Origin of the sequence: Escherichia sp. E4742 (assembly GCF_005843885.1) — a bacterium.
Taxonomy (GTDB): domain Bacteria; phylum Pseudomonadota; class Gammaproteobacteria; order Enterobacterales; family Enterobacteriaceae; genus Escherichia.
In genome coordinates, this window is record NZ_CP040443.1 from 1,440,326 (window position 1) to 1,555,668 (window position 115,343).

The 115,343-nt window shown below is 50.7% G+C and carries 110 protein-coding genes, 3 tRNA genes, 4 rRNA genes and 1 pseudogene (2 of these 118 running past the window's edge); 52 read left to right on the top strand and 66 right to left on the bottom strand.

Translation table 11 applies throughout. From position 1 onward, the window contains the following. On the top strand, positions 1-1,052 hold the 3' portion of the coding sequence (dacB, locus tag FEM44_RS06935) for a serine-type D-Ala-D-Ala carboxypeptidase (RefSeq protein WP_130204590.1). 382 nt of this gene lie to the left of the window's left edge; 1,052 of the gene's 1,434 nt are visible here — the last part of the coding sequence; its start codon lies beyond the left edge, outside the window; the stop codon is at positions 1,050-1,052. A gap of 185 nt (positions 1,053-1,237) precedes the next feature. On the opposite strand, the gene cgtA is transcribed toward dacB, so the two are convergent. The 4 genes from cgtA to rplU all read right to left on the bottom strand — a co-directional run bounded on the left by cgtA (position 1,238) and on the right by rplU (position 4,106). Continuing rightward, positions 1,238-2,410, bottom strand: coding sequence for an Obg family GTPase CgtA (gene cgtA / locus FEM44_RS06940; RefSeq protein ID WP_000673561.1), 1,173 nt, complete (start codon positions 2,408-2,410; stop codon positions 1,238-1,240). Positions 2,411-2,425: 15 nt separating this feature from the next. Next, the gene (locus tag FEM44_RS06945) at positions 2,426-3,391 is read right to left on the bottom strand and encodes a DMT family transporter (RefSeq protein WP_135523927.1); all 966 of its coding nucleotides are present in this window, start codon (positions 3,389-3,391) and stop codon (positions 2,426-2,428) included. Between the two features lie 125 nt (positions 3,392-3,516). Continuing rightward, positions 3,517-3,774, bottom strand: a complete 258-nt coding sequence (rpmA, locus tag FEM44_RS06950) for a 50S ribosomal protein L27 (protein ID WP_000940595.1) — start codon at positions 3,772-3,774, stop codon at positions 3,517-3,519. A gap of 20 nt (positions 3,775-3,794) precedes the next feature. Then, a complete protein-coding gene (gene rplU, locus FEM44_RS06955) occupies positions 3,795-4,106 on the bottom strand; it encodes a 50S ribosomal protein L21 (RefSeq protein WP_000271401.1) in 312 nt (103 codons plus the stop codon). Positions 4,107-4,363: 257 nt separating this feature from the next. On the opposite strand from rplU, the gene ispB reads away from it, so the two are divergent. Together ispB and sfsB are read left to right on the top strand one after the other, a co-directional pair. Next, a complete protein-coding gene (gene ispB, locus FEM44_RS06960; protein ID WP_001047336.1) occupies positions 4,364-5,335 on the top strand; it encodes an octaprenyl diphosphate synthase in 972 nt (323 codons plus the stop codon). Between the two features lie 226 nt (positions 5,336-5,561). Continuing rightward, positions 5,562-5,840 carry a DNA-binding transcriptional regulator SfsB gene (sfsB, locus tag FEM44_RS06965; protein WP_064529526.1) on the top strand — a complete coding sequence of 93 codons (279 nt, stop codon included), beginning with the start codon at positions 5,562-5,564 and terminating at the stop codon, positions 5,838-5,840. A 47-nt stretch (positions 5,841-5,887) separates the two neighbouring features. Here sfsB and murA read toward each other — a convergent pair whose 3' ends face one another. From murA to mlaF, 7 genes are all read right to left on the bottom strand, one after another. Then, positions 5,888-7,147: a UDP-N-acetylglucosamine 1-carboxyvinyltransferase gene (murA, locus tag FEM44_RS06970; RefSeq protein ID WP_135489482.1), complete on the bottom strand. Its 1,260-nt coding sequence runs from the start codon at positions 7,145-7,147 to the stop codon at positions 5,888-5,890. A gap of 54 nt (positions 7,148-7,201) precedes the next feature. Then, the gene (gene ibaG / locus FEM44_RS06975; protein WP_010379217.1) at positions 7,202-7,456 is read right to left on the bottom strand and encodes a BolA family iron metabolism protein IbaG; all 255 of its coding nucleotides are present in this window, start codon (positions 7,454-7,456) and stop codon (positions 7,202-7,204) included. A gap of 159 nt (positions 7,457-7,615) precedes the next feature. After that, the gene (gene mlaB, locus FEM44_RS06980; protein ID WP_135523926.1) at positions 7,616-7,909 is read right to left on the bottom strand and encodes a lipid asymmetry maintenance protein MlaB; all 294 of its coding nucleotides are present in this window, start codon (positions 7,907-7,909) and stop codon (positions 7,616-7,618) included. Then, complete coding sequence (gene mlaC, locus FEM44_RS06985; RefSeq protein WP_130204580.1) at positions 7,909-8,544, bottom strand: phospholipid-binding protein MlaC; 636 nt, start codon at positions 8,542-8,544, stop codon at positions 7,909-7,911. The genes mlaB and mlaC overlap by 1 nt, the downstream gene beginning before the upstream one ends. An 18-nt stretch (positions 8,545-8,562) precedes the next feature. After that, positions 8,563-9,114, bottom strand: a complete 552-nt coding sequence (gene mlaD / locus FEM44_RS06990; RefSeq protein WP_032185236.1) for an outer membrane lipid asymmetry maintenance protein MlaD — start codon at positions 9,112-9,114, stop codon at positions 8,563-8,565. A gap of 4 nt (positions 9,115-9,118) precedes the next feature. Then, positions 9,119-9,901 (bottom strand): lipid asymmetry maintenance ABC transporter permease subunit MlaE, encoded by a 783-nt coding sequence (gene mlaE / locus FEM44_RS06995; RefSeq protein WP_000925792.1) that lies wholly within the window; start codon positions 9,899-9,901, stop codon positions 9,119-9,121. 7 nt (positions 9,902-9,908) lie between these two features. After that, positions 9,909-10,718 carry a phospholipid ABC transporter ATP-binding protein MlaF gene (gene mlaF / locus FEM44_RS07000; RefSeq protein ID WP_135523924.1) on the bottom strand — a complete coding sequence of 270 codons (810 nt, stop codon included), beginning with the start codon at positions 10,716-10,718 and terminating at the stop codon, positions 9,909-9,911. Between the two features lie 209 nt (positions 10,719-10,927). On the opposite strand from mlaF, the gene FEM44_RS07005 reads away from it, so the two are divergent. The 12 genes from FEM44_RS07005 to yrbL all read left to right on the top strand — a co-directional run bounded on the left by FEM44_RS07005 (position 10,928) and on the right by yrbL (position 19,746). Further along, the gene (locus FEM44_RS07005) at positions 10,928-11,905 is read left to right on the top strand and encodes a calcium/sodium antiporter (protein WP_130219199.1); all 978 of its coding nucleotides are present in this window, start codon (positions 10,928-10,930) and stop codon (positions 11,903-11,905) included. Between the two features lie 13 nt (positions 11,906-11,918). Further along, on the top strand, positions 11,919-12,905 hold the full coding sequence (gene kdsD / locus FEM44_RS07010) for an arabinose-5-phosphate isomerase KdsD (RefSeq protein ID WP_130204572.1): 987 nt from the start codon (positions 11,919-11,921) through the stop codon (positions 12,903-12,905). Positions 12,906-12,925: 20 nt separating this feature from the next. Continuing rightward, the gene (gene kdsC / locus FEM44_RS07015) at positions 12,926-13,492 is read left to right on the top strand and encodes a 3-deoxy-manno-octulosonate-8-phosphatase KdsC (RefSeq protein ID WP_064529519.1); all 567 of its coding nucleotides are present in this window, start codon (positions 12,926-12,928) and stop codon (positions 13,490-13,492) included. Beyond that, positions 13,489-14,064: an LPS export ABC transporter periplasmic protein LptC gene (gene lptC / locus FEM44_RS07020; RefSeq protein ID WP_064529518.1), complete on the top strand. Its 576-nt coding sequence runs from the start codon at positions 13,489-13,491 to the stop codon at positions 14,062-14,064. The genes kdsC and lptC overlap by 4 nt, the downstream gene beginning before the upstream one ends. Beyond that, entirely contained in the window at positions 14,033-14,590 is a 558-nt protein-coding gene (lptA, locus tag FEM44_RS07025) for a lipopolysaccharide ABC transporter substrate-binding protein LptA (RefSeq protein WP_105281057.1), read from the top strand. The genes lptC and lptA overlap by 32 nt, the downstream gene beginning before the upstream one ends. Before the next feature lie 6 nt (positions 14,591-14,596). Next, positions 14,597-15,322 (top strand): LPS export ABC transporter ATP-binding protein, encoded by a 726-nt coding sequence (gene lptB / locus FEM44_RS07030; RefSeq protein ID WP_000224099.1) that lies wholly within the window; start codon positions 14,597-14,599, stop codon positions 15,320-15,322. Between the two features lie 47 nt (positions 15,323-15,369). Beyond that, complete coding sequence (gene rpoN / locus FEM44_RS07035) at positions 15,370-16,803, top strand: RNA polymerase factor sigma-54 (RefSeq protein ID WP_105281056.1); 1,434 nt, start codon at positions 15,370-15,372, stop codon at positions 16,801-16,803. 22 nt (positions 16,804-16,825) lie between these two features. Further along, positions 16,826-17,113 carry a ribosome hibernation promoting factor gene (gene hpf / locus FEM44_RS07040; RefSeq protein ID WP_001176602.1) on the top strand — a complete coding sequence of 96 codons (288 nt, stop codon included), beginning with the start codon at positions 16,826-16,828 and terminating at the stop codon, positions 17,111-17,113. A gap of 117 nt (positions 17,114-17,230) precedes the next feature. After that, complete coding sequence (ptsN, locus tag FEM44_RS07045) at positions 17,231-17,722, top strand: PTS IIA-like nitrogen regulatory protein PtsN (RefSeq protein WP_000183677.1); 492 nt, start codon at positions 17,231-17,233, stop codon at positions 17,720-17,722. Positions 17,723-17,767: 45 nt separating this feature from the next. Next, positions 17,768-18,622 carry an RNase adapter RapZ gene (gene rapZ / locus FEM44_RS07050; protein WP_000243741.1) on the top strand — a complete coding sequence of 285 codons (855 nt, stop codon included), beginning with the start codon at positions 17,768-17,770 and terminating at the stop codon, positions 18,620-18,622. Next, on the top strand, positions 18,619-18,891 hold the full coding sequence (npr, locus tag FEM44_RS07055; protein WP_000216792.1) for a PTS phosphocarrier protein NPr: 273 nt from the start codon (positions 18,619-18,621) through the stop codon (positions 18,889-18,891). The genes rapZ and npr overlap by 4 nt, the downstream gene beginning before the upstream one ends. A 222-nt stretch (positions 18,892-19,113) precedes the next feature. Continuing rightward, the gene (gene yrbL / locus FEM44_RS07060; protein WP_135523923.1) at positions 19,114-19,746 is read left to right on the top strand and encodes a PhoP regulatory network protein YrbL; all 633 of its coding nucleotides are present in this window, start codon (positions 19,114-19,116) and stop codon (positions 19,744-19,746) included. On the opposite strand, the gene mtgA is transcribed toward yrbL, so the two are convergent. The 4 genes from mtgA to FEM44_RS07080 form a co-directional block, all read right to left on the bottom strand. Then, a complete protein-coding gene (gene mtgA / locus FEM44_RS07065) occupies positions 19,743-20,471 on the bottom strand; it encodes a monofunctional biosynthetic peptidoglycan transglycosylase (protein WP_135523922.1) in 729 nt (242 codons plus the stop codon). The two genes, yrbL and mtgA, sit on opposite strands and share 4 nt — an antisense overlap. Then, complete coding sequence (elbB, locus tag FEM44_RS07070) at positions 20,468-21,121, bottom strand: isoprenoid biosynthesis glyoxalase ElbB (protein WP_130259108.1); 654 nt, start codon at positions 21,119-21,121, stop codon at positions 20,468-20,470. Before elbB ends, mtgA begins: the two co-directional genes overlap by 4 nt. A gap of 229 nt (positions 21,122-21,350) precedes the next feature. Further along, positions 21,351-23,687 carry an aerobic respiration two-component sensor histidine kinase ArcB gene (arcB, locus tag FEM44_RS07075; protein WP_130219189.1) on the bottom strand — a complete coding sequence of 779 codons (2,337 nt, stop codon included), beginning with the start codon at positions 23,685-23,687 and terminating at the stop codon, positions 21,351-21,353. 95 nt (positions 23,688-23,782) lie between these two features. Next, the gene (locus tag FEM44_RS07080) at positions 23,783-24,712 is read right to left on the bottom strand and encodes a TIGR01212 family radical SAM protein (RefSeq protein ID WP_064529852.1); all 930 of its coding nucleotides are present in this window, start codon (positions 24,710-24,712) and stop codon (positions 23,783-23,785) included. A 675-nt stretch (positions 24,713-25,387) separates the two neighbouring features. Between FEM44_RS07080 and gltB the strand changes: the two genes are divergently transcribed. The 3 genes and pseudogenes from gltB to FEM44_RS07095 all read left to right on the top strand — a co-directional run bounded on the left by gltB (position 25,388) and on the right by FEM44_RS07095 (position 32,576). Then, positions 25,388-29,848, top strand: a complete 4,461-nt coding sequence (gene gltB, locus FEM44_RS07085; protein WP_135523921.1) for a glutamate synthase large subunit — start codon at positions 25,388-25,390, stop codon at positions 29,846-29,848. 12 nt (positions 29,849-29,860) lie between these two features. Next, a complete protein-coding gene (gltD, locus tag FEM44_RS07090) occupies positions 29,861-31,279 on the top strand; it encodes a glutamate synthase subunit GltD (protein ID WP_135523920.1) in 1,419 nt (472 codons plus the stop codon). A 183-nt stretch (positions 31,280-31,462) separates the two neighbouring features. Next, positions 31,463-32,576: pseudogene (locus FEM44_RS07095) on the top strand (PDDEXK nuclease domain-containing protein). Positions 32,577-32,635: 59 nt separating this feature from the next. Here FEM44_RS07095 and nanQ read toward each other — a convergent pair. The 6 genes from nanQ to nanR form a co-directional block, all read right to left on the bottom strand. After that, positions 32,636-33,100, bottom strand: a complete 465-nt coding sequence (gene nanQ, locus FEM44_RS07100) for an N-acetylneuraminate anomerase (protein WP_135523919.1) — start codon at positions 33,098-33,100, stop codon at positions 32,636-32,638. Further along, positions 33,097-33,972 carry an N-acetylmannosamine kinase gene (gene nanK, locus FEM44_RS07105; protein WP_135523918.1) on the bottom strand — a complete coding sequence of 292 codons (876 nt, stop codon included), beginning with the start codon at positions 33,970-33,972 and terminating at the stop codon, positions 33,097-33,099. The genes nanQ and nanK overlap by 4 nt, the downstream gene beginning before the upstream one ends. Continuing rightward, on the bottom strand, positions 33,969-34,658 hold the full coding sequence (locus FEM44_RS07110; RefSeq protein WP_135523917.1) for an N-acetylmannosamine-6-phosphate 2-epimerase: 690 nt from the start codon (positions 34,656-34,658) through the stop codon (positions 33,969-33,971). The genes nanK and FEM44_RS07110 overlap by 4 nt, the downstream gene beginning before the upstream one ends. 46 nt (positions 34,659-34,704) lie before the next feature. Further along, positions 34,705-36,195 carry a sialic acid transporter NanT gene (gene nanT, locus FEM44_RS07115; RefSeq protein WP_135523916.1) on the bottom strand — a complete coding sequence of 497 codons (1,491 nt, stop codon included), beginning with the start codon at positions 36,193-36,195 and terminating at the stop codon, positions 34,705-34,707. Between the two features lie 108 nt (positions 36,196-36,303). Next, positions 36,304-37,197, bottom strand: coding sequence for an N-acetylneuraminate lyase (gene nanA / locus FEM44_RS07120; RefSeq protein ID WP_135523915.1), 894 nt, complete (start codon positions 37,195-37,197; stop codon positions 36,304-36,306). Between the two features lie 122 nt (positions 37,198-37,319). Next, positions 37,320-38,111, bottom strand: coding sequence for a transcriptional regulator NanR (gene nanR, locus FEM44_RS07125; protein WP_135523914.1), 792 nt, complete (start codon positions 38,109-38,111; stop codon positions 37,320-37,322). Between the two features lie 380 nt (positions 38,112-38,491). On the opposite strand from nanR, the gene dcuC reads away from it, so the two are divergent. Then, positions 38,492-39,859, top strand: a complete 1,368-nt coding sequence (gene dcuC, locus FEM44_RS07130; RefSeq protein WP_135523913.1) for an anaerobic C4-dicarboxylate transporter DcuC — start codon at positions 38,492-38,494, stop codon at positions 39,857-39,859. Positions 39,860-39,902: 43 nt separating this feature from the next. On the opposite strand, the gene sspB is transcribed toward dcuC, so the two are convergent. The 6 genes from sspB to zapE form a co-directional block, all read right to left on the bottom strand. Continuing rightward, entirely contained in the window at positions 39,903-40,400 is a 498-nt protein-coding gene (gene sspB, locus FEM44_RS07135; RefSeq protein WP_064529500.1) for a ClpXP protease specificity-enhancing factor, read from the bottom strand. A gap of 5 nt (positions 40,401-40,405) precedes the next feature. Next, the gene (gene sspA, locus FEM44_RS07140) at positions 40,406-41,044 is read right to left on the bottom strand and encodes a stringent starvation protein SspA (protein WP_000257293.1); all 639 of its coding nucleotides are present in this window, start codon (positions 41,042-41,044) and stop codon (positions 40,406-40,408) included. A 268-nt stretch (positions 41,045-41,312) separates the two neighbouring features. Continuing rightward, positions 41,313-42,107 carry a DUF695 domain-containing protein gene (locus FEM44_RS07145; RefSeq protein WP_135523912.1) on the bottom strand — a complete coding sequence of 265 codons (795 nt, stop codon included), beginning with the start codon at positions 42,105-42,107 and terminating at the stop codon, positions 41,313-41,315. A gap of 156 nt (positions 42,108-42,263) precedes the next feature. Further along, the gene (gene rpsI / locus FEM44_RS07150; protein ID WP_000829818.1) at positions 42,264-42,656 is read right to left on the bottom strand and encodes a 30S ribosomal protein S9; all 393 of its coding nucleotides are present in this window, start codon (positions 42,654-42,656) and stop codon (positions 42,264-42,266) included. A gap of 15 nt (positions 42,657-42,671) precedes the next feature. Further along, complete coding sequence (gene rplM / locus FEM44_RS07155; protein ID WP_001517180.1) at positions 42,672-43,100, bottom strand: 50S ribosomal protein L13; 429 nt, start codon at positions 43,098-43,100, stop codon at positions 42,672-42,674. A gap of 219 nt (positions 43,101-43,319) precedes the next feature. Beyond that, positions 43,320-44,447 (bottom strand): cell division protein ZapE, encoded by a 1,128-nt coding sequence (gene zapE, locus FEM44_RS07160; protein WP_135407988.1) that lies wholly within the window; start codon positions 44,445-44,447, stop codon positions 43,320-43,322. A 193-nt stretch (positions 44,448-44,640) separates the two neighbouring features. On the opposite strand from zapE, the gene zapG reads away from it, so the two are divergent. The 3 genes from zapG (at position 44,641) to degS (ending at position 47,718) form a co-directional block, all read left to right on the top strand. Beyond that, positions 44,641-45,039 (top strand): Z-ring associated protein ZapG, encoded by a 399-nt coding sequence (gene zapG / locus FEM44_RS07165; RefSeq protein ID WP_010345273.1) that lies wholly within the window; start codon positions 44,641-44,643, stop codon positions 45,037-45,039. A 154-nt stretch (positions 45,040-45,193) separates the two neighbouring features. Continuing rightward, positions 45,194-46,561: a serine endoprotease DegQ gene (degQ, locus tag FEM44_RS07170; RefSeq protein ID WP_135487176.1), complete on the top strand. Its 1,368-nt coding sequence runs from the start codon at positions 45,194-45,196 to the stop codon at positions 46,559-46,561. 89 nt (positions 46,562-46,650) lie between these two features. Continuing rightward, positions 46,651-47,718: an outer membrane-stress sensor serine endopeptidase DegS gene (gene degS / locus FEM44_RS07175; RefSeq protein WP_064529496.1), complete on the top strand. Its 1,068-nt coding sequence runs from the start codon at positions 46,651-46,653 to the stop codon at positions 47,716-47,718. A gap of 62 nt (positions 47,719-47,780) precedes the next feature. Here degS and mdh read toward each other — a convergent pair whose 3' ends face one another. Continuing rightward, positions 47,781-48,719, bottom strand: a complete 939-nt coding sequence (gene mdh, locus FEM44_RS07180) for a malate dehydrogenase (RefSeq protein WP_064529495.1) — start codon at positions 48,717-48,719, stop codon at positions 47,781-47,783. A gap of 434 nt (positions 48,720-49,153) precedes the next feature. Here mdh and argR point away from each other — a divergent pair, with 434 nt between their 5' ends. Both argR and yhcN read left to right on the top strand, forming a co-directional pair. Continuing rightward, positions 49,154-49,624: a transcriptional regulator ArgR gene (argR, locus tag FEM44_RS07185; RefSeq protein ID WP_064529494.1), complete on the top strand. Its 471-nt coding sequence runs from the start codon at positions 49,154-49,156 to the stop codon at positions 49,622-49,624. A 364-nt stretch (positions 49,625-49,988) separates the two neighbouring features. Further along, on the top strand, positions 49,989-50,252 hold the full coding sequence (gene yhcN, locus FEM44_RS07190) for a peroxide/acid stress response protein YhcN (RefSeq protein WP_000695690.1): 264 nt from the start codon (positions 49,989-49,991) through the stop codon (positions 50,250-50,252). Between the two features lie 54 nt (positions 50,253-50,306). Here yhcN and FEM44_RS07195 read toward each other — a convergent pair whose 3' ends face one another. From FEM44_RS07195 to aaeX, 4 genes are all read right to left on the bottom strand, one after another. Then, complete coding sequence (locus FEM44_RS07195) at positions 50,307-50,579, bottom strand: barstar family protein (RefSeq protein ID WP_001028998.1); 273 nt, start codon at positions 50,577-50,579, stop codon at positions 50,307-50,309. A 92-nt stretch (positions 50,580-50,671) separates the two neighbouring features. After that, positions 50,672-52,639 carry a p-hydroxybenzoic acid efflux pump subunit AaeB gene (aaeB, locus tag FEM44_RS07200; RefSeq protein WP_135523911.1) on the bottom strand — a complete coding sequence of 656 codons (1,968 nt, stop codon included), beginning with the start codon at positions 52,637-52,639 and terminating at the stop codon, positions 50,672-50,674. 5 nt (positions 52,640-52,644) lie between these two features. Next, on the bottom strand, positions 52,645-53,577 hold the full coding sequence (aaeA, locus tag FEM44_RS07205) for a p-hydroxybenzoic acid efflux pump subunit AaeA (RefSeq protein ID WP_130223742.1): 933 nt from the start codon (positions 53,575-53,577) through the stop codon (positions 52,645-52,647). 7 nt (positions 53,578-53,584) lie between these two features. Further along, positions 53,585-53,788, bottom strand: a complete 204-nt coding sequence (gene aaeX, locus FEM44_RS07210) for a p-hydroxybenzoic acid efflux pump operon protein AaeX (RefSeq protein ID WP_000051841.1) — start codon at positions 53,786-53,788, stop codon at positions 53,585-53,587. 182 nt (positions 53,789-53,970) lie between these two features. Between aaeX and aaeR the strand changes: the two genes are divergently transcribed. Further along, positions 53,971-54,900: an HTH-type transcriptional activator AaeR gene (aaeR, locus tag FEM44_RS07215; RefSeq protein ID WP_135523910.1), complete on the top strand. Its 930-nt coding sequence runs from the start codon at positions 53,971-53,973 to the stop codon at positions 54,898-54,900. Positions 54,901-54,973: 73 nt separating this feature from the next. Here aaeR and tldD read toward each other — a convergent pair whose 3' ends face one another. From tldD to csrD, 8 genes are all read right to left on the bottom strand, one after another. Further along, positions 54,974-56,419 (bottom strand): metalloprotease TldD, encoded by a 1,446-nt coding sequence (tldD, locus tag FEM44_RS07220; RefSeq protein WP_135523909.1) that lies wholly within the window; start codon positions 56,417-56,419, stop codon positions 54,974-54,976. 614 nt (positions 56,420-57,033) lie between these two features. Beyond that, positions 57,034-60,834, bottom strand: a complete 3,801-nt coding sequence (gene yhdP, locus FEM44_RS07225) for an AsmA2 domain-containing protein YhdP (RefSeq protein WP_135523908.1) — start codon at positions 60,832-60,834, stop codon at positions 57,034-57,036. A gap of 66 nt (positions 60,835-60,900) precedes the next feature. Next, positions 60,901-62,370 (bottom strand): ribonuclease G, encoded by a 1,470-nt coding sequence (gene rng / locus FEM44_RS07230; protein WP_064529486.1) that lies wholly within the window; start codon positions 62,368-62,370, stop codon positions 60,901-60,903. Continuing rightward, positions 62,360-62,953, bottom strand: a complete 594-nt coding sequence (gene yhdE, locus FEM44_RS07235; RefSeq protein WP_130260185.1) for a nucleoside triphosphate pyrophosphatase YhdE — start codon at positions 62,951-62,953, stop codon at positions 62,360-62,362. The genes rng and yhdE overlap by 11 nt, the downstream gene beginning before the upstream one ends. Before the next feature lie 8 nt (positions 62,954-62,961). Next, entirely contained in the window at positions 62,962-63,450 is a 489-nt protein-coding gene (mreD, locus tag FEM44_RS07240; protein WP_130204518.1) for a rod shape-determining protein MreD, read from the bottom strand. Next, positions 63,450-64,520 carry a rod shape-determining protein MreC gene (gene mreC, locus FEM44_RS07245; RefSeq protein WP_130204516.1) on the bottom strand — a complete coding sequence of 357 codons (1,071 nt, stop codon included), beginning with the start codon at positions 64,518-64,520 and terminating at the stop codon, positions 63,450-63,452. Before mreC ends, mreD begins: the two co-directional genes overlap by 1 nt. Before the next feature lie 65 nt (positions 64,521-64,585). Beyond that, the gene (gene mreB, locus FEM44_RS07250; RefSeq protein ID WP_000913396.1) at positions 64,586-65,629 is read right to left on the bottom strand and encodes a rod shape-determining protein MreB; all 1,044 of its coding nucleotides are present in this window, start codon (positions 65,627-65,629) and stop codon (positions 64,586-64,588) included. 305 nt (positions 65,630-65,934) lie between these two features. Continuing rightward, on the bottom strand, positions 65,935-67,875 hold the full coding sequence (gene csrD / locus FEM44_RS07255) for an RNase E specificity factor CsrD (RefSeq protein WP_130223738.1): 1,941 nt from the start codon (positions 67,873-67,875) through the stop codon (positions 65,935-65,937). 151 nt (positions 67,876-68,026) lie between these two features. Here csrD and acuI point away from each other — a divergent pair, with 151 nt between their 5' ends. The 5 genes from acuI (at position 68,027) to accC (ending at position 72,929) form a co-directional block, all read left to right on the top strand. Beyond that, positions 68,027-69,001, top strand: a complete 975-nt coding sequence (acuI, locus tag FEM44_RS07260) for an acrylyl-CoA reductase (NADPH) (RefSeq protein ID WP_135523907.1) — start codon at positions 68,027-68,029, stop codon at positions 68,999-69,001. 97 nt (positions 69,002-69,098) lie between these two features. Further along, positions 69,099-70,103 carry a protein-methionine-sulfoxide reductase catalytic subunit MsrP gene (msrP, locus tag FEM44_RS07265; protein WP_135523906.1) on the top strand — a complete coding sequence of 335 codons (1,005 nt, stop codon included), beginning with the start codon at positions 69,099-69,101 and terminating at the stop codon, positions 70,101-70,103. Further along, complete coding sequence (msrQ, locus tag FEM44_RS07270) at positions 70,104-70,703, top strand: protein-methionine-sulfoxide reductase heme-binding subunit MsrQ (RefSeq protein ID WP_135523905.1); 600 nt, start codon at positions 70,104-70,106, stop codon at positions 70,701-70,703. Positions 70,704-71,098: 395 nt separating this feature from the next. Beyond that, entirely contained in the window at positions 71,099-71,569 is a 471-nt protein-coding gene (accB, locus tag FEM44_RS07275; protein WP_000354618.1) for an acetyl-CoA carboxylase biotin carboxyl carrier protein, read from the top strand. Between the two features lie 10 nt (positions 71,570-71,579). Next, positions 71,580-72,929: an acetyl-CoA carboxylase biotin carboxylase subunit gene (gene accC / locus FEM44_RS07280; protein ID WP_000884639.1), complete on the top strand. Its 1,350-nt coding sequence runs from the start codon at positions 71,580-71,582 to the stop codon at positions 72,927-72,929. An 83-nt stretch (positions 72,930-73,012) separates the two neighbouring features. On the opposite strand, the gene FEM44_RS07285 is transcribed toward accC, so the two are convergent. From FEM44_RS07285 to FEM44_RS07310, 6 genes are read right to left on the bottom strand one after another with little or no spacing between them, the layout of a single operon-like run. After that, positions 73,013-74,059 (bottom strand): aldose 1-epimerase family protein, encoded by a 1,047-nt coding sequence (locus tag FEM44_RS07285; RefSeq protein ID WP_135523904.1) that lies wholly within the window; start codon positions 74,057-74,059, stop codon positions 73,013-73,015. Beyond that, entirely contained in the window at positions 74,056-75,018 is a 963-nt protein-coding gene (locus FEM44_RS07290; RefSeq protein ID WP_135523903.1) for a sugar kinase, read from the bottom strand. The genes FEM44_RS07285 and FEM44_RS07290 overlap by 4 nt, the downstream gene beginning before the upstream one ends. Positions 75,019-75,039: 21 nt before the next feature. Next, positions 75,040-76,029 carry an ABC transporter permease gene (locus FEM44_RS07295; RefSeq protein WP_135523902.1) on the bottom strand — a complete coding sequence of 330 codons (990 nt, stop codon included), beginning with the start codon at positions 76,027-76,029 and terminating at the stop codon, positions 75,040-75,042. Continuing rightward, positions 76,030-77,529 carry a sugar ABC transporter ATP-binding protein gene (locus FEM44_RS07300; protein WP_135523901.1) on the bottom strand — a complete coding sequence of 500 codons (1,500 nt, stop codon included), beginning with the start codon at positions 77,527-77,529 and terminating at the stop codon, positions 76,030-76,032. A gap of 60 nt (positions 77,530-77,589) precedes the next feature. Then, a complete protein-coding gene (locus tag FEM44_RS07305) occupies positions 77,590-78,480 on the bottom strand; it encodes a substrate-binding domain-containing protein (protein ID WP_135523900.1) in 891 nt (296 codons plus the stop codon). A 35-nt stretch (positions 78,481-78,515) separates the two neighbouring features. Continuing rightward, a complete protein-coding gene (locus tag FEM44_RS07310; protein ID WP_135523899.1) occupies positions 78,516-79,370 on the bottom strand; it encodes a tagatose bisphosphate family class II aldolase in 855 nt (284 codons plus the stop codon). Between the two features lie 339 nt (positions 79,371-79,709). Between FEM44_RS07310 and FEM44_RS07315 the strand changes: the two genes are divergently transcribed. The 9 genes from FEM44_RS07315 (at position 79,710) to FEM44_RS07355 (ending at position 87,024) form a co-directional block, all read left to right on the top strand. Further along, on the top strand, positions 79,710-80,540 hold the full coding sequence (locus FEM44_RS07315; RefSeq protein WP_135523898.1) for a DeoR/GlpR family DNA-binding transcription regulator: 831 nt from the start codon (positions 79,710-79,712) through the stop codon (positions 80,538-80,540). A gap of 31 nt (positions 80,541-80,571) precedes the next feature. Beyond that, a complete protein-coding gene (locus FEM44_RS07320; RefSeq protein WP_135523954.1) occupies positions 80,572-81,507 on the top strand; it encodes a sugar kinase in 936 nt (311 codons plus the stop codon). 92 nt (positions 81,508-81,599) lie between these two features. Next, on the top strand, positions 81,600-81,842 hold the full coding sequence (locus FEM44_RS07325; RefSeq protein ID WP_000381170.1) for a YhdT family protein: 243 nt from the start codon (positions 81,600-81,602) through the stop codon (positions 81,840-81,842). Continuing rightward, a complete protein-coding gene (gene panF / locus FEM44_RS07330) occupies positions 81,832-83,283 on the top strand; it encodes a sodium/pantothenate symporter (RefSeq protein WP_135523897.1) in 1,452 nt (483 codons plus the stop codon). Before FEM44_RS07325 ends, panF begins: the two co-directional genes overlap by 11 nt. An 11-nt stretch (positions 83,284-83,294) precedes the next feature. Then, positions 83,295-84,176: a 50S ribosomal protein L11 methyltransferase gene (gene prmA, locus FEM44_RS07335; RefSeq protein ID WP_135487169.1), complete on the top strand. Its 882-nt coding sequence runs from the start codon at positions 83,295-83,297 to the stop codon at positions 84,174-84,176. A gap of 328 nt (positions 84,177-84,504) precedes the next feature. Next, complete coding sequence (gene dusB, locus FEM44_RS07340; protein WP_001219652.1) at positions 84,505-85,470, top strand: tRNA dihydrouridine synthase DusB; 966 nt, start codon at positions 84,505-84,507, stop codon at positions 85,468-85,470. A 25-nt stretch (positions 85,471-85,495) separates the two neighbouring features. After that, the gene (fis, locus tag FEM44_RS07345) at positions 85,496-85,792 is read left to right on the top strand and encodes a DNA-binding transcriptional regulator Fis (protein ID WP_000462905.1); all 297 of its coding nucleotides are present in this window, start codon (positions 85,496-85,498) and stop codon (positions 85,790-85,792) included. A gap of 84 nt (positions 85,793-85,876) precedes the next feature. Next, positions 85,877-86,761 (top strand): adenine-specific DNA-methyltransferase, encoded by an 885-nt coding sequence (yhdJ, locus tag FEM44_RS07350; RefSeq protein ID WP_135523896.1) that lies wholly within the window; start codon positions 85,877-85,879, stop codon positions 86,759-86,761. 83 nt (positions 86,762-86,844) lie between these two features. Further along, the gene (locus FEM44_RS07355; protein ID WP_105274657.1) at positions 86,845-87,024 is read left to right on the top strand and encodes a DUF2556 family protein; all 180 of its coding nucleotides are present in this window, start codon (positions 86,845-86,847) and stop codon (positions 87,022-87,024) included. 2 nt (positions 87,025-87,026) lie between these two features. Here the strand turns inward: FEM44_RS07355 and envR are convergent, their stop codons facing one another. Continuing rightward, positions 87,027-87,689: an acrEF/envCD operon transcriptional regulator gene (gene envR / locus FEM44_RS07360; protein WP_135523895.1), complete on the bottom strand. Its 663-nt coding sequence runs from the start codon at positions 87,687-87,689 to the stop codon at positions 87,027-87,029. Between the two features lie 395 nt (positions 87,690-88,084). Here envR and acrE point away from each other — a divergent pair, with 395 nt between their 5' ends. From acrE to FEM44_RS07395, 7 genes are all read left to right on the top strand, one after another. After that, complete coding sequence (gene acrE, locus FEM44_RS07365) at positions 88,085-89,242, top strand: multidrug efflux RND transporter periplasmic adaptor subunit AcrE (protein WP_135523894.1); 1,158 nt, start codon at positions 88,085-88,087, stop codon at positions 89,240-89,242. 11 nt (positions 89,243-89,253) lie between these two features. After that, the gene (acrF, locus tag FEM44_RS07370; RefSeq protein ID WP_135523893.1) at positions 89,254-92,358 is read left to right on the top strand and encodes a multidrug efflux RND transporter permease subunit AcrF; all 3,105 of its coding nucleotides are present in this window, start codon (positions 89,254-89,256) and stop codon (positions 92,356-92,358) included. 251 nt (positions 92,359-92,609) lie between these two features. Further along, entirely contained in the window at positions 92,610-92,831 is a 222-nt protein-coding gene (locus FEM44_RS07375) for a membrane protein (protein ID WP_000825639.1), read from the top strand. 417 nt (positions 92,832-93,248) lie between these two features. Next, complete coding sequence (locus FEM44_RS07380; protein ID WP_130236995.1) at positions 93,249-94,274, top strand: amino acid ABC transporter substrate-binding protein; 1,026 nt, start codon at positions 93,249-93,251, stop codon at positions 94,272-94,274. A gap of 67 nt (positions 94,275-94,341) precedes the next feature. Next, entirely contained in the window at positions 94,342-95,523 is a 1,182-nt protein-coding gene (locus FEM44_RS07385) for an amino acid ABC transporter permease (RefSeq protein WP_135523892.1), read from the top strand. 9 nt (positions 95,524-95,532) lie between these two features. Beyond that, positions 95,533-96,636: an amino acid ABC transporter permease gene (locus FEM44_RS07390; RefSeq protein WP_135523953.1), complete on the top strand. Its 1,104-nt coding sequence runs from the start codon at positions 95,533-95,535 to the stop codon at positions 96,634-96,636. 7 nt (positions 96,637-96,643) lie between these two features. Further along, the gene (locus FEM44_RS07395; RefSeq protein ID WP_130219134.1) at positions 96,644-97,402 is read left to right on the top strand and encodes an amino acid ABC transporter ATP-binding protein; all 759 of its coding nucleotides are present in this window, start codon (positions 96,644-96,646) and stop codon (positions 97,400-97,402) included. A 64-nt stretch (positions 97,403-97,466) separates the two neighbouring features. On the opposite strand, the gene rrf (FEM44_RS07400) is transcribed toward FEM44_RS07395, so the two are convergent. The 7 genes from rrf (FEM44_RS07400) to FEM44_RS07430 all read right to left on the bottom strand — a co-directional run bounded on the left by rrf (FEM44_RS07400) (position 97,467) and on the right by FEM44_RS07430 (position 102,818). After that, positions 97,467-97,582 (bottom strand): 5S ribosomal RNA (gene rrf / locus FEM44_RS07400). 39 nt (positions 97,583-97,621) lie between these two features. Next, a tRNA-Thr gene (locus FEM44_RS07405) sits at positions 97,622-97,697 on the bottom strand. 14 nt (positions 97,698-97,711) lie between these two features. Further along, positions 97,712-97,827, bottom strand: a 5S ribosomal RNA gene (gene rrf / locus FEM44_RS07410). A gap of 101 nt (positions 97,828-97,928) precedes the next feature. Continuing rightward, a 23S ribosomal RNA gene (locus tag FEM44_RS07415) occupies positions 97,929-100,830 on the bottom strand. Between the two features lie 183 nt (positions 100,831-101,013). Beyond that, positions 101,014-101,089 (bottom strand) — tRNA-Ala (locus FEM44_RS07420). 42 nt (positions 101,090-101,131) lie between these two features. Next, positions 101,132-101,208: transfer RNA gene (locus FEM44_RS07425), tRNA-Ile, on the bottom strand. A gap of 68 nt (positions 101,209-101,276) precedes the next feature. Next, positions 101,277-102,818: ribosomal RNA gene (locus FEM44_RS07430) — 16S ribosomal RNA — on the bottom strand. The 16S, 23S and 5S rRNA genes sit together here with 3 tRNA genes alongside, the layout of an rRNA operon. Before the next feature lie 471 nt (positions 102,819-103,289). On the opposite strand from FEM44_RS07430, the gene FEM44_RS07435 reads away from it, so the two are divergent. Continuing rightward, positions 103,290-103,844 (top strand): gamma carbonic anhydrase family protein, encoded by a 555-nt coding sequence (locus tag FEM44_RS07435; protein WP_135522535.1) that lies wholly within the window; start codon positions 103,290-103,292, stop codon positions 103,842-103,844. On the opposite strand, the gene FEM44_RS07440 is transcribed toward FEM44_RS07435, so the two are convergent. From FEM44_RS07440 to dprA, 6 genes are read right to left on the bottom strand one after another with little or no spacing between them, the layout of a single operon-like run. Next, complete coding sequence (locus FEM44_RS07440; protein ID WP_135522534.1) at positions 103,820-104,077, bottom strand: DUF1488 domain-containing protein; 258 nt, start codon at positions 104,075-104,077, stop codon at positions 103,820-103,822. The two genes, FEM44_RS07435 and FEM44_RS07440, sit on opposite strands and share 25 nt — an antisense overlap. Beyond that, entirely contained in the window at positions 104,074-104,892 is an 819-nt protein-coding gene (gene aroE, locus FEM44_RS07445) for a shikimate dehydrogenase (protein ID WP_135522533.1), read from the bottom strand. The genes FEM44_RS07440 and aroE overlap by 4 nt, the downstream gene beginning before the upstream one ends. A 4-nt stretch (positions 104,893-104,896) precedes the next feature. Further along, the gene (gene tsaC / locus FEM44_RS07450; RefSeq protein WP_135488566.1) at positions 104,897-105,469 is read right to left on the bottom strand and encodes an L-threonylcarbamoyladenylate synthase type 1 TsaC; all 573 of its coding nucleotides are present in this window, start codon (positions 105,467-105,469) and stop codon (positions 104,897-104,899) included. 4 nt (positions 105,470-105,473) lie between these two features. Beyond that, positions 105,474-106,016, bottom strand: a complete 543-nt coding sequence (locus FEM44_RS07455; protein ID WP_001129723.1) for a DNA topoisomerase family protein — start codon at positions 106,014-106,016, stop codon at positions 105,474-105,476. A gap of 28 nt (positions 106,017-106,044) precedes the next feature. After that, positions 106,045-106,518 carry a DUF494 family protein Smg gene (gene smg / locus FEM44_RS07460; protein ID WP_000460680.1) on the bottom strand — a complete coding sequence of 158 codons (474 nt, stop codon included), beginning with the start codon at positions 106,516-106,518 and terminating at the stop codon, positions 106,045-106,047. Then, positions 106,490-107,614 carry a DNA-protecting protein DprA gene (dprA, locus tag FEM44_RS07465; protein WP_135522532.1) on the bottom strand — a complete coding sequence of 375 codons (1,125 nt, stop codon included), beginning with the start codon at positions 107,612-107,614 and terminating at the stop codon, positions 106,490-106,492. Before dprA ends, smg begins: the two co-directional genes overlap by 29 nt. Before the next feature lie 129 nt (positions 107,615-107,743). Between dprA and def the strand changes: the two genes are divergently transcribed. The 5 genes from def (at position 107,744) to mscL (ending at position 112,488) form a co-directional block, all read left to right on the top strand. Then, on the top strand, positions 107,744-108,253 hold the full coding sequence (gene def / locus FEM44_RS07470; RefSeq protein WP_000114984.1) for a peptide deformylase: 510 nt from the start codon (positions 107,744-107,746) through the stop codon (positions 108,251-108,253). A gap of 14 nt (positions 108,254-108,267) precedes the next feature. Continuing rightward, positions 108,268-109,215: a methionyl-tRNA formyltransferase gene (gene fmt, locus FEM44_RS07475; protein WP_135522531.1), complete on the top strand. Its 948-nt coding sequence runs from the start codon at positions 108,268-108,270 to the stop codon at positions 109,213-109,215. A 45-nt stretch (positions 109,216-109,260) separates the two neighbouring features. Continuing rightward, complete coding sequence (rsmB, locus tag FEM44_RS07480; protein WP_135522530.1) at positions 109,261-110,550, top strand: 16S rRNA (cytosine(967)-C(5))-methyltransferase RsmB; 1,290 nt, start codon at positions 109,261-109,263, stop codon at positions 110,548-110,550. A gap of 21 nt (positions 110,551-110,571) precedes the next feature. After that, on the top strand, positions 110,572-111,948 hold the full coding sequence (trkA, locus tag FEM44_RS07485) for a Trk system potassium transporter TrkA (protein ID WP_000691382.1): 1,377 nt from the start codon (positions 110,572-110,574) through the stop codon (positions 111,946-111,948). A gap of 129 nt (positions 111,949-112,077) precedes the next feature. After that, on the top strand, positions 112,078-112,488 hold the full coding sequence (mscL, locus tag FEM44_RS07490) for a large-conductance mechanosensitive channel protein MscL (RefSeq protein ID WP_000022442.1): 411 nt from the start codon (positions 112,078-112,080) through the stop codon (positions 112,486-112,488). Here mscL and arfA read toward each other — a convergent pair. From arfA to rpsD, 6 genes are all read right to left on the bottom strand, one after another. Further along, complete coding sequence (arfA, locus tag FEM44_RS07495) at positions 112,485-112,703, bottom strand: alternative ribosome-rescue factor ArfA (RefSeq protein ID WP_000092696.1); 219 nt, start codon at positions 112,701-112,703, stop codon at positions 112,485-112,487. The genes mscL and arfA overlap by 4 nt on opposite strands. Positions 112,704-112,758: 55 nt before the next feature. Further along, positions 112,759-113,184, bottom strand: coding sequence for a Zn(2+)-responsive transcriptional regulator (zntR, locus tag FEM44_RS07500; RefSeq protein WP_135522612.1), 426 nt, complete (start codon positions 113,182-113,184; stop codon positions 112,759-112,761). A gap of 10 nt (positions 113,185-113,194) precedes the next feature. Next, complete coding sequence (locus FEM44_RS07505; RefSeq protein WP_135522529.1) at positions 113,195-113,563, bottom strand: DUF1992 domain-containing protein; 369 nt, start codon at positions 113,561-113,563, stop codon at positions 113,195-113,197. Between the two features lie 106 nt (positions 113,564-113,669). Further along, positions 113,670-114,053: a 50S ribosomal protein L17 gene (gene rplQ, locus FEM44_RS07510; protein WP_001216368.1), complete on the bottom strand. Its 384-nt coding sequence runs from the start codon at positions 114,051-114,053 to the stop codon at positions 113,670-113,672. Positions 114,054-114,093: 40 nt separating this feature from the next. Further along, the gene (locus FEM44_RS07515; protein WP_001162094.1) at positions 114,094-115,083 is read right to left on the bottom strand and encodes a DNA-directed RNA polymerase subunit alpha; all 990 of its coding nucleotides are present in this window, start codon (positions 115,081-115,083) and stop codon (positions 114,094-114,096) included. A 25-nt stretch (positions 115,084-115,108) separates the two neighbouring features. Then, on the bottom strand, positions 115,109-115,343 hold the 3' portion of the coding sequence (gene rpsD / locus FEM44_RS07520; RefSeq protein ID WP_000135224.1) for a 30S ribosomal protein S4. It continues 386 nt past the right edge of the window; 235 of the gene's 621 nt are visible here — the last part of the coding sequence; its start codon lies beyond the right edge, outside the window; its stop codon occupies positions 115,109-115,111.

A 115,343-nucleotide genomic window follows, 5' to 3' on the forward strand; every position in this document is an offset into this window, starting at 1 on the left:
TCTCCCAAATCGATGGCAATGTGTTCATAGACACGTCCATTTTTGCCAGTCACGATAAAGCCCCCGGCTGGCCCTGGAACGATATGACACAATGCTTTAGCGCCCCGCCTGCCGCCGCCATTGTTGACCGCAATTGCTTTTCCGTCTCGCTCTACAGTGCCCAAAAACCCGGTGATATGGCCTTTGTTCGCGTGGCCTCTTATTACCCTGTAACTATGTTCAGCCAGGTACGCACTCTCCCCCGTGGTTCAGCCGAAGCGCAATATTGCGAGCTGGATGTGGTGCCAGGCGACCTTAACCGCTTTACGTTAACCGGATGCCTGCCACAACGTTCTGAGCCGCTCCCGTTGGCTTTTGCCGTACAGGATGGCGCCAGCTACGCCGGAGCGATTCTGAAAGATGAGTTAAAACAGGCAGGCATTACCTATTCCGGCACGCTACTGCGACAAACGCAGGTTAACGACCCAGGAACGGTGGTTGCCAGTAAACAGTCGGCCCCTTTGCACGATCTGCTTAAGATTATGCTGAAAAAGTCCGACAACATGATCGCCGATACCGTCTTTCGCATGATTGGTCATGCGCGCTTTAATGTCCCTGGGACATGGCGGGCCGGGTCGGACGCCGTGCGTCAGATCCTGCGTAAGCAGGCGGGTGTGGATATTGGCAACACGATTATTGCAGATGGTTCAGGGCTTTCACGGCATAACCTGATTGCACCAGCCACCATGATGCAGGTGCTGCAATACATTGCCCAACACGACAATGAGCTTAACTTTATCTCAATGCTACCTTTGGCAGGCTACGATGGTTCGTTGCAGTACCGTGCAGGTCTGCATCAAGCGGGAGTAGATGGTAAAGTTTCAGCGAAAACAGGTTCGTTGCAGGGCGTGTATAACCTGGCAGGATTCATCACCACAGCAAGTGGGCAACGAATGGCGTTCGTACAATATCTTTCTGGTTACGCAGTTGAACCCGCGGATCAGCGTAATCGCCGTATTCCGTTGGTACGTTTTGAAAGCCGTTTGTATAAAGATATTTACCAGAACAATTAGTCAAAAAGAAACCCCGGCACATGGCCGGGGTTTCAGATTATTGACAAAGCGCGCTTTGCTTATGTCGGATGCGCCGTGAACGCCTTACCTACCCTACAAAATCGTGCAAATTCAATATATTGCAATCATCTTGTAGGCCTGATAATTGTAGCGCATCAGGCTTATTTGGCATTGGTCATCAGTGATTAACGCTTGTAAATGAACTCAACGCCTTCTTCGTCGTCTTCGTCCCAGTCGTCATCCCAGTCTTCATCATCCTCTTCAGCAATCTCTTCAAGCTGCTGACGGTGATAATCATCCCACATGAATTCGACTTTCTCAGGCTGTTTCGCTTCTTCTGCCTGCACGACCGGGTTTTCAATGATAAAGGTCATCACATCCCAGCAGAGATCTTTCACACCCAGTCCGCTCGCCGCAGAGATCAGATAATATTTATCTTCCCAGCCCAGCGCCTCAGCGATCGCTTTCGCTTTCTCTTCAGCTTCTGCTTTATCCAGCAGGTCGATCTTGTTGAAGACTAACCAGCGTGGTTTCGCCGCCAGATCCTGGCTGTATTTTTCCAGCTCGCTGATAATAATACGCGCATTTTCAACCGGATCGGTGCCGTCAATCGGATCGATATCGATAAGGTGCAACAGGACGCGGCAACGTTCCAGGTGCTTCAGGAAGCGAATGCCCAGACCTGCGCCTTCCGCAGCGCCTTCAATCAGTCCTGGAATATCAGCAACAACGAAACTCTTCTCGTTGTCCATACGTACCACGCCCAGGCTTGGTACGAGCGTAGTAAACGGATAGTCCGCTACTTTCGGTTTAGCCGCCGAGACAGCGCGGATAAATGTCGATTTACCGGCATTTGGCATCCCCAGCATACCGACATCAGCCAGCAGCATCAGCTCCAGCAGCAGCTCGCGCTTATCGCCCGGCGTACCGTTGGTTTTCTGCCGTGGTGTACGGTTAACGGACGATTTGAAACGGGTATTGCCCAGACCGTGCCAGCCGCCCTTGGCAACCAGCAGACGCTGACCGTGTTTGGTCATATCGCCCATGGTTTCACCGGTACCCTGGTCGATTACACGCGTACCTACCGGCACTTTAATCGTCACGTCTTTACCGCGCTTACCGGTACAATCGCGGCTTGCGCCGTTCTGACCGCGCTCTGCACGGAAAGATTTTTCAAAACGATAATCGATAAGCGTGTTCAGGTTCTCGTCGGCTTCCATCCATACGTCACCACCGTCACCGCCGTCGCCGCCATCCGGGCCGCCTTTCGGAATATATTTTTCGCGGCGGAAGCTCACGCAACCATTACCGCCATCACCTGCAACGACCAGAATCGATGCTTCATCAACAAACTTCATTTTATTCTCCGTAAATCATTCGCCTGCGCGGGGTTGCGATACCACCGTTGTATGCTTACGTAATCCGCCCCAAATACGATGACCAATGGCGGAATACATCGCGCCCGCAACCACGACAAACGCACCGAGATAACCTAAAAGGTTTAACATCGGTCTGGCGAAGAAATCGGGCCAGGCCAGTGATAAAAGATCTGAAAAAAACAGCGTAAACAGTGGGGTGAGCGTGATGATCGCACTCACCTGCGCTGCCTGCCAGCGAGCCATCGCTTCCGCCAGGGCGCCATATCCTACCAAGGTATTCAGTCCGCAAAAAATTAAACATGCGAGCTGCCAGTGGCTAAGCTGCGCTATCACCCCTGGCTTTGCCAGAGGGAAGAGCGCAATTGTACATAAAGTGTACAGTAAAAACAGGATCTGCGGTGAGGCCAGCCGACGCAATAAAACCTTTTGCGCCACGCCATAACTCACCCAGACCGTTGCTGCACCGACCCCAAAGATAACTCCCCAGGTATAATCGGTGAGCTTTGTAAATATCTCGACCAGACTGGTATTAAAAAACATCACCAGGCCGCTCAGGAGCATCAATGCCCCTACAACCTGAGTGCTGCGCATTTTCTCTTTCAGGATAAATACGCTGGCAACCATCATGCCAACCGGCGAGAGTTGCCCAATCACCTGCGAAGCGGTCGGGCTCAGGTATTGCAAGGATGAACTGAACAGGATGAAGTTCCCAAACAGCCCAGCGGTCGCCACTGCCAACAAAATCAACCAGCGTGGCTTACGAAACACGCGTAATGGCGGCAACCTCTTCTTCACCGCAAGAATGGCACCAAGACTAATACTCGCCATCAAGAAACGGTAAAACACGATTGTCGGAGGCTCCATCACCTCCAGCACCTGCTTCATTGCGATTGGCAACGCCCCCCAGCAAATTGCTGTGGTGAGCGCCAAAAGAATGCCAATGCCTGCCTGCTGCTTCATACCGTATTCCCTGCAAAGCGCATTTGCGGATTAACGCCACACCATGCGCATTTTACCGGTTATCGAATGTAAAAAGCCCCGCAACGTGTTGCGGGGCTTTCATCCGTTACCGGGACGCGAAAAACTTATTCAGCTTCGATGCTGATAAATTTACGGTTTTTCGGGCCTTTAACTTCGAATTTCACTTTACCGTCTGCTTTAGCAAACAGAGTGTGGTCACGACCGCAACCTACGTTAGCGCCAGCGTGGAATTTGGTACCACGTTGACGAACGATGATGCTACCCGCCAGAACGGATTCGCCACCGAAACGCTTAACGCCCAGGCGTTTAGCTTCTGAATCGCGACCGTTACGTGTGGAGCCGCCAGCCTTTTTATGTGCCATTTGAAATCTCTCCTCAGGTCTTAGGCGCTGATGCCAGTAATTTTCACATCAGTGAACCACTGACGATGGCCCTGCTGCTTACGATAGTGTTTACGACGGCGAAACTTAACGATTTTAACTTTCTCGCCACGACCGTGAGCAACAACTTCAGCTTTGATTACGCCGCCATCAACGAAAGGAACGCCGATTTTGACTTCTTCACCGTTTGCGATCATCAGCACTTCAGCGAACTCAACAGTTTCGCCAGTTGCGATGTCCAGCTTTTCCAGGCGAACGGTCTGACCTTCGCTTACTCGGTGTTGTTTACCACCACTTTGGAAAACCGCGTACATATAAAACTCCGCTTCCGCGCACACCTTTTAATGATTCAGAGTGCGCTATAAATATTCACAATAGGGCGCGAATATTACGCAAAACGCACGCCTTTGACAAGTGCTACAGTCAATACACGAAGAAAAAAAACACAACTTGTACGGTAACGTTTATCTGTGCCATTTTTTCAGTACAATCACTCTATATTCCTAACCATAAACCCTAAGTTGCCTCTGTTCACAGTAAGGTAATCGGGGCGAAAAGCCCGGCTTTTGCGATGAATTTAGAAAAAATCAATGAGTTAACCGCGCAAGATATGGCGGGTGTTAATGCAGCAATTCTCGAGCAGCTTAATTCCGACGTCCAACTGATCAATCAGTTAGGCTATTACATCGTCAGCGGCGGCGGTAAACGTATTCGTCCGATGATTGCTGTACTGGCTGCACGAGCTGTTGGCTATGAGGGGAATGCACATGTCACCATTGCGGCCCTAATTGAGTTTATCCACACGGCGACCCTGCTACACGACGACGTTGTGGATGAATCAGATATGCGCCGAGGTAAAGCTACCGCCAACGCCGCCTTTGGTAACGCTGCCAGCGTGCTGGTAGGCGATTTTATTTATACCCGTGCGTTCCAGATGATGACCAGCCTCGGTTCGCTCAAAGTGCTGGAAGTGATGTCAGAGGCCGTAAACGTCATCGCGGAAGGTGAAGTTCTGCAACTGATGAACGTTAACGACCCGGACATCACCGAAGAGAACTACATGCGTGTTATTTACAGCAAAACCGCACGTCTGTTCGAGGCTGCTGCTCAGTGTTCCGGTATTCTGGCAGGCTGTACGCCGGAAGAGGAAAAAGGTCTGCAGGATTATGGGCGCTATCTCGGCACTGCTTTCCAGCTGATCGACGATCTACTTGATTACAATGCCGATGGCGAACAGTTGGGTAAAAACGTCGGTGATGATCTGAACGAAGGAAAACCAACGCTGCCGCTGCTGCATGCGATGCATCATGGCACACCAGAACAGGCACAGATGATCCGTACCGCCATCGAACAAGGGAACGGTCGACATCTTCTGGAACCGGTTCTGGAAGCAATGAACGCTTGCGGCTCTCTGGAATGGACGCGTCAGCGTGCGGAAGAAGAAGCAGACAAAGCTATTGCTGCATTGCAAGTGTTGCCGGATACCCCGTGGCGAGAGGCGTTAATCGGCCTCGCACACATCGCTGTTCAACGCGATCGTTAATCCCTTCCTGTTATCCCGCGCACCGCGCGGGATAGTTCCAATAAACTCCCATAAATCCTCAATCAATCGCAAAACTGTCTGAAATACAGATGGCTCATCTTGATATATTCTGAATATTCACACTCTTTACAGGAACTTTTTAGAGCAATGCGTCATCAGGAGTATAGTGATTCCTGGCAGAACACATGTTCTGAATGAAAGCGACCAACTTAAGGAGTGAGGAAAGATGGAGAATAATTTCATTGACTGGCATCCCGCCGATATCATTGCGGGTTTGCGGAAAAGAGGAACGTCAATGGCGGCGGAATCTCGCAGAAATGGTTTGAGTTCCTCGACATTGGCGAATGCATTATCGCGTCCCTGGCCGAAAGGAGAGATGATTATTGCGAAAGCATTAGGAACTGATCCCTGGGTTATCTGGCCATCACGCTATCATGACCCGCTGACCCATGAGTTTATCGACAGATCGCAGTTGATGCGCAGCTACACCAAACCGCAAAAATGAGTAGCCTGGCGGTAGCCCCGCGAACGGGGCTGCCAGCTATCAGACGATTACTCGCCTTTCACACGCTCAATGTTAGCACCAAGCGCGCGAAGTTTGTCTTCAATGCGCTCGTAGCCACGATCGATGTGATAAATACGATCAACAACCGTAGTACCTTCTGCAATGCAGCCAGCCAGCACCAGACTTGCTGAAGCACGCAGATCGGTTGCCATTACTTGTGCGCCGGAAAGTTTTTCAACACCGTGACAAATAACGGTATTGCTTTCAATTTCGGCATGCGCGCCCATACGGCTTAGCTCAGGTACGTGCATAAAGCGGTTTTCAAAGACCGTTTCGGTGATAAATCCGGTTCCTTCTGCCACCAGGTTCAGCAGCGTGAACTGGGCCTGCATATCGGTCGGGAACGCCGGATGCGGCGCAGTACGTACGTTAACGGCCTTCGGACGTTTGCCGTGCATATCCAGGCTAATCCAGTCTTCACCCACTTCAATGTCCGCCCCGGCGTCACGCAGTTTCGCCAGCACAGCGTCAAGGGTATCTGGCTGGGCGTTACGGCAGACGATTTTGCCGCGAGAGATCGCCGCAGCAACCAGGAAAGTACCGGTTTCAATTCGATCCGGCAGGACGCGGTAAACGCCGCCACCTAAACGTTCCACCCCTTCGATGACAATACGATCGGTACCCTGGCCGCTAATTTTCGCGCCCAGCGTAACCAGGAAGTTCGCGGTATCGACGATTTCCGGTTCACGCGCCGCGTTTTCAATAATTGTGGTGCCTTCCGCCAGGGTTGCAGCACACATAATGGTCACGGTTGCACCAACACTGACTTTATCCATCACGATGTGTGCGCCTTTCAGACGGCCATCGACGGAAGCTTTAACGTAACCTTCTTCCAGTTTGATGGTCGCGCCTAATTGCTCAAGGCCGGAAATATGTAAATCAACCGGACGAGCACCAATCGTACAACCACCAGGCAAAGAAACCTGCCCCTGACCAAAACGAGCCACCAGCGGCCCAAGCGCCCAGATAGAGGCACGCATGGTTTTAACCAGATCGTAAGGCGCGCAGAAGACATTAACGTCACGGGCATCGATATGCACAGAACCATTACGTTCTACTTTGGCGCCAAGCTGGCTAAGCAGCTTCATTGATGTATCGACGTCTTTCAGTTTCGGGACATTCTGGATCTCCACCGGATCTTCCGCCAGCAGTGCAGCGAAAAGGATAGGCAGAGCAGCATTTTTAGCGCCGGAAATTGTGACTTCGCCCTGGAGCTTCGTTGGCCCCTGAACACGAAATTTATCCATTTAGTATGTTCTCAGTTAACAATTCATATCCGCTACCGGCGTATCGCCCATAGCTCAAAAGCCGTTCAGTTTGCGATCACGCGCCCACTCCGCAGGGGTATACGCTTTGATCGACACAGCATGAATGCGGTTATCCGCAATATATTCCATCAGCGGACCGTAAACTGTCTGCTGTTTTTTAACCCGGCTCATGCCATCAAACATCTCACCCACGGCAATAACCTGAAAGTGGCTGCCATCGCCGGAAACGTGGACTTCCTGGAGGGAAAGAGCGTTCATCAGCACGCTCTGAATTTCATTATTTTCCATGGGATCTTCATTCATCAGTTAATAAACCAGCGAAACATCTTAGAGCAAAGTTGCGCTGTCATAAATAAGCAAAAAGCCTTGCTGATTAATCAGACAAGGCTCGACTTACTGGTAGGTTTGCCGGACTGGCGGGTAACGCCTTATCCAGCCTGAAAAAAATTAACGAGGCAGGACATCAGACGGCAAATTATACAATTTTGCCAGGGTATACACCTTGTCGTTTACCCCCTGAAGCGTCACGCTGTTGCCTTGCTTTTTCGCCAGATCGATCAGATGGAGCAGCAACGCCAGTCCCCCCGTATCAACGCGGGACACGCGACTAAGATCGATGCAGGTAATCCCCCTCACCGCTTCGTCACGCATTTCCCACAGCGGCAGCAGAACGTCCTGATCCAGCTCTCCGGTTAATACCAGGGTGTCACCCGTCTGCATCCAGCTCAGTGACTCGCTCATTATTTTTTCTCTTCCAGGGTGATTTTCTGTTGAGAAATAGACTTCAGTTGTGCGGTCAGACCATCGATGCCTTTCGTGCGCAGTAAAGTCCCCCACTCATTTTGTTTCGTGGTGATCATGCTGACGCCTTCGGCAATCATGTCATAAGCCTGCCACTTGCCAGTCTGAGAGTTTTTACGCCACTGGAAATCGAGACGTACCGGCGGACGGCCATTCGGGTCAATAATGGTGACGCGGATAGGCACAATGGTTTTATCACCCAACGGCTGTTCTGGCGCAATCTGATAGGTCTGACCGTGATACATCGCCAGCGCCTGACCGTAAGCCTGCTTCAGATACTCATGGAAAGCGGCAAAGTAGGCTTCACGCTGGGCTGGGGTCGCGCTTTTGTAGTACTGACCCAGTACCAGCGCACCGGCGTATTTTATCTGTACGTACGGAAGCAGTTCCTGATCGACGATGGTACGCAGGTAATCCGGATTAGCCCGAATTTGCGATTGTTCATTCTTCAGGCGATCGAACGTTTTCTGTGCCGCCTCGTCCATCAGCTTATACGGATTGGTCTGATCTGCCGCGGTTGCCGCACTCAGCGGTGCAATCATTAGCAAAGCGACCATCATTAAACGTTTAAACATGCGTCGGTTCTCCTGAAATTATTTCGTTGTACCCACAGGTTCAGTGGTTTCATTATTACCTGGCGCAGCAGCTGGCGCATCGCCACTATTCTTATTGTCATCGCCTTTACTACCGTAAAGGAACTGACCAATGAGATCTTCCAGCACCATCGCAGACTTGGTGTCCTGAATTGTATCGCCATCCTTCAGGATAGCAGTCCCCAGTTCCGGGTCTTCAAAACCGACGTTTAATGCCAGATATTGTTCCCCAAGCAAACCGGAAGTACGAATGCTCAACGAACTGGTATCAGGAATGTGGTTATAACGTTGTTCAATTTCCAGCGTCACGCGCGGTAGATAGGTTTTTGGGTCCAGCGTAATATCTGCAACCCGGCCTACGACAACACCACCAATACTGACCGGAGAGCGCGCTTTCAGGCCGCCGATATTATCGAACGTCGCATAAAGCGTGTAGGTCGGTTCAGTTCGCATTGACGTCACGTTTGCCGCCTTCAGGCAAACAAACAGCGCCGCCAGCAGTGCTGCTAATAAAAAGATACCCACCCAAATTTCATTTTTTTTCGTTTGCATGAACTCAATTCCCAAACATCAATGCGGTCAGCACAAAATCCAGCCCCAGAACGGCCAGAGACGAGTGGACAACGGTACGAGTGGTTGCCCGGCTAATCCCGGCAGAGGTCGGGATGGCGTCATAACCGTTAAACAGCGAAATCCACGTCACCGTAATAGCGAACACCACGCTCTTAATCAGACAGTTGACCAGATCCATACGCCAGTCGACGGCGTTTTGCATTGCCGACCAGAAGAACCCACTATCAATGCCTTTCCAACTGACGCCAACCAGCGATCCGCCCCAGATCCCCACGGCGACGAAAATTATCGTCAGCAGCGGTAGTGAAATCACCCCAGCCCAGAAACGTGGGGAAATGACGCGGCGCAGTGGATCCACAGCCATCATCTCCATGCTGGAGAGCTGCTCTGTGGCACGCATCAAACCGATTTCCGCAGTTAACGCCGAACCGGCACGTCCGGCAAACAGCAGTGCTGCGACCACCGGCCCCAGTTCGCGCAGCAGCGACAAGGCCACCAGCATCCCCAGACTGGTTTCCGCACTATAAGTGGTCAGCACCAGATAACCTTGCAGACCCAGCACCATTCCGATGAACACGCCAGAAACCACAATAATCAGCATCGACAGGACGCCGACATTATAGAGCTGACGCACCAACAGCGGCGCATGTTTGCGAAATTCCGGTTTGCCGACCAGCGCATTGAATAACATTAACCCGGCCCGCCCGAACGTTCTCAGGGTTTTAATCCCTTTATGTCCGAGCGACGCCAGCGCATTTAACAGCATGAGTGGCTTAACTCCCTGGTAAAAGATCAGCGTGATAATCGCCGGCAGGATAGCGGAACGGAACTGGTCCGTCAGCAATCCCGTCCAGAAACTGACGTACGCGAGGATCAGGATTCGCCTGCAACGCCTGGGCGCTACCGTGAGCGACAATCTTTTTGTCTGCCAGGATCCAGGCGTGATCCGCAATACTTAAGACTTCCGGCACATCGTGAGAAACCACCACACAGGTTACGCCCAGCGCGCTGTTCAGCTCGGAAATCAGCTTCACCAGGACGCCCATAGTGATGGGATCTTGCCCAACAAACGGCTCATCAAACATGATGAGATCCGGCTCCAGCGCAATTGCACGCGCCAGCGCCGCACGACGCGCCATCCCGCCTGAAAGCTCCGAGGGCATAAGTTTAGCCGCTCCGCGCAGCCCCACGGCTTCCAGCTTCATCATCACCGTGCTATGCAGCAACGCCGCGGGAAGGTGGGTATGCTCGCGCAGTGGATAGGCGACATTGTCAAAAACGTTCATATCGGTGAACAGCGCTCCGGACTGAAACAACATGCTCATCCGTTTACGCACGGTATACAGGCGCGAACGAGACATCGCCGGAATATTCTCACCATCAAAAAGGATCTCGCCGTGATCTGGCGCGATTTGCCCACCAATCAGACGGAGTAGCGTCGTTTTACCGATGCCTGATGGCCCCATAATCGCCGTGATCTTCCCTCGCGGCACGGTCAGGGAAATATTATCGAAGATGCAGCGATTGCCACGCGTAAAACTGACATCGCGCATATCGACTAAATTCGCCACAGACTGCTCCATAATTCACCCTTTGTCTTGCGTTGATTTTCTAAGCATGACGCTCAATTTAACCTTGAACCCAACATATTTACAGAATATTACCCGCCGCGGTTAGCGAAAGCTGGCATTTGTTTTACTTTTTAGCCGCATAAAGTCAAAATTAAGAATTCATTACGGCTTTCTGAAAATCTTCAGCGGACCGGCGAGTATACCTGAAGAAAGGACGTTAGATGCTTTTAGCTACGGCACTGTTAATTGTTGGTTTACTTTTGGTCGTTTACAGTGCCGACCGTCTGGTATTTGCCGCCTCTATTCTTTGCCGCACTTTTGGCATCCCACCGCTGATCATCGGCATGACGGTGGTCAGTATTGGTACGTCACTTCCAGAAATAATCGTTTCGCTTGCCGCGTCGCTGCATGAACAACGAGATTTAGCCGTCGGCACAGCACTCGGCTCAAACATTATCAATATCTTGCTGATCCTCGGTCTGGCTGCGCTGGTGCGCCCTTTTACCGTCCATTCCGATGTTCTGCGCCGTGAATTACCATTAATGTTATTAGTCAGTGTGGTGGCCGGTTCCGTACTCTATGACGGACAACTTGGTCGCAGCGATGGTATCTTTCTCCTCTTTCTGGCTGTGCTATGGCTGCTGTTCATTGTTAAACTTGCACGTCAGGCCGAACGTCAGGGGACTGACAGCCTGACCAGAGAACAGCTTGCAGAGCTACCGCGCGAAGGCGGTTTACCTGTCGCGTTTTTATGGCTCGGCATTGCATTGATTATCATGCCGGTAGCAACGCGGATGGTGATTGATAACGCCACCGTACTGGCGAATTACTTTGCCATCAGCGAGTTGACTATTGGTCTGACGGCAATCGCTATCGGCACTAGTCTGCCGGAACTGGCAACCGCGATAGCAGGTTTTCGCAAAGGTGAAAACGACATTGCTGTCGGTAATATCATTGGCGCAAACATTTTTAATATTGTCATCGTGCTGGGTTTACCCGCGCTGATAACGCCCGGGGAGGTTAACCCACTGGCGTACAGCCGTGACTGCAGCGTGATGCTGTTGGTCAGTATTATTTTTGCGTTGCTATGCTGGCGACGCTCCCGGCAATCTGGCCGTGGCATTGGGGTATTATTAACAGGCGGATTTGTCGTATGGCTGGCGATGTTGTACTGGTTATCGCCAATACTCGTTGAATAACTGGAAACGCATTATGTCGCACGTAGAGTTGCAACCGGGTTTTGACTTTCAGCAAGCAGGTAAAGAAGTCCTGGCGATTGAACGTGAATGCCTGGCAGAGCTTGATCAATACATCAATCAGAATTTCACGCTCGCCTGTGAAAAGATGTTCTGGTGTAAAGGTAAAGTCGTGGTCATGGGAATGGGTAAATCGGGACACATTGGGCGCAAAATGGCAGCAACCTTTGCCAGCACCGGTACTCCGTCATTTTTCGTCCATCCCGGTGAGGCCGCACATGGCGATTTAGGCATGGTCACCCCGCAGGACGTGGTCATCGCGATTTCTAACTCAGGTGAATCCAGCGAAATCACGGCCTTAATCCCGGTACTCAAACGCCTGCATGTACCGTTAATTTGCATCACCGGTCGTCCGGAGAGCAGCATGGCACGCGCAGCAGACGTGCATCTGTGTGTTAAAGTAGCAAAAGAAGCTTGTCCGTTAGGGCTGGCGCCAACCAGCAGTACTACCGCGACGCTGGTCATGGGAGATGCGCTCGCCGTCGCCTTGTTGAAAGCGCGCGGCTTTACCGCCGAAGATTTTGCACTTTCGCATCCAGGCGGCGCACTTGGTCGTAAACTTCTGCTTCGCGTCAGCGATATTATGCATACGGGCGACGAGATCCCGCATGTCAAGAAAACGGCCAGCCTGCGCGATGCACTGCTGGAAGTCACCCGCAAAAATCTTGGTATGACCGTCATTTGCGATGACAATATGATGATTGAAGGCATCTTTACCGACGGTGATTTACGCCGTGTCTTCGATATGGGCGTGGATGTCCGTCAGTTAGGTATTGCCGATGTGATGACGCCGGGGGGAATTCGTGTACGTCCTGGCATTCTGGCCGTTGAGGCGCTGAACTTAATGCAGTCCCGCCATATCACTTCCGTAATGGTTGCCGATGGCGACCATTTACTCGGTGTGTTACATATGCACGATTTATTGCGTGCTGGCGTAGTGTAAAGATTCAAGGATAAACAACAATGAGTAAAGCAGGTGCGTCGCTTGCGACCTGTTACGGCCCTGTTAGCGCCGATGTGATGGCAAAAGCAGAGAACATTCGTCTGCTGATCCTCGACGTTGATGGCGTATTGTCAGATGGTCTGATTTATATGGGTAACAATGGCGAAGAGCTGAAAGCGTTCAATGTTCGTGACGGTTACGGTATCCGCTGTGCGCTCACCTCTGATATTGAAGTCGCCATCATTACTGGACGAAAGGCTAAACTGGTAGAAGATCGGTGTGCAACGTTAGGGATCACCCATCTGTATCAGGGGCAATCAAACAAGCTTATCGCCTTTGGCGATCTGCTGGAAAAACTGGCGATTGCGCCAGAAAACGTGGCTTACGTTGGTGATGATCTTATCGACTGGCCAGTGATGGAAAAAGTGGGCTTAAGCGTGGCCGTAGCCGATGCGCATCCGCTATTGATTCCGCGCGCTGATTACGTGACGCGCATTGCTGGCGGTCGTGGCGCGGTTCGTGAAGTTTGCGACTTATTACTTCTGGCGCAGGGCAAACTGGATGAAGCCAAAGGGCAATCGATATGAGTAAAGCCAGACGTTGGGTTATCATTGTGCTATCACTGGCGGTTCTGGTGATGATCGGCGTTAACATGACCGAGAAAGACGATACCGCCCAGGTGGTCGTCAACAACAATGATCCCACCTATAAAAGCGAGCATACGGACACGCTCGTCTATAACCCAGAAGGAGCCCTAAGCTATCGATTGATTGCTCAACACGTTGAATATTATTCCGATCAGGCCGTTTCGTGGTTTACGCAACCCGTACTTACCACGTTTGATAAGGATAAAATCCCGACATGGTCGGTTAAAGCAGATAAAGCCAAGCTAACCAATGACCGGATGCTCTATTTATATGGACACGTTGAAGTCAACGCACTCGTGCCAGACTCTCAACTTCGCAGAATCACGACGGATAACGCGCAGATCAATCTGGTGACGCAGGATGTTACCTCTGAAGACCTCGTCACGTTATACGGAACAACATTTAACTCCAGCGGTCTGAAAATGCGCGGCAACTTACGCAGCAAGAATGCCGAGCTGATTGAAAAGGTTAGAACATCCTATGAAATTCAAAACAAACAAACTCAGCCTTAATCTTGTGCTTGCCAGCTCACTTCTGGCCGCCAGCATTCCGGCATTTGCCGTTACCGGAGATACTGACCAACCGATCCACATTGAGTCGGACCAGCAATCTCTTGATATGCAAGGCAACGTGGTTACCTTTACCGGTAATGTCGTCGTGACTCAAGGCACCATTAAAATTAATGCAGATAAAGTGGTCGTCACCCGTCCGGGTGGCGAGCAGGGCAAAGAAGTGATCGATGGCTACGGTAAGCCAGCGACGTTCTATCAGATGCAGGACAACGGTAAACCTGTCGAAGGTCACGCTTCCCAGATGCATTACGAACTGGCGAAAGATTTTGTCATCCTGACCGGTAATGCTTATCTGCAGCAGGTCGATAGCAACATTAAGGGCGATAAGATCACTTACCTGGTGAAAGAGCAGAAAATGCAGGCTTTCAGTGACAAAGGTAAGCGTGTGACCACCGTTCTGGTGCCGTCACAGTTGCAGGACAAAAACAACAAAGGCCAGACCCCGGCGCAGAAGAAGGGTAATTAATTCGTTATGGCAACTTTAACTGCAAAGAACCTTGCAAAAGCCTATAAAGGCCGCCGCGTGGTGGAAGACGTCAGCCTGACCGTCAACTCCGGGGAGATTGTCGGTCTGCTGGGGCCAAACGGTGCCGGTAAGACGACCACTTTCTACATGGTCGTTGGCATTGTGCCGCGCGATGCGGGCAACATTATTATTGATGACGACGATATCAGCCTTCTGCCGTTGCATGCGCGTGCGCGTCGCGGTATCGGCTATTTGCCGCAGGAAGCCTCTATTTTCCGTCGCCTCAGCGTTTACGATAACCTGATGGCGGTACTGCAAATTCGTGACGACTTATCCGCTGAACAGCGTGAAGATCGCGCGAACGAGCTGATGGAAGAGTTCCACATTGAGCATTTACGCGACAGCATGGGGCAATCGCTCTCCGGTGGTGAACGCCGTCGTGTAGAAATTGCGCGCGCACTGGCTGCGAATCCGAAATTTATCCTCCTCGATGAACCATTTGCCGGGGTTGACCCGATCTCGGTTATCGACATCAAACGTATCATTGAACACCTGCGCGACAGCGGCCTGGGCGTGCTTATCACAGACCATAACGTGCGTGAAACGCTGGCTGTTTGTGAACGCGCTTATATCGTCAGTCAGGGGCATTTAATCGCTCATGGCACGCCGACAGAAATCTTACAAGATGAACATGTTAAGCGTGTATACCTTGGGGAAGACTTCAGACTCTGATAGGGTAGAAGTTTGCGACGTTTTAGCAGGAGAGTACGATTCTGAACATGAAGCAAGGTTTGCAACTCAGGCTTAGCCAACAACTGGCAATGACGCCTCAGCTACAACAGGCGATTCGTCTGTTGCAGTTGTCCACGCTGGAACTTCAGCAGGAGCTACAGCAGGCGCTGGAAAGTAATCCATTGCTTGAGCAAATCGACACTCATGATGAAATCGACACTCACGAAACGCCAGACAGCGAAACGCTGGATACCGCTGACGCGCTCGAACAAAAAGAGATGCCGGAAGAGCTGCCGCTCGATGCCAGTTGGGATACCATCTACACCGCCGGTACGCCATCAGGCACCAGCGGTGACTACATCGACGACGAGCTGCCGGTCTATCAGGGCGAAACGACGCAGACCTTGCAGGATTATCTGATGTGGCAGGTCGAGCTGACACCGTTTTCCGACACTGACCGCGCTATCGCCACCTCCATCGTCGATGCCGTTGATGACACCGGTTATCTGACCGTCCCGCTGGAAGATATTCTCGAAAGTATGGGCGATGAAGAGATCGACATCGATGAAGTTGAAGCAGTCCTGAAACGCATCCAGCGTTTTGATCCGGTCGGTGTGGCGGCGAAAGATCTGCGTGACTGTCTGCTGATCCAACTTTCCCAATTCGATAAAACCACGCCGTGGCTGGAAGAAGCCCGACTGATCATTAGCGATCATCTCGATCTGCTGGCCAATCACGACTTTCGCTCATTAATGCGCGTCACGCGTCTGAAAGAAGATGTGCTGAAAGAAGCCGTCAATCTGATCCAGTCACTCGATCCACGTCCTGGCCAGTCGATCCAGACCGGTGAACCGGAATATGTCATCCCTGATGTGCTGGTGCGTAAGCATAACGGCCAGTGGACGGTTGAACTGAACAGCGACAGTATTCCACGTCTGCAAATCAACCAGCATTACGCCTCAATGTGCAATAACGCACGTAACGATGGCGACAGTCAGTTTATCCGCAGCAATCTGCAGGATGCTAAATGGTTGATTAAGAGCCTGGAAAGCCGTAACGATACGCTGCTGCGCGTCAGTCGCTGTATTGTTGAACAGCAGCAAGCCTTCTTTGAGCAAGGCGAAGAATATATGAAACCGATGGTGCTGGCTGATATCGCCCAGGCCGTCGAGATGCATGAATCGACGATATCTCGCGTGACCACGCAAAAGTACCTGCATAGTCCACGAGGCATTTTTGAACTGAAGTATTTCTTTTCCAGTCACGTCAATACCGAAGGGGGTGGCGAAGCCTCTTCCACGGCGATTCGTGCACTGGTGAAGAAATTAATCGCGGCGGAAAACCCAGCGAAACCGTTGAGCGACAGCAAGTTAACCTCTTTGTTGTCAGAACAAGGTATCATGGTGGCACGCCGCACTGTTGCGAAGTACCGAGAGTCTTTATCCATTCCGCCGTCAAACCAGCGTAAACAGCTCGTTTGACCCAACCGATAAGGAAGACACTATGCAGCTCAACATTACCGGAAATAACGTCGAGATCACCGAGGCCCTGCGCGAATTTGTCACCTCAAAGTTTGCCAAACTTGAGCAATATTTTGACCGAATCAACCAGGTTTATGTTGTTCTGAAAGTGGAGAAAGTCACCCACACCTCAGATGCAACACTGCATGTTAACGGTGGCGAAATTCATGCCAGCGCGGAAGGTCAGGACATGTACGCCGCCATTGATGGCTTAATTGATAAGTTGGCACGTCAGCTAACCAAGCATAAAGATAAATTGAAACAACACTAATTGTCCGGGCAATTAGCAAGTGCATGGCGGCCTGTTGTATGGCACAACAGGCCATTTGTACGGTTAATGCTCCGAATCTGCCCCACTGTTTGAGTGGGCAGATTCTTAGGTGAAATTATGACAAATAATGATACAACTCTACAGCTTAGCAGTGTTCTTAACAGGGAATGTACGCGAAGCCGCGTCCACTGTCAGAGCAAAAAACGCGCCCTGGAAATCATCAGCGAACTGGCGGCAAAACAACTTAGCCTGCCGCCGCAGGTGGTTTTTGAAGCTATTCTGACGCGGGAAAAAATGGGCAGTACCGGTATTGGTAATGGCATTGCCATTCCGCACGGCAAACTGGAAGAAGATACCCTACGCGCGGTTGGCGTTTTCGTTCAACTAGAAACACCAATTGCTTTTGATGCCATCGATAACCAGCCGGTAGACTTACTTTTTGCCCTGTTGGTACCCGCAGACCAAACCAAAACGCACCTGCACACTCTTTCGCTGGTCGCGAAACGTCTGGCGGACAAAACTATCTGCCGCCGTTTACGTGCAGCCCAGAGCGATGAAGAGCTGTATCAAATCATTACGGATACCGAAGGTACTCCGGATGAAACGTAGTTATTCTGTAATGTCTCTTTTAGACGTTGTGAGGAGAAACAGTACATGGTACTGATGATCGTCAGCGGACGTTCAGGGTCAGGCAAATCTGTCGCCCTGCGGGCGCTGGAAGATATGGGTTTTTACTGCGTGGATAACCTTCCCGTAGTGCTGTTACCCGATCTGGCTCGGACTCTGGCCGATCGCGAGATTTCTGCCGCCGTCAGCATTGATGTCCGCAATATGCCAGAGTCGCCAGAAATATTCGAACAGGCGATGAGCAATCTGCCTGATGCTTTCTCACCGCAACTCCTGTTTCTCGATGCCGATCGTAACACGCTGATTCGTCGTTACAGCGATACGCGCCGCCTGCATCCGCTTTCCAGCAAAAACCTGTCGCTGGAAAGTGCTATCGACAAAGAAAGCGATCTGCTGGAACCGCTACGTTCGCGCGCTGATCTGATTGTCGATACGTCTGAAATGTCCGTTCATGAGCTGGCAGAAATGCTGCGTACCCGCCTGCTGGGTAAACGCGAGCGTGAACTGACAATGGTCTTTGAATCCTTCGGCTTCAAGCACGGTATTCCTATCGACGCGGATTACGTCTTTGACGTACGTTTCCTGCCGAACCCGCACTGGGATCCGAAACTGCGTCCGATGACGGGCCTTGATAAACCTGTCGCCGCATTCCTCGACAGACACACAGAAGTACACAATTTTATCTACCAGACGCGTAGCTATCTTGAGCTATGGTTACCTATGCTGGAAACCAACAACCGTAGCTACCTGACGGTCGCCATTGGTTGTACTGGCGGGAAACACCGTTCGGTGTATATTGCAGAACAGTTGGCTGACTACTTCCGCTCACGCGGTAAAAACGTCCAGTCACGCCATCGCACGCTGGAAAAACGTAAACCATGACCGTCAAACAAACTGTCGAAATCACTAACAAGCTGGGCATGCATGCCCGGCCTGCTATGAAACTGTTTGAATTAATGCAGGGTTTTGACGCCGAAGTGCTTTTACGTAATGATGAAGGCACCGAGGCTGAAGCCAACAGTGTTATTGCGCTGTTGATGCTGGATTCTGCCAAAGGACGACAGATTGAAGTCGAAGCGACCGGTCCGCAGGAAGTTGAGGCGCTGGCCGCCGTCATCGCCCTCTTTAACTCAGGTTTTGACGAAGATTAATCTTCGTCATTCCGACACTTAATTCCCCCAGACACGCCCCTTCCGTCCTAACGTACGAAAAAAGCACAAACCCCAAATATCCCCATTTCTCGCAAATTGTACATTTCGTGCGCTTTTCTGTAAGTATAAAACCTTAAGAAAACCTTAAAAAAGCTTGTTTAGGTTTTGTTTAAGTTAAGCCTTCATACTGGAGACAGTCAGAAAATACCTCCAGGAGATGGCATGATTCGCTTATCTGAACAAAGTCCCCTGGGCACCGGAAGACATCGAAAATGTTATGCGCATCCGGAAGATGCCCAACGCTGTATTAAAATTGTTTACCACCGTGGCGACGGTGGTGATAAAGAGATCCGCCGTGAGTTAAAGTACTATGCGCATCTTGGTCGTCGTTTGAAAGACTGGAGCGGTATTCCGCGCTATCACGGTACGGTTGAAACAGATTGCGGAACCGGTTATGTCTACGATGTCATTGCCGATTTTGATGGCAAACCGTCTATTACACTGAGCGAATTTGCTAAACAATGCCATTACGAAGAAGATATCGCGCAACTGCGTCAGTTGTTGAAACAGTTAAAGCGTTATTTGCAGAATAATCACATCGTGACGATGTCGCTGAAGCCGCAGAATATCCTCTGCCACCGCATCAGTGAGTCAGAAATTATCCCTGTCGTCTGTGACAACATTGGCGAAAGCACGTGGATTCCACTGGCGACCTGGTCGAAGTGGTGTTGTTTGCGTAAACAACAGCGGCTGTGGCGACGTTTTATCGCTCAACCAGCGTTAGCTGTTGCTCTGCAAAAAGAGGCGCAACCTCGAGAAAGCAAAAAGCTCGCCCTCTCCTCGCGCGAAGCCTAATACAGCTGGTGTTGTTGCATAAACGACTCACCGCCTAACTGATGCATTTGCTGCAAAATCCACGCCTGACGGCTACGCACGTAGCCCGAAGGTGCAGTAACTTTGAAACGAAGTGGATTGGGTAATACAGCCGCCAGTAACGCTGCTTCCGAACGGGTAAGTTTGCTGGCGGATTTATGGAAATAACGCTGTGCCGCAGCCTCGACGCCAAACACACCGTCGCCAAATTCGGCGACATTCAGGTAAACCGTCAGGATGCGCTTTTTGCTCCAGACCGTTTCAATCCCCAAGGTTAATCCGGCTTCCAGCCCTTTTCGTACCCAGCTACGCCCATCCCACAAAAAGAGATTTTTGGCTGTCTGCTGCGAAATTGTTGATGCGCCGCGAATGCGGTTTTCATTGCTCTCGTTGTGCGCCAGGGCTTTCTCAATGGAAGCGACATCAAAACCCCAGTGCTCGGGAAATTTCTGATCTTCTGCGGCAATCACCGCCAGTCCCATCCACGGCGAGATTTGATCCATACTGACCCAGTCAGAATGTGCCACGTAACGAAAGTTGCCATGCAGCCAGGCACTTAGCTGACGCTCGGCCATCACCGCAGAGAACGGGACTGGCGCTAGACTAAACAGCGCTATACCCCCGCCCCAGAGCACAACGAGGACAATCAATAACCGCAGAATGAAACGGCGAACGAAACCGAACGCCGTTATGCGGCGTTTGCTCATTCCGCCAGAACCAGTACGCGGGAAACCAGCTTATCAATGCCACTTGCTGCTTCCGCAATGTTCTGTGCCAACATATACGCAGGCGTGGTAACAATCTTATTGTCTTCATCAACCACGATATCATCAACCGGACATGGCACATGCTCCGCGCCCATCTCTTCCAGCACTTCTGCGGTATCGATATCAGTACCGATAGTCAAACGTAGCGGGAAATTGAAGATTTTCGGCAACATTGCCGGGGCAATGCACATAAAGCCAAGCGGTTTTCCGGCCTGATGCATTGCCAGCGCCAGCGCCTTTAACTCACGGTCTACGCTGCATTCACTGCCAAGACTAGCAAAATTGCTTAAATTCTTTGCCGCGCCAAATCCACCCGGCACAATTAACGCATCAAGTTCGGCGGCATCAGCCTGTGCCAGAGGACGGATCTCACCACGCGTAATACGCGCCGCTTCAATCAACACATTGCGCGTTTCCGCCATTGCTTCACCGGTTAAATGGTTGATGACATCAACCTGCTGCTTATCTGGAGCAAAACAAACTGCCTGCGCGCCGCTGCGAGATATCGCTAATAACGTCAATACCGCTTCATGAATTTCAGAACCGTCATAGACGCCGCATCCGCTCAGAACTACGCCAATTTTCTTCATTGTGATCATCCTTTCGCAATTGACTGAAACACATTAATTTTTTTAATAAAAACGCTACGCATCACACATTTAACTGATTCATGTAACAAATCATTTAAGATTTGCTATCTTAACTGCATGCGGCCTGAAAAACAGTGCTGTGCCTTTGTTACTTATCATAAAAAATTGCGGCGCAGCCAAGATTTCCCTGGTGTTGGCGCAGTATTCGCGCACCCCGGTTTAGCCGGGGTCATTTTTTAGCGGCTTTTGCCACCCACGCTTTCAGCACTTCTACGTCGTGACGCCACTCTTCTTTCATCTCTTCAATCCATTCACCAACATTATCTTCCCACGCAGGAAGATCGGGAGACTGAATTTGCTGCCCCAGCTGTTGTAGATGGCGTAACCCCACTGAACCCGCTGCGCCTTTAATTTTATGTCCTTCCTCAACGATGCCTTTTTTGTCCTGTGCCGTCAGGTTCGACTCCAGTACGCTGACATAGCCCGGCATCATCTTCTCAAACACAGCCAACCCGTCAGTAATCAGCTTCGGTCCTACAAGTTCGAGATACTGTTCCAGCATGGGAATATCGAGCAATGCTTCTGATTTACCACTCTCTTCTGTCGTCACCGTGCTCTCCTCATCATCCTGGGTATCCCAGAATTTCTTGATCATCGCGGTTAGCGCCGGAACAGAAAGCGGCTTACTCAGCACATCATCCATTCCGGCATTAAGGTACTCTTGTTTGTCTTTCAGCACGTTAGCGGTTAAGGCCACCAGCGGTGGTAAATCTTCACGCGGATAACGCTTCGTCAGTTCGCGTGATATATCCAGCCCGGTCATATCTGGTAACTGAATATCCAGCAATACAAGGTCGTATTCGCCCGGCTTAAACATCTCCAGTGCTGCCTTACCAGACATCGCCACATCAACGCTGTTGCCCAGTTTTTCCAGCACCGAACGGGCAACGATGACGTTCAGCTCAATGTCTTCTACCAACAGCACATTCAGCGCCGGTAAAGGCATATCGTCTTCGTCAAACGCGTCATCCACTTCTTCCGCCACCGACGGCGCGTGGATCGTCAGGGTAAAGGTCGAGCCTTTACCTTGTTCGCTGGTAACGGTGATATCGCCGCCCATATTTTTCGCCAGCCGACGAGAAACCGCCAGACCAATACCCGTACCGGTTGCAGGTTTGCCACCGTGGCTGTCTTTCACCTGGTAATACATGGCGAAAATTTTATCCAGTTCATTCTGTGGAATACCGATGCCGGAGTCTTCCACTTCAAAATGCAGCATGTCGCCTTCGTCATAACGTACGCGAACAGTCACCTGGCCCTTCTGGGTAAATTTCACAGCGTTACTGATTAAGTTCCACAGGATCTGGCGTAAGCGAGTCCCGTCGGTAATCACCTGATGCGGCAACGGCAGTGTTGGTTCAAGAACAAAGCGCAAGCCTTTTTGTTGCGCCTGCAACGCGGAGAGGTTTTCCAGATCGGCCAGGAAGCTGGTGAAATCAACCGGCTGGTTATCGAGCTGAACTTTACGTCGCTCCATCTTATCCATATCAATAATATCGTTGAAGATATTCCCCAGAGTGATGGCGGAAACATGGATAGTTTTGAGATATTTTTCCTGCTCGGCGGTGAGCTCTGTATCCAGCAGAATTCGGCTTAAGCCGACGATACCGTTCAGCGGCGTACGCAACTCATGACTGATGGTGGAGATAAAGGTTGTTTTGTCGCGGCTGGCGCGTTCTAGCGCATCCTGATAACGCTTACGCTCGGTAATGTCGCGGCCGAACCCCATCAAGCCGTGGCGTTTACCCACGCGGTCGTAGTACGGCACTTTACGGATTTCAAAGCAGGCTTTGCGTCCATCCGGATAATCCAGCCACTGTTCATAGGTCAGTGACACATTATGACGGAACACCTTCTCGTCGGTTTCAATGACTTTCGCTGCGGCTTCCGGCGAGTAAACGTCCGCAGGTTTCAAATGCACCAACTGTTTTTCGCTTTTCCCGGTCAGCAGTTCCATCGCACGGTTACAGCCGGAAAACTCTTTATCTTCGTTACGGTAAAAAACCAGATCGGGTGAAGCATCAAGGAAGGAACGTAAGAACGAAGATTGTTGTTCGAGTTGAATTTGCGTCTCTTCGCGCTCTTTGATTTCAATTTTCAGCTGACCGAAGGTTTCCTGCAGTTCTGCTTCTGCTTTTTCACGAACGGCGATTTCCTGATTTAGCTGGGCAATATTATCTTTTAACTGAACGTTGAGGCTTAGATCGCGCTCGCGCATCTCCTCCAGCTTTTGCACCAGGCGTGACAGGCGTTGCCGTGACTCCTCGAGTTGCTCAACGACTACCGAAAGAAAGTAGACCGCCCATGGCGTAATCAACAAACCAAAGAAAATAGAGCGAATAACATCAATGCTTTCGACCTGACCATGCAGCACCATGGTTACCGCCATTTGTACCACAATGGCAAGAACGACGAGGGCCAGCGCCAGCAACATTGAGAAGCGCACCAAACCTAACTTCATCATCAGGTCAACATAGTACTGCGCCAGCAGACGAATTTGCTTCATTAGGGGATTCCTTCACGACAACCTGCCCCAATAATACCCAATTCTGACAGTTACGTTATAAATTGTGTGAGAAATGCGGAATTCCCCTCAATGGCCTACGCCGTTGGAGGTAGCCACGGACGTCCCAGCGCCGATCCCTGTACGCCATGTTCAGTAAGATAGCGATCCAACTCAACCATACCCGTCCAGCGATTTTCACACCATAGCGGTGCAAGTAGCGTCGGGCGACGGGCGCTGGCGGAAATGCGGTGGTAGATAACTTCCGGCGGCGTATGGCGAATCATTTCTCCGGCAGTGAGCGTGTAATCTTCCAGTTCAATACCGTTCAAACGCCCCGCTTCCCAGGCTTTCGCCATAATGCTGCCTTTCACAATATGCAGCGGATGCAGTTTTATGCCGTCCACGCCGGTTTCAACCACTCGCTCCAGCGTTTGCAAACATTCAGCCTGCCCTTCGCCAGGCAGCCCGACAATTAAGTGAGAACACACCTTCAGACCGCGCTGACGTGCCAGCTGGGTTGTACGCTGATAACAGGCAAAATCATGGCCGCGATTGATGCGATGCAGCGTTTTGTCGTGTGCGGTTTGCAGCCCCAGTTCCAGCCACACTTCATAGCCCTGGTCTTTATATTCGCAAAGCAGATCCAGCACCGCATCTGGCACGCAGTCCGGGCGCGTACCAACACACAAACCAACGATATTAGCCTGGCTCACCGCCTGCTGATACATAGAACGCAGCACCTGAACTTCCGCAAAGGTGCTGGTATACGCCTGAAAGTAGGCCAGATAGCGTTTAGCGCGGTTAACTAAATTCGCCTGGTGCGCCAGTTGTTCGGCAATGGAACGATGCTGCTGCGCTTCGTCGGCAAACGAGGCAACATTACAGAACGTGCAGCCGCCGCGCCCGATGGTACCGTCACGGTTAGGGCAGCTAAAACCGCCGTGCAGCGTCAGTTTATGCACCTTTTGCCCGTAACGACGGGTAAGATCACCACCAAACATATTGACTAATTTCTGTAACTGCATAATCTGATAGACCGCGCCTTGAAAAGAGGCCAAAGCCTGCCATTTTTAGCTCAATTCGGCGATGACCTGGATCAATCGCCCTGCCCTGCTTTTATTAACTGCATAACCAATCATAATTTATGAAATTCCATGCAGAACAACATGAATTACTTTTGCTTATCTGGCATCGGATTTTTTTATCTCCTTATAGATTTTAGGCAAAAACAGTAGCATGAAACGCCATTGCCGATTAAAGCAGTATAAAATACTGGTTTCTCTGCCTGTTCAAGGCAGGATAAGGGCTATCACGCCTCTAAGGCAGTCAGGAACTGAATGTTTCCCTTATGAGCATCGCATTAAGCTCAAAGAACGCATATTATTTAATTTCAATAAGTTATCAAAGAATTTTGCGCTAAAGCACATTTCCAGACCAATAAGCTTGCCATTTGACCTGTATCAGCTTTCCCGATAAGTTGGAAATCCGCTGGAAGCTTTCTGGATGAGCAGCCTGCTCATCATATTTATGCAGTAATTGAGATCCCCTCTTCACCGTATTAACCGATGCGAAAAGGACAAAAAAGGGGGCGAATGCGAGGTAAGCGTATGAAACGCAAACCCCGTCGCCACGCTCTTTCTGTGCCCGTGCGCAGCGGTTCGGAAGTGGGGTTCCCGCAGAGCCTGGGGGAGGTTCACGATATGTTGTACGATAAATCCCTTGAGAGGGATAACTGTGGTTTCGGCCTGATCGCCCACATAGAAGGCGAACCTAGCCACAAGGTAGTGCGTACTGCAATACACGCACTGGCCCGCATGCAGCACCGTGGCGCGATTCTCGCCGATGGTAAAACCGGTGACGGTTGCGGCCTGCTATTACAAAAACCGGATCGCTTTTTTCGCATCGTTGCGCAGGAACGCGGCTGGCGTTTAGCGAAAAACTACGCCGTCGGGATGATCTTCCTGAATAAAGATCCTGAACTCGCCGCCGCCGCACGCCGCATCGTTGAAGAAGAGCTACAACGCGAAACCTTGTCGATTGTCGGCTGGCGTGATGTCCCGACCAACGAAGGTGTACTGGGTGAAATCGCCCTCTCCTCTCTGCCGCGCATTGAGCAAATTTTTGTGAACGCCCCGGCAGGCTGGCGTCCGCGCGATATGGAGCGCCGTCTGTTTATCGCCCGTCGCCGCATTGAAAAACGTCTCGAAGCCGATAAAGACTTCTACGTCTGTAGCCTGTCGAATCTGGTCAACATCTATAAAGGTCTGTGTATGCCGGCGGATTTGCCGCGCTTTTACCTGGATCTTGCGGATCTGCGTCTGGAATCAGCTATCTGCCTGTTCCATCAACGCTTCTCCACCAACACCGTGCCGCGCTGGCCGCTGGCGCAGCCGTTCCGCTATCTGGCGCATAACGGCGAGATCAACACCATCACCGGTAACCGCCAATGGGCGCGCGCCCGTACCTATAAATTCCAGACGCCACTGATCCCTGACCTGCACGACGCAGCGCCGTTCGTCAACGAAACCGGCTCTGACTCCAGTTCGATGGATAACATGCTGGAACTGCTTCTGGCGGGCGGGATGGATATCATCCGCGCCATGCGTCTGTTAGTTCCACCAGCCTGGCAGAACAACCCGGATATGGACCCGGAACTGCGTGCCTTCTTTGACTTTAACTCCATGCATATGGAGCCGTGGGATGGCCCTGCGGGCATCGTGATGTCCGACGGTCGTTTCGCTGCCTGTAACCTCGACCGTAACGGTCTGCGTCCGGCGCGCTACGTCATCACCAAAGACAAACTAATCACCTGCGCATCTGAAGTCGGCATCTGGGATTATCAGCCTGACGAAGTGGTCGAAAAAGGCCGAGTCGGGCCAGGTGAACTGATGGTGATCGACACCCGCAGTGGGCGCATTCTGCACTCGGCAGAAACCGATGACGATCTGAAAAGCCGCCATCCATATAAAGAGTGGATGGAGAAAAACGTCCGCCGTCTGGTACCGTTTGAAGACTTGCCCGATGAAGAAGTGGGTAGCCGTGAACTGGACGACGACACGCTTGCCAGCTACCAGAAACAGTTTAACTACAGCGCGGAAGAGCTGGACTCTGTAATCCGTGTGCTGGGCGAAAACGGTCAGGAGGCGGTCGGTTCGATGGGCGACGATACCCCATTCGCCGTGCTCTCCAGCCAGCCGCGCATTATTTACGACTACTTCCGCCAGCAGTTTGCCCAGGTCACTAACCCGCCAATCGACCCGCTGCGTGAAGCGCATGTCATGTCGCTCGCCACCAGCATCGGTCGTGAAATGAACGTCTTCTGCGAAGCAGAAGGCCAGGCGCACCGTTTAAGCTTCAAATCGCCGATTCTGCTCTACTCCGATTTTAAACAGCTCACGACGATGAAAGAGGAGCACTACCGCGCAGATACGCTGGATATCACCTTTGACGTAACCAAAACAACGCTCGAAGCGACGGTCAAAGAGCTGTGTGACAAAGCCGAAAAAATGGTGCGTAGCGGCACCGTGCTACTGGTGCTTTCAGACAGGAATATCGGTAAAGACCGCCTGCCGGTTCCAGCACCAATGGCCGTTGGTGCGATCCAAACCCGTCTGGTCGATCAAAGCCTGCGTTGCGACGCCAACATCATCGTCGAAACTGCCAGCGCCCGCGATCCGCACCACTTCGCTGTACTGTTGGGCTTTGGCGCGACGGCTATTTATCCGTACCTTGCCTATGAAACACTGGGGCGCTTGATCGACACCCACGCGATTGCCAAAGATTATCGTACCGTGATGCTGAACTACCGTAACGGCATCAACAAAGGCTTGTACAAGATCATGTCCAAGATGGGCATCTCCACCATCGCCTCTTACCGCTGCTCGAAACTGTTTGAAGCGGTCGGCCTGCACGATGATGTAGTGAGCCTGTGCTTCCAGGGCGCGGTCAGCCGCATTAGCGGGGCAGGCTTCGAAGACTTCCAGCAGGATTTGCTGAATCTGTCAAAACGAGCCTGGCTGGCGCGTAAGCCCATCAGCCAGGGTGGCCTGCTGAAATATGTGCACGGCGGCGAATACCACGCCTACAATCCGGATGTCGTGCGCACGCTGCAACAGGCGGTACAGAGCGGCGAATACAGTGACTATCAGGAATACGCGAAGCTGGTTAATGAGCGTCCGGCAACGACATTACGCGATCTGCTGGCGATTACGCCATGTGAAAACGCGGTCAACATTGCTGATGTTGAACCGGCAAGCGAACTGTTTAAACGCTTCGATACCGCTGCGATGTCTATCGGCGCGTTAAGCCCGGAAGCTCACGAGGCGCTGGCGGAAGCGATGAATAGCATTGGCGGCAACTCTAACTCCGGCGAAGGTGGTGAAGATCCGGCGCGCTACGGCACCAACAAAGTCTCGCGCATTAAACAGGTCGCTTCCGGTCGCTTCGGCGTCACTCCGGCGTATCTGGTCAATGCCGACGTGATTCAGATTAAAGTCGCCCAGGGCGCGAAACCGGGCGAAGGCGGTCAGTTACCGGGCGATAAAGTCACTCCTTACATCGCCAAACTGCGCTATTCCGTACCCGGCGTAACGCTGATCTCCCCGCCGCCGCACCACGATATCTACTCTATCGAGGACTTAGCGCAGCTGATTTTCGACCTGAAACAGGTTAACCCGAAAGCGATGATCTCCGTAAAACTGGTGTCTGAGCCGGGCGTAGGCACTATCGCTACCGGCGTTGCGAAAGCCTATGCGGACTTGATCACCATCGCAGGTTATGACGGCGGCACCGGCGCAAGTCCGCTTTCATCGGTGAAATACGCAGGCTGCCCGTGGGAGCTGGGGCTTGTTGAAACACAACAGGCGCTGGTCGCTAATGGTCTGCGTCACAAGATCCGTTTGCAGGTTGATGGCGGCCTGAAAACAGGTGTCGATATCATCAAGGCAGCCATCCTCGGCGCGGAAAGTTTTGGCTTCGGCACCGGCCCGATGGTGGCGCTCGGCTGTAAATATCTGCGTATTTGCCACCTGAACAACTGCGCTACCGGCGTGGCAACTCAGGACGAAAAACTGCGTAAAAATCACTATCACGGCCTGCCGTTCAAGGTGACGAATTACTTTGAATTTATCGCCCGTGAAACCCGTGAGCTAATGGCACAGCTGGGCGTAACACGTCTGGTAGATCTGATTGGTCGCACCGACCTGCTGAAAGAGCTGGACGGTTTCACCGCCAAACAGCAAAAACTGGCGCTGTCGAAGCTGCTGGAGACTGCCGAGCCGCATCCTGGTAAGGCACTCTACTGCACCGAAAACAACCCGCCGTTTGATAACGGCCTGCTGAATGCGCAGTTGCTGCAACAGGCGAAACCGTTTGTCGATGAGCGCCAGAGTAAAACCTTCTGGTTCGATATTCGTAACACCGACCGTTCCGTGGGCGCGTCGCTTTCAGGTTATATCGCCCAGACGCACGGCGATCAGGGACTGGCTGCCGATCCGATTAAAGCGTACTTCAACGGCACCGCAGGCCAGAGCTTCGGCGTGTGGAACGCGGGCGGCGTGGAGCTGTATCTGACGGGTGACGCCAACGACTATGTCGGTAAAGGCATGGCGGGCGGCTTAATCGCCATTCGTCCTCCGGTTGGCTCGGCCTTCCGTAGCCATGAGGCGAGCATTATCGGCAACACTTGCCTGTATGGCGCGACCGGCGGTCGTCTGTATGCCGCAGGCCGCGCGGGTGAACGTTTCGGCGTGCGTAACTCCGGAGCTATCACCGTGGTAGAAGGCATTGGCGACAACGGCTGTGAATATATGACGGGCGGTATTGTCTGTATTCTGGGTAAAACCGGCGTTAACTTCGGCGCGGGCATGACCGGCGGCTTCGCTTACGTTCTCGACGAAAGTGGTGATTTCCGCAAACGCGTTAACCCGGAACTGGTCGAGGTCTTAAGCGTTGACTCTCTGGCGATCCATGAAGAGCATCTGCGCGGCTTGATCACCGAGCATGTGCAGCATACCGGTTCCCAGCGTGGTGAAGAAATTCTGGCTAACTGGCCAACCTTCGCCACTAAATTCGCACTGGTTAAACCGAAGTCCAGTGATGTAAAAGCACTGCTGGGGCACCGTAGTCGTAGCGCAGCAGAGTTGCGCGTGCAGGCGCAGTAAGGGGTAGCAACAATGAGTCAGAATGTTTATCAATTTATCGACCTGCAGCGCGTTGATCCGCCAAAGAAACCGCTGAAGATCCGCAAAATTGAGTTTGTTGAAATTTACGAGCCGTTTTCCGAAGGCCAGGCCAAAGCGCAGGCTGACCGCTGCCTGTCGTGCGGCAACCCATACTGCGAGTGGAAATGCCCGGTACACAACTACATCCCGAACTGGCTGAAGCTCGCCAACGAGGGGCGTATTTTTGAAGCGGCAGAACTGTCGCATCAAACCAATACCCTGCCGGAAGTGTGTGGGCGCGTTTGCCCGCAAGATCGTCTGTGCGAAGGTTCCTGTACCCTGAACGATGAGTTTGGCGCAGTGACCATCGGCAATATTGAGCGTTATATCAATGATAAAGCGTTCGAAATGGGCTGGCGTCCGGATATGTCCGGCGTCAAGCAGACAGGTAAAAAAGTGGCGATTATCGGTGCAGGTCCAGCCGGTCTGGCGTGTGCGGATGTCCTGACGCGCAACGGTGTAAAAGCGGTCGTCTTCGACCGTCACCCGGAAATTGGCGGCCTGCTGACTTTCGGCATTCCGGCCTTCAAGCTGGAAAAAGAGGTAATGACGCGCCGCCGTGAAATCTTCACCGGCATGGGTATTGAATTCAAACTCAATACCGAGGTGGGACGTGACGTACAGCTTGACGATCTACTGAAAGACTACGATGCCGTGTTCCTCGGCGTCGGAACCTATCAGTCAATGCGTGGCGGGCTGGAAAACGAAGACGCCGATGGCGTGTACGCGGCGCTGCCGTTCCTCATCGCCAACACCAAACAGTTGATGGGCTTTGGCGAAACCAGCGAAGAGCCTTTCGTCAGCATGGAAGGCAAACGCGTGGTGGTACTTGGCGGTGGCGATACCGCGATGGACTGCGTGCGGACTTCCGTGCGCCAGGGAGCAAAGCACGTTATCTGCGCCTATCGTCGTGATGAAGAGAACATGCCAGGTTCCCGCCGCGAAGTGAAAAACGCGCGGGAAGAAGGCGTAGAGTTCAAATTCAACGTCCAGCCGCTGGGTATTGAAGTGAATGGCAACGGTAAAGTCAGCGGCGTGAAAATGGTGCGTACCGAAATGGGCGAACCGGACGCTAAAGGCCGTCGTCGCGCGGAGATCGTTGCAGGGTCAGAACATATTGTTCCGGCAGATGCGGTGATCATGGCGTTTGGTTTCCGCCCACACAGCATGGAATGGCTGGCAAAACACAGCGTCGAGCTGGATTCGCAGGGGCGCATTATCGCCCCGGAAGGCAGCGACAACGCCTTCCAGACCAGCAATCCGAAAATATTTGCTGGTGGTGACATCGTGCGTGGTTCGGATCTGGTGGTGACCGCTATTGCCGAAGGTCGTAAAGCGGCAGACGGCATTATGAACTGGCTGGAAGTTTAAGCTCTGTCCCAGCGCCGCCTCCTCAGAAAAGAGTCGGCGCTGAAATTGTCCTTTCGTTCTGGAAAGCGCCTCGCATAATCTGAAGAGAACCAATGTAATACGCACATCTGGATTGTTACCGGCAGATGCCCGGCGTATAGCTGATTCCATTATTCAACACTGCGCCATATGAAGGGACAGATAATGGAATCGCTCTCAGAAGGAACCACAGCAGGCTACCAGCAAATCCACGACGGCATTATTCATCTGGTCGATAGCGCCCGAACGGAAACGGTACGTAGCGTTAACGCGTTAATGACCGCGACGTACTGGGAAATTGGCCGACGGATTGTCGAATTTGAACAAGGCGGCGAGGCAAGAGCGGTTTATGGTGCACAGCTTATCAAACGGCTCTCAAAGGATTTAAGTCTAAGGTATAAGCGTGGGTTTTCCACCAGAAATTTATGGCAGTTTAAGAATTTTTATATTTGTTTTCAACGAATTGAAATTGTGCAGACACTGTCTGCACAATTCACCCCCACAATTCGGCAGACACTGTCTGGCGAATCTTGCCATTTAGCGCAACTTGCCAAATCCTTCCCCCCTGCCCTGGTCCACTTACGTCCGTTTGCTTTCTGTTAAAAACGCTGACGCTCGTAGCTTTTATGAAAAAGAGACCCTCCGCTGTGGTTGGTCTGTCCGCCAGCTAGAACGGCAAATTGCGACCCAATTTTATGAGCGAACACTACTGTCACATGACAAATCAGCCATGCTGCAACAACACGCTCCTGCCGAGACGAATATTCTTCCGCAGCAGGCGATACGCGATCCCTTTGTGCTCGAATTTCTGGAATTGAAAGATGAATACTCAGAGTCCGATTTCGAGGAGGCGCTGATCAACCACCTGATGGATTTCATGCTGGAACTTGGGGATGATTTTGCCTTTGTTGGTCGACAGCGAAGATTACGCATTGATGACAACTGGTTTCGTGTCGATCTGCTGTTTTTCCACCGCCGTTTACGCTGCCTGCTAATCGTCGATCTAAAAGTGGGAAAATTTAGCTATAGCGATGCCGGACAGATGAATATGTATCTCAACTACGCCAAAGAGCACTGGACGCTACCGGATGAAAATCCGCCCATAGGTCTGGTTCTCTGTGCAGAAAAAGGAGTCGGAGAAGCGCATTATGCACTGGCTGGTTTGCCTAACACCGTTCTGGCAAGCGAATATAAGATGCAACTACCTGATGAAAAACGACTCGCGGATGAACTCGTTCGAACACAGGCGGTGCTAGAGGAAGGCTATAGACGCCGTTAATTTCAGCAGTTTCGAATTCTGCAGACGGTGTCTGCAGAATCTTTAAAACGAATTAAATTTTAAGCCATTAAATCAGCCTTAACCTTCACCACCACCTTTTTAATCTCACCAGGTTCGCCAACAACGCATCCCGGTTTATGCGGTTCTCCCGGCATAAACACGGCGAACATTCCCGGTTTCAGGATGATGGCTTGCTCGTTCTCAATGGTGCTGCAAAGCTGGTAATCATCCTCATGGTGAAATTCTTCACACTGGCGCGCAGTGCCTGCCATGCCAAAAAGAATCCGCTCCTCACCGTTTAATAACAGCTGGATATCAATGTACTGCTCGTGCAGCTCCGCTTTTTTCTCAACGGGCGATTGAGTGTTAAACGTCATGACATTCATAAAGATATTATCGCCCTGTAATTCGTAGCGGCCCGGCGTTTTTTCCTGCGGTCTGGCGGCTAATGCCAGCGTTAATGCGTCCTGTAACGCAGGATGCAATCCAGCAGACGGTAATGACTGTACTTCACCCATCATCATAATTTTTCTCCCTGGGCCAACAGCGCAGCCCCAAGTAAACCTGCATCATGGCGGTAGTGCGCCGCCAGTAAATCAACATGAAATGCCGCTGGCTCCTGTGCCAGATACGTTTCCACCAGCGCCAGATAGCCTTCTGCCAAACCTACGCTGCCGCCCACAACAACGCATTGACAATCAGTTGTGGCTTTAACATCTGCAATCAGTCTTGCCAGCGCGCGTGCGGAGCGATGAATCAGTTGCTGCGCCTGCTCGTCGCCCTGCCCGGCGCGCGTGAAAATGGTTTTCGCATCCGCGCCAGCCAGCTCACCCTGCGCCGCCGCCGCAATGCCACGACCAGAAGCAATCGCTTCCACGCAACCTGTGCGTCCACAGCCGCAGACTGGACCATGAGGATCAGCCAGCGTATGACCAATATGCCCCGCCAGACCGCCAGGGCCGATAAGCAGTTTGCCGCCGCTCACTACACCGCCGCCAACACCAGTGGAAACAGTGATAAACACCATATCGGTTATATCGCCTTCCAGCGCCAGATACTCTGCCCATGCTGCGGCCTGCGCATCATTAATGGCAATGGTCGGCAAATCGGTAAGTTGTTCCAGTGTTTTGACTAACGGAAAGTGTAGCAATCCACCGAGATTATGCGGATTCAGCGCCAGCAGGCTGCCATCGCGGATTATCCCGGTTGAAGCGATGGCAACTTGTTGCGCATGAGCTTGCAACGGGGAGACTAACGCGGCTAAGGCATCACGCAATGCTTCCGGCGTCTGGCTGGCTGGCGTGGGGAGTTCACGGCGATCGCGGATCTGCCCGTCAGCGCCAATCAGCGCGGCGGCAAGTTTTGTACCGCCAATATCAATCGCCAGTGTGCTCATAGCACCGCCTTTTTCATCGCTGTGTTGTACCACTGACAAATGTGTTCAAGACGCGTAATGGCAGAACCGACTGTCACCGCCCATGCGCCGTGGCGCATCGCATCTGCCGCCTGCGCTGGCGTGTTGTAACGCCCTTCGGCAATCACCCGACATCCGGCGTCGCTCAATGTTTTCACCAGCGCCAGATCCGGCTCTTCTGGCGTTTCAGGCGAGGTATAGCCAGAAAGCGTAGTACCAATAATCTCGGCTCCCAGTTTTTGGCATGCCAGGCCGTCTTCCGGCGTGGAACAGTCGGTCATCGCCAGCAATCCGTGATGGTGAATACGTGCCAGCAGCGTTTCAACAGGCACCGGACGCGGACGATCGGTGCCATCAATGGCGATGATATCCGCGCCTGCCTGCGCCAGCGCATCGACATCTTCAATATAGGCCGTGATACGTACCGGAGAATCCTCCAGATCGCGTTTCACAATCCCGATAATCGGCACGCTCACCACCGCACGCGTGGCTTTCAGGTTTGCCACACCTTCTATGCGAATAGCAACCGCGCCCGCCTGCTCTGCCGCTAATGCCATGGCGGCGACGATTTCAGGTTTATCGAGCGGGCTGTCCGGAACCGGCTGGCAGGAGACAATCAGGCCACCGTTGGCGGCAATTTTTTGATCCAGTTGTGCAAGTAACGACATACTTCTTCCCTTAGCAAAAGGCCCGGCACATGGCCGGGCAACAGGATTAACTTTTGGTTTTGACTAAATCGTTTTTGGCACCGCCAAACGGCACGGCACCGCTGAATGGTTTACCGTCGATAGCGTCATGAGTACGCAACGCTTCCGGGCGCAACCAACGCTGAACGCGAGAAGGCATATCCAGCCCAATCAGCAGGATCACCACGAACGTCAGACTGAACGAAAGCGATCCCAGTGCCGTCCCCAGATCCAGACGTTGAGCAATCAACGCACCAATGATCGGCGCCAGTGCGCCACCAAGTGCACCAACGTTGTAGGTAAAGCCCAGGCCCGCCGCACGCTGATCGGTATCGAAATAACCACCAATCAGTTTCGGTAAGATCCCCGAGATGCCCTGACCGAGCATTTGCTGGAAGAACAGTAACAGACCAAGTACCCAGACGTTGGCGCCGCCAATCGCAAATACCGGAATAATCAGCAATTGCGAAGCTAACAGGCTACAAACGTAGGCTTTGCGCGTTCCCAGCCAGTCACCGAGGAAGCCGCCAACACAGCAACCCACCGCCGCCCCAAAGCCGCTAAAGAACAGCACATTGGCGACAGTATGCGGGTCATAAGCAAGATCTGTTTTCAGATACGTTGGCAGCAGTGCCTGAATCGGCCACGAGTAGAGGAAAGCAAATAACACAACCACCATCAGCATTACGCCCGTTGGCCAGCGTTTGCCCGTACTCTGTACCATAAAGCTGATAAAGATTGCGGCGCATAACAGCCCGAGAACAGCGACGATTGCGGCATTTTGCAGGTTACCGGCGAAGCAGAACCACAGCGCAGTAGCCGCCGCCAGCGTCATAACGATATTGGCGATGCGATGTTCACCACGGTAGAGAATATCCACCATCGTGCGTACCGGTGCTTTACCCCCGTGTTTCTCTTTCCAGTCTTCGGCTTCCGGAATGTTTTTCCGCAGCCAGAGAGCAAAGATGATCGGTAAGATGCCGATAAAGAACAGCGCACGCCAGCCCCAGATCGGAACCACCAGGCTGTAAACCTGAGCGGCAACGACGGCCCCCACAGAGAAGCCTGAAATCAGAAAACCACTGGCTTTGTTACGCAGATGCTTTGGCCAGCTTTCAATGACATAGGTGGCGCTGGAACCATATTCACCCGCCATCCCCATGCCGATGACCAGACGAGCGATAAACATAGTGATGTAACCAGGCGCGAAGCCGCAGGCCAGCGTCCCGACCGAGAAGAGAACGATACTGGTGACCATTGCCAGACGACGCCCGTAGCGGTCGCCCATAGCGCCAAGCATCAGGCCGCCGAACCAACGAGAGATGAAGGCTGCGGAGATCAGACTTGCCGCCTGTACCGTCGTCAGCCCGAATTCACCTTGTACTTCGGTGAGTACCAGGGCAATTAAAACGAAATCAAAACCATCAAGCAGATATCCCAACCAGGCAGCGGAAAATGCGCGCCATTGCGCACGATTGAGATGGCGATACCACGGGATATTCTGGGTTGTAGTACTCATTGTGAGTCTCCCGCGGTGGGCAATGCCCACACGCTTTGGTATGAAAATTGTAGGGTACAGATGCGCTTATTTCCCCTCACCCGGTAGGGGCGAGCGAGGGGAAAAAACTCACCCGCGCTCTTGCATCAACTGCTGAGCAAGCGCCTTCAGTTCTGGCAGATATTTTTCATCTACCGGACCAAACGGTTTACGGCACAGCGGAACAGACACCACATCCATATAGTGCAGGACGGTTTTCAGGCCACGGAATACGCCGGTTTTAATCAGCAAATCAATGACTTTGTTGCACTCAGTTTGCAGCTTCTGCGCGGTCTGGATATCGCCTTCTTTCAGCGCCTTCACGATACTTTGATAACGCCAACCCATGATGTTGTAAGTGCTGCCGATACCGCCGTCTGCGCCCGCCAGCAGGCCGGAAGCGAAGATTTCGTCGTAACCGTTATAGAGCACCAGATCCGGATGTTCGCGACGGATCTGCTCCATCTGATAGAGATCGCCAGAGGTCTGTTTCAGCGCGCCGACACCTGGCAACATAACCAGTGTATTGATCTGATCCAGAGTCAGTTTTACCCCGCTCAATGCCGGAATGTTGTACACCACCATCGGCAAACCATCCGCCGAATCAATGATTGCCCGATAGTGATCGCAGTGTTCTTCAAAGCTGAAAGGATAGTAGAACGGCGTAACGGCGGAGACGGCATCGAAGCCATAACGTTTGGCTGAAGCCGCAAGCTGTTGGCTTTCAGCAGTACTGACGCAACCTACGTGAGCGATGAGTTTAATCTTACCTTTCGCCTCTTCGGCGACAATTTCCAGTACCTGCTCACGCTCGGAAAGGCTCTGCACAAAGGCTTCGCCTGTCGACCCCCCCACGTACAAACCGTCGATGCCCTGCTGAATATTGAACTGAACCAGGCGGCGCAGACTCGCTTTATCCAGTGCTTGTTGTTGGTCAAAAGGAGTCAGGAGTGCGGCCATCACGCCACGTAAATTCGTTGCCATAAATACCTCTGAAGTGATGCTTGTCTGTTGAAACGATATACCTTTATACCTGTTATACCAGATCAAATAAGCAACACATCATACAGAACGCTTATAATGCGATCTGCTTCACTAAAGTGGCATTATTTCTTTTTGTGAGTGGTTTGGCCGAAGGCGTGCCAGGTGGCAGAAACGCTGTTGAGATGCGATTGCAACGCGCGATCGGCTTCGTCGGGATCGTGGCGGCGGATCGCGTCAACGATCGCAATATGTTGTTGATAGCTGACGTTGTTATGCTCATGCAATGCCTGATCGGCGACCGTTGGGCGCGCGGCGATCAACCAGTCGAGCAAGGCAACGTGGATTGCCTTAAAGATCGGATTACCCGGGATCTCCGCCAGTACGCGGTGGAAATCAACGTCTGAACGAATGAACGCGGCATTGTTATCCAGCGACTGACTGTTGATTTCCAGGGCTTTTGCCAGCAAATCGATTTGTTCATCGGTGGCATGTTCAGCCGCATAGCGCACCAGGCTGGACTCAAAGAACAGACGTAACTGTTCAAAATGGGCTATCCCTCCTGGATGAGAAAGGAAATCTTTCGCCATGCCGGAAAGCTCGCCGATGATGGTGTCCGCGGAAGGACGCGAGACGCGAGCGCGCTCACCGTTATTTATTTGCACCAGACCTTTACGCTTTAACGCCGCCAGCGCTTCACGCACCGAAGGACGCCCGACGTTAAAGAACGCCATGAGTTCGCGCTCAGACGGCAACTGCTCCCCTTCGCCAAACTCGCGGCGGCGGATCATCTGCTCCAGCTCTTCTTCCACCATTTCGGAGAGTTTTTTACGCGCCAGCGGACGGCTACGCAAGTTGCGACCAATTGCAGGTGAAGAATCTTCTTTTTGCGAATCAAATGCGTTCATAAGGCCCATTCTTTAAGGTCAGTGTGATTAACATCATCAATGACATCCTATCACAGGAATGAAAGCAGGGTGAAACGAAGGGGTTTACTCTTCGTACAGCATCATTATCGTAATTAATTTAATAATTAACTTTTGCGAAAAATAAATATAACGCAGATAAAAACATCCCGGCCAAATTATTTACAAGAATATTCATAGACATTATGAATATTATGAATGTGTTCTTGCGAAATAATCATAACTGTATATTTTATAATGAAAAATCATCTTTATTACGATTAAAAAATTCGACACCAACACCATAAATAGCCTTGTAAAAAATATAACATCATTGTTTTCAATCTGCCGTTAATGGGATTGACCATATTCTTTTGACACGGAGTTGAACAATGTTCGGCATAATTATTTCTGTCATCGTGTTAATAACGATGGGCTATTTGATCCTTAAAAATTACAAACCACAGGTGGTGCTGGCCGCAGCTGGTATCTTCCTGATGATGTGTGGTGTCTGGTTAGGGTTTGGGGGTGTACTCGACCCCGCCAAAAGCAGCGGCTATCTGATTGTTGATATTTATAATGAAATCCTGCGCATGCTGTCCAACCGCATTGCCGGGTTGGGGCTGTCGATTATGGCGGTGGGCGGTTATGCCCGCTATATGGAGCGCATAGGAGCCAGTCGGGCGATGGTGAGCTTGTTAAGCCGCCCGTTAAAGCTCATTCGCTCACCGTATCTCATACTGTCGGCAACTTACGTCATCGGTCAAATCATGGCGCAGTTTATTACCAGCGCCTCCGGTCTGGGTATGTTGCTGATGGTCACGTTATTTCCGACGCTGGTGAGTCTGGGAGTAAGTCGCCTCTCTGCGGTGGCGGTTATCGCGACCACCATGTCTATTGAATGGGGAATTCTGGAAACGAACTCCATTTTTGCCGCCCAGGTAGCGGGAATGAAAATCGCCACTTACTTCTTCCACTATCAGCTACCGGTCGCCTCTTGTGTCATTCTCTCAGTGGCTATCTCCCACTTTTTCGTGCAACGCGCTTTTGACAAAAAAGATAAAAATATCAATCACGAACAGGCGGATCAAAAGGATCTCAACAATGTCCCACCGCTCTATTACGCCATTTTACCGGTGATGCCGTTAATCCTGATGCTCGGCTCGCTGTTCCTCGCCCACGTCGGGCTGATGCAGTCAGAACTGCATCTGGTAGTGGTAATGTTACTAAGTTTGACGGTGACGATGTTTGTTGAGTTCTTCCGCAAGCATAACTTGCGCGAAACAATGGACGATGTGCAGGCGTTTTTTGACGGCATGGGTACGCAGTTTGCCAACGTGGTAACGCTGGTGGTCGCGGGTGAAATATTTGCGAAAGGCTTAACGACGATTGGCACCGTTGATGCGGTTATCAAAGGCGCAGAGCATTCTGGCCTTGGTGGCATTGGCGTGATGATTATTATGGCGCTGGTAATTGCCATTTGTGCCATTGTGATGGGCTCCGGCAATGCGCCATTTATGTCATTTGCCAGCCTTATTCCGAATATCGCTGCTGGACTGCACGTACCCGCGGTAGTGATGATTATGCCGATGCACTTTGCCACAACGCTGGCGCGTGCGGTTTCGCCGATTACTGCGGTAGTGGTAGTAACTTCAGGAATAGCAGGCGTTTCGCCCTTTGAAGTGGTGAAGCGGACTGCGATCCCAATGGCCGTCGGATTCGTGGTGAATATGATTGCCACAATTACGCTATTTTATTAAGCCCTTAAAACGACAAAACAGGCCACATGGGCCTGTTTTTGTTTTACTTCACAACGCGTAATGCCGGGCGACCACCACGTGGCGGTTGCGGCGGTTCATCATCAGGATGATTATCATCATCGCGATCTGGCTTATCGCCATCAATGACCGACATAACGGTTTCATTATCTGCCGATACATCTTCATCATTCATGATGCTGGCATCTTCGTCGTAGGCAGCTTCAGGCTCGAACATTGTGCCTGCGCCATTTTCACGGGCGTAAATAGCCAGCACAGCAGCCAGCGGTACTGAAACTTGCCGCGGGATACCGCCAAAGCGCGCGTTAAAGCGCACTTCATCATTCGCCAGTTCCAGGTTGCCGACCGCACGCGGAGCAATGTTGAGTACGATTTGCCCGTCACGTGCATATTCCATAGGAACCTGCACGCCAGGGAGCGTCACATCCACCACCAGGTGCGGCGTGAGCTGGTTATCCAGCAACCACTCATAGAATGCACGCAGCAGATAGGGACGACGTGGTGTTAGCTGTGACAAATCCATACAGATTAACTCCGGCCCAGACGCATTTCACGTTCAGCTTCGGTTAAGGAAGCAAGGAAAGAGTCACGCTCAAAGACGCGGGTCATATAGCCTTTCAGCTCTTTCGCCCCCGGGCCGCTGAACTCGATGCCCAGTTGCGGCAGACGCCACAGCAGCGGAGCAAGGTAGCAATCGACCAGGCTGAACTCATCGCTCAGGAAGTACGGCTTCTGACCGAAGACCGGCGCAATAGCCAGCAGTTCTTCGCGCAGTTGCTTACGAGCGGCATCCGCTTCAGAAGCTGAACCGTTGATGATGGTGTTCATCAGCGTGTACCAGTCTTTTTCGATGCGGTGCATGTACAGGCGGCTTTCACCGCGAGCTACCGGGTAAACAGGCATCAGTGGCGGATGCGGGAAACGCTCATCCAGGTATTCCATAATGATGCGAGATTCCCACAGGGTCAGCTCACGATCCACCAGGGTCGGAACGCTCTGATTCGGGTTGAGGTCAATCAGATCCTGAGGCGGATTGTCCTTTTCCACGTGTTCGATCTCGAAACTTACACCTTTTTCAGCCAGCACGATGCGGACCTGATGGCTATAGATGTCAGTAGGACCGGAAAACAGCGTCATTACCGAACGTTTGTTGGCAGCGACAGCCATGAAAACCTCCAGGTATAGTCAGAATTTTTACTGCTACCAGCCACCAGGTGGCCAGTCAGAAGTTATGTTACCCAGTAAGGAACGACTCTCTTTGTTCGAAAAACAAACAAAAAATGAGCAATACCCGACATTTGGGCAGAAAATTGGATGATAGTTTACCAGATTTTGCGACCTTTGTGGTGAGTCGATGCCGGAAATGGGGAAAAAGAGATGTTCCTTAGTCTGAAATGCTTGACTTAATCCCCACCAGAAATGTTGTCTACCTCTTTTACGCCGTTGCTATCGGTGCGCCCCAGCCATCAAAACTACCGCCATGCTTTTCAGCCAAATCGGTAAGCTGGCATGTAATATCGGTCATATGCCATTGTTCAGGAGCATCAGTGTTAGTAAATGACGCCATATACCCAGGTTGTTGGTCGTTCATCCGAATGCTCACCAGCGTAATGCCATATGGCAATTTCGTCACGTCCTCCGCAAAGGCGCGTGCAGAAGCTTCTGTCGGCAATGTCGCGTAGTAATCAATGGTGCGTGGAAGAGTCAAATCGTCACCATGTTCCAGCAGCCCACGGCATACGCGGGAATCGTGTATCCAGTTCCAGTCATATTTCGACGGGTACAGGAACTGGCGATAGTAATTTCCGTTATCGTTTTTACTCATACTATAGCTGCAAGAGACTTCCGGGCCACCCGCGAGCAATTTATCCAGCGTTCTTTCCCAGTCCAGATCTTTTTCCGACTGGAAAACAAAATCGCGCCAGCCCTCTTGTGTTACCACCCCCACCAACCAAATCGGTAATGCCTTGCCCCTCTCCTCAAGCCAGTCCTCTATACGATTTAAACGTTGTGTTTCATCAGGCTGCGGTAAACCGTTTTCATAACAATGGGTATAACGCACACGAAAGAACCAGGTGTGGTTAAGTCGATCAAATCTTTCGTCCTGAATGGCGCCGATATCAACACGTATGCCCGTGACATGGTCATCCACTGTTGTAATAAAGAACTCCCATTTATTCGACAACGTTAAAGATTCTTTCTTGTTAAACAATGCATTAAATAATCCCATCGCGATATCCTTTTCTACAGTCCGTGGAAAATACTATTAAAAAGAGAATAATGCTGAAGAGAGAGGGAAAAGAGGCTGGAATCGGACTTTAGCCATAAAAAAACCCGCCGAAGCGGGTTTTTTTCGCAAATTGTATTCTGCCGAAGCAGAAAGCAATTAACGTTTGGAGAACTGCGGACGACGACGTGCTTTACGCAGACCGACTTTCTTACGTTCAACCTGACGAGCGTCACGAGTAACGAAGCCAGCTTTACGCAGTTCAGAACGCAGGGATTCGTCGTACTCCATCAGAGCGCGGGTGATACCGTGACGGATCGCACCAGCCTGACCAGAGATACCACCACCTTTAACAGTGATGTACAGATCCAGTTTCTCAACCATGTCGACCAGTTCCAGCGGCTGACGAACTACCATGCGGGCAGTTTCACGACCGAAGTACTGTTCCAGAGAACGTTGGTTGATAACGATTTTACCGTTGCCCGGTTTGATGAAAACGCGAGCTGCGGAACTTTTGCGGCGACCAGTGCCGTAGTATTGATTTTCAGCCATTGCCTATAATCCCGATTAGATGTCAAGAACTTGCGGTTGCTGTGCCGCGTGGTTGTGCTCGTTACCCGCGTAAACTTTCAGTTTACGGAACATAGCACGACCCAGCGGGCCTTTTGGCAACATGCCTTTAACCGCGATTTCAATCACACGCTCAGGACGGCGAGCAATCATCTCTTCAAAGGTCGCTTGTTTGATACCACCGATGTGACCGGTGTGATGATAGTACACTTTGTCAGTACGCTTGTTGCCGGTTACAGCAACTTTGTCAGCGTTCAGAACGATGATGTAATCACCGGTATCTACGTGCGGAGTGTATTCCGCTTTGTGCTTACCGCGCAGGCGCAGAGCCAGTTCGGAAGCCAGACGGCCCAGAGTTTTACCGGTCGCGTCAACAACATACCAGTCGCGTTTTACGGTTTCTGGTTTAGCTGTAAAAGTTTTCATTAAAAGCTTACCCAATAAATAGTTACACGTTGGTGAACACCCAAACGTCTTCAATTGTTGAGGTTCACACGACAAAGTCCGGCAAACCTACCCCTTCGAATAGCCTATGCCAGCACACAAAAAGTTTCGGGAAAAAAAACTTTCTTGTAACGTGGGGTCGCAGGATTATAGAGAAGTCGGGGTCAAAGATCGACCCCTTTTTGTGATTTATGGCAGGTTTTACCCCGCCAAATGCTCGCGCTTCAAATACTCTTCGCTCTGCATCTCTTGTAGACGTGACAGGCAACGCTGGAACTCAAACTTCAGTCGCTCGCCCTGATAAATTTCATACAAAGGCACTTCTGCGCTCACCACTAATTTGACATGGCGCTCGTAAAACTCATCCACCAGCGCAATAAAACGTCGCGCTTCGCTCTCCATCAACCGCGTCATGACTGGCACATCAAACAACATCACTGTGTGAAACAGGCGTGAGAGCGCTATATAGTCATGCTGGCTGCGGGCATCAACACACAAGGTGGTAAAAGAGACGGCAAGCGTCTGATTCTCAGCGCCCATTGTCGCCAGCGGCCGATGGTTGATTTCTAACGTCGGTGAATTTTCTCGTTTCGCCCCCGCCAGCACCAACCAAAGTTTATCCATTTGCGCACGGGTTTCATCATTGAGCGGCGACAGCCATAAATGCGCCTGGGTAAGCGTTCGTAGTCGATAATCGACGCCTGCATCGACATTCATTACATCGCAATACTGTTTAATGGCGTCGATAGCCGGAAGAAAACGCGCTCGTTGCAGACCATTACGATAAAGCTCATCAGGCGGAATATTTGACGTTGCGACCAGCGTTATTCCGCGAGCGAACAGGGCTTTCATTAAACCGCCAAGCAACATGGCATCGGTAATATCCGAAACAAAAAATTCATCAAAACAGAGGACATCGGTTTCTGCTTTGAAGCGATCGGCAATAATTTCCAGCGGGTCAGTCTGCCCCTGTAATGCAGTCAGTTCTTCATGCACGCGCAGCATAAAACGGTGAAAGTGCAGGCGCTGTTTCCGCTCACCCGGCAAACTTTGATAGAAAAGGTCCATCAGCCAGGTTTTCCCGCGTCCTACACCGCCCCACATATATAAGCCACGCACCGGTGCACTGCTTGCCTCTTCGCGCTTACCCCACAGTTTACCGACTCGCGCCATTAACCCACTCGCCCTCGCAGTGGGCGGCGTGCTGTTGATTAATTCCTGGTAGATAATCTCCAGCCGACTGACGGCCTCTTTTTGTACGTCGTCGGGTTGATGGCTGCCCTCATTGAGCGCCTTCAGGTATTGCGATGTCGGGGTAACGCTTTGCATGATGTTCTTGTTATTCCTTGAATAATCGGTGTGCCGTTGTTCACGGTTGACGAAAAAAAGGCCGTTCTACACTACGCGATATGCAGTCGGGATTCCACTTCTGTGGAATTAACGGTTATAGTGGCATAATCAGCCGCAGGCATGGAGCCTGAAGCCAACACCCTACGGAAACAAAAGACAACGGGAGATGTTCATGACCTGGGAATATGCGCTAATTGGGTTAGTCGTCGGCATCATTATTGGTGCTGTGGCCATGCGTTTTGGTAATCGTAAACTACGCCAGCAACAGGCGTTGCAGTACGAACTGGAAAAAAATAAAGCTGAACTGGACGAGTATCGCGAAGAGTTGGTTAACCACTTTGCCCGCAGCGCGGAATTACTGGATACCATGGCGCATGACTATCGCCAGTTGTATCAACACATGGCGAAAAGCTCCAGCAGCCTGCTGCCGGAACTGTCCGCAGAAGCAAACCCGTTCCGTAATCGTCTGGCTGAGTCTGAAGCCAGCAACGATCAGGCACCGGTGCAGATGCCGCGTGACTATTCTGAAGGCGCATCTGGCCTGCTGCGCACTGGCGCAAAGCGCGACTAATTTATTTTGCGGGCGCAGCCATTGCGCCCTCCTCTTCTCTCCCTCCCCGACTATCATTTAATCTGGTGTCTCATTGTTAGCCGTCTGAAAATTCAATAACATCAAACTGTTTTGAATCTCTTTTTCTTATCATTCAGGTACGAGAGCAGGAATAATGAAAAAACAAACCCAGCTGTTGAGTGCATTAGCGTTAAGTGTCGGGTTAACTCTCTCGGCGCCGTTTCAGGCTGTCGCGTCGATTCCCGGCCAGGTTGCCGGTCAGGCGCCATTGCCCAGCCTGGCCCCGATGCTGGAAAAAGTGCTTCCCGCGGTGGTAAGCGTGCGAGTTGAAGGGACTGCCAGCCAGGAACAGAAAATCCCGGAAGAATTCAAAAAATTTTTTGGCGATGATTTACCGGATCAACCTGCGCAACCCTTTGAAGGTTTAGGCTCCGGTGTCATCATCAATGCCAATAAAGGTTATGTGCTGACCAACAATCACGTCATCAATCAGGCACAGAAAATCAGTATTCAGCTCAATGACGGACGCGAGTTTGATGCGAAGTTGATTGGCAGCGACGACCAGAGCGATATCGCCCTGCTACAAATTCAGAATCCGAGCAAATTAACGCAAATCGCCATTGCCGACTCCGACAAACTGCGCGTCGGTGATTTTGCCGTCGCGGTCGGTAACCCGTTTGGCCTTGGGCAAACCGCGACTTCAGGCATTGTTTCCGCATTAGGTCGCAGCGGGTTAAATCTCGAAGGTCTGGAAAACTTTATCCAGACCGATGCTTCCATTAACCGGGGTAACTCCGGCGGTGCGCTGTTAAACCTTAACGGCGAGTTGATTGGTATTAACACCGCAATTCTTGCCCCTGGCGGCGGTAGCGTCGGGATTGGCTTTGCTATCCCCAGCAATATGGCGCGTACCCTGGCGCAGCAACTTATCGACTTTGGTGAAATTAAACGCGGTCTGTTAGGCATTAAAGGTACCGAAATGAGTGCCGATATCGCCAAAGCATTTAATTTAGATGTTCAGCGCGGCGCCTTTGTCAGCGAAGTGCTGCCAGGTTCTGGCTCGGCAAAAGCGGGCGTGAAAGCAGGCGATATTATTACCAGTCTCAACGGTAAACCGCTCAATAGCTTCGCCGAGTTGCGTTCCCGTATTGCCACTACCGAACCGGGCACTACAGTGAAGCTCGGCCTGCTGCGTAATGGCAAGCCGTTGGAAGTAGAAGTGACGCTCGATACCAGCACCTCATCGTCAGCCAGTGCCGAGATGATCACACCTGCGCTGGAAGGCGCGACGTTGAGTGACAGTCAGCTAAAAGATGGCGGAAAAGGCATTAAGATCGACGAAGTTGTCAAAGACAGCCCCGCCGCTCAGGCAGGTTTACAGAAAGATGATGTAATTATTGGCGTGAACCGCAATCGGGTGAACTCGATTGCTGAGATGCGCAAAGTACTGGCAACCAAACCGGCTATTATTGCCCTGCAAATCATGCGCGGTAATGAGAGCATTTACCTGCTAATGCGTTAATGTCATAAACCGGGCATCAGGCTGACGTGTGATGTCCGGTTAACTCGTGATATGCTGCTGCCGTTCCCTTTTTTAATGACGCCTCCATCATGTTTGTGAAGCTCTTACGATCCGTTGCGATTGGATTAATTGTCGGTGCGATTTTGCTGGTTGCCATGCCTTCGCTGCGCAGCATTAACCCGCTTTCCACACCGCAATTCGACAGTGCCGACGAGACGCCTGCCAGTTATAATCTGGCGGTCCGCCGCGCCGCGCCAGCTGTGGTAAATGTCTATAACCGTGGTTTGAACACATCCTCACACAACCAGCTTGAGATCCGTACGCTAGGGTCAGGTGTGATCATGGATCAACGTGGTTATATCATTACCAATAAACATGTAATCAACGACGCCGATCAGATCATCGTCGCCTTACAGGATGGTCGTGTTTTTGAAGCGTTGCTGGTTGGCTCTGATTCACTGACCGATCTGGCGGTGCTCAAAATTAATGCCACTGGCGGTTTACCCACCATTCCAATCAATTCTCGTCGCATACCGCACATTGGCGATGTAGTGCTGGCGATCGGTAACCCGTACAACCTCGGGCAAACCATTACCCAGGGGATTATCAGCGCCACAGGTCGCATCGGCCTGAACCCGACCGGGCGGCAAAACTTTCTGCAAACCGATGCATCCATTAACCACGGCAACTCCGGCGGTGCACTGGTGAACTCGCTGGGCGAACTGATGGGCATCAACACACTGTCGTTTGATAAGAGTAACGATGGCGAAACTCCAGAAGGCATCGGTTTTGCCATTCCCTTCCAGTTGGCAACCAAAATTATGGATAAGCTAATCCGCGATGGGCGTGTTATTCGTGGCTATATCGGTATTGGCGGCCGCGAAATCGCACCATTACACGCGCAAGGTGGTGGTATCGATCAACTGCAAGGGATCGTGGTTAATGAAGTGTCACCTGATGGCCCAGCGGCTAATGCCGGTATCCAGGTCAACGATCTGATTATCTCGGTGGACAACAAACCTGCAATCTCCGCTCTGGAGACAATGGATCAAGTGGCAGAAATTCGACCAGGTTCGGTGATTCCGGTGGTGGTGATGCGTGACGATAAAAAACTGACATTGCAGGTCACTATTCAGGAATATCCGGCGACCAATTAAGTCGTGCGCTCAAAACAAAAAACCGGAGACGTTGCTCCGGTTTTTTATTATCCGCTAATCAATTACTTATTAACGAACTCTTCGCCCAGGGCGATATCTTTCTTCAGCGTATCCAGCATTCCTTCCAGCGCGTTCTGTTCAAATGCGCTCAGAGTACCGATGGATTTACGCTCTTCTACGCCATTTTTACCCAGCAGAAGCGGTTGAGAGAAGAAACGAGCATACTGGCCGTCACCTTCAACGTAGGCACATTCAACGACACCTTTTTCGCCTTGCAGCGCACGAACCAGAGACAGGCCGAAGCGTGCAGCTGCCTGGCCCATGGACAGGGTTGCAGACCCGCCACCGGCTTTCGCTTCAACCACTTCCGTACCCGCGTTCTGGATACGTTTGGTCAGATCAGCAACTTCCTGCTCGGTAAAGCTTACGCCAGGAACTTGAGACAGCAGCGGCAGAATGGTAACGCCAGAGTGACCGCCAATAACCGGAACTTCAACTTCGCCCGGCTGTTTGCCTTTCAGTTCAGCGACAAACGTATTAGAACGAATGATATCCAGCGTGGTGACGCCAAACAGTTTGTTCTTGTCATACACACCCGCTTTCTTCAGCACTTCCGCAGCGATAGCTACCGTGGTGTTTACCGGGTTTGTAATGATACCGATGCACGCTTTCGGGCAGGTTGTCGCAATTTGCTGTACCAGATTCTTCACGATACCGGCGTTAACGTTAAACAGGTCGGAACGATCCATCCCTGGTTTACGCGCTACACCTGCGGAGATTAGAACCACATCAGCGCCTTCCAGCGCAGGGGTCGCATCTTCACCAGAAAAACCTTTGATTTTCACAGCAGTAGGGATATGGCTCAGGTCGACGGCCACACCGGGAGTGACTGGAGCGATATCATACAGGGAGAGTTCTGAACCTGAAGGCAGTTGGGTTTTTAACAGTAATGCAAGCGCCTGGCCAATACCGCCAGCAGCGCCGAGGACTGCGACTTTCATCCTAAACTCCTTATTATATTGATAAACTAAGATATGTTGCTCCGCTGCCGCGACCTTAATCCACAAATTAACAGTTTACAATGACCACTTCTCAAGAATGTGTAGTCACGCAAATTTGGCGTTTATGCATTTAATTGACGTAATCAGGAACCTAACTTACGTAATTAACAGCCGCTTATGCATCAGAGCAACATTCCAACAGGTGGTGACAATATACCCTACCGTTCAGCCAAAACAACATCAATTTGATAACAATTAATTTACTTTTAAGCGGAATTTGCGCGCCGTGACGCAGGCATGTTTCTCAATCACGAAATTTGATAAAATCCCGCTCTTTCATAACATTATTTCAGCCTTCTCCAGGGCAGACTGTTTGCATAAAAATTCATCTGTATGCACAATAATGTTGTATCAACCACCATATCGGGTGACTTATGCGAAGCTCGTCTAAGCAAGAAGAATTAGTTAAAGCGTTTAAAGCGTTACTTAAAGAAGAGAAATTTAGCTCCCAGGGCGAAATCGTCGCCGCATTGCAGGAGCAAGGCTTTGACAATATTAATCAGTCTAAAGTCTCGCGGATGTTGACCAAATTTGGTGCTGTACGTACCCGCAATGCAAAGATGGAAATGGTTTACTGCCTGCCAGCTGAACTGGGCGTACCAACCACCTCCAGTCCGTTGAAGAATCTGGTGCTGGATATCGACTACAACGACGCTGTTGTTGTAATACATACCAGTCCTGGCGCGGCGCAGTTGATTGCGCGTCTGCTGGACTCTCTGGGCAAAGCAGAAGGTATTCTTGGCACCATCGCAGGTGATGACACCATCTTTACCACCCCTGCTAAAGGTTTCACCGTCAAAGACCTGTACGAAGCGATTTTAGAGCTGTTCGACCAGGAGCTTTAATCTCTGCCCCGTCGCTTCTGGCGGCGGGGAAAATATTGCATTCTCCATTCATCGCCCTGCTTTCCCCTACCATTCATTTAACGAATAGTGCGTTTTATAGCGACAAAACATTCACACAACGAATACACAGAGCAAAAAACGCACATTTTGCAAAAACACATATCTTATTGAAATAAATGTCATTTCTACTAAACACCCGTATTTTTAATTCACTTTTGTTATAAAAATTAATCTTTTTAACAATTCTCCCTCAACAGAAACAGTTAGCTTGGTATTAATTAGCCCAATAATTAGTGTATACTTAATTTGTGATATGGGTCACGAAACAAAGGCCCAGCTAAAAGATTATGTCGAGGTAAAAATCATGAAAATCAAAACCACTGTTGCTGCATTAAGTGTGCTCTCTGTTCTCTCTTTCGGTGCTTTCGCTGCCGATTCCATTGATGCTGCACAAGCACAAAATCGTGAAGCCATCGGTACCGTGTCCGTCAGCGGTGTAGCATCTTCTCCAATGGATATGCGTGAAATGCTGAACAAAAAAGCGGAAGAGAAAGGCGCGACTGCTTACCAGATTACCGAAGCGCGTAGCGGCGATACCTGGCACGCCACAGCTGAACTGTACAAATAAACCCTCATCGTCTTGTCCGACGACATTGCCCCCGGTTTGGGGGCTTTTTTTGCGCTAGTGACGAACATTAAAACGCAAATGCCCTTCCAGCTCTTCCTCCGCCTCATCAAACAGCAATATTAACGCGCCAAAACGCCGACGCGTTTTTTCTCCCAGATGAACAAATTCGATCTCCAGCGGTAGCGGCAGAACATCGTTCATTAATACATCCCACAGTGAGTCGAGATCGCGCACCTTATCTTTCGCCAGACCAAAGGTTTGGCGAAAGTCGCGATAAAAGTCCTCCTGACTCTCAATCTCATCAAAATCAAAGCTATAGATATTCATCTGTTGCCACCGTCACGTTTCGCGGCGAGTTCTGCCGTTCATCGCTAAGTATAGACATGAAAAAACCGACACCTTTTGGCGTCGGCTTTAACTTAATTATCGGTTAGCGCGTGCTGGTATTTATGCAGCATACCGGTAAGCCGATGCACCGGTTCCGTGACCTGCGGCGGCGCTTGCCAGATGCGTAGTTTTTCCTGGTAGATATCCAGTTCTTCCAGCAACTGACCGAAGTAACGACGGCGTTTGTCATCGCTGCGGGCAGAAATCACGTGGTCCGCTGTGCGGCGCATTTGTCGGTGAAATGCCGATAAATCATCATTCACGGGTATCGGCGCATCACGCAATCGCTGGTGAGCGATAATCATCGTTAACGCCAGGCGAAACTTCGGCAAATCGCCGGGAAATTTATTCATCAGCAAAAACAACTGCTGATAAAGCGCTGGCAGATGGTTCTCTTTACGCCGGGCGACATTGGTGGTCATCGCGGAAACAGCGGCAGAAACAAACTGATTAAGCAGCACGCGTCCTGTCCTGTCGCGCGATTTATCCCGCACCAGTAGAATGACGATGAACGCCAGCACACAGCCCACGATTTGCCCCAGCGCGCTATCGAGAAACTGACTGAACTGAAAGGTCATCGGGTTATCCAACACGATAATATTAATCGTACTGGCCAGCGCGCCCATCGATCCCAACCGCCGTTTCTGCACTTCAATACCAAGGAAAAATCCCAGCACCGCCAGGCTAAGGCACAGCAGCAACATACTCTGTTGGGTATTGGGGATAATCACCAAAAAATAGAGCAATCCTAACGGTAGCGCTGCTACCGTGCCGTAGATAAAGTCGATCGCCACCATGCGTGGATTAGGTAAACGCATTGCCAGCGACGTTACGACGGCAATCATCACCATTGCGCCACTGCCGGAGGTCCATCCGGTCCACAGCCAGAACAAAGTCCCCAGCATGCAGGACAGCGTGGTACGCCAGAAGTTGACCATTGCATGATGACGCTCGGCGGATTCTACTTTTACTTCCGGCTCGCCTTGCAGGATCTCTTCTTCAGTGGCGTTAATTTTGGTGTTACTGATAACGCCTCGCTTGAGCAACTGATAACGCGTTGCCGCCGCTACCCAGCTATAAATAGTAATGGGTGTTTCACGTTCCCCGGTCCAGGCAATCACTCGTCGCAGGCGTTTTAGCTGCTTATGGACGTCCTGCGCAGTTTCTACCGGCGTGTCAAAAAATTCGCGGAAGGTATCGGTGATCAACTCCGGGCGCGTGTTCTGAATGAGATAAGTTTCGCAGGACTGGGTTACCAGCGTCAGCGACAACGTATTGATCGCTTTTAAACGCCGATTGGCGCGCGCCCAGCGGGAAGATTCCATATTCAGGTTACTGCGCATCCCTTGCAGCGCCGTGGTGCGGCGAACCAGGTCGCCCCAGGCCTTATCAACAATCTCGCCATCACCATGTTTGATGCACAATTGCATTAGTTGATATTGCGCCACCAGCAAACTTTCCAGCTCTCGATCCACTTCTTGTTTGATCGATCGTGGAGAAAAGAGCAGATCCGCCACAATAGCACACACAATACCAATGACGATTTCACTACAACGTTCAACGGCAAACTGCGGCGTTAGCAGCGGTTCCGGCTGAATAGTGATCACAATGATCAACGCAGTATAACCGGCAAGCCCCCACGCATAGGAGTTCTCTACACGTACCAGCGAGGAGATCCAGGTACAAAAACCAGCCCAGATACAGCACACCAGAATCATCAACAATGGCGCACGGATCATCGCAATAATGATCACCAGCCCGGCAATACAGCCTATAAATGTGCCGATGATGCGCAAAAAGCCGCGATAGCGGATGGCGCCAGAATACGGTTCGCCACCGGCGGCAAAGGCCGGACCGGCGGCAACAATCGCCGCAGTCAGTACAGCCCAGCGTGGTGTTTCAAGCTGAAAATGAAAGCCAACAAACAGCGCCAGCACAATGGCGGTCGCCAGTTTTACCGCGAAGCGAATATGTTGGTTAGCAATGGAGAAAATACCCATCGTAATTAACCAAACTCACGCAGGCGATGGGCCATTTTACGGAAGAATGAATCCTGGCTTTCATCGCGATCTTGTTTACCCGTAACCACCACAGTAGCAGTAGTCCCTGCAGGCCAGATGTTATCTTGCTGGTTGTCGAGACGAATACGTACCGGGACACGTTGCGCCAGACGCACCCATTCAAGGTTGGAATCGATGGTTGCCATCCCTTTGTCGTCACGCGTACTGCTGGCGTTAGTGACCCCAGCGGCAACACTATCGACAGTCCCTTTCAGCACTTTATTGCTGCCAAGCGGCGTGATTTCTGCGCGATACCCAGAACGTACCCCTTCCAGCTTAGTTTCTTCCATATAGGCCAGCACATAGAAGGAGTTCTGTTTCACCAGCGCGACAGCCGTTGAACCACGCGTAATAAATTCACCGGTATAGACGTTGAGGTTGGTCACCCAGCCATCTGCTGGCGCGCGGATCACGGTACGTTCAAGATCCAGTTTTGCCAGATCGCGGGTTGCCTGAGCTTTCGCTAACTGATGTAGGACCGTTTGCAGCACGTTATTGGCCTGGTCTATCTCTTCGCGAGACATCGCCTGTATGCCGAGACGGTTGCGACGTCCAGCTTCCTGGCGTTTTTCCTGCGCCAGTACTTGATAATAGGCAACATCAGCTTCCGCTTCTTCGAGGGCCTTTTGGTAGCGTGGCTGGTCGATGGTGAACAGTACCTGTCCTTTTTTCACCAGCTGGTTATCATGAACATTCACTTGGGTGATGAGTCCGGAGACATCCGGCGCAATCGCGACCACATCGGCGCTAAAGCGCGCGTCACGCGTCCACGGAGATTCGGTGTAATAGACCCAGGCATTAAAAATTGCGATGAAGGCCAGAATGACTAATACGACCGTGATGGCCGTACGGGAGAATTTTCTTATTAGTGTTTTCACTTCAACCTCAAACGAACAGTCGCGATATCAAATAAAACAAACAGCAATAGAGCGCGGTGTTGAACAGCGCCGGATGCCAGACGAAGTCGTAGATACCTGTTGGCACAAGGACCCGGCGCACCAGCCAGAAAATCGCCAGTGATAAAAGCAATTCGAAAAATATCGGTGGGAAGGACAGCCCAAACACCACGATAACGGGAAACAGACTCATGTTGACCTTGGTTGTATAGAGAGAGCAGGTGTTATTATTTTCAGCATCTGTCGCCGCAGAGAAGGGCATAGAAAGCCGGGCGAGAGCAACATTGCTGTAGATTGATATTTAATATATTAGCGTAACTGTTATGCTGTTATCTATATTATGTGATCTAAATCACTTTTAAGTCAGAGTGAATAATGGAACGACTAAAACGCATGTCGGTTTTCGCCAAAGTGGTTGAATTTGGTTCGTTTACCGCCGCCGCCAGACAGCTTCAAATGAGCGTTTCATCCATCAGTCAGACGGTGTCTAAACTGGAAGATGAGCTGCAGGTGAAGCTGCTAAACCGCAGCACACGCAGCATTGGCCTGACCGAAGCAGGTAGAATTTACTACCAGGGCTGCCGTCGGATGCTCCATGAAGTGCAGGATGTCCATGAGCAACTGTATGCCTTCAATAACACGCCTATCGGGACGCTGCGCATTGGCTGTTCTTCAACTATGGCTCAAAATGTTCTCGCTGGGCTGACGGCAAAAATGTTGAAAGAGTACCCTGGTTTAAGCGTCAATCTGGTCACAGGTATACCTGCGCCCGACCTGATTGCCGACGGTCTGGATGTCGTGATCCGCGTCGGCGCGTTGCAGGATTCCAGCCTATTTTCCCGCCGTCTGGGGGCGATGCCGATGGTGGTGTGCGCCGCTAAAAGCTATCTCACACAGTATGGCGTACCGGAAAAACCCGCCGATCTAAGTAGCCATTCGTGGCTTGAGTACAGCGTGCGTCCGGACAATGAATTTGAACTGATCGCGCCAGAAGGGATCTCGACTCGCCTCATCCCACAAGGACGGTTTGTCACTAACGATCCAATGACGCTGGTGCGCTGGTTAACGGCAGGCGCTGGGATCGCGTATGTACCGCTGATGTGGGTGATCAATGAGATCAATCGTGGGGAGCTGGAGATCCTGCTGCCGCGTTATCAGTCGGATCCACGCCCGGTTTATGCACTGTATACCGAAAAAGATAAGCTGCCACTGAAGGTGCAGGTCGTGATCAACTCACTGACGGATTATTTTGTCGAGGTCGGTAAGTTGTTTCAGGAGATGCACGGGCGCGGGAAAGAGCAGTAATTCATGTGTGTAGACCGGTAAATGCCGCATCCGGCAACCAATGCCTGATGCGACGCTTACCTGCCTGGATAGATTACGCGGTACCGCCAACGGTCAGGTTGTCGACTTTGAGCGTCGGCTGGCCCACGCCAACTGGCAAACTCTGCCCTTCTTTACCGCAGACACCCACGCCGTTATCCAGTTTCAGGTCGTTGCCCACCATCGAAATCTGCTGCATGGTTTCGATGCCGGAACCAATCAACGTTGCACCTTTCACCGGCTTCGTTACTTTACCGTTTTCAATCAGATACGCTTCTGAGGTGGAGAAGACAAATTTGCCGGAGGTGATATCCACCTGACCGCCACCGAAGTTCGGCGCATAGATACCATACTCGACGGATTCAATGATTTCCTGCGGGGTCGATTTACCCGGCAGCATGTAGGTGTTGGTCATACGCGGCATGGGCAGGTGAGCATAGGATTCACGGCGACCATTACCGGTCGGCGCCATACCCATTAAGCGTGCGTTGAGTTTATCCTGCATGTAACCTTTCAGGATGCCGTTCTCAATCAGCACGTTGTACTGACCCGGTGTACCTTCGTCATCAATCGCCACCGAACCACGGCGATCAACCATCGTGCCATCATCCACTACCGTACACAGTTCAGATGCGACCAGTTCGCCGACCTGGCCACTGAAGACTGAAGTGCCACGGCGGTTGAAGTCGCCTTCCAGACCGTGACCTACCGCTTCATGTAACAGCACGCCCGGCCAACCTGCGCCAAGTACTACCGGCATGGTGCCCGCAGGTGCGGCAACGGCAGAAAGATTGACCAGCGCCATACGCACTGCTTCTTTCGCCCATGCATCCGCACGGACTTCACCGTCGAGATCGGCAAGGAAAAATTCATAACCAAAACGACCGCCGCCGCCGCTGGCACCGCGTTCGCGTTTACCGTCTTCTTCGACCAGAACGCTTACTGAGAGGCGCACCAGTGGACGCACATCTGCCGCCAGGGTGCCGTCGGTGGCCGCAACCAGAATTAATTCATAGACGCCACTGAGGCTGGCAGTCACTTCCTGTACGCGTTTGTCGGCTTCACGGGCAACTTTATCGACGCGACGTAAAATATCCAGTTTCTCCTCGCGACTCATGCTTTGCAGCGGATCAAGCGAGGTATACAGCGGGCTATGCTCTACCGCGCCCAACGTCTGTACTTTGCCATCGCCACTGTCACGGACAATGGTACGCGCCGCTTGTGCGCTCTGTTCCAGGGCCAGCAGGCTGATTTGGTCGGCGTAAGCAAAACCGGTTTTTTCACCGCTGACTGCACGCACGCCAACGCCCTGATCGATGTTGTAAGAACCATCTTTGATAATGCGGTCTTCTAAAACCCAGGATTCGTGATAGCTCGACTGAAAATAGAGATCGCCATAATCAAGGCGACGTTCGGTCAGTTGACCGAGGATCGCGAACAAATCCTGATGTTTCAGGCCGTTCGCCGCTAGCAATTGTTCACTTACCAGGTTCAGACTCATCGTTTTTGTTACTCGTTAGTTACTTCGGTAGAGGATTTTTTTACGGCTGCCGGATACGGCGTGAACGCCTTATCCAACCTACGGTTATGTTCCGGTTTGTAGGCCTGATAAGACGCACTGCGTCGCATCAGGCAACGGCTGCCGGATGCGGCGTGAACGCCTTATCCGGCCTACGGTTATGTTCCGGTTTGTTGGCCTGATAAGACGCACTGCGTCGCATCAGGCAACGGCTGCCGGATGCGGCGTAAACGCTTTATCCGGCCTACGGTTATGTTCCGTTTGTAGGCCTGATAAGACGCACTGCGTCGCATCAGGCAACGGCTGCCGGATGCGGCGTAAACGCTTTATCCGGCCTACGGTTATGTTCCGTTTGTAGGCCTGATAAGACGCACAGCGTCGCATCAGGCAACGGCTGTCGGATGCGGCGTGAACGCCTTATCCGACCTGCGGTTATGTTCCGGTTTGTAGACCTGATAAGACGCACTGCGTCGCATCAGGCAACGGCTGCCGGATGCGGCGTGAACGCCTTATCCGGCCTACGGTTATGTTCAGGCTCGTTGGCCTTTGGCAACGATTATCTAATGAGATTGGGGCAATTACGCGCCATCGTCAAATCATTGCGCTTTTTCTTTACGCGGTTGGCGCAATACTTCGTTGATTTGCGGAGCGTCCAGCGGACCAGAAATGTGGTAGCGCAAAATAGAGACTTTGCTCCACAGCGGCCCCAGCACTTTACTGGCAGCAAATACCGCCGCACCGACAATAGGGTTAACCGCAAAGGCCGCAGCCACACCCACCGTCGCGGAAATTTCTGGTGCAACAACCGCCTCCATATTCAGATCGCGGCGTACCAGATTTACCGACCCTTTCATGGCGATATCCGCTTCCAGCCCATCTACCAGCGTGTCATCAGTGTGCATAACACCGTCTTTAATCCACGCCGTGCTGCGAATGGAGTCAAAATAGAAGCCTTCGCCAAAGGTATCCCTGAAATCAAAGCGCAGCTTACGCATCAGGGCATCAACGCTCAATAAGCGCAGCAATTGCCCGGCATGTCCGGTGCTGATGTCGGTAATTTCACCTTTGCCCAGTTGAGTATGGATGATGCCATTCAACGTTGCCTCATCCGGCTGCCACGGCGCTTTCCGCCAGTGTAAATCGTAATCCACATTAAATGACGACTGGCGTATTGGCGTCGTGACACCAAAAAATTCAGCAGCGGCATCAATTTTCTGCCCGCGTAATTTTCCTTTCAGCGAGGTACGTTCATTCCCCGGATTGTTAACCCATTCACCCTCGGCAGTAAGCCGCGAGAAACCGGTATCAATCAGTCCATTAGCCAGCGTTAATGTATCGCCAGAAATGGTGATATCGCTGTCGATGCGCCCAAATTTTTGCCCCCAGAACCAGCATTCTGCGCAACGTATTTGCGCATCCGGCCAGCCACGGAAGCTAATGCGCTCCGTAGTTGGGAAAGGTGACGACGGAGTGGAGTCACCACTGGTTTTCGCCACGCTGGGGTTGTAATAGAGATATTTAATCGTCGCCAGCCACGGCGCGTTATTGCGCATTGCCAGCGTAGCGTTGATTTCACGTCCTTGCGCCTCGACCTGAGTGCCATTTGCCATCGGTTGCGAAACAATACTCAGGTTATTCCATTGCTGATTCCCCAACGACAACGCTGGCGTACGCAATGTAATGTGCTGGGGAAAACTCACCGCACTACCGACTTTATCCGTCGCGCCTTTCTGGAAAAGCGCCAGCCACTCGGCACCATCCATCGGTGGCATATTTAACTCAACACCGCTTTGTTCCGGTAACGGCGGAAGCGTTTTACTGTCTGCCGCCCAGATAGCGCGATCGAGCGTCAGCTTTTGACCGAGCAACCAGCGGCTGTTGAAATGGTTATCCGCGCCAGCCTGTCCGGTTAATTCAAAGCTATTGAGGTTTCCATCGACCTTAATGTTAACCGGCAGCGATTCGCCAGCGGGTTTGGCTAACGGCGAAGGTAAGTGACTGCTCACATTCTTCAGATCGCCGTTCAGCTCTACGTTATACGTTGCGTCAGCATGATAAGGCAGCTCAATGCCCACTTTTCCATCCCACGCCACACTGCCGCTTAACGCTTCGTTCACCGCTTCAGGCAGAACGCCGGTTTTCGCCGGTTGCCAGTTGCCGTTGAGATTCACCGCAACCTGGTAGGCTTTCGCCCCTTCTTTGGTGGAAAAATCCACGTTCAGTGGCTGGTTAAACCAGCTTGCTGTCAGTGGTTCGCTTTGCAGATCGCCATTGATAAAGCTGAATTTACCGCTCAAATTTTTCAGTGTGCTATCAAGTGGTTTGATAAACAGACTGTTATTACGCAGAGTCACTTCACCTTTCGCTGTAACCAGTTCGCCGTTCAGTGGGATATCGAGATGTAAGCGAGCATTCACATCGCCGTCGAGCTGGAGTTCTTGCAGGGTTGCTCCCAGAGAGTCTTTCAGCGGCGTCTCATCAAAGTAAGGACCAACAGCTTTGCCCGGACCTTTAATGTCAGCATCAATCAGCAATTTTTCTTTCGAGTAGTCAGGGATCACTGCGGTGAGATTACTCGCGCGCACGCCGCCCAGATTGACGCCATCGGTTTTCATCCATAAACCGTCGTTTATGAAGTCCAGTTCAATATCGAGATTAGTTAACGCTGGCCAGTCCGGCTGGAAGGCAAACTTCGCGTTACGCAGCGGCACCAGCACCTCAAACTGACCTTCGTTGTGTTTATAGGGGAAGAGTTGCGGATTGCCGCCATAAACCAGCGTCGCGTTATCCGCTTCACCGCCCTGAATTGCGCCACTTAAGTAATCGACTAACTCTTTCCCCATCAGATTTTCTGGGAAATAGCGCCACGCTTGTGAACCATCATCGGTACTGATACCAGCCAGAATGCCCAGCCAGGGTTCATCATTAGTCGGTTGCAGGTAGCGGAAACCGCCGCGTGCATGGACGGCTTTGGCTTTAACATCTATGTTGCGGCCATCAAGCTGGAAACCTTTGTCGTTATTCAGCCAGCTTAGGGTCGCCTTACCGTCAGCAATTTCCAGCGGTGCGCGGAAAACTGTTTCGTAAGGCATTTTCGCCTGTTTCATGGACGCGGTCAGTAAACCATTTTCTACACTACCGGAAAGCGTCCCGGAGAAATGTTCCGCGCCCGGCAGTAATTTCCATTGCTTCCAGGCCAGATCGCTCCACGATGCCTGAAAGCGAGTCTTGTCTGCTGCCTGAAGCGGGATATCCAGCGCCAGGGTGTTGATCTTGCCGCTCGGTTGCGTAGACCGCCAGATGTCGCCCAGCGCAGGTGAAAGTTTTGCTGCCAGCGGACGAATACCTTCCAGCCCCGCCAGTTCCAGATTGCTGGCGCGAATCCGCAGTTCGTCACTGCGTTTATTGTCTTTGCCGCCAACATCCTGTTCCGGTATCCAGGCCAGCGTCAATGCCCCACTCGGCCAGCGTTTGCCATCCATCGTGATACGGGTATCGGGAATAGAAAACTGCCAGCCAGGATGTTCACGCGTAATGTGTGCGGTGAGATTATCTACCGCCAGTGAATGCGTTTGCTTCTCGCCCAACCAGCTGGCACCGCCCTGTTTCAGCCAGACGTCACCGCCGGTTACATCGCCTTTGTCGATCGTCATCCAGCCTTCGAGGGAGAACTGCGCCGTTTCCAGCGCAATGTTGTCCTGCATCCATTTACCCAGCCACGGCTTCAGGTCAATATCATCAGCCTGCAACCAGACGCGGCCGTTGCTTAACAGCCCTTCGTCATCACGCAGATCCATACGAACTTGCATCACGCCGTGCTGCCCGGTGAGGCTGGAGAGACTTACCTGGCCTTCCGCACGGTGTCGACGCGGATTGTTAAGCCAGGTGAGCTGCGGGATCGCCAATTCGGCGCGCTGACCGGATGGCGTGAGGAAACTGACTTCGCTGTCGCGAAGATCGAAGTGATCAAACTGACGAAGAAACAGGTCGCTGATGTGGCTGGCTTCCAGACCATCATTACCACCACCGCTGGTGATAGGGGTATTGGTGCGGAAACGCAGTTGCCAGAAAGTCAGATCGCGAAACTGCCAGCGCATATGCAGCAGGCTCTGCCAGACATCCAGCGCCAGAGTGACGCGTTTGACAGAAAACTCACCGCCATCTTTCAGCTCCGCGCGAATGTCGCGCGCTTCAAGCGTGGGGCCAAAATTCTGCCAGCTGGCGGAAAGCTGGCTGGCTTCTACCGGCATGCCGGTAGCGGATTCAATTTTATTGAGGATTTCTGGACGCCAGGCATCAAGATGCGGCAAAGCAATACGCAGGCCGCTGACCAGCAGCGCAGCGATCACAACGAGCGCGGCTCCAGTAAGCAGTAAAATCCCCGGCAATCGCCTCACCCGTCACTCCTTGTCTGCTAAAAATGTGACTCAAAAAACTTTGCCGGATGGCGGCCCAGCATTTGTTTACATCATGACGACGTCAAACTGCTCCTGGTTGTAGAGCGGTTCGATTTGTACTTTAACCTGCTTACCCACAAAAATTTCCACTTCCGCCAGCGAGTGCGACTCTTCGCCTTTCAAGGCCTCGGCAACTGCCGGAGAAGCATAGACCAGGAAACGGTCAGAGTCGTAAGCATGGTGCACGCGAACAATCTCGCGCATGATTTCATAGCACACGGTTTCCACGGTTTTCACCGTTCCGCGACCGTGGCAAGTTGGGCATTCGTTACACAATACATGTTCAATGCTTTCGCGGGTGCGTTTACGCGTCATTTCCACCAGCCCCAGCGCAGAGAAGCCGTTAACGCTGGTTTTCACCCGGTCTTTGCTCAACGCCTGCTCCAGCGAATGCAGTACCCGACGACGGTGATCTTCATTATTCATGTCGATGAAATCAATAATGATAATTCCGCCCAGGTTACGCAACCGTAACTGGCGAGCAATGGCCTGCGTCGCCTCAATATTGGTATTGAAGATGGTGTCGTCCAGATTGCGATGACCGACAAACGCCCCGGTATTGATGTCCACGGTGGTCATCGCTTCGGTCTGGTCGATAATCAGATAACCGCCAGACTTCAACTCAACTTTGCGTTCCAGCGCCCGCTGAATCTCGTTTTCGACGTCAAAGAGATCGAAAATCGGCTGGCGCCCCGTGTAATGCTCCAGCTTGCTGGTCATCTCGGGGATGTATTCCGAGGTGAACTCAAGTAATGCTTCGTAAGTCAGCCGTGAATCAACGCGAATGCGGTCCAGCTCGGCATCGGCAAAATCACGCAGCACGCGCTGCGCCAGCGCCAGTTCACCGTACAGTTGATAACGCGTCTGTGGGCGCTTTTTACGCTCCATGACTTTGGTCCAGACACGCTTCAGATAAGCGGCATCGGAGGCTAATTCAGCTTCGCCTACGCCTTCTGCCGCGGTACGGATGATAAATCCGCCCTGCTCGTCGCAATACTCGGCGACCACTTTTTTCAGGCGATCACGTTCGGATTCACTTTCGATGCGTTGGGAAACACCAACGTGGGATGCCCCTGGCATAAATACCAGATAACGGGAAGGCAGCGTGATGTCCGTGGTCAGGCGCGCGCCTTTAGTACCCAGAGGATCTTTCACTACCTGTACCATCAGATCTTGCCCCTGACGGACCAGTTCCGAAATGTCGCGTACCGTGAACTGCTTTTGTTCCTCACCCGCCACACATTCGGTGTGCGGCATGATGTCAGAAGCGTGTAGAAACGCAGCTTTATCCAGCCCAATATCTACAAAAGCCGCCTGCATACCCGGAAGTACGCGACTTACACGACCCTTGTAGATATTGCCTACTATTCCGCGTCGCGCCTCACGTTCAATATGAATTTCCTGCAGAATACCGCCATCAATATACGCCACTCGTGTTTCCGAAGGCGTTACGTTTACCAACAATTCAGCCGTCATGTTTATCCCTTTTCTCACGCAGTGCGTTAAAATTACTCAATAATTCACACGTTTCAACCAGCGGTAAGCCGACGACGGCGTGATAGCTGCCATTTATCTTCCTGACAAAACAACCACCAAGCCCCTGAATACCGTATGCACCTGCTTTATCTAACGGTTCACCGCTGGCGACATAGCCCGCGATATCTTCATCTGTTAACGTTCTGAAAGTCACATCGGTCACCACCAGGCAATCGAGAATGTACTGGCTGTCGGCCATCGCCACTGCCGTCATTACCTGATGGGTCTGCCCCGATAATTTGCGCAACATCTGCACCGCATGATCTGCATCACGCGGTTTCTCCAGTACTTCGCCGTTCAGAATCACAATGGTATCCGCACCCAGCACCGGGAGATCCTGCGCCGTTTGCGCGACACCCGCCTGAGCTTTCTCGCGCGCCAGACGCACAACGTATTGCTGCGCGCTCTCCTGCGGAAAGCGTTGCTCCTCAATGCCCGTAACGATACGTTCGAAGGAAACGCCAAGTTGCGCAAGTAACTCCTGCCGACGCGGAGAACCGGAAGCTAAATACAGAGAAGTCATAGAAACCTTTATTGCACTGCAAACTGCTGACGAATTTTGCGCATCAGCATGAAAATCCACGGCCAGAGCACGCCATTGACAACACTACTCCAGAACACTTCCGGTCTGAAAGAAACGTTGATCACTAAAAACTCTGCCCAGAAAACAATAATATCCACAACCAACGAAAGCAACATGACGACCAGCGCCTGCTGCCACAATGCCAGATTACGGAAAAGCTGGAATTTCAGCGCGACCAGATAAGCAATGATACTCATCGATAACGCCCGTACACCGAGCGTGGAGCCACTGATCAGATCCAGTATGGCACCCATCACAAAACCTGTGCCCACATTTACGCGATGGGGCAAGGCGAGGCTCCAATACAATAAGATGAGCAAAACCCAGTTAGGCCGGAAAACGATAAGATTATCCGGCCAGGGCATAATTTGCAGTAATAACGCAATGAGGAAAGAGAGCCAGATAACCCAGCGCCCCTGGCTACGATAGCTCGCCACTATTGCCCTCCTGGCGTACGCGCAGGTGGTTGAGTACCACTCTGCGGCGGCGTAGCCCTTTGTGGAGAGCGGTCAGCGGCAGTACCTGTTGCAGGTTGCTGCGGGCTTGGCTGGGTAATTCCCGTTGCCGGTTCAGGCAGTTTTGGCCCCATTGCATCTGGCGAAGGCAACACCTGTGGCATCATTTGCATCAGGCGTTCATTAGCAACGCGATGCACCTCTTCCGGCGTCATCGGGTTGGCCCCGTTACGATCCGCACCCCACAACAGAAGCAGATAACGTAAACGTTGCAGTCCCGCAGTCGGACGCGCCTGAATCACGGTATATGCGCGCTGGGTATCGAGTTTCACGGAAGAGACAACCGCCACCGGATAACCTTCCGGGAAACGACCGCCCAGACCTGAAGTCACCAATACATCACCAACACGAATATCAGTATTCGCTGGCAGGTGCTCAAGCTGTAAATCATCAGTACAGCCATTACCCGCCGCGATAACGCGGATATCATTACGCAGCACCTGAATCGGCAGCGCATGGGTCGCGTCGCAGATCAGCAGTACGCGGCTGGTCAGTTTTGCGACCGCCACCACCTGGCCGACCACACCTTTATCGCTAATGACTGGCTGGCCTTCGTAAACACCGTTGACACTGCCTTTGTCAATAACAACCTGATCGCTGTACGGATCGTTAACAGTAGAGATAACCTGGGTCACCATCTTCTGCTCGTCCTGACGCAGCGGAGAACCCAGAAGCTCACGCAAGCGCGCGTTCTCCTGTTTATATTGTCCCAACATCAGCAGATCGCTGTTTTTCAGCAGCAACTCCTGACGTAACGCCCGGTTTTCAAGTTCTAGTTGGTCACGCGAGGCCAGCGTCTGCGATACGCCATCCAGCAATTCACGAGGAGCATTGGAAATAAAGTAGAAAGGACTGACAGCGGTATCCATATAGGTACGGATTTGACTGAAAGTCCCCAGGCGGCTGTCGGCAATAATAATGCCGAGCGCCACCAGCACCGCCAGAATAAGGCGAATCTGTAGCGACGGGCCACGGCTAAAAATTGGCTTCATAAGTTATGCGTATTCTCGTATCAGACCAGGCAGGATAAACAAACGCTTCCCCTGCCTGCATCCGATTACTCTTCGCTGAACAGGTCGCCGCCGTGCATGTCGATCATTTCCAGCGCCTTGCCGCCACCGCGCGCCACACAGGTCAGCGGATCTTCAGCAACAACGACTGGAATGCCGGTTTCTTCCATTAATAAACGGTCAAGGTTACGCAGCAATGCGCCACCGCCAGTGAGCACCATTCCGCGCTCAGAGATGTCGGAAGCCAGTTCCGGCGGACACTGTTCCAGCGCAACCATCACTGCGCTAACGATGCCGGTCAGCGGCTCTTGTAGCGCTTCGAGGATTTCGTTGGAGTTCAGCGTAAAGCCGCGTGGAACGCCTTCAGCCAGGTTACGACCACGAACTTCAATTTCACGCACTTCATCGCCCGGATAAGCCGAACCGATTTCGTGTTTAATACGCTCTGCTGTCGCTTCACCGATCAAGGAACCGTAGTTACGACGAACATAGTTGATAATGGCTTCGTCGAAGCGGTCACCGCCGATGCGTACAGAAGAGGAGTAAACCACGCCATTCAGCGAGATTACGGCAACTTCAGTAGTACCACCGCCGATATCAACCACCATGGAACCGGTCGCTTCAGAAACCGGCAGACCGGCGCCAATTGCCGCGGCCATCGGCTCTTCAATCAGGAACACTTCACGGGCGCCAGCGCCCTGCGCGGATTCACGAATTGCGCGGCGTTCAACCTGGGTTGCGCCAACCGGCACACAGACCAGAACGCGCGGGCTTGGGCGCATAAAGCTGTTGCTGTGCACTTGCTTAATGAAGTGCTGGAGCATTTTTTCAGTCACGAAGAAGTCAGCGATTACGCCATCTTTCATTGGGCGAATAGCAGCAATATTGCCCGGCGTACGGCCCAGCATCTGCTTCGCGTCATGACCAACTGCAGCCACGCTTTTTGGTGAACCGGCACGATCCTGACGAATGGCCACAACGGAAGGCTCATTCAATACGATGCCTTGTCCTTTTACATAAATGAGGGTATTCGCAGTACCCAAGTCAATGGACAAGTCATTGGAAAACATGCCACGAAATTTTTTCAACATACTAAGGGATAATCCTGAAAGCTGGGGCGGAAAAGAAAATCCGCTTACTTTACCAACCACACGCAGCAGCGACAAGGCGCAAAAATCATCTGCTACGGTGAAAATTAGTGCAGTTCGTTTCCTTTGTTACAAATCTCTGCCTGAGTCCAGATAAGGCTAAATGCGTCAACAGCATTCCTCGCCTGTTTGCAACTGCGTAAGGTCATTCATCTGCATATGTGCTGCAACAATCTGGCGAGCAGATAAGCACACTCCCACGAAACGCAGCGCGCGTTATTCTACGTGAAAACGGATCAAACGGCAGGTTAAACCGAGTATCTTTGTGAATATTTTTTCACGTTAGTATCAAGTGGCTGTGAGGACGCGAAAAAATCCCCCTGGCCACCCAAAACCCCGCGCTGAATCAGGGTCTGCCACTCGCTTCGCGAACGTACGCCTGTCGCGTAAACCTGGGTGTTGGTCCCGGAACAGGCTTCTACCATGCTCTGAACCAACAATTGGTTTTCCGTTCGCTTCTCAATATTTCTTACCAGCCCCGGATGAAGCTTGAGTAATTCGACATTAAGTTCTTTGATCCAACTGGTACTTACCAGCGTCAATCCAGCCTGGTTCACGGCAACTCGAACCCCTAAAGCATTCACCAAACGAATGACAGGTTGCAAGCGACCGATATGTTGACCCACATCAGCCTCTGCAAGTTCAATAATTATGCGTTTTCGTTGCGATTTTTCACACTGCATCAACGTATCGCGCAGCCAACGCTGGAAACGCGGGCGGATCAACGACTCAACGGTAACCTGAATCGCCAGATTTTCTTGCGGCCAATAGCGTAACAGCGGGATGAGACGACTGATTTGCAGGCGGTCATACTCTTCCGATAAACCAAACTGCAACACCATCGGCATATATTCCGCCGAGCTTACCTCTTCATTACCATCAAAGATGCGACACATAATTTCGCGATGATGAACCTGCCCCTCCCGGGTGACCGCAGGTTTTTGATAAAGCCTGGGCCCGCCACGACTCAACATTTGTTCGATTAGCGTACGCCAGCGAACGTTGCCGCGCCCTTTTTCTGGTAATGAGTCATCGTAAATCGCCCAGCTATTACCACCCTGTAATCCCGCATTACGCGTGGCGGATTCGGCATGGTCCATCACTTGTTCTGTTTCCTGGCCGCTACGCCAGGCACAGATGCCGATATGAATCATATCTTCACGATCGAGCATTTTATTACTCGGTAAGGTATCAACCGCTTTGATCAACTGCCCGGCAATGCTCTCCGCCTCTTTTAAAGTCCGATGCGGCAACAGCGCGGCAAAATCGCTACGGTGATAGCGCGCCAGCAGTGCGCCTGGATAGCGCATCATAAATGTCGACAGCAGATTCGTCAGAGTGAAGAGCTGTTCTTCGGCCTGGCTGTGTCCCCACGTGTCGCTCAACATATTGAAATCAGGTAGACGGATCATCATCACGATCCCGTGAGTCCCTACCTTCTCTTGATCTTCCAGTAATGTAGCCAACTGGTTGTCGAAAAAGAGACGGTTATTGAGGCCGGTTTTAATGTCTTGTGCGGCGTAAGAGCGAATCAGCGTATCAAGACGGCTGTGCTGTTCACGCGCATTCTGAATTTCTGAAAGCAGCATATCCAGCGCACTGCTGGTCCCTGGTGGCCATTCATAGATGGAGCCAAGCACATTCGGCCCACGCTCCCCGTTTAAGATACGCGCCGAGCGAGTTTCCAGTAGTTCTTGCCCGGCAAGTTGCCGCTGCAACCAGCGTACTGCAAGGAAGAGCATAATAATGATAAAACCAATTGCCCCAGTGAGCGGCGCGGTGGTCATCAGCGAGTGAAAATAGTTTCCCATCGGGTCCTGATAAACCAGATGTAGCGACATTCCCGGATGTTTAACTAACGGAACGGTCAGTTCGCGAAACAGATCGCTGGTGCCAACAGGGCGGTAACTCCCCTGGCGGGAAAGGGTATAAACCTGTTTGTTATTGTGTAACAGGTCCACGCGAACGATATCTGCTGACATCATCAGTTCACTGATTTGTGGCCTCAGCGAGCTGAAATCAGACGACACCAGATGCGTATCGATCGCCGTCGCCACCGCCTGAACGCGATGGCTAAACTTATACTGAATCGCGTTATAGAAACTTAACGAGCAGCCCATCAGAGTCACAAAGATCGTTAACCCGGTGAGCAGCGTGACAAAGGCCGAAAATTTCGTCGTTAATCTCATCCTTGTGTTAACTCCGATAGTGAGGAAGCGGGCATACTAGCAAATCAGATTTATCTCGCAATTTATTGCGCTTCATCGACTTTGCTTTTCAATTAGCGAGTATAGTCTTCAGAAATTATTTTCCAATCCATCATGCACATGAGGACTTCTTATGCAGGCGTTACTTTTAGAACAGCAGGACGGCAAAACCCTCGCATCTGTACAGACTCTGGACGCAAGTCGCCTGCCGGAAGGCGATGTGACGGTCGATGTCCACTGGTCGAGCCTGAATTATAAAGATGCGCTGGCAATAACCGGTAAAGGAAAAATAATCCGCAATTTTCCGATGATTCCTGGTATCGACTTCGCCGGAACCGTACGCGCCAGTGAAGATCCTCGTTTTCATACTGGTCAAGAAGTGTTACTCACGGGCTGGGGAGTTGGTGAAAATCATTGGGGCGGACTGGCAGAACAAGCGCGTGTGAAAGGTGACTGGTTGGTTGCCATGCCGCAAGGTCTGGACGCGCGTAAAGCGATGATTATTGGTACTGCTGGGTTTACTGCCATGCTGTGCGTGCTGGCCCTGGAAGATGCCGGTATTCGTCCACAAGATGGCGAGATTGTGGTAACGGGCGCCAGCGGCGGCGTTGGTAGCACTGCCGTGGCGCTGTTGCATAAGTTAGGTTATCAGGTGGTTGCTGTTTCCGGTCGCGAAAGTACCCATGAATATCTGAAAAGTTTAGGTGCCAGCCGAATTCTGCCGCGTGATGAATTTGCTGAATCCCGTCCACTGGAAAAACAAGTCTGGGCTGGGGCGATTGACACCGTCGGCGACAAAGTGCTGGCGAAAGTGCTGGCGCAAATGAATTACGGCGGATGCGTGGCGGCCTGTGGTCTGGCGGGTGGTTTTACTCTGCCAACCACGGTCATGCCATTTATTCTGCGTAATGTCCGTTTGCAAGGGGTGGATTCTGTGATGACGCCACCAGCACGCCGTGCGCAGGCCTGGCAGCGTCTGGTTGCCGATTTACCGGAATCATTCTATTCCCAGGCGGCAAAAGAGATTTCACTGGCTGATGCACCTAAATTTGCCGAGGCCATTATTAACAATCAGATCCAGGGTCGTACGCTGGTAAAAATTAACTAAGCGTTAGTATAAAATAATTTACATATCGTTAACGAATTTTAGCAGCACTTTGACATTCTCCCTGCCATAGTAATCATGAGCATACCGGGAGTCTGTTATGAAAAAAATTCGTCAACTTACAGAAGCCGATGTCACTGCCGAATCGGCTTTTTTTATGCAACGTCGGCAAGTTTTGAAAGCATTAGGCATCAGCGCCGCCGCCCTCTCTTTACCAAATGCCGTCCACGCGGATTTGCTTGGCTGGTTCAAAGGGAACGATCGCCCGCCCGCGCCTGCCGGAAAACCCCTGGAGTTCAGCAAGCCTGCTGCCAGGCAAAATAACCTGCCACTGACACCGGAAGATAAAGTTTCCGGCTACAACAATTTCTATGAATTTGGGCTGGATAAAGCCGATCCCGCAGCGAATGCTGGCAGCCTGAAAACCGATCCGTGGACGTTGAAAATCAGTGGTGAAGTCAGTAAACCGTTAACCCTCGACCACGATGCGCTAACCCGTCGATTCCCGTTAGAAGAGCGGATTTACCGGATGCGCTGCGTGGAAGCGTGGTCGATGGTGGTGCCGTGGATTGGTTTTCCGCTACATAAACTGCTGGCGCTGGCAGAGCCGACCAGCAACGCGAAGTACGTCGCTTTCGAAACAATTTATGCACCGGAACAAATGCCCGGCCAGCAGGACAGGTTTATCGGCGGCGGTCTGAAATATCCCTATGTAGAAGGATTACGTCTCGACGAAGCAATGCATCCGCTCACGCTGATGACCGTCGGCGTCTACGGCAAGGCGCTACCGCCGCAAAATGGCGCGCCGATACGCCTGATTGTGCCATGGAAATATGGCTTTAAAGGCATCAAGTCGATAGTGAGCATTAAGCTGACCCGAGAACGCCCACCAACCACCTGGAATCTTTCGGCCCCCAACGAATACGGCTTTTACGCCAACGTTAATCCGCATGTTGATCACCCTCGCTGGTCGCAGGCCACTGAGCGATTTATCGGTTCAGGTGGCATCCTGGATGTGCAACGCCAACCGACACTACTATTTAACGGCTACGCCGATGAAGTCGCGTCACTTTATCGCGGGCTGGATCTACGGGAGAACTTCTAAGTGCGTTTGACTGCAAAACAGGTTACCTGGCTGAAATTTTGCCTGCATCTTGCCGGATTTTTGCCGTTTGTCTGGCTGGTTTGGGCAATCAATCATGGCGGGCTAAGTGCCGACCCGGTGAAAGATATTCAGCATTTTACCGGTCGGACTGCGTTGAAATTTTTATTGGCGACGTTGTTAATTACCCCGCTGGCGCGCTACGCTAAGCAGCCATTATTGATACGCACCCGCCGCCTGTTAGGTTTATGGTGTTTCGCCTGGGCGACGCTGCACTTAACCAGTTATGCATTGCTGGAACTTGGCGTGAACAACCTGGCGTTATTCGGTCAGGAATTAATCACCCGACCTTATTTAACCCTGGGTATTATCAGTTGGTTGATTTTGCTTGCTTTAGCATTCACGTCTACACAAGCGATGCAGCGAAAACTAGGCAAACACTGGCAACAGTTGCATAACTTCGTCTATCTTGTCGCGATCCTGGCCCCCATACATTATCTGTGGTCAGTGAAGGTTATCTCACCGCCGCCGATCATCTACGCCGGGCTGGCATTACTGCTTTTAGCCTTACGTTATAAGAAGTTCCGTCAATGGTGGCGCTAATTTCGTGAACTGTGCGGCTTATTGCAAATTACGCGACGTTGAAAGTTATTTACATGTTAGCGGTTGATTATCTTCCCTGATAAGACCAGTATTTAGCTGCCATTTGCTACGAAATCGTTATAATGTGCGACCTCGTTCTCCCTGAGGCAGCTTTTAAGCTGCTGAAAAGGTGACAATGGCGCAACGAAGGTATATTTTGTTTTTTGCCGGAGGATAGCAGCAGATCGCTGCACAATGTCCGTCAAGTCTCACATTGACACTCTGGGGCAAAATAGACCGGCGTCCCGGCCCGCTGGAATTTACCGCTATGCATACAGCTGTCGGGGCATACGCTTTACAGACGGCGGTGAAACGCCTGTCACAATCACACTAAACAAAGAGTACGGAACCCACTCATGGATATTCGTAAGATTAAAAAACTGATCGAGCTGGTTGAAGAATCAGGCATCTCTGAACTGGAAATTTCTGAAGGCGAAGAGTCAGTACGCATCAGCCGTGCAGCACCTGCCGCAAGTTTCCCGATGATGCAACAAGCTTACGCTGCACCAATGATGCAGCAGCCAGCTCAATCTAACGCAGCCGCTCCGGCGACCGTTCCTTCCATGGAAGCGCCAGCAGCAGCGGAAATCAGTGGTCACATCGTACGTTCCCCAATGGTTGGTACTTTCTATCGCACCCCAAGCCCGGACGCGAAAGCGTTCATCGAAGTGGGTCAGAAAGTGAACGTGGGCGATACCCTGTGCATCGTTGAAGCCATGAAAATGATGAACCAGATCGAAGCAGACAAATCCGGTACTGTGAAAGCAATTCTGGTCGAAAGTGGACAACCGGTAGAATTTGACGAGCCGCTGGTCGTCATCGAGTAACGAGGCGAACATGCTGGATAAAATTGTTATTGCCAACCGCGGCGAGATTGCATTGCGTATTCTTCGTGCCTGTAAAGAACTGGGCATCAAGACTGTCGCTGTGCACTCCAGCGCGGATCGCGATCTAAAACACGTATTACTGGCAGATGAAACGGTCTGTATCGGCCCTGCTCCGTCAGTAAAAAGTTATCTGAACATCCCGGCAATCATCAGCGCCGCTGAAATCACCGGCGCAGTAGCAATCCATCCGGGTTACGGCTTCCTCTCCGAGAACGCCAATTTTGCCGAGCAGGTTGAACGCTCCGGCTTTATCTTCATCGGCCCGAAAGCAGAAACCATTCGCCTGATGGGCGACAAAGTATCCGCAATCGCCGCGATGAAAAAAGCTGGCGTTCCTTGCGTACCAGGTTCTGACGGCCCGCTGGGCGATGATATGGATAAAAACCGCGCCATTGCTAAACGCATTGGTTATCCGGTAATTATCAAAGCCTCCGGCGGCGGCGGCGGTCGCGGTATGCGCGTAGTACGCGGCGATGCTGAACTGGCACAATCTATCTCCATGACCCGTGCGGAAGCGAAAGCAGCTTTCAGCAACGATATGGTTTACATGGAGAAATACCTGGAAAATCCTCGCCACGTCGAGATTCAGGTGCTGGCTGACGGTCAGGGCAACGCTATCTATCTGGCGGAACGTGACTGCTCCATGCAGCGCCGCCATCAGAAAGTGGTCGAAGAAGCGCCAGCACCGGGCATCACCCCGGAACTGCGTCGCTACATCGGCGAACGTTGCGCTAAAGCGTGTGTTGATATCGGCTATCGCGGTGCAGGTACATTCGAGTTCCTGTTCGAAAACGGCGAGTTCTATTTCATCGAAATGAACACCCGTATTCAGGTAGAACACCCGGTTACCGAAATGATCACTGGCGTTGACCTGATCAAAGAACAGCTGCGTATCGCTGCCGGTCAGCCGCTGTCGATCAAGCAAGAAGAAGTTCACGTTCGCGGTCATGCGGTAGAGTGCCGTATCAACGCCGAAGATCCGAATACCTTCTTGCCAAGCCCGGGCAAAATCACCCGTTTCCACGCGCCAGGCGGTTTTGGCGTACGTTGGGAGTCTCATATCTACGCGGGCTACACCGTGCCGCCGTACTATGACTCAATGATCGGTAAGCTGATTTGCTACGGTGAAAACCGTGACGTGGCGATTGCTCGCATGAAGAATGCGCTGCAGGAGCTGATCATCGACGGTATCAAAACCAACGTTGATCTGCAGATCCGCATCATGAACGACGAAAACTTCCAGCATGGTGGTACTAACATCCACTATCTGGAGAAAAAACTCGGTCTTCAGGAAAAATAATTGTGACGCGCGGTGTTTTCACCGCGCATAGCAATGATGCCTTAACGCCGGGCCTGTTAACACAGCCCGGCGTTTTTATTACCCTAACGGTAGCCTGCAATTTCCGCTTTCAACGCACTAATTGCCGTATCGCCTTCAACAATTCCCAGCTCAAAACAGTATGTCTTCGTTTCACCAGGCTGTATAAATGGCAGACGTCCCTGCGCTCGTTCTTCATCACGCCCGTCAGGAAAACTATTACTGATCTCAAGTCCCATAACGTATTCACCCGCGCCTAAATTTTTCCACTGAATAAAGTTCGGTAGCTGGCGGGTATCAAATTTCTCGTAAATTCCCCATCCCAGTTCGGCGTTCACCAGCGCCACCTTACTCATTCCGTCACCATCGCTATTCAACGTGAGATAATAAACCTGCTCGTCAAAACCGGTCTGTGGGGTACAAATCTCCAGATGTTTGGCTAATCCTTCCGCCGCACGCGGAGTTCGTGGCGTTACGCTTTTAGCCGACAGCAAGATTTCTGCCTGTGGCGATAATAAAGGCCAACCGTAATTAAAGTGATAAAGAATTTGCAGCGGCTGGCGGGTGAAACCATGATTAGTCACCTTGTCTTCAATGCACAGCACATTTTCGCCATAGCGGCAGCGAATGGTCCTTTCCAGTGTCAGATTTTCACCGAACAGCCGTGTTTCCCGTACTTTGCCATTGATGACAAATTCAATGCCGTTGTCGGTTCGTTCTGTGCGATAGCCCACCTCTTCTGCTGGAGTCGCAGCCAAACGCCCGTGTAACCCCAGCGTTTCTCCTTCATCCTCACAGGGCGTGCCAATGTAGCTAAGTCCGCAGGTAGTCAGTAACCCCGCGTAAAAGCTACGTAAAAAACCGTTGCCCTGAGACTCAAAAAAAGCGGGGGCGACAACGCCGTTGGAGGTGATAAAAGAGAGCGCAGTGTCCTTGTAGCTGGCCCATGCAATATCCAGCGCGCGATCTTTTACCACCGTAAATGCCAGTCCCGCACCAGTACGGACATCAAACGCTTCTGTACCCTTTGCTCTGCCACTACGTAACTCATAGTGTTTAATTCCGGCAACCTGCGAGAGATCGCCAATCCACGGCCAAATTTCGTTTTTCATTGTGCTGCTTCCCGAATGGACATGTCATGGCGCTGGATGAACGTTTCGATTTCCGCAAGGCGAGACGTTCCCTCCATTGGGCCACGTCTGGTTACCGCCAGCGCACCGCAGGCATTGGCATATTGCAGCGCTCGATGGGCGTCAAACCCTAGCTGGCGGCAGGCAATCCACGCGCCACCAAAGCAATCTCCCGCACCAGTCGGGTCAACTTCTTCCACCGGGTAGCTCTCAATATGGAACTGCTCATTCGCGGAGTAGTAACTGGCGCCTTGATTGCCGCGTTTCACTATCACCTCTTTAACACCATCTTCGAGGAAGCCAGCAATTGCACGATCCGGTGTCGAATGCGGCGACAGGAGCAACACTTCGCCCTCGCTGGGCATATAGATATCCGTTAGTTCAAGAACAAAGTGTAATGCGTCGCGCATTTCTGGAATATCGAGCATCTCTTTACGAATATTAGGGTCAAAAGAAATAACGCCGCCATTCTCCTTTACGATGGTTACCGCTTTCTTTACTGCGTCTACCATATGGAATGAAAATAGAGATGAACCCATAATATGAAAATGGGTACAATCCTTCAGAATATTTTCATCAACATGCTGCGCCGATAACTTACCGCAAGCGGCATTCTTAATATTAAAAATGAAATCGCGATCGCCAGAGTTATGATAAGTTACAAAAGCACTACCAGTAGCTTCCAGGGGTAAGACTGATATTCCCCTGATATCCACACCGTCAGCAGCCAGACGATGTATATTAATATCACCAAAGCCATCATTCCCCACGCAACTAATAATTCCACACGGAACGCCAAGACGTGTCACCTGGTCGATAAAAATAGCGGGCGCACCACTGGGATAAGGGCCGTTCCAGATGCCTGGCTGATCAAATGGCTGGCCAATTTTACTCGCCATAATTTCAACCAGAATTTCTCCAATTGTGAAGACCTTACTCATATGATTAATTCCTTGAAATGATTAGCTGCGTTTTCTTTTATTTCTTACGTCAAAATAAACGGCTACAAGAATGACTAATCCTTTAACCACCATCTGATAGAAATAGGGAACGTTCATTAAGTTCATGCCATTATTAATAACGCCGATGGTTAATGCGCCGATCACCGTCCCCACCACCGTTCCATAGCCGCCGTTCAGGCTGGTACCTCCCAGTACAGCTGCTGCAATAGCATCCAGTTCGTAGCTCAACGCGGCATTCGGTTGCCCGGAATAGAGGCGTGAGGCGAGGATCATCCCGCTGATACCTGCCAGCATAGCAGTAATCATAAATACTTTAATTTTCAACCGGGTAACATTAATACCTGAATAAATTGCCGCTTCTTTATTACCACCCGTGATATAAATTTTTCGTCCAAAGGTTGTTTTAGTAAGAATAAAGTGGTTAATCAGCAATAAGATTATTAATATCCAGATGGGTATAGGTATATAGAGAAATTCTCCGTTCCCCAGCGCCAGAAAGGCATCATCTTTAATCATGATAGGCATACCGTCAGTCACTATATAAGCGATGCCGCGGAATATCCCCATTGTGGCAACGGTGACAATAAACGACGGAATTCCCGCTATAGCCGTCAGCCCGCCGTTAATCATTCCGAGGACCAGCGCCGCAATAATAGATAATGGAACTAATAAAATAAATGGGATGCCCCATGAAGCACCAAGTGCGGCAAATGTACCAATTAATGCAATGGTTGAACCGACCGATAAATCGATATCGCCAAGCAAAAGGACATACGTCATGCCATAGGCGGTAATGGCGATTATCGAAACCTGAAGAATAATATTGGTAATGTTATTAGCGGTAAAAAAACTGTCATTAATAAAACTGAATAGAATGATTAACACCACCATTCCACTGAGGATACCGCCATATTGCCTGAAGACTTTTTTAAAATTATTTGCGACGGGAATTTCCGAACGTTTCGGACTGGCGAGAGTTTTCTCTGTCATTTAACGTACTCCTGTTGCAGCGGTCATTACCTGTGTCTGCGTTAAATTTTCACATGAATAAATATCGGCAATCGTTTTATTACGCATTACAACCAGACGATCGCTAAGGGCCATGACCTCTGGCAGTTCAGAGGACACCAGAATAATTGCTGTCCCTGCCGCAGCCAGTTGACGTATCACGTTATAGATTTCAAATTTTGCGCCGACATCCACTCCGCGCGTTGGCTCATCGAGCAATAAAATTCGCGGAGTTTTCTCCAGCCACTTCGATAACACGATTTTCTGTTGATTACCGCCGCTCAGCGCTCCCACGGCCTGATGTACAGAACTCACTTTAGTGTTCATTCTGGCAATGGATTGCAGCGTCTTCGCCTCTTCTTGCCGGTGATTAATGAGTCCCATCCGCGAAGCGTTATATTGAAACGCTACATGGTGCGTGTTCATATTGACGTCGTGCATCAGTACCAGCCCTTCTTCCTTGCGGTTTTCGGTCACAAAAGCAATGCCATGATCAATGGCCTGTTTGGGATTAGCGACCCTGACTTCCTTACCATCAATCAACACAGTTCCGTGATACGAAACGAGGCCAAATAGCGCCTTCATCACATCGGAACGCCCGGCCCCCACCAGGCCAAAAAATCCCAGGACTTCTCCCGGACGCACGGCAAAATTTATCGCCTCAAAGAGCGAAGGATGGGAAAGATTTTTGACTTCCAGTTTTGCAGGAACATTTTCATCCGGCTTTTCCCCAAGACGTGCTGGCCAAATATTTTTCATTTCCCGACCAACCATCTGGGCAATCAGATGCTGGATATCACTGTGTATCTTTTCATGCGTAGCGATATACTCACCGTCGCGGATCACCGAAATATCATCCGAAATCCGCATAATTTCATCCATGCGGTGAGAGATATAAATAACCGCACATCCTCGCTGTTTTAACTTTTCAATAATATTAAACAAAATCTCCGCTTCATTATCACTGAGCGATGATGTCGGCTCATCCATAATTACTACATCCGCTGCGTAGCTTAAGGCTTTAGCGATTTCTACCAGTTGACGATGCGCCATCGACATATTGCCGACCATTTCCAGCGGGTCCAGTGGGATGCCCAGCTCTGCGAGCAGACTCTGGCAATCTGCGAGCATTTTTTTATCGTTAATTATGCCAAAACGGCGCGGTTCATTATTGGCATAAATGTTTTCCGCCACTGTCATATTGTTGCTCAGGCTTAATTCCTGAAAAATAATAGCAATCCCTAACTGGCGTGAATGTTGTGGATTATTAATGGTGATGGTTTCACCACGTAGTTTTATCGTTCCCTGAGTTGGCGGATAAACTCCAGCGAGTATTTTCATTAATGTCGACTTACCCGCGCCATTCTCGCCTAATAAAGTATGCACCCGCCCTTTACGTAAAGAGAGTGTAATATCTTTTAATGCCTGAACATGACCAAATGTCTTCGCAATATGCGAAACATCAAGAATAACATCCGTCATAATGACCTCGGTGTCACAACAAAACGTTGCTGACGTTTTGTTGTGAGATGAAGATATTTATTATTTACCCGTATAGACGCCGGGTTGTACCGGGATCATTTTTTCTACCGGTTTGCCATTGAGATGATCAACGGCGGCATCAATAGCTTTCGCTCCCATTTGATCGGGATATTGCCGAATCACTGCGGCAAAGGTTTTTTCACTGTCTACGGCATCTCGCGCTTCTTTCATGCCGTCAAAACCAATGATTTTGATGTTGTCGTTATGCGCAGATTTCGCTGCGATAACCGCCGCCAGTGCGGCATCATCACCAAAGCCAAACAAACCATTCAGATTGGCGTTTGCCTGCATAATATTTTGTGCCGTCGTTAACGCTTCAGCACGCGTAATCCCCGGTTGTTCAGCAACAATTTTAATATCCGGAGTATCGCTTAATCCTTTTTTAAAGCCATCGACGCGCGCAACCACCGATTGCAGTGCCGGATAAGAAATAATGGCTACCGTGCCTTTACCATGCAAAAGTTTGCCCATTAACTTGCCCGCTTCAACACCTCCCGCGTAGTTATCGGTCGCAACATGCGATACCACCGGAACACCTTCCGCAGCAACATCAACAGTGATAACAGGAATACCGGCTTTGTCGGCTTTAATTATCGCTGCCTGGACACCTTTCGAATCGACCGGAGAGATAATAATGGCATCTACTTTTTTAGTAATAAAATCTTCAACATCTGAAAGTTGTTTATTTAAATCCTGATTGGCAATAGAGACACTTAAAATGACATTGTCTTTCTTCGCCTCGTCTTTCATTGCATTTGCCAGATCAATATAAAAAGGATGTTGCTGTGTTAATAATGACGCACCAATTTTATACTCTTTTGCCAATGAACTTTGCGAGAACAACGCCAGACTCACCAACATAGCCGAACCAAGTAATTTAATATTTTTCATAAATAGTCCTCATTATTTTTGTAGGGTACAACGTATTAAATTTTTCCTTCACTGCCACAGACACCGATAATACGAGTTACCACTTCCTTCATGGCGGCTTTTGCGGGTTGCATATAATGGCGAGGGTCATTTGCCGCAGGATTATTGTAGAAATATCCTTTTAACGCATCGGCAAAAGCAATTTTCAGTTCCGTCGCGACATTCACTTTACAAATACCGCGGCGAATACAGTGCTGAACGTCCTGTTCCGATAAGCCCGAAGCACCATGCAACACCAGCGGAACATCCACTAACTGACGAATCTGTTCCAGCCGCGCAAAATCCAGGCGTGGTTCGTGCGCATATAAACCGTGTGCTGTTCCTATTGCTACCGCAAGGGAGTCAATTTGTGTGCGTTGGACAAACTCTGCCGCTGCGGTTGGTGAGGTATACGCTGAATCTTTTTCATCCACCAGCAGATCGTCCTCCTGGCCGCCAAGGCGCCCCAGCTCGGCCTCGACGCTAACATCAAAGCGATGACAAAAGGCGGTAACTTCTTGCACTCGCGCGATGTTGTCTTCAAACGGTAGATGGGAACCATCAATCATGACAGAGCGTATCCCGGCACGTACTTTGTTAAAAATATCTTCACTTTCTTCATGGTGGTCGAGATGCAGGACTAACGGCAGGCTGTACTCGCGAGCCAGCGATTGTACTAACGAAATTAAACTTCCCACGCCGCCATAACGATAAGTACCGGGAGTTCCCGCCAGCATAACGGGAGAGCGAAGTTGTGCGGCACTCTCAATAACAACCTGTAGTGTTTCAAGGTTATGAATATTGAAAGCGGGGACAGCGTATCCTTCTGACTGGGCTTTTTTCAGCATGCTTTTGCTTGAAATAATGTACATCGCGGCTCCTGTTTTTCGGCGTTCTTCTTACAAAACGAAGAAAGGGAATCTTTACTTTCATTTTGAAAGCAAACTAGCACAGCAAAAGCAGCGAAAAGCGTGATGCATGTCGAAAATCGCTAAAATAACTTACAAAATATAACCATATTTGTTTTTTACTTTGTAAATGAAAACTATGATAACGTTGTTCATATGAAGTTTTTTCCATTATTTTCAATGAATTAAATGATTGATGGTGTGATTTTGGAACCACATTCTTATTTTCAAAATGTCGATATTATTGATGGGTAACTTTCAAAGAAAAATACAAGGGGCTATAGTGTTACGCATTAAAGGCCAATGAAGAGTGTTAACGTGCCGAGAAAATCGTCTAACCTACTGAAACGCAGATTAAAAATTGCAGAAATTGTTGCCGCCCAGGGTGAAATCAAAGTTGATGACTTATCTGCTCAACTTGGTGTTTCTGGCGTGACGATCCGCGGCGATCTTAGTTATCTGGAGCAACAGGGATATTTAAAGCGATCATTTGGCGGTGCTATTGCAACACCACTCTCCTCTGAACCAGAAGCGATACAACCGATCGCGCCGCTGTCTCTGGCACAACAAATGGAAATAGCACGACATTGCGCGCGGCTAATTCGCGATCGTGACACGCTATTTCTCGGACATGGAACAATCTGCCGTAAGATCATTCCCTTGCTCAGCGAAGTGAAAAAACTGCGTCTGATCACCAACGATCCCGAACATGCGCTGCTGGCAAATCAGTTTATTGATGGCGAAATAATTCTGGCTGGCAGTGAAATGCTGCGCCCTGACACCGCACTGGCCGGAAAACCGCTCGAACAGGCACTTCAGCATTTCACCATTACACATAGCATTCTGGAAATCAGCCATCTGGATACTGATGGTACTTTAAATATCAACGCTCCCAGACTTGCCGCTGCCTGGCAGCTCTGTTTCGATAATGCCCAGAATAAGACGGTTATCGTTGTCGCCGATCCTGCGCCATCAACGGCTGCTATCGGACATTTGCATCAGGCAGAAAATGTGATCGTCAGCCGCAGCATGAACGAACAATATCAGCAACAATTGCAGTCGGCTGATTTCGTTATTCTTTATACCAGTAATGAGTGCTTTACCTGGTCCAATCGCGAAAGGCTTCAGGCATAAGAGGGGTTTTGTGACAATAACTATCTGCGCTATGGGCGAATTGCTGGCCGAGTTTTTGTCCCGCACCCCACACCAAAAATTCACTCAGCCTGGGGAGTTTATCGGGCCATTTCCCAGCGGCGCGCCAGCAATTTTTGCTGCTCAGGTGGCAAAACTGTCCGGCAGGGCCATCTTCTTTGGATGTATTGGTAATGATGATTTTGGCCGACTCATTATTGAACGCCTGCGTCATGAAGGCGTCATTACCGATGGGATCCACGTGATGAACAATGCCGTAACAGGTACGGCATTTGTCAGTTATCAAAATCCGCAGCAGCGGGATTTCGTCTTTAATATTCCTAATAGTGCCTGCGGTTTGTTTACTGCCGAGCACATTGATAATGATCTGCTAAGACAGTGTAACCATCTGCACATTGTGGGCTCATCGTTGTTCTCATTTCGCATGATCGATGTCATGCGTAAAGCGATAACGACGATCAAATCGGCTGGCGGCACCGTCTCTTTCGATCCTAATATTCGTAAAGAGATGCTGAGTATTCCTGAAATGTCACAGGCTCTCGATTATTTGATTGAATATACGGATATTTTTATCCCAAGCGAAAGCGAACTCCCTTTCTTCGCGCGTCACAAAAATCTTTCAGAAGAACAGATTGTTAGCGATCTTCTCCACGGCGACGTGAAACATGTGGCAATAAAACGCGCCCAGCGTGGAGCCAGCTATTACCAGCTAAAAAACGGGACATTACACGCCCAACATGTTGCAGGTCATGATATCGAAATCATCGATCCAACCGGCGCTGGCGACTGCTTTGGCGCAACTTTTATCACTCTTTTCTTATCCGGTTTCCCGGCACACAAGGCGCTGCAATATGCAAATGCCAGCGGCGCACTCGCCGTAATGCAGCAAGGTCCGATGGAAGGGATATCCTCTCTGGCGGACATTGAAGACTTTTTGCAGCAGCACTGAACGGCAATTTTCTGTCAGATTATTTTCCCTGCCTGAAGACTTGCCGTAGAATTGCCCGTTTCTCGTATCCCCCCATGAGGAGGACCCCTTCCGTGGACACTCGTTTTGTTCAGGCCCATAAAGAGGCGCGCTGGGCGCTGGGGCTGACCCTTTTGTATCTGGCGGTATGGTTAGTAGCCGCTTACTTACCTGGCGTTGCCCCCGGTTTTACCGGCTTTCCGCGCTGGTTTGAGATGGCCTGCATCCTGACGCCGCTGCTGTTTATTGGACTGTGCTGGGCGATGGTGAAATTTATCTATCGCGATATCCCGCTGGAGGATGACGATGCAGCTTGAAGTGATTCTACCGCTGGTCGCCTATCTGGTGGTGGTGTTCGGTATCTCTGTTTATGCGATGCGTAAACGGAGCACCGGCACCTTCCTCAATGAGTATTTCCTCGGCAGCCGTTCCATGGGCGGTATTGTGCTGGCGATGACGCTCACCGCGACCTATATCAGTGCCAGTTCGTTTATCGGCGGGCCAGGCGCTGCTTATAAATACGGCCTGGGTTGGGTATTGCTGGCGATGATTCAGCTTCCTGCAGTCTGGCTTTCGCTTGGTATACTCGGCAAGAAGTTCGCGATTCTTGCGCGCCGCTACAATGCGGTGACGCTGAACGATATGCTGTTTGCCCGCTACCAGAGTCGTCTTCTGGTGTGGCTGGCGAGTTTGAGTTTGCTGGTTGCGTTCGTTGGTGCGATGACCGTGCAATTTATCGGCGGTGCGCGTCTGCTGGAAACCGCGGCGGGTATTCCTTATGAAACCGGGCTGCTGATTTTCGGTATCAGTATTGCGTTATATACCGCCTTTGGCGGCTTTCGCGCCAGTGTGCTGAACGACACCATGCAAGGTCTGGTGATGCTGGTTGGCACCATTGTGCTGCTGGTCGGCGTGGTACATGCCGCTGGCGGCTTAAGCAACGCGGTAGAGACGCTGCAAACCATCGATCCACAGCTGGTTACGCCACAAGGCGCTGACGATATTCTGTCACCTGCCTTTATGACATCGTTCTGGGTACTGGTGTGCTTTGGCGTTATTGGCCTGCCGCATACTGCGGTGCGCTGTATCTCTTATAAAGACAGCAAAGCAGTGCATCGGGGGATCATCATCGGGACGATTGTAGTCGCAATCCTGATGTTCGGTATGCACCTGGCCGGAGCGTTAGGTCGTGCAGTGATCCCCGATCTCACCGTACCGGATCTGGTGATCCCGACGTTGATGGTAAAAGTGCTGCCACCGTTTGCTGCCGGGATCTTCCTTGCAGCACCGATGGCTGCGATCATGTCGACGATCAACGCCCAGTTACTGCAAAGTTCCGCTACGATCATTAAAGATCTCTATCTGAATATCCGTCCGGATCAAATGCAAAACGAGACGCGTCTGAAGCGGATGTCGGCGGTGATTACGTTGATTCTCGGCGCGTTGCTGCTACTTGCCGCCTGGAAGCCGCCAGAAATGATCATCTGGCTGAATTTGCTGGCCTTCGGTGGGCTGGAAGCCGTTTTCCTGTGGCCGCTGGTGCTGGGCCTTTACTGGGAACGCGCTAACGCCAAAGGCGCGCTAAGTGCGATGATCGTTGGCGGCGTGCTGTACGCCGTACTCGCGACGCTGAATATTCAGTACCTGGGCTTCCACCCTATCGTGCCCTCGTTACTACTAAGTTTGCTGGCTTTCCTGGTCGGAAACCGTTTCGGTACAGCCGTCCCGCAAGCTACCGTTTTGACTACTGATAAATAAAGAGTTTTGCCATGCCTTGGATCCAACTGAAACTGAACACCACCGGCGCGAACGCTGAAGATCTTAGCGATGCGCTGATGGAAGCAGGTGCCGTATCTATTACTTTTCAGGATACCCACGATACGCCAGTATTTGAGCCGCTGCCGGGCGAAACGCGCCTGTGGGGCGATACCGATGTGATTGGTCTGTTCGATGCTGAAACCGACATGAATGAAGTCGTGGCGATTCTGGAGAATCATCCGCTGCTCGGCGCAGGCTTCGCGCACAAAATCGAACAACTGGAAGATAAAGACTGGGAGCGCGAATGGATGGACAATTTCCACCCAATGCGCTTTGGCGAACGTCTGTGGATCTGCCCAAGCTGGCGTGATGTGCCAGACGAAAACGCCGTCAACGTGATGTTAGACCCGGGCCTGGCGTTTGGTACGGGGACTCATCCAACTACCTCTCTGTGCCTGCAATGGCTCGACAGCCTCGATTTAACCGGTAAAACGGTAATCGATTTTGGCTGTGGCTCCGGCATTCTGGCAATCGCGGCGCTGAAACTGGGCGCAGCAAAAGCCATTGGTATTGATATCGATCCGCAGGCCATTCAGGCCAGCCGCGACAACGCCGAACGTAATGGCGTTTCTGAGCGTCTGGAACTCTACTTACCCAAAGATCAGCCTGAAGCGATGAAAGCCGACGTGGTGGTCGCTAACATCCTCGCAGGCCCGTTACGCGAACTGGCACCGTTAATCAGCGTCCTGCCGGTTTCAGGCGGTTTGCTGGGCCTTTCCGGGATTCTGGCAAGCCAGGCGGAGAGCGTTTGTGAAGCCTATGCCGACAGCTTCGTTCTGGACCCGGTCGTGGAAAAAGAAGAGTGGTGTCGCATTACTGGTCGTAAGAATTAACCGCCAGAATGCGGCATAGTGATGTAGAGAGAAGTGCGAGCAACGTCACAAAAGGCACGTAATTTTGCTGATTATTTAGGCAAATTTGCGTGCCAAAATTTTCATTCATAAAGAAAAATTGAGAACTTACTCAAATTTCTTTGAGTGCGAATTTTAATCACTTATTTCTAATGTGATGATTTTTATGATTAATTATTCCGCCGAGTTCATTTTAAATGCAATTCTTTGATCCATCTCAGAGGATTGGTCAAAGTTTGGCCTTTCATCTCGTGCAAAAAATGCGTAATATACGCCGCCTTGCAGTCACAGTATGGTCATTTCTTAACTCATGCGCATCGGACAATATCAGCTCAGAAATCGCCTGATCGCAGCGCCCATGGCTGGCATTACAGACAGACCTTTTCGGACGTTGTGCTACGAGATGGGAGCCGGATTGACAGTATCCGAGATGATGTCTTCTAACCCTCAGGTTTGGGAAAGCGACAAATCTCGTTTACGGATGGTGCACATTGATGAACCCGGTATTCGCACCGTGCAAATTGCCGGTAGCGATCCGAAAGAAATGGCAGATGCAGCACGTATTAACGTGGAAAGCGGTGCCCAGATTATTGATATCAATATGGGTTGCCCGGCTAAAAAAGTGAATCGCAAGCTTGCAGGTTCAGCCCTCTTGCAGTACCCGGATGTCGTTAAATCGATCCTTACCGAGGTCGTCAATGCAGTGGACGTTCCTGTTACCCTGAAGATTCGCACCGGCTGGGCGCCGGAACACCGTAACTGCGAAGAGATTGCCCAACTGGCTGAAGACTGTGGCATTCAGGCTCTGACCATTCATGGCCGTACACGCGCCTGTTTGTTCAATGGAGAAGCTGAATACGACAGTATTCGGGCAGTTAAGCAGAAAGTTTCCATTCCGGTTATCGCGAATGGCGACATTACTGACCCGCTTAAAGCCAGAGCTGTGCTCGACTATACAGGGGCGGATGCTCTGATGATAGGCCGCGCAGCTCAGGGAAGACCCTGGATCTTTCGGGAAATCCAGCATTATCTGGACACTGGGGAGTTGCTGCCCCCGCTGCCTTTGGCAGAGGTTAAGCGCTTGCTTTGCGCGCACGTTCGGGAACTGCATGACTTTTATGGTCCGGCAAAAGGGTACCGAATTGCACGTAAACACGTTTCCTGGTATCTCCAGGAACACGCTCCAAATGACCAGTTTCGGCGCACATTCAACGCCATTGAGGATGCCAGCGAACAGCTGGAGGCGTTGGAGGCATACTTCGAAAATTTTGCGTAAACAGAAATAAAGAGCTGACAGAACTATGTTCGAACAACGCGTAAATTCTGACGTACTGACCGTTTCTACCGTTAACTCTCAGGATCAGGTAACCCAAAAACCCCTGCGTGACTCGGTTAAACAGGCACTGAAGAACTATTTTGCTCAACTGAACGGTCAGGATGTTAATGACCTCTATGAGCTGGTACTGGCTGAAGTAGAACAGCCCCTGTTGGACATGGTGATGCAATACACCCGTGGTAACCAGACCCGTGCTGCGCTGATGATGGGCATCAACCGTGGTACGCTGCGTAAAAAATTGAAAAAGTACGGCATGAACTAATTCAGGTTAGCTAATTGCTTGATTAAAAGGCGCTACTCGGCATGGGGAAGCGCCTTTTTTATAGGTGTCGCAAAGGGAGTGACCATGAGAACAGGATGTGAGCCCACCAGGTTTGGCGACAATGCAAAGACCATTATCCACGGTGATGCATTAGCTGAACTTAAAAAGATACCCGCAGAAAGTGTCGATCTAATCTTTGCTGACCCGCCTTATAACATCGGTAAAAATTTCGATGGCCTGATCGAAGCGTGGAAAGAAGATCTGTTTATTAACTGGCTATTTGAAGTGATTACAGAGTGCCACCGCGTTCTGAAAAAACAGGGCAGCATGTACATCATGAACAGCACGGAAAACATGCCTTTTATTGACCTCCAGTGCCGCCAGCTTTTTACTATCAAAAGTCGCATCGTCTGGTCATATGACAGTTCTGGGGTGCAGGCGAAGAAACACTACGGCTCCATGTACGAACCCATCCTGATGATGGTGAAAGATGCAAAGAACTACACGTTTAACGGTGATGCTATTCTGGTTGAAGCTAAAACCGGATCGCAGCGCGCGTTGATCGATTATCGCAAAAATCCTCCACAGCCTTACAATCATCAAAAAGTACCGGGTAATGTCTGGGATTTTCCGCGCGTGCGTTATTTGATGGATGAATATGAAAACCATCCGACGCAAAAGCCTGAAGCTTTACTGAAGCGCATTATTCTCGCCTCTTCTAACCCTGGCGATGTCGTTCTCGATCCGTTTGCTGGTAGCTTCACCACCGGTGCCGTCGCCATCTCGACCGGGCGAAAATTCATTGGTATTGAGATTAACAGCGAGTACATCAAGATGGGGCTACGCCGACTGGATGTCGCGTCACATTACTCCATGGAAGAGCTGGCGAAAGTGAAAAAAAGAAAGACCTGCAACCTGTCAAAACGAAGCCGGTTAAGCGAAGTTGACCCCGATCCCATTGCAAAGTAAAGGAAGTGTAAGCCTGGTATTCAGATTATTCATTTCGTGTATATTTCCTGCCAAACTTGGTTAAACATGCACAGGCTCAGGTAATGATTCGCAAGTATTGGTGGCTCGTCGTTTTCGCTGTCTCCGTTTTTCTGTTTGATACCTTACTGATGCAGTGGATCGAACTACTGGCAACAGAAACAGACAAATGCCGCAATATGAACTCGGTTAATCCACTTAAACTGGTTAACTGTGACGAACTGAATTTTCAGGACAGAATGTAAATTTATATGACACTTAATTCATTTGTTTGATGAATTAATTTCGTTATGTTTTCATCTGGCATGAACATTCTTAATACATTATCGACTAATGCGGGTGCTTGTTTATAAAGGTCGTAACCCGCTATATTCATTAACCAGTTTTGAACAATACCGCTGAAGGCGCCATCAATAACAATCATTACGACGTCTAAGTCGAGGCTTTTAGCTATATCCCCCTGTTGCTGACATGCTTGTAATACTTCACGCAGAATCTGTGGATTAAAGCCCATCTTTTCACGTATTACTGCCTCGGCCAGCATTTCATCACTAAATTCACACTTGTGATATAAGATTTGCAGTAACGCCTGCTGGCGGGGAATTTCGGCAATATATTGCAAGCCAACAATCAGTTTTTCACGCAATTGCTGGAAAGGATCATGTTCTAACCCTTCCGTTAAACGTTCCTGGATTAACTCACGCAATGAAGGCTGTTGCAGCCACATCTCATTAAACAGTTGAGCCTTGTTTTCGAAGTGCCAGTAGATTGCGCCACGCGTGACGTTGGCGGCGTCGGCGATGTCATTGAGCGTCGTCTTGCTTACGCCATACTGCGCAAACTGGGCGATGGCGGTTTCAATCAGTTCTTGCCTGGTCTTCAGGGCTTCGGCTTTGGTTCTTTTTGCCATGATTAATCATTCAAGGAATAAATATATTCAACATAAGGGAAACAACGAGAAGTAATGTATCACCTAATGTTTATTTATACGAGAAGCTAAATCCCATCTGCTATCAATCGTCAAATAAGTCAAATCTATTGTTTGTCGATAATATATTTATTTAATAAATGTATATTTCACTTTGCGTTAAAATGCTTCCATTCTTTTCAACTCACATCAAATGAGAACATTAGAATATTAATCTATTTTTGTGTTTGCGTGCCTTGAATAGCGACTATTCATAACTATTCCTTACATCGCCGGACGATAATTTGTAGGATAGCGAACTGTATTTTTATTTCTGCGAGTTAACGCGTTGCCTTTTTCTGGCTAATAACGCGCTTTTGGTTTTTTGAGGAATAGTAATGACGAAACATGCCAGGTTTTTCCTCCTGCCCTCCTTTATCATGATCTCCGCAGCGTTAATTGCGGGTTGTAACGATAAGGGAGAAGAGAAAGCTCACGTCGGTGAACCGCAGGTTACCGTTCATGTTGTAAATATGGCCCCGTTAGAAGTTAAAACTGAATTACCAGGCCGTACTAATGCTTTCCGTATTGCCGAGGTTCGCCCACAGGTTAGCGGGATAGTGCTGAATCGTAATTTCACTGAAGGCAGCGATGTGCAAGCTGGCCAGTCCCTGTACCAGATCGATCCGGCCACTTATCAGGCAAGTTATGACAGCGCGAAAGGCGAACTGGCGAAAAGCGAAGCTGCCGCGTCCATCGCGCATTTAACGGTAAAACGTTATGTTCCGCTTGTGGGTACGAAATACATCAGCCAGCAGGAGTACGATCAGACGATTGCCGATGCTCGTCAGGCCGATGCTACCGTTATAGCCGCAAAAGCCACGGTCGAAAGCGCCCGCATCAATCTCGCTTATACCAAAGTGACTGCGCCAATTAGCGGGCGTATCGGCAAATCTTCGGTGACCGAAGGTGCTCTCGTCACTAACGGGCAAACGACCGAACTGGCGACTGTCCAGCAACTCGATCCTATCTATGTCGATGTGACCCAATCCAGCAACGACTTCATGAGACTGAAGCAGTCCGTAGAGCAAGGTAGTTTGCATAAGGAAAACGCCGCCAGCAACGTAGAGCTGGTCATGGAAAACGGTCAAACCTATCCCCTGAAAGGCACGCTGCAATTCTCTGATGTAACCGTTGATGAAAGCACCGGCTCCATTACCCTGCGCGCGGTTTTCCCTAACCCGCAACACACGCTTCTGCCAGGTATGTTTGTGCGCGCACGGATTGATGAAGGTGTACAACCTGACGCCATTCTTATCCCGCAACAGGGAGTTAGCCGCACGCCGCGTGGTGACGCTACCGTGCTGATTGTTAATGATAAAAGCCAGGTTGAGGCGCGTCCTGTTGTCGCCAGCCAGGCCATTGGCGATAAATGGCTGATTAGCGAAGGACTAAAAGCGGGTGATCAGGTCATTGTCAGCGGCCTGCAAAAAGCACGCCCGGGAGAGCAGGTTAAAGCTACTACCGATACCCCCGCAGATACTGCGTCGAAGTAAGGCAATCTGATATGGCAAACTTTTTTATTCGACGACCAATATTTGCATGGGTGCTGGCCATTATTCTGATGATGGCGGGCGTACTGGCGATCCTACAATTGCCCGTCGCCCAGTATCCAACCATTGCCCCGCCTGCTGTTTCTGTGTCGGCAAACTATCCGGGCGCTGATGCGCAAACCGTGCAGGATACGGTGACACAGGTTATCGAACAGAATATGAACGGCATCGATAATCTGATGTATATGTCCTCCACCAGCGATTCAGCCGGTAGCGTGACAATTACTCTCACCTTCCAGTCCGGGACCGATCCAGACATCGCGCAAGTGCAGGTACAAAACAAACTTCAACTTGCCACACCGTTGCTGCCGCAGGAAGTCCAGCAACAGGGGATAAGTGTCGAGAAATCAAGTAGCAGCTTTTTGATGGTGGCTGGTTTTGTTTCTGATAACCCAAGTACCACGCAAGACGATATTTCCGACTACATCGCCTCTAACGTCAAAGATACCATTAGCCGTCTGAACGGCGTTGGCGACGTGCAACTGTTCGGTGCTCAGTACGCTATGCGTATCTGGCTCGATGCCGATCTGCTGAACAAATATAAACTCACATCGGTTGATGTCATTAACCAGTTGAAAGTACAGAACGACCAGATTGCGGCCGGTCAGTTAGGCGGCACGCCGGCATTACCAGGACAGCAGTTAAACGCGTCGATTATTGCCCAGACACGGTTAAAAGATCCGAAAGAGTTCGGCAAAGTCACCCTGCGCGTGAACAGCGACGGTTCGGTAGTGCGGCTGAAAGATGTCGCACGGATTGAACTCGGTGGTGAAAACTATAACGTTATCGCCCGTATCAACGGCAAACCCGCAGCTGGCCTTGGCATTAAACTGGCAACGGGAGCTAACGCACTTGATACCGCAAAAGCCATCAAGGCCAAACTGGCAGAATTGCAGCCGTTCTTCCCACAGGGAATGAAGGTTCTTTACCCTTATGACACCACGCCATTCGTCCAGCTTTCTATCCAGGAAGTGGTGAAAACGCTGTTCGAAGCCATTATCCTGGTATTCCTGGTGATGTATCTGTTCTTGCAGAACATGCGGGCAACATTGATACCCACCATTGCTGTACCTGTCGTGTTGTTAGGGACATTTGCCATACTCGCCGCTTTTGGTTACTCCATCAACACACTAACGATGTTCGGGATGGTACTTGCCATCGGGCTTCTTGTTGATGATGCGATAGTCGTTGTGGAGAACGTCGAGCGCGTAATGATGGAGGATAAACTCCCCCCCAGAGAAGCGACGGAAAAATCGATGTCGCAAATCCAGGGCGCGCTGGTAGGTATCGCGATGGTACTGTCGGCGGTATTTATTCCGATGGCATTCTTCGGTGGCTCAACAGGGGCAATTTATCGACAGTTCTCTATCACTATTGTTTCAGCAATGGCGCTTTCAGTACTGGTTGCGCTGATTCTCACCCCCGCGTTATGTGCAACATTGCTGAAACCAGTCTCTGCCGAGCATCACGAAAATAAGGGTGGTTTCTTCGGCTGGTTTAATACCACTTTCGATCATAGCGTTAATCACTACACCAATAGCGTTGGCAAAATCCTCGGTTCCACAGGGCGATATTTACTGATCTATGCGCTGATTGTCGCCGGAATGGTAGTGCTGTTTTTACGCCTCCCTTCTTCTTTCTTGCCGGAAGAAGATCAGGGTGTCTTCCTGACCATGATCCAACTGCCCGCTGGCGCGACGCAAGAGCGGACACAAAAAGTACTGGATGAAGTGACGGATTACTATCTGAAGAACGAGAAGGCGAACGTTGAAAGTGTCTTTACAGTCAATGGATTTAGCTTCAGCGGTCAGGCGCAAAACGCCGGGATGGCCTTTGTCAGCCTTAAACCGTGGGAAGAGCGCAGTGGCGAAGAAAATAGCGCGGAAGCGGTAATTCAACGTGCCAAAATGGAACTGAGTAAAATCCGCGACGGTTTTGTCATTCCATTCAATATGCCAGCCATTGTTGAACTGGGTACGGCAACAGGTTTCGACTTTGAGTTAATCGATCAGGCGGGTCTTGGTCACGATGCCTTAACCCATGCCCGCAACCAGTTGCTTGGCATGGCGGCGCAACATCCTGAAAGCTTAGTCAGTGTGCGCCCCAATGGACTGGAAGATACTGCGCAGTTCAAACTTGAAGTTGACCAGGAAAAAGCACAGGCATTAGGCGTTTCGCTTTCTGACATTAATCAGACCATTTCTACGGCGTTAGGCGGGACGTATGTCAACGACTTCATCGACCGTGGCCGCGTGAAAAAAGTATATGTTCAGGCGGATGCCAAATTCCGTATGCTGCCAGAAGATGTCGATAAACTTTATGTCCGCAGTGCCAACGGCGAAATGGTGCCATTCTCCACCTTTACCACTTCACATTGGGTATATGGTTCTCCGCGTCTGGAACGCTACAACGGTCTACCTTCTATGGAGATTCAGGGGGAGGCCGCACCAGGCACCAGTTCCGGCGATGCGATGTCGCTAATGGAAAGCCTCGCCTCACAACTACCTAACGGAATCGGTTATGACTGGACGGGGATGTCGTATCAGGAACGCTTGTCAGGCAACCAGGCCCCTGCTCTGGTAGCCATTTCATTCGTGGTCGTTTTCCTGTGCCTTGCGGCGCTCTATGAAAGCTGGTCAATTCCTGTCTCGGTTATGTTGGTCGTGCCGTTAGGGATTGTCGGCGTGCTTCTGGCGGCGACACTCTTTAATCAGAAAAATGACGTTTATTTTATGGTGGGCTTGTTAACGACAATTGGCTTATCGGCTAAAAACGCTATTTTGATTGTTGAGTTCGCCAAAGACCTGATGGAGAAAGAGGGGAAAGGTGTCATTGAAGCGACACTGATGGCCGTACGTATGCGTCTTCGTCCTATTCTGATGACATCACTCGCCTTTATTCTCGGCGTATTGCCGCTGGCTATCAGTAATGGTGCGGGAAGCGGCGCGCAGAACGCGGTAGGGATTGGAGTCATGGGTGGCATGATTTCCGCAACATTGCTGGCAATCTTCTTTGTCCCTGTGTTCTTTGTGGTGATCCGCCGTTGCTTTAAAGGGTAAATTTAAGACAAAAAGGCGTCTTCGGACGCCTTTTTAATTTGCAGTTAAAACTATAAAAATTAATGAGTTAATGATTCACTAACTTTTGAATTGAGTGCATTCATTCTTTCTCCCTTCATTATTTTTACAATTAACATAATTTGTCATTATTCATCTCGCAAGAATTATAACTCCCGGTGATAAAATGGAATTCAGCACGTTAATAAGAAAGTTAGCTTATTAAGCGGTAGCGTTATTACTGAGGTAACACCATGAAAAGATTAATTCCTGTCGCATTGCTCACCGCATTGCTGGCGGGCTGCGCTCACGATTCACCCTGCGTTCCAGTTTATGACGATCAGGGCCGTCTGGTTCACACCAATACCTGTATGAAAGGTACGACTCAGGATAATTGGGAAACTGCCGGGGCTATTGCTGGCGGGGCAGCGGCTGTTGCTGGCCTGACGATGGGGATCATCGCTCTGTCGAAATAACTGAACAGGGCGCGGAGTTCCGCGCTCTGTTTAACGGTACAGAATCTCACAGTAAGATAAAATACAACTATATTCTGCTAGCTTATTCCCTTTTAATTTAGCATTTTATTTCGAACCATCGAAATAACACATCCATTAGTTTTTACCCTCATTTAAAACACATGCTCACGCTAACAATCATTATCCTGCTTAGTAAAATGTGAATAAATATTTTGCGCTAAAATGTGGCGTATGTTTCATTTTCGCACCATTGCGGGGCGATGTTTTTATTATTTCCTGTCTACACTCAGCTTATTGCGACGCGGAATCGTGCGCAAAAGCTGGCACTACTTTTGCTTATAAAAGGATGGCCACAGACAGGTAAAAGACGTTTCCCAAACGTCCTATAACGATAATTTTCGCCTCACAGGAAGCATTATGAAAAAGATGATGATAGCCACACTGGCTGCCGCCAGCGTGCTGCTTGCCGTTGCAAATCAGGCGCATGCTGGCGCGACACTTGATGCCGTAAAAAATAAAGGGTTTGTGCAATGCGGGATCAGTGACGGATTGCCTGGGTTCTCTTATGCCGATGCAGACGGTAAGTTTTCAGGTATTGATGTAGATGTTTGTCGTGGTGTTGCCGCTGCTGTATTTGGTGACGACACGAAAGTGAAATATACCCCGCTCACAGCAAAAGAACGTTTCACCGCTTTACAGTCAGGGGAAGTGGATTTGCTCTCCCGTAATACGACCTGGACTTCATCTCGTGACGCTGGCATGGGAATGGCATTTACTGGCGTCACTTATTACGACGGCATTGGCTTCCTGACGCACGATAAAGCGGGATTAAAAAGTGCGAAAGAGCTGGATGGCGCAACAGTCTGTATTCAGGCGGGGACTGATACCGAACTCAACGTCGCCGATTACTTCAAGGCAAACAATATGAAGTACACGCCAGTAACCTTCGATCGCTCAGACGAATCAGCGAAGGCTCTGGAATCTGGCCGCTGCGATACGCTGGCCTCGGATCAGTCGCAACTGTATGCCCTGCGGATCAAATTAAGTAATCCTGCCGAATGGATTGTCCTGCCAGAAGTTATCTCTAAAGAACCGCTTGGTCCGGTCGTCCGTCGTGGCGATGATGAATGGTTCTCTATTGTGCGCTGGACGCTTTTCGCCATGCTGAATGCTGAAGAGATGGGCGTTAACTCGCAAAACGTTGATGAAAAAGCGGCTAATCCAGCTACGCCTGATATGGCGCATCTGCTGGGTAAAGAGGGCGATTACGGCAAGGATCTGAAGCTGGATAATAAATGGGCTTACAACATCATCAAACAGGTGGGTAACTACTCGGAAATTTTTGAGCGTAATGTAGGTTCAGAAAGCCCGCTGAAAATTAAACGTGGGCAAAATAATCTCTGGAATAACGGCGGTATTCAGTACGCGCCGCCCGTGCGTTAAGTCGGTGTGAGGTAACGGGCGTCGCTACGGCGACGCTCTCTTCAGCGTTATGGTTTCCGAGGTTTATATGCCCCATCGCCGCTCAACCGTTAAAGGCTCACTCTCCTTTAGCAACCCTACGGTTCGCGCCTGGTTATTCCAGATCCTCGCCGTTGTTGCCGTCGTCGGCATTGTTGGTTGGTTATTTCACAACACCGTGACGAATCTAAACAATCGCGGCATTACATCAGGATTTGCCTTTCTGGATCGCGGCGCAGGCTTCGGGATCGTCCAGCATTTGATCGATTACCAGCAGGGCGATACCTACGGACGCGTTTTTATTGTCGGCTTACTCAATACGCTACTGGTTTCAGCATTGTGTATCGTATTCGCATCTGTCCTGGGCTTCTTTATCGGTCTGGCGCGACTTTCGGATAACTGGCTACTACGAAAGCTTTCCACAATTTATATTGAGATCTTCCGTAATATTCCCCCGCTACTGCAAATCTTCTTTTGGTACTTTGCCGTGTTGCGCAATTTGCCCGGACCGCGACAGGCAGTGAGTGCGTTTGATCTCGCCTTTTTGAGCAATCGTGGGCTCTATATTCCGTCACCGCAGCTGGGAGATGGATTTATTGCGTTTATTCTGACTGTTGTTATTGCTATAGCCATTTCTGTTGGACTATTCCGTTTTAATAAAACGCACCAGATAAAGACCGGACAACTGCGCCGTACCTGGCCTTGCGCCGTTGTGTTGCTCACTGGTTTACCTTTACTGGCGCAATGGCTTTTTGGTGCGGCACTGCACTGGGATGTTCCGGCGCTACAAGGGTTTAACTTCCGCGGCGGGATGGTGCTTATCCCTGAGCTGGCAGCCTTAACGTTGGCGCTTTCAGTTTATACCTCTGCATTTATCGCCGAGATTATTCGCTCCGGGATCCAGGCAGTGCCTTATGGTCAACATGAAGCTGCCCGCTCGCTGGGATTGCCCAACCCAGTTACGCTACACCAGGTCATTATTCCCCAGGCACTACGAGTGATTATCCCGCCGTTAACCAGCCAGTATCTCAACATCGTCAAAAACTCCTCTCTTGCCGCCGCTATCGGCTATCCCGATATGGTTTCGCTGTTTGCTGGCACAGTGCTGAACCAGACGGGGCAAGCCATCGAGACGATTGCCATGACGATGTCGGTCTATCTGATTATCAGCCTGACTATCTCGCTGCTGATGAATATCTATAACCGCCGTATCGCAATCGTTGAACGCTAAGGAGTCATGATGACAAAAGTATTGCTGTCTCATCCCCCGCGCCCGGCGAGCCATAACTCAAGCCGCGCTATGGTGTGGGTGCGCAAAAACCTGTTCTCCAGCTGGGGCAATAGCCTGCTGACTATTGGCTGCTTATGGTTGATGTGGGAACTGATTCCACCGCTGCTGAACTGGGCTTTTTTACAGGCAAACTGGGTTGGTTCAACGCGTACCGACTGCACAAAAGCCGGTGCCTGTTGGGTCTTCATCCACGAACGATTTGGTCAGTTTATGTATGGGCTTTACCCACACGACCAACGCTGGCGAATTAACCTGGCATTACTGATTGGCCTTGTTTCTATCGCACCAATGTTCTGGAAAATACTCCCGCATCGCGGTCGCTATATTGCGGTCTGGGCGGTTATCTATCCACTGATTGTCTGGTGGCTGATGTATGGCGGTTTTCTTGGTCTGGAGCGGGTTGAAACCCGGCAATGGGGCGGGCTGACACTGACGTTGATTATCGCATCTGTTGGGATTGCTGGGGCGCTGCCGTGGGGGATCTTACTGGCATTAGGTCGCCGCTCCCATATGCCGATTGTGCGTATCTTATCGGTCATTTTTATCGAGTTCTGGCGCGGCGTACCGCTGATTACCGTACTGTTTATGTCTTCGGTCATGCTGCCGCTCTTTATGGCGGAAGGCACCAGCATCGACAAACTGATTCGTGCGTTGGTCGGCGTGATCCTGTTTCAGTCAGCATACGTTGCGGAAGTCGTGCGAGGCGGATTACAGGCGCTGCCCAAAGGGCAATACGAAGCGGCAGAGTCGCTGGCGTTGGGTTACTGGAAAACTCAAGGGCTGGTTATTCTGCCCCAGGCACTGAAGCTGGTGATTCCAGGGCTGGTAAATACCATCATCGCGCTATTCAAAGACACAAGTCTGGTGATCATCATCGGATTGTTCGATCTTTTCAGTAGCTTTCAGCAGGCAACCGTTGACCCCGCCTGGCTGGGTATGTCCACAGAAGGGTATGTTTTCGCCGCACTGATCTACTGGATCTTCTGTTTCAGCATGTCGCGCTATAGCCAGCATCTGGAAAAACGTTTTAACACCGGGCGTACACAGCATTGAGGACACTATGAGCCAAATTTTACTGCAACCTGCTAACGCGATGATTACGCTGGAAAATGTCAATAAATGGTATGGGCAATTCCATGTCTTAAAAGATATAAATCTGACTGTGCAAACCGGTGAACGCATTGTTTTGTGTGGTCCTTCCGGTTCCGGGAAATCGACAACCATTCGCTGTATTAATCATCTGGAAGAACACCAACAGGGACGGATCGTGGTGGATGGCATCGAGCTTAACGAAGATATTCGCAATATTGAGCGCGTCAGGCAGGAAGTGGGAATGGTCTTTCAGCATTTCAATCTCTTCCCACATTTGACCGTTTTACAGAACTGTACCCTGGCGCCGATTTGGGTGCGTAAGATGCCGAAGAAAGAGGCTGAAGCTCTGGCGATGCATTACCTTGAGCGAGTACGAATTGCCGAACATGCACAAAAGTTTCCCGGACAGATCTCCGGTGGCCAGCAGCAACGCGTTGCTATTGCACGGTCACTCTGTATGAAACCAAAGATCATGCTGTTTGACGAACCTACGTCGGCGCTCGATCCGGAAATGGTAAAAGAAGTCCTGGATACGATGATTGGGCTAGCACAGTCAGGCATGACAATGCTGTGCGTAACACATGAAATGGGATTTGCGCGAACTGTCGCTGATCGAGTGATTTTTATGGATCGCGGAGAAATCGTGGAGCAAGCTGCGCCGGATGAGTTTTTTGCGCATCCTAAATCGGAGCGTACGAGGGCATTTTTATCGCAGGTTATCCATTAAAGTTGTACATGGATTCGAAACGCAAAAAGGCCATCCTTTCGGATGGCCTTTCGCTTGATTTGATGTCTGGCAGTTCCCTACTCTCGCATGGGGAGACCCCACACTACCATCGGCGCTACGGCGTTTCACTTCTGAGTTCGGCATGGGGTCAGGTGGGACCACCGCGCTACTGCCGCCAGACAAATTCTTTTCTAATCTGCCGAACTTTAACCTAAAAAGTGGTGCTGATACCCAGAGTCGAACTGGGGACCTCACCCTTACCAAGGGTGCGCTCTACCAACTGAGCCATATCAGCACGCTAAATTTGATGCCTGGCAGTTCCCTACTCTCGCATGGGGAGACCCCACACTACCATCGGCGCTACGGCGTTTCACTTCTGAGTTCGGCATGGGGTCAGGTGGGACCACCGCGCTAAGGCCGCCAGGCAAATTCTGTTTTATCAACACGTCTTTCTTCGACATGTCGATGTAATCTGTATCAGGCTGAAAATCTTTCTCTCAATCCGCCAAAACATCTTCGGCGTTGTAAGGTTAAGCCTCACGGTTCATTAGTACCGGTTAGCTCAACGCATCGCTGCGCTTACACACCCGGCCTATCAACGTCGTCGTCTTCAACGTTCCTTCAGGACTCTCAAGGAGTCAGGGAGAACTCATCTCGGGGCAAGTTTCGTGCTTAGATGCTTTCAGCACTTATCTCTTCCGCATTTAGCTACCGGGCAGTGCCATTGGCATGACAACCCGAACACCAGTGATGCGTCCACTCCGGTCCTCTCGTACTAGGAGCAGCCCCCCTCAGTTCTCCAGCGCCCACGGCAGATAGGGACCGAACTGTCTCACGACGTTCTAAACCCAGCTCGCGTACCACTTTAAATGGCGAACAGCCATACCCTTGGGACCTACTTCAGCCCCAGGATGTGATGAGCCGACATCGAGGTGCCAAACACCGCCGTCGATATGAACTCTTGGGCGGTATCAGCCTGTTATCCCCGGAGTACCTTTTATCCGTTGAGCGATGGCCCTTCCATTCAGAACCACCGGATCACTATGACCTGCTTTCGCACCTGCTCGCGCCGTCACGCTCGCAGTCAAGCTGGCTTATGCCATTGCACTAACCTCCTGATGTCCGACCAGGATTAGCCAACCTTCGTGCTCCTCCGTTACTCTTTAGGAGGAGACCGCCCCAGTCAAACTACCCACCAGACACTGTCCGCAACCCGGATCACGGGTCTACGTTAGAACATCAAACATTAAAGGGTGGTATTTCAAGGTCGGCTCCACGCAGACTGGCGTCCACGCTTCAAAGCCTCCCACCTATCCTACACATCAAGGCTCAATGTTCAGTGTCAAGCTATAGTAAAGGTTCACGGGGTCTTTCCGTCTTGCCGCGGGTACACTGCATCTTCACAGCGAGTTCAATTTCACTGAGTCTCGGGTGGAGACAGCCTGGCCATCATTACGCCATTCGTGCAGGTCGGAACTTACCCGACAAGGAATTTCGCTACCTTAGGACCGTTATAGTTACGGCCGCCGTTTACCGGGGCTTCGATCAAGAGCTTCGCTTGCGCTGACCCCATCAATTAACCTTCCGGCACCGGGCAGGCGTCACACCGTATACGTCCACTTTCGTGTTTGCACAGTGCTGTGTTTTTAATAAACAGTTGCAGCCAGCTGGTATCTTCGACTGATTTCAGCTCCACGAGCAAGTCGCTTCACCTACATATCAGCGTGCCTTCTCCCGAAGTTACGGCACCATTTTGCCTAGTTCCTTCACCCGAGTTCTCTCAAGCGCCTTGGTATTCTCTACCTGACCACCTGTGTCGGTTTGGGGTACGATTTGATGTTACCTGATGCTTAGAGGCTTTTCCTGGAAGCAGGGCATTTGTTGCTTCAGCACCGTAGTGCCTCGTCATCACGCCTCAGCCTTGATTTTCCGGATTTGCCTGGAAAACCAGCCTACACGCTTAAACCGGGACAACCGTCGCCCGGCCAACATAGCCTTCTCCGTCCCCCCTTCGCAGTAACACCAAGTACAGGAATATTAACCTGTTTCCCATCGACTACGCCTTTCGGCCTCGCCTTAGGGGTCGACTCACCCTGCCCCGATTAACGTTGGACAGGAACCCTTGGTCTTCCGGCGAGCGGGCTTTTCACCCGCTTTATCGTTACTTATGTCAGCATTCGCACTTCTGATACCTCCAGCGTACCTCACAGTACACCTTCACAGGCTTACAGAACGCTCCCCTACCCAACAACACATAGTGTTGCTGCCGCAGCTTCGGTGCATGGTTTAGCCCCGTTACATCTTCCGCGCAGGCCGACTCGACCAGTGAGCTATTACGCTTTCTTTAAATGATGGCTGCTTCTAAGCCAACATCCTGGCTGTCTGGGCCTTCCCACATCGTTTCCCACTTAACCATGACTTTGGGACCTTAGCTGGCGGTCTGGGTTGTTTCCCTCTTCACGACGGACGTTAGCACCCGCCGTGTGTCTCCCGTGATAACATTCTCCGGTATTCGCAGTTTGCATCGGGTTGGTAAGTCGGGATGACCCCCTTGCCGAAACAGTGCTCTACCCCCGGAGATGAATTCACGAGGCGCTACCTAAATAGCTTTCGGGGAGAACCAGCTATCTCCCGGTTTGATTGGCCTTTCACCCCCAGCCACAAGTCATCCGCTAATTTTTCAACATTAGTCGGTTCGGTCCTCCAGTTAGTGTTACCCAACCTTCAACCTGCCCATGGCTAGATCACCGGGTTTCGGGTCTATACCCTGCAACTTAACGCCCAGTTAAGACTCGGTTTCCCTTCGGCTCCCCTATTCGGTTAACCTTGCTACAGAATATAAGTCGCTGACCCATTATACAAAAGGTACGCAGTCACCCCATAAAGAGGCTCCCACTGCTTGTACGTACACGGTTTCAGGTTCTTTTTCACTCCCCTCGCCGGGGTTCTTTTCGCCTTTCCCTCACGGTACTGGTTCACTATCGGTCAGTCAGGAGTATTTAGCCTTGGAGGATGGTCCCCCCATATTCAGACAGGATACCACGTGTCCCGCCCTACTCATCGAGCTCACAGCATGTGCATTTTTGTGTACGGGGCTGTCACCCTGTATCGCACGCCTTTCCAGACGCTTCCACTAACACACACACTGATTCAGGCTCTGGGCTGCTCCCCGTTCGCTCGCCGCTACTGGGGGAATCTCGGTTGATTTCTTTTCCTCGGGGTACTTAGATGTTTCAGTTCCCCCGGTTCGCCTCATTAACCTATGGATTCAGTTAATGATAGTGTGACGAGTCACACTGGGTTTCCCCATTCGGAAATCGCCGGTTATAACGGTTCATATCACCTTACCGACGCTTATCGCAGATTAGCACGTCCTTCATCGCCTCTGACTGCCAGGGCATCCACCGTGTACGCTTAGTCGCTTAACCTCACAACCCGAAGATGTTTCTTGCGATTCACCATCGTGTTGCGAAAATTTGAGAGACTCACGAACAACTTTCGTTGTTCAGTGTTTCAATTTTCAGCTTGATCCAGATTTTTAAAGAGCAAAACTTCGCAGTGAACCTTTGCAGGTACACTCTGAAGTATTTTTTATTTAATCACTACAGAGATGGTGGAGCTATGCGGGATCGAACCGCAGACCTCCTGCGTGCAAAGCAGGCGCTCTCCCAGCTGAGCTATAGCCCCATAACATGTAGTTAAAACCTCTTCAAATTTGCGGTGCAAATTTGGTAGGCCTGAGTGGACTTGAACCACCGACCTCACCCTTATCAGGGGTGCGCTCTAACCACCTGAGCTACAAGCCTGTAGAGGTTTTACTGCTCATTTTCATCAGACAATCTGTGTGAGCACTGCAAAGAACAGTTCTTTAAGGTAAGGAGGTGATCCAACCGCAGGTTCCCCTACGGTTACCTTGTTACGACTTCACCCCAGTCATGAATCACAAAGTGGTAAGCGCCCTCCCGAAGGTTAAGCTACCTACTTCTTTTGCAACCCACTCCCATGGTGTGACGGGCGGTGTGTACAAGGCCCGGGAACGTATTCACCGTGGCATTCTGATCCACGATTACTAGCGATTCCGACTTCATGGAGTCGAGTTGCAGACTCCAATCCGGACTACGACGCACTTTATGAGGTCCGCTTGCTCTCGCGAGGTCGCTTCTCTTTGTATGCGCCATTGTAGCACGTGTGTAGCCCTGGTCGTAAGGGCCATGATGACTTGACGTCATCCCCACCTTCCTCCAGTTTATCACTGGCAGTCTCCTTTGAGTTCCCGGCCGGACCGCTGGCAACAAAGGATAAGGGTTGCGCTCGTTGCGGGACTTAACCCAACATTTCACAACACGAGCTGACGACAGCCATGCAGCACCTGTCTCACAGTTCCCGAAGGCACCAATCCATCTCTGGAAAGTTCTGTGGATGTCAAGACCAGGTAAGGTTCTTCGCGTTGCATCGAATTAAACCACATGCTCCACCGCTTGTGCGGGCCCCCGTCAATTCATTTGAGTTTTAACCTTGCGGCCGTACTCCCCAGGCGGTCGACTTAACGCGTTAGCTCCGGAAGCCACGCCTCAAGGGCACAACCTCCAAGTCGACATCGTTTACGGCGTGGACTACCAGGGTATCTAATCCTGTTTGCTCCCCACGCTTTCGCACCTGAGCGTCAGTCTTCGTCCAGGGGGCCGCCTTCGCCACCGGTATTCCTCCAGATCTCTACGCATTTCACCGCTACACCTGGAATTCTACCCCCCTCTACGAGACTCAAGCTTGCCAGTATCAGATGCAGTTCCCAGGTTGAGCCCGGGGATTTCACATCTGACTTAACAAACCGCCTGCGTGCGCTTTACGCCCAGTAATTCCGATTAACGCTTGCACCCTCCGTATTACCGCGGCTGCTGGCACGGAGTTAGCCGGTGCTTCTTCTGCGGGTAACGTCAATGAGCAAAGGTATTAACTTCACTCCCTTCCTCCCCGCTGAAAGTACTTTACAACCCGAAGGCCTTCTTCATACACGCGGCATGGCTGCATCAGGCTTGCGCCCATTGTGCAATATTCCCCACTGCTGCCTCCCGTAGGAGTCTGGACCGTGTCTCAGTTCCAGTGTGGCTGGTCATCCTCTCAGACCAGCTAGGGATCGTCGCCTAGGTGAGCCGTTACCCCACCTACTAGCTAATCCCATCTGGGCACATCCGATGGCAAGAGGCCCGAAGGTCCCCCTCTTTGGTCTTGCGACGTTATGCGGTATTAGCTACCGTTTCCAGTAGTTATCCCCCTCCATCAGGCAGTTTCCCAGACATTACTCACCCGTCCGCCACTCGTCAGCGAATCAGCAAGCTGATTCCTGTTACCGTTCGACTTGCATGTGTTAGGCCTGCCGCCAGCGTTCAATCTGAGCCATGATCAAACTCTTCAATTTAAAAGTTTGATGCTCAAAGAATTAAACTTCGTAATAAATTACGTGTTCACTCTTGAGACTTGGTATTCATTTATCGTCTTGCGACGTTAAGAATCCGTATCTTCGAGTGCCCACACAGATTGTCTGATAAATTGTTAAAGAGCAGTTGCGACGCGGCTTTCAGCTCACTGTCGCGAGGTGGCGTATATTACGCTTTCCTCTTTCAGAGTCAACCCTGAATTTCAGGATTTTTCTCTTTGTTGTTACGACCATCTTGTGAAGTGTTTCACGTTGTCGTCTCAACGGAGGCGCATTATAGGGATCCCAATTTTTTGCACAAGTACTTTTTTGATCTTTTTTTCTGTTTGTTGTTTTTTCAGCCTTTTTGCTGCATTCACACACAAAACGGTGCTTTTTTGCATACTAAAAGACTTGCACAAGGCCAATAATGCACCCAAAGTCATTAGTAAATCATTTATTGTTGAGGTAAGTATGCCTGATGTTTTACGCCCATACCGCGATCTTTTTCCACAAATCGGTCAGCGCGTAATGATCGACAGTAGTAGTGTGGTTATTGGTGACGCCCGCCTGGCTGATGATGTGGGGATCTGGCCGCTCGTTGTGATTCGTGGCGATGTGAATTATGTACAAATCGGTGCCCGCACTAATATTCAGGATGGTAGCGTCTTACACGTGACCCATAAATCAACGGCTAATCCACAAGGCAATCCGTTGATCGTCGGTGAAGACGTTACGGTTGGACATAAAGTGATGCTCCACGGCTGCACCATTGGCAATCGAGTTTTGGTTGGGATGGGCTCAATTTTACTTGATGGCGCAATAGTAGAAGATGATGTGATGATTGGTGCGGGTAGCCTGGTCCCACAAAATAAACGACTGGTGAGCGGATATCTGTATCTCGGTAGCCCCGTCAAACAGATCCGCCCGTTAAGTGATGAAGAGAAGGCTGGGTTACGCTATTCCGCAAATAATTACGTGAAATGGAAGGACGAATATCTGGATCAGGGTAACCAGACCCAACCTTGATCATCTTCACTTTGTTCCTGAATTAAGTTTTCCGCTTCTTCTTCCAGGTCCCAGCGATGCTGACGAAAATTCGCTAACCACTGTTCTGGCGTATCTCCTGCAAAGCGGTTCGCCAGACTCTCTCCAGTAATAGCGCAAGTGAGCTGCATACCATTTACAAGAGCTGGAAAACAAACGCATTTTTTACTCTCGTTCCACTGTTCCCTGTCTGGAAACTGGATGGCCTGATTCACGCGGACAACTCCTCCTGCAATTGCTTTATAACTGGTTCTACATCAGGCAGAACACCGTGCCAGAGAAGGAAGGCATGAGCCGCCTGCGCCACTAACATCCCCAATCCATCCGCATTACGTTTTGAGCCTTGCTGTTCACACCATGCCAGAAAGGGCGTTTTTCCCTTCTGGTAGAACATGTCATAACAACAAATACCTGAATGGACGAGCGATGCCGGGATCGCCGGAACATCTCCACTAATGCCACTGGATGTCGCGTTAATAATAAGATCGAACTCGTGACCGTCCAGTTCGTCCATACCCAACGCCTGAACACTACCAGTGTGCGCAAACAATTTAGCCAACTCTTCCGCGCGAGAAACCGTTCGGTTAGTGATTGTCACCGCACAGTCCAGAGAGAGAAGCGGCAGTAATACCCCACGAGATGCCCCACCAGCGCCGATAAGCAGAATACGTAAACCGGAGCGAATAAAAGACAGACGTTCCAGATCGCTTAACAAGCCTACACCATCGGTATTGTCACCCAGTAGACGTCCATCTTCTAACCGCTTGAGGGTATTAACAGCACCAGCCAACGCTGCCCGTTCAGTAAGTTCATCCGCTCTGGCAAAAGCCTCTTCTTTAAAAGGCACTGTCACATTCGCACCTTTACCACCAGCACTAAAGAAAGCGTTTAGCGTGTTGATGAAATCATTGATGGGTGCCAGCACGCGGCCATAGGGATGTTCAATATTCAGTTGCTGTGCAAATTGCTGATGAATGAATGGCGATTTGCTGTGGGCTATCGGATTACCAAAAACAGCATAGGTTTCCATTATGTTACCCCTGTCGAAACAGTTCACCCGTCAGGGCATCACGAATTTCTGAAGGATTTAAACGACCGCCCGTTTCACCTCGCACAACCGGGAAATCAGCACCAAACTGTGCGTGAACTTCCTCTATTGTTCGACAAGGTGGCAATCCACTCAAGTTGGCACTGGTAGAAACCAGCGGTTTACCATAAGCCTGGCACAAAGCAACCACCAATGGATGGTCGGTGACTCGTACAGCAAGCGAATCAAAGCGGCCCGTCAACCATCGTGGTGTTGTCGCAGGCGCGGGAAAGACAAAGGTGACAGGACCAGGCCAGCGAGAAAAAATGGTTTCACGCTGCGCGCCAGTCAGCATGCTGTCATCAATATAGGGTTTAAGCTGCTCGTAATTTGCCGCGATTAAAATCAGCCCCTTATCAACCGGACGCTGTTTTAATTCCAACAGCCGCATCACTGCTGTTTCGCTATCAGGATCGCACCCGACACCAAAAACAGCTTCCGTTGGATAGGCGATGACACGTTCTTCATTGAGGACATCTATCGCAGCTGCGATAGCGTCTCCTTGCAGGTTATTATTCACGTTATTATTCCGCCGAAACCGGCTTTCCACATTGTTTACTGGCACAAAAGTGTTTTACACCCTGCGCGGTTTTCTTTTCGATGAGTAGCGGATAATGACACTCAGGGCACTCTCCGGCTATTGGTTTGAAGTTAATAGCAAATTGACACTCAGGGTAGCGATCACAGGAGTGAAATGTTTTGCCATAACGGGAGCGGCGCTGGACCAGATGGCCCGTCCGACATTGAGGACAGGTAATTGCTGTTTCGTCCGGTTTATCGATAAGTTCGGTATGTTCGCATTCAGGGTAGTTACTGCAACCAATAAACATACCAAAGCGTCCCTGGCGTAATACCAGATTTGCTCCGCATGCAGGGCAAACCTGCCCCTCCAGAACTTTGACGATATGCCCATCCGCTGAAGATTTCAGAGGACGGACGTAGTCACACGCCGGATACTGTGAGCACCCAAGAAACGGACCGTGTTTCCCGGATCGAATAACCAGTTCAGCCCCGCACTTTGGGCAGGACTCATTATTACGCACCGTGAACAGTGCTGATTTCGCCATAACAACTTATGCTGAATTAAAGAAATGATTAATGCAGCATACCTTCATTCACTTCAAAGAGTAATTCTTCCATTTGCTGGTACGCATTTTCGCAGCCCGGGATGTTGAACAACACCATCAGGATCACCCATTTCAGATCATCCAGTTCGAACTCTGCGTTATCCAGCGCGAGCACTCGCTCTATCACCATTTCACGAGTTTCAAGGTTGAGCACCTGAATCTGCTCAAGGAAAAGCAGAAACCCACGGCAGCTGGCATCCAGTCGTTCACACTCTTCCGGTGTATAAATACGCATGGAGAGAGGATCCGAGGCCAGTTGCATCGGTTCTGCCAACCCTTCCTGATAATCAGCAAGTTTTTCCAGCCATAGCAGGGCATTGTAGATATCTTCTCGCTCAAAACCTGCGTCGGTAAGATCCTGTTCAAGTTTGTCTTGATCCACACGCAACTCAGCTTCAGTGTGAATATAGGTTTCAAACAAATACATTAGTACGTCGAACATGGCATGCCCTCCTCAATCGGACATAGCCGCCGGGTACAGCTGCGATCCATCCTGCTAACTCCAGTTCAAGTAGTTGAGTAACTACCTCTGGCACAGGTTGGCCGGCACGTTCAGCGACGACGTCAACAGGTGTTACCTCATCTCCTACGTTAGCCAGGAGCTCAGGAAATGGCAATGCCACGTCTTCCTGATCTGGTGAATAAAATGATTTTTCATGGGCATCTGGCAACCAGTGCAATCCATATTGCAAATTTTCCAGAATTTCTTCCGGTTCCGTCACAAGAATCGCACCTTGTTTTATAAGCCAGTGGGGGCCTTCACTTCCGGGACTCCCTAATGGACCGGGCAAAGCAAAGACTTCACGTCCCTGCTCAAGCGCACAACGCGCTGTCACCAGTGAACCACTGCGCAAAGCCGCTTCCACCACCAGTACACCTTTACTTAGACCACTGATAATGCGATTTCTTCGCGGGAAATTGTAAGCAAGAGGAGGGGTATCAAGGGGAAATTCCGAGACAAGAGCCCCACCATGTTCAAGCAGACTGGTAGCCAGTCGGGCATGGCGACGCGGATGGATGGTATTGAGTCCATTTCCCAAGACCGCAATACTAACGCCATTTACCTGTACCGCCGCTTTATGTGCCACACCGTCGATTCCACGCGCCAGCCCACTGGTAATTGTCACGCCTCGCGCCGCCAGCGACTCACATAACAGCCGCCCCCACCGTTCGCCATACCATGAATGCGCCCGGCTTCCCACTACGGCCAACTGAAATGATTGCAGCGCTTGTAGATCACCAGCAACAAACAGTGCACCTGGATAATCAGCCGTTGCAATAAGTTGAGGAGGATAAAATTCACTGTCCGCAGGGATTAAATGATGGTTAGGTTGCTCCAGCCAACAAAGTGAGCTTTCAATACTCTGCTGTGAAAATGTAAGAAAGCGCTGTGCCTGCCGCAATGTAAGCCCTGTTTGCTGCAATACAACCGCATCAATATGCGACTGTTTTGCCAGCCAGCGAGCAATACGGACCATATCATCGCCGTACAAGCTGCTGATGCTCATTAAACGCAGCCAAATTTCGGTATCGACCATCCTTATCTCCCTGCCATAAGCAGCCTTAGCAATCTTTGCGATTGGTCAGTGATGCTGTCAATCAGAGGGGGATTTGTCTAGAATAGAAGAAATAATCTTTCTAACTCCTGAACACATCTCTGGAGATTTATGTCAGTTTTGCAAGTGTTACATATTCCGGACGAGCGGCTTCGCAAAGTTGCTAAACCGGTAGAAGAAGTGAATGCAGAAATTCAGCGTATCGTCGATGATATGTTCGAGACGATGTACGCGGAAGAAGGTATTGGCCTGGCGGCAACCCAGGTTGATATCCATCAACGTATCATTGTTATCGATGTTTCGGAAAACCGCGACGAACGGCTGGTGTTAATCAATCCGGAGCTTTTAGAAAAAAGCGGCGAAACAGGCATTGAAGAAGGTTGCCTGTCGATCCCTGAACAGCGTGCTTTAGTGCCGCGCGCAGAGAAAGTGAAAATTCGCGCCCTGGACCGCGATGGTAAACCATTTGAACTGGAAGCAGATGGTCTGTTAGCCATATGCATTCAGCATGAGATGGATCACCTGGTCGGTAAATTGTTCATGGATTACCTGTCACCGCTGAAACAACAACGTATTCGTCAGAAAGTTGAAAAACTGGATCGTCTGAAAGCCCGGGCTTAAGGATAAGAACTAACGTGTCAGAATCACTACGTATTATTTTTGCGGGAACACCTGACTTTGCAGCGCGTCATCTTGACGCGCTGTTGTCTTCTGGTCATAACATCGTTGGCGTGTTCACCCAGCCAGACCGACCGGCAGGACGAGGTAAAAAGCTAATGCCCAGCCCGGTCAAAGTGCTGGCTGAAGAAAAAGGCTTACCCGTTTTTCAGCCTGTTTCCTTGCGTCCACAAGAAAACCAGCAACTGGTCGCCGATCTACAAGCTGATGTTATGGTTGTCGTCGCCTATGGGCTGATTCTGCCTAAAGCTGTGCTGGAAATGCCGCGTCTTGGATGCATCAATGTTCATGGTTCACTGCTGCCGCGCTGGCGCGGCGCGGCGCCAATCCAACGTTCGCTGTGGGCGGGCGATGCAGAAACCGGCGTGACTATTATGCAAATGGATGTCGGTTTAGACACGGGCGACATGCTCTATAAACTCTCCTGCCCGATTACCGCAGAAGATACCAGCGGCACGTTATATGACAAACTGGCAGAGCTTGGCCCACAAGGGCTTATCGCCACATTGAAACAACTGGCAGACGGCACGGCGAAACCAGAAATTCAGGATGAAACTCTTGTTACTTACGCCGAAAAGTTGAGTAAAGAAGAAGCGCGTATTGACTGGTCACTTTCGGCAGCGCAGCTTGAACGCTGCATTCGCGCTTTCAATCCATGGCCAATGAGCTGGCTGGAAATTGAAGGACAGCCGGTTAAAGTCTGGAAAGCGTCGGTCATTGATACGGTAACCAACGCTGCCCCAGGAACGATCCTTGAAGCCAACAAACAAGGCATTCAGGTCGCGACTGGTAATGGCATCCTGAATCTGCTCTCGTTGCAACCTGCGGGTAAGAAAGCGATGAGCGCACAAGACCTCCTGAATTCTCGTCGGGAATGGTTTGTTCCGGGCAACCGTCTGGCCTGATAGTCCACTCTTCTAAGCCCGGTCTTGCCGGGCATTTTTATACTTATGAAAAAACAACGTAATTTACGTAGCATGGCGGCCCAGGCCGTTGAACAAGTCGTCGAGCAAGGGCAATCATTAAGCAACATTTTGCCACCGCTCCAGCAAAAAGTTTCCGATAAAGACAAAGCACTTCTTCAAGAGTTGTGCTTTGGCGTACTGCGCACGCTCTCACAGTTAGACTGGCTAATTAATAAGTTAATGGCCCGTCCGATGACTGGCAAACAGCGGACCGTGCATTACCTGATTATGGTTGGTTTGTATCAACTGCTTTATACCCGCATTCCACCGCATGCTGCGCTGGCTGAAACGGTTGAAGGCGCTGTCGCAATTAAGCGCCCGCAACTTAAAGGGTTGATTAACGGTGTATTACGTCAGTTCCAGCGTCAGCAAGAAGAGTTATTAGCCGAGTTTAATGCCAGTGATGCACGCTATCTGCATCCTTCCTGGTTGCTGAAGCGTCTGCAAAAAGCGTATCCAGAGCAGTGGCAGTCCATCGTTGACGCCAATAACCAGCGTCCGCCAATGTGGCTGCGCGTTAATCGTACGCATCATTCCCGCGCCAGTTGGCTTGCATTGCTGGATGAAGCAGGAATGAAAGGTTTCCCGCATTCGGATTATCCTGATGCTGTACGGCTGGAAACACCTGCACCTGTTCATGCGCTACCCGGTTTTGAAGACGGATGGGTTACCGTTCAGGATGCATCAGCACAAGGTTGCATGACCTGGCTTGCGCCACAAAACGGTGAACACATTCTGGATCTTTGTGCCGCCCCCGGCGGTAAAACAACGCATATCCTTGAGGTGGCACCAGAAGCGCAGGTTCTTGCGGTTGATATTGACGAACAGCGCCTCTCTCGCGTTTACGACAATTTAAAACGCCTTGGTATGAAGGCGACCGTGAAACAAGGTGATGGCCGCTACCCTTCCCAATGGTGTGGCGAGCAACAGTTTGATCGCATTTTATTAGATGCGCCTTGTTCAGCAACGGGTGTGATTCGTCGCCATCCGGATATCAAGTGGTTACGTCGTGATCGCGATATCCCGGAACTCGCGCAACTGCAGTCTGAAATTCTCGACGCCATTTGGCCGCATTTAAAATCCGGTGGAACCCTGGTCTATGCCACCTGTTCGGTGTTACCGGAAGAGAATAGCCTGCAGGTTAAAGCCTTTTTGCAACGTACCGCTGATGCCGAACTTTGCGACACCGGAACACCAGAACAACCGGGTAAGCAGAATCTGCCTGGTGCCGAAGAGGGCGACGGCTTCTTTTACGCTAAGCTAATCAAAAAGTGATGAGATAACGGGTCGCGACTGATGAAAATTATCATTCTGGGTGCCGGTCAGGTTGGCGGCACACTGGCGGAAAACCTGGTTGGCGAGAACAACGATATTACCGTTGTCGATACCAATGGTGAGCGTCTGCGGACCTTGCAGGATAAATTTGACCTGCGAGTCGTGCAGGGGCATGGCTCTCATCCACGCGTATTGCGGGAGGCAGGCGCCGACGACGCCGATATGCTGGTTGCTGTAACCAGTTCAGATGAAACCAATATGGTTGCCTGCCAGGTAGCCTACTCACTTTTCAACACACCTAATCGCATCGCTCGTATCCGCTCACCAGACTACGTGCGCGATGCCGATAAGCTATTTCATTCAGATGCTGTACCAATTGATCATCTGATCGCACCAGAGCAGTTGGTTATCGATAATATTTACCGACTGATTGAGTATCCCGGCGCATTGCAGGTGGTGAACTTCGCTGAGGGCAAAGTTAGCCTTGCAGTGGTAAAAGCCTATTATGGTGGCCCGCTTATTGGTAATGCGCTTTCGACCATGCGCGAGCATATGCCACATATCGATACCCGCGTGGCGGCAATTTTCCGCCACGACCGTCCTATCCGCCCGCAAGGTTCGACCATTGTTGAAGCCGGTGATGAAGTGTTCTTTATTGCCGCCTCGCAGCATATACGCGCGGTGATGAGTGAATTACAGCGACTGGAAAAACCGTATAAGCGGATCATGCTAGTTGGTGGCGGTAATATCGGTGCAGGGCTGGCGCGTCGTCTGGAAAAAGATTACAGCGTCAAACTCATCGAACGTAATCAGCAGCGCGCTGCCGAACTGGCGGAAAAGTTGCAGAATACGATCGTCTTTTTTGGTGATGCGTCGGATCAAGAACTGCTGGCCGAAGAACATATCGATCAAGTTGATCTGTTTATTGCCGTCACCAACGATGACGAGGCCAATATCATGTCAGCCATGCTCGCCAAACGTATGGGTGCGAAAAAGGTGATGGTATTGATCCAGCGTCGCGCTTATGTGGATCTAGTTCAGGGGAGCGTGATCGATATTGCGATTTCACCACAACAAGCAACTATTTCTGCGTTGCTTAGTCATGTGCGAAAAGCAGATATTGTTGGTGTTTCCTCATTGCGCCGCGGCGTAGCAGAAGCTATTGAAGCCGTTGCTCACGGTGATGAAAGCACCTCGCGCGTTGTCGGCAGAGTCATTGATGAAATCAAGCTACCGCCAGGAACTATTATTGGAGCGGTGGTACGTGGAAACGACGTGATGATTGCCAATGACAATCTGCGCATTGAGCAAGGCGATCACGTAATTATGTTCCTCACAGATAAAAAGTTTATTACCGACGTCGAAAGACTGTTCCAGCCAAGTCCTTTCTTTTTGTAATTAATAAGGCGTCTAATGACGCCTTATTATTTCCCTTTGAATATCAAGGATTAATTAAATTCATTCCTGGCAGGAAAATAGCTTAACATTTGTTAGACTTATGGTTGTCGGCTTCATAGGGAGAATAACATGAGCATTATTAAAGAATTTCGCGAATTTGCGATGCGCGGGAACGTGGTGGATTTGGCGGTGGGTGTCATTATCGGTGCGGCATTCGGGAAGATCGTCTCTTCGCTGGTTGCCGATATCATCATGCCACCTTTGGGCTTATTAATTGGCGGGATCGATTTTAAACAGTTTGCTGTCACGCTACGCGATGCGCAGGGGGATATCCCTGCTGTTGTGATGCATTACGGTGTCTTCATTCAAAACGTCTTTGATTTTCTGATTGTGGCCTTTGCCATCTTTATGGCGATTAAACTAATCAACAAACTGAATCGTAAGAAAGAAGAACCTGCAGCAGCACCTGCACCAACTAAAGAAGAAGTATTACTGACAGAGATTCGTGATTTGCTGAAAGAGCAAAATAATCGTTCTTAACAAGCGCCTGAAAGCAGAAGGCCAGTGGTAAAAAAGTGATTTACTTTCTTGCCACTGGCCTCCCAGTTACCCCGATTGCCATGTTTTCCTTTTCGCATATAACTGCCTTTCCCTTTTTTATTTTTTTCTACACGCTGTCTGAACAAAGGGTCATGTAGTAATGCTTCAATCGCATTATCCTTTATCTGCCCTTTCGTATGCTGATATCGGCTCATAAAAACTCCAGTTGGTTATTTAACGGCGCGAGTGTAATCTCGTCAGTGCAAAAAATCAACAATCTGCTTTAACACCGCTGGCTCCTTGTTCAAGAGCTTCAAGGATAGAGCAATAAACGCTGCTATGGGCGCTACCACAACAGGCATCGTTAATAAGTTGCAAGGAACGCTGCATGCTCTGCAACTCGGCTATCCGCGCTTCCACTTCCTGTAATCTTTCCTGCACAATACCTTTTGATTCCTGACAAGTATGATGTTCAGGATCGATACGGATCGAAAGTAACTCACGGATCGACTCCAGACTGAAACCAAGTTGTCTAGCATGCCGAATAAATTTCAACCGTTGGAGATCGCTTTCGGTATACAGACGAAAGCCTCCTACCGTACGAACTTCATGATCCATCATCTGCTGTTTTTCGTAATAACGTATTGTGTCGGGCGTAACTTCTGCCAGTTTTGCCAACTCACCAATGCGATACATAAATTCTCTCTCAGTTGTCATTAATTTTATTCAGAAGCTTATCTGCATATTCGCCACGTAAAAATTCAGTGCTCAAACCTGCTTGCCGCAGTTTTAACTCCAGTAAAGATAACTGGCGGCTAACCTCTTGATATTTCGGATCATCCTGACGGATGCCTTTGAGAATATCCAGAAGCTGAATTGCTTCCTTCCGCTGCTCAAGTTCTGGCGGTAAACAGCCGGCATTTTTTAACAAGCGATAGCCCGCACGCAGTTCCGGCGGCACGTGTGTGTCATCTTCCAGGATTAATGGTTCACCACTGCCTGGGAGATTTTCAAACTCACCTTTAGCCTGTGCTTCAGTAATATGGCGCTCTGCCCACTGGTCAAGTAACCACATAAATACTCCAGGGGATGAACAAAAAGAGTACAGCTATTTTAGATAAGTGGGGATACTACAGATATAAAAAAACCCGCCGAGGCGGGTTTTTTTACGTTGCTTCAGATTACTCTGCAGCAGCTTCTGCTTTCTCTGAACGATCAACCAGCTCGATGTAAGCCATCGGCGCGTTGTCGCCTGCACGGAAGCCACACTTCAGAATACGAGTGTAACCACCGGCACGGCTCGCGAAACGCGGGCCCAGTTCGTTAAACAGTTTTGCCACGATCTCGTTATCACGAGTACGGGCGAATGCCAGACGACGATTAGCAACGCTATCAGTCTTGGCAAGAGTAATCAGCGGCTCAACTACGCGGCGCAGCTCTTTCGCTTTAGGCAGAGTCGTCTTGATGATTTCATGACGAACCAGTGAACCTGCCATATTGCGGAACATAGCCTGGCGATGGCTGCTGTTGCGGTTCAGTTGACGACCACTCTTACGATGGCGCATGACCTTATCCTTCTCAGTAAAACCTTAACCTGTGATCCGGTTACTCGTCAGCGATGCTTGCCGGTGGCCAGTTTTCCAGGCGCATACCCAGAGACAGTCCACGGGAAGCCAGCACGTCTTTAATCTCAGTAAGAGATTTTTTACCAAGGTTAGGCGTTTTAAGGAGCTCAACCTCGGTACGTTGTACCAGATCACCGATATAGTGGATAGCTTCTGCTTTAAGGCAGTTAGCAGAGCGGACAGTCAATTCCAGATCGTCAACAGGGCGCAGCAGGATCGGATCGAACTCTGGTTTCTCTTCTTTCACTTCCGGCTGACGTACATCACGTAAGTCAACGAAAGCTTCCAGTTGTTCAGCCAGAATGGTTGCCGCACGACGAATCGCCTCTTCAGGATCGATTGTGCCGTTGGTTTCCATTTCGATGACCAGCTTGTCCAGGTCGGTACGCTGTTCTACACGCGCTGCTTCAACATTGTAGGCAATACGCTCTACAGGGCTGTAGCATGCGTCGACCAGCAGACGGCCGATTGGGCGCTCATCTTCTTCCGAATGAATTCGGGTAGAAGCCGGCACATAACCACGACCGCGCTGAACTTTGATACGCATGCTAATAGACGCGTTCTCATCGGTCAGGTGGCAGATCACGTGCTGCGGCTTGACGATTTCGACATCACCGTCGTGGGTGATATCGGCTGCAGTCACAGGGCCAATGCCAGATTTATTCAAGGTAAGAATAACTTCATCTTTGCCCTGAACTCTCACCGCCAGCCCTTTCAGGTTGAGCAGGATTTCCAGGATATCTTCCTGAACGCCTTCTTTGGTGCTGTACTCATGTAGTACACCATCAATCTCAACCTCGGTCACCGCGCAACCCGGCATCGATGAGAGCAGAATACGGCGCAGTGCGTTACCCAGAGTATGGCCAAAGCCACGCTCTAAAGGCTCAAGGGTCACCTTGGCGTGCGTCGAACTCACTTGCTCGATATCAACCAGGCGCGGTTTTAGAAACTCTGTCACAGAACCCTGCATTGTGTCCTCTCTTTGGTACTAAGCTTTACTTGGAGTAAAGCTCGACGATCAGGTGTTCGTTAATGTCCGCAGACAGATCAGAACGCTCCGGCTTACGCTTAAACGTACCTTCCATCTTGCCAGCATCAACTTCCAGCCAGGTTGGCTTTTCACGCTGCTCAGCCAGCTCCAGAGCGGCTTTCACGCGAGACTGCTTCTTCGCTTTCTCACGAATGCTTACAACGTCATTCGGACTAACCTGATAAGAAGCGATGTTAACA

What these genes read in the sequence shown, in the direction of transcription:
- zapE (WP_135407988.1), bottom strand. Translation starts at nt 44,447, where the DNA reads ATGCAAAGCGTTACCCCGACATCGCAATACCTGAAGGCGCTCAATGAG.
- FEM44_RS07375 (WP_000825639.1), top strand. Translation starts at nt 92,610, where the DNA reads ATGAAAAGATTAATTCCTGTCGCATTGCTCACCGCATTGCTGGCGGGC.
- yhdE (WP_130260185.1), bottom strand. Translation starts at nt 62,953, where the DNA reads ATGACTTCTCTGTATTTAGCTTCCGGTTCTCCGCGTCGGCAGGAGTTA.
- FEM44_RS07145 (WP_135523912.1), bottom strand. Translation starts at nt 42,107, where the DNA reads ATGGGATTATTTAATGCATTGTTTAACAAGAAAGAATCTTTAACGTTG.
- nanQ (WP_135523919.1), bottom strand. Translation starts at nt 33,100, where the DNA reads ATGATGATGGGTGAAGTACAGTCATTACCGTCTGCTGGATTGCATCCT.
- smg (WP_000460680.1), bottom strand. Translation starts at nt 106,518, where the DNA reads ATGTTCGACGTACTAATGTATTTGTTTGAAACCTATATTCACACTGAA.
- arfA (WP_000092696.1), bottom strand. Translation starts at nt 112,703, where the DNA reads ATGAGCCGATATCAGCATACGAAAGGGCAGATAAAGGATAATGCGATT.
- FEM44_RS07285 (WP_135523904.1), bottom strand. Translation starts at nt 74,059, where the DNA reads ATGAAAAACGAAATTTGGCCGTGGATTGGCGATCTCTCGCAGGTTGCC.
- FEM44_RS07380 (WP_130236995.1), top strand. Translation starts at nt 93,249, where the DNA reads ATGAAAAAGATGATGATAGCCACACTGGCTGCCGCCAGCGTGCTGCTT.
- FEM44_RS07290 (WP_135523903.1), bottom strand. Translation starts at nt 75,018, where the DNA reads ATGAGTAAGGTCTTCACAATTGGAGAAATTCTGGTTGAAATTATGGCG.
- FEM44_RS07435 (WP_135522535.1), top strand. Translation starts at nt 103,290, where the DNA reads ATGCCTGATGTTTTACGCCCATACCGCGATCTTTTTCCACAAATCGGT.
- npr (WP_000216792.1), top strand. Translation starts at nt 18,619, where the DNA reads ATGACCGTCAAACAAACTGTCGAAATCACTAACAAGCTGGGCATGCAT.
- zapG (WP_010345273.1), top strand. Translation starts at nt 44,641, where the DNA reads ATGACCTGGGAATATGCGCTAATTGGGTTAGTCGTCGGCATCATTATT.
- mtgA (WP_135523922.1), bottom strand. Translation starts at nt 20,471, where the DNA reads ATGAGCAAACGCCGCATAACGGCGTTCGGTTTCGTTCGCCGTTTCATT.
- sspB (WP_064529500.1), bottom strand. Translation starts at nt 40,400, where the DNA reads ATGGATTTGTCACAGCTAACACCACGTCGTCCCTATCTGCTGCGTGCA.
- rplU (WP_000271401.1), bottom strand. Translation starts at nt 4,106, where the DNA reads ATGTACGCGGTTTTCCAAAGTGGTGGTAAACAACACCGAGTAAGCGAA.
- cgtA (WP_000673561.1), bottom strand. Translation starts at nt 2,410, where the DNA reads ATGAAGTTTGTTGATGAAGCATCGATTCTGGTCGTTGCAGGTGATGGC.
- gltD (WP_135523920.1), top strand. Translation starts at nt 29,861, where the DNA reads ATGAGTCAGAATGTTTATCAATTTATCGACCTGCAGCGCGTTGATCCG.
- FEM44_RS07385 (WP_135523892.1), top strand. Translation starts at nt 94,342, where the DNA reads ATGCCCCATCGCCGCTCAACCGTTAAAGGCTCACTCTCCTTTAGCAAC.
- aaeX (WP_000051841.1), bottom strand. Translation starts at nt 53,788, where the DNA reads ATGAGTCTGTTTCCCGTTATCGTGGTGTTTGGGCTGTCCTTCCCACCG.
- FEM44_RS07305 (WP_135523900.1), bottom strand. Translation starts at nt 78,480, where the DNA reads ATGAAAAATATTAAATTACTTGGTTCGGCTATGTTGGTGAGTCTGGCG.
- prmA (WP_135487169.1), top strand. Translation starts at nt 83,295, where the DNA reads ATGCCTTGGATCCAACTGAAACTGAACACCACCGGCGCGAACGCTGAA.
- envR (WP_135523895.1), bottom strand. Translation starts at nt 87,689, where the DNA reads ATGGCAAAAAGAACCAAAGCCGAAGCCCTGAAGACCAGGCAAGAACTG.
- dusB (WP_001219652.1), top strand. Translation starts at nt 84,505, where the DNA reads ATGCGCATCGGACAATATCAGCTCAGAAATCGCCTGATCGCAGCGCCC.
- rpmA (WP_000940595.1), bottom strand. Translation starts at nt 3,774, where the DNA reads ATGGCACATAAAAAGGCTGGCGGCTCCACACGTAACGGTCGCGATTCA.
- mscL (WP_000022442.1), top strand. Translation starts at nt 112,078, where the DNA reads ATGAGCATTATTAAAGAATTTCGCGAATTTGCGATGCGCGGGAACGTG.
- FEM44_RS07390 (WP_135523953.1), top strand. Translation starts at nt 95,533, where the DNA reads ATGACAAAAGTATTGCTGTCTCATCCCCCGCGCCCGGCGAGCCATAAC.
- nanK (WP_135523918.1), bottom strand. Translation starts at nt 33,972, where the DNA reads ATGAGCACACTGGCGATTGATATTGGCGGTACAAAACTTGCCGCCGCG.
- FEM44_RS07320 (WP_135523954.1), top strand. Translation starts at nt 80,572, where the DNA reads ATGGGCGAATTGCTGGCCGAGTTTTTGTCCCGCACCCCACACCAAAAA.
- mreB (WP_000913396.1), bottom strand. Translation starts at nt 65,629, where the DNA reads ATGTTGAAAAAATTTCGTGGCATGTTTTCCAATGACTTGTCCATTGAC.
- kdsD (WP_130204572.1), top strand. Translation starts at nt 11,919, where the DNA reads ATGTCGCACGTAGAGTTGCAACCGGGTTTTGACTTTCAGCAAGCAGGT.
- lptB (WP_000224099.1), top strand. Translation starts at nt 14,597, where the DNA reads ATGGCAACTTTAACTGCAAAGAACCTTGCAAAAGCCTATAAAGGCCGC.
- degQ (WP_135487176.1), top strand. Translation starts at nt 45,194, where the DNA reads ATGAAAAAACAAACCCAGCTGTTGAGTGCATTAGCGTTAAGTGTCGGG.
- FEM44_RS07310 (WP_135523899.1), bottom strand. Translation starts at nt 79,370, where the DNA reads ATGTACATTATTTCAAGCAAAAGCATGCTGAAAAAAGCCCAGTCAGAA.
- lptC (WP_064529518.1), top strand. Translation starts at nt 13,489, where the DNA reads ATGAGTAAAGCCAGACGTTGGGTTATCATTGTGCTATCACTGGCGGTT.
- dprA (WP_135522532.1), bottom strand. Translation starts at nt 107,614, where the DNA reads ATGGTCGATACCGAAATTTGGCTGCGTTTAATGAGCATCAGCAGCTTG.
- FEM44_RS06945 (WP_135523927.1), bottom strand. Translation starts at nt 3,391, where the DNA reads ATGAAGCAGCAGGCAGGCATTGGCATTCTTTTGGCGCTCACCACAGCA.
- fis (WP_000462905.1), top strand. Translation starts at nt 85,496, where the DNA reads ATGTTCGAACAACGCGTAAATTCTGACGTACTGACCGTTTCTACCGTT.
- mlaB (WP_135523926.1), bottom strand. Translation starts at nt 7,909, where the DNA reads ATGAGCGAGTCACTGAGCTGGATGCAGACGGGTGACACCCTGGTATTA.
- dcuC (WP_135523913.1), top strand. Translation starts at nt 38,492, where the DNA reads ATGTTCGGCATAATTATTTCTGTCATCGTGTTAATAACGATGGGCTAT.
- rng (WP_064529486.1), bottom strand. Translation starts at nt 62,370, where the DNA reads ATGACGGCTGAATTGTTGGTAAACGTAACGCCTTCGGAAACACGAGTG.
- FEM44_RS07355 (WP_105274657.1), top strand. Translation starts at nt 86,845, where the DNA reads ATGATTCGCAAGTATTGGTGGCTCGTCGTTTTCGCTGTCTCCGTTTTT.
- sfsB (WP_064529526.1), top strand. Translation starts at nt 5,562, where the DNA reads ATGGAGAATAATTTCATTGACTGGCATCCCGCCGATATCATTGCGGGT.
- FEM44_RS07515 (WP_001162094.1), bottom strand. Translation starts at nt 115,083, where the DNA reads ATGCAGGGTTCTGTGACAGAGTTTCTAAAACCGCGCCTGGTTGATATC.
- accC (WP_000884639.1), top strand. Translation starts at nt 71,580, where the DNA reads ATGCTGGATAAAATTGTTATTGCCAACCGCGGCGAGATTGCATTGCGT.
- FEM44_RS07505 (WP_135522529.1), bottom strand. Translation starts at nt 113,563, where the DNA reads ATGTGGTTACTTGACCAGTGGGCAGAGCGCCATATTACTGAAGCACAG.
- yhcN (WP_000695690.1), top strand. Translation starts at nt 49,989, where the DNA reads ATGAAAATCAAAACCACTGTTGCTGCATTAAGTGTGCTCTCTGTTCTC.
- arcB (WP_130219189.1), bottom strand. Translation starts at nt 23,687, where the DNA reads ATGAAGCAAATTCGTCTGCTGGCGCAGTACTATGTTGACCTGATGATG.
- hpf (WP_001176602.1), top strand. Translation starts at nt 16,826, where the DNA reads ATGCAGCTCAACATTACCGGAAATAACGTCGAGATCACCGAGGCCCTG.
- rplM (WP_001517180.1), bottom strand. Translation starts at nt 43,100, where the DNA reads ATGAAAACTTTTACAGCTAAACCAGAAACCGTAAAACGCGACTGGTAT.
- def (WP_000114984.1), top strand. Translation starts at nt 107,744, where the DNA reads ATGTCAGTTTTGCAAGTGTTACATATTCCGGACGAGCGGCTTCGCAAA.
- aaeR (WP_135523910.1), top strand. Translation starts at nt 53,971, where the DNA reads ATGGAACGACTAAAACGCATGTCGGTTTTCGCCAAAGTGGTTGAATTT.
- gltB (WP_135523921.1), top strand. Translation starts at nt 25,388, where the DNA reads ATGTTGTACGATAAATCCCTTGAGAGGGATAACTGTGGTTTCGGCCTG.
- yhdJ (WP_135523896.1), top strand. Translation starts at nt 85,877, where the DNA reads ATGAGAACAGGATGTGAGCCCACCAGGTTTGGCGACAATGCAAAGACC.
- acrF (WP_135523893.1), top strand. Translation starts at nt 89,254, where the DNA reads ATGGCAAACTTTTTTATTCGACGACCAATATTTGCATGGGTGCTGGCC.
- FEM44_RS07195 (WP_001028998.1), bottom strand. Translation starts at nt 50,579, where the DNA reads ATGAATATCTATAGCTTTGATTTTGATGAGATTGAGAGTCAGGAGGAC.
- rpsI (WP_000829818.1), bottom strand. Translation starts at nt 42,656, where the DNA reads ATGGCTGAAAATCAATACTACGGCACTGGTCGCCGCAAAAGTTCCGCA.
- mlaC (WP_130204580.1), bottom strand. Translation starts at nt 8,544, where the DNA reads ATGTTTAAACGTTTAATGATGGTCGCTTTGCTAATGATTGCACCGCTG.
- FEM44_RS07300 (WP_135523901.1), bottom strand. Translation starts at nt 77,529, where the DNA reads ATGACGGATGTTATTCTTGATGTTTCGCATATTGCGAAGACATTTGGT.
- mlaE (WP_000925792.1), bottom strand. Translation starts at nt 9,901, where the DNA reads ATGCTGTTAAATGCGCTGGCGTCGCTCGGACATAAAGGGATTAAAACC.
- mlaF (WP_135523924.1), bottom strand. Translation starts at nt 10,718, where the DNA reads ATGGAGCAGTCTGTGGCGAATTTAGTCGATATGCGCGATGTCAGTTTT.
- rpoN (WP_105281056.1), top strand. Translation starts at nt 15,370, where the DNA reads ATGAAGCAAGGTTTGCAACTCAGGCTTAGCCAACAACTGGCAATGACG.
- FEM44_RS07395 (WP_130219134.1), top strand. Translation starts at nt 96,644, where the DNA reads ATGAGCCAAATTTTACTGCAACCTGCTAACGCGATGATTACGCTGGAA.
- murA (WP_135489482.1), bottom strand. Translation starts at nt 7,147, where the DNA reads ATGGATAAATTTCGTGTTCAGGGGCCAACGAAGCTCCAGGGCGAAGTC.
- ibaG (WP_010379217.1), bottom strand. Translation starts at nt 7,456, where the DNA reads ATGGAAAATAATGAAATTCAGAGCGTGCTGATGAACGCTCTTTCCCTC.
- tldD (WP_135523909.1), bottom strand. Translation starts at nt 56,419, where the DNA reads ATGAGTCTGAACCTGGTAAGTGAACAATTGCTAGCGGCGAACGGCCTG.
- acrE (WP_135523894.1), top strand. Translation starts at nt 88,085, where the DNA reads ATGACGAAACATGCCAGGTTTTTCCTCCTGCCCTCCTTTATCATGATC.
- csrD (WP_130223738.1), bottom strand. Translation starts at nt 67,875, where the DNA reads ATGAGATTAACGACGAAATTTTCGGCCTTTGTCACGCTGCTCACCGGG.
- FEM44_RS07080 (WP_064529852.1), bottom strand. Translation starts at nt 24,712, where the DNA reads ATGCAGTTACAGAAATTAGTCAATATGTTTGGTGGTGATCTTACCCGT.
- nanR (WP_135523914.1), bottom strand. Translation starts at nt 38,111, where the DNA reads ATGGGCCTTATGAACGCATTTGATTCGCAAAAAGAAGATTCTTCACCT.
- ptsN (WP_000183677.1), top strand. Translation starts at nt 17,231, where the DNA reads ATGACAAATAATGATACAACTCTACAGCTTAGCAGTGTTCTTAACAGG.
- FEM44_RS07295 (WP_135523902.1), bottom strand. Translation starts at nt 76,029, where the DNA reads ATGACAGAGAAAACTCTCGCCAGTCCGAAACGTTCGGAAATTCCCGTC.
- mdh (WP_064529495.1), bottom strand. Translation starts at nt 48,719, where the DNA reads ATGAAAGTCGCAGTCCTCGGCGCTGCTGGCGGTATTGGCCAGGCGCTT.
- FEM44_RS07315 (WP_135523898.1), top strand. Translation starts at nt 79,710, where the DNA reads ATGAAGAGTGTTAACGTGCCGAGAAAATCGTCTAACCTACTGAAACGC.
- lptA (WP_105281057.1), top strand. Translation starts at nt 14,033, where the DNA reads ATGAAATTCAAAACAAACAAACTCAGCCTTAATCTTGTGCTTGCCAGC.
- mlaD (WP_032185236.1), bottom strand. Translation starts at nt 9,114, where the DNA reads ATGCAAACGAAAAAAAATGAAATTTGGGTGGGTATCTTTTTATTAGCA.
- accB (WP_000354618.1), top strand. Translation starts at nt 71,099, where the DNA reads ATGGATATTCGTAAGATTAAAAAACTGATCGAGCTGGTTGAAGAATCA.
- FEM44_RS07455 (WP_001129723.1), bottom strand. Translation starts at nt 106,016, where the DNA reads ATGGCGAAATCAGCACTGTTCACGGTGCGTAATAATGAGTCCTGCCCA.
- nanA (WP_135523915.1), bottom strand. Translation starts at nt 37,197, where the DNA reads ATGGCAACGAATTTACGTGGCGTGATGGCCGCACTCCTGACTCCTTTT.
- ispB (WP_001047336.1), top strand. Translation starts at nt 4,364, where the DNA reads ATGAATTTAGAAAAAATCAATGAGTTAACCGCGCAAGATATGGCGGGT.
- yrbL (WP_135523923.1), top strand. Translation starts at nt 19,114, where the DNA reads ATGATTCGCTTATCTGAACAAAGTCCCCTGGGCACCGGAAGACATCGA.
- argR (WP_064529494.1), top strand. Translation starts at nt 49,154, where the DNA reads ATGCGAAGCTCGTCTAAGCAAGAAGAATTAGTTAAAGCGTTTAAAGCG.
- acuI (WP_135523907.1), top strand. Translation starts at nt 68,027, where the DNA reads ATGCAGGCGTTACTTTTAGAACAGCAGGACGGCAAAACCCTCGCATCT.
- aaeB (WP_135523911.1), bottom strand. Translation starts at nt 52,639, where the DNA reads ATGGGTATTTTCTCCATTGCTAACCAACATATTCGCTTCGCGGTAAAA.
- msrP (WP_135523906.1), top strand. Translation starts at nt 69,099, where the DNA reads ATGAAAAAAATTCGTCAACTTACAGAAGCCGATGTCACTGCCGAATCG.
- kdsC (WP_064529519.1), top strand. Translation starts at nt 12,926, where the DNA reads ATGAGTAAAGCAGGTGCGTCGCTTGCGACCTGTTACGGCCCTGTTAGC.
- rplQ (WP_001216368.1), bottom strand. Translation starts at nt 114,053, where the DNA reads ATGCGCCATCGTAAGAGTGGTCGTCAACTGAACCGCAACAGCAGCCAT.
- degS (WP_064529496.1), top strand. Translation starts at nt 46,651, where the DNA reads ATGTTTGTGAAGCTCTTACGATCCGTTGCGATTGGATTAATTGTCGGT.
- elbB (WP_130259108.1), bottom strand. Translation starts at nt 21,121, where the DNA reads ATGAAGAAAATTGGCGTAGTTCTGAGCGGATGCGGCGTCTATGACGGT.
- rsmB (WP_135522530.1), top strand. Translation starts at nt 109,261, where the DNA reads ATGAAAAAACAACGTAATTTACGTAGCATGGCGGCCCAGGCCGTTGAA.
- FEM44_RS07005 (WP_130219199.1), top strand. Translation starts at nt 10,928, where the DNA reads ATGCTTTTAGCTACGGCACTGTTAATTGTTGGTTTACTTTTGGTCGTT.
- panF (WP_135523897.1), top strand. Translation starts at nt 81,832, where the DNA reads ATGCAGCTTGAAGTGATTCTACCGCTGGTCGCCTATCTGGTGGTGGTG.
- rapZ (WP_000243741.1), top strand. Translation starts at nt 17,768, where the DNA reads ATGGTACTGATGATCGTCAGCGGACGTTCAGGGTCAGGCAAATCTGTC.
- aroE (WP_135522533.1), bottom strand. Translation starts at nt 104,892, where the DNA reads ATGGAAACCTATGCTGTTTTTGGTAATCCGATAGCCCACAGCAAATCG.
- zntR (WP_135522612.1), bottom strand. Translation starts at nt 113,184, where the DNA reads ATGTATCGCATTGGTGAGTTGGCAAAACTGGCAGAAGTTACGCCCGAC.
- trkA (WP_000691382.1), top strand. Translation starts at nt 110,572, where the DNA reads ATGAAAATTATCATTCTGGGTGCCGGTCAGGTTGGCGGCACACTGGCG.
- nanT (WP_135523916.1), bottom strand. Translation starts at nt 36,195, where the DNA reads ATGAGTACTACAACCCAGAATATCCCGTGGTATCGCCATCTCAATCGT.
- sspA (WP_000257293.1), bottom strand. Translation starts at nt 41,044, where the DNA reads ATGGCTGTCGCTGCCAACAAACGTTCGGTAATGACGCTGTTTTCCGGT.
- FEM44_RS07110 (WP_135523917.1), bottom strand. Translation starts at nt 34,658, where the DNA reads ATGTCGTTACTTGCACAACTGGATCAAAAAATTGCCGCCAACGGTGGC.
- mreC (WP_130204516.1), bottom strand. Translation starts at nt 64,520, where the DNA reads ATGAAGCCAATTTTTAGCCGTGGCCCGTCGCTACAGATTCGCCTTATT.